The sequence below is a fragment of the Vibrio sp. Isolate30 genome (genome assembly GCF_022397975.1).
Classification (GTDB): Bacteria; Pseudomonadota; Gammaproteobacteria; order Enterobacterales; family Vibrionaceae; genus Vibrio; species Vibrio fortis.
This window is the reverse complement of record NZ_JAKEUS010000008.1, coordinates 115,344-221,267: the sequence shown is the minus strand read 5'-3', so window position 1 is coordinate 221,267 and position 105,924 is coordinate 115,344. Positions and strand designations below refer to the sequence as shown.

The 105,924-nt window shown below is 43.1% G+C and carries 98 protein-coding genes, 5 tRNA genes and 1 riboswitch (1 of these 104 cut by a window edge); of the genes, 37 read left to right on the top strand and 66 right to left on the bottom strand.

The window, feature by feature from the left end:
* Positions 1–64: 64 nt before the first annotated feature.
* From L1D60_RS17965 to orn, 6 genes are all read right to left on the bottom strand, one after another.
* Positions 65–140, bottom strand: a tRNA-Gly gene (locus tag L1D60_RS17965).
* A 54-nt stretch (positions 141–194) separates the two neighbouring features.
* Positions 195–270: transfer RNA gene (locus L1D60_RS17960), tRNA-Gly, on the bottom strand.
* A 54-nt stretch (positions 271–324) separates the two neighbouring features.
* A tRNA-Gly gene (locus L1D60_RS17955) sits at positions 325–400 on the bottom strand.
* A gap of 32 nt (positions 401–432) precedes the next feature.
* A tRNA-OTHER gene (locus L1D60_RS17950) sits at positions 433–500 on the bottom strand.
* Between the two features lie 39 nt (positions 501–539).
* Positions 540–615: transfer RNA gene (locus L1D60_RS17945), tRNA-Gly, on the bottom strand.
* A gap of 180 nt (positions 616–795) precedes the next feature.
* A complete protein-coding gene (orn, locus tag L1D60_RS17940; protein WP_239842307.1) occupies positions 796–1,341 on the bottom strand; it encodes an oligoribonuclease in 546 nt (181 codons plus the stop codon).
* Between the two features lie 152 nt (positions 1,342–1,493).
* Here orn and rsgA point away from each other — a divergent pair, with 152 nt between their 5' ends.
* The 4 genes from rsgA to L1D60_RS17920 all read left to right on the top strand — a co-directional run bounded on the left by rsgA (position 1,494) and on the right by L1D60_RS17920 (position 6,322).
* On the top strand, positions 1,494–2,549 hold the full coding sequence (rsgA, locus tag L1D60_RS17935; protein ID WP_239842306.1) for a small ribosomal subunit biogenesis GTPase RsgA: 1,056 nt from the start codon (positions 1,494–1,496) through the stop codon (positions 2,547–2,549).
* A 148-nt stretch (positions 2,550–2,697) separates the two neighbouring features.
* Positions 2,698–3,618, top strand: coding sequence for an archaetidylserine decarboxylase (gene asd, locus L1D60_RS17930; RefSeq protein ID WP_239842305.1), 921 nt, complete (start codon positions 2,698–2,700; stop codon positions 3,616–3,618).
* A 218-nt stretch (positions 3,619–3,836) separates the two neighbouring features.
* The gene (locus L1D60_RS17925; protein WP_239842304.1) at positions 3,837–5,252 is read left to right on the top strand and encodes an SLC13 family permease; all 1,416 of its coding nucleotides are present in this window, start codon (positions 3,837–3,839) and stop codon (positions 5,250–5,252) included.
* 182 nt (positions 5,253–5,434) lie between these two features.
* Positions 5,435–6,322: a DMT family transporter gene (locus L1D60_RS17920; protein ID WP_239842303.1), complete on the top strand. Its 888-nt coding sequence runs from the start codon at positions 5,435–5,437 to the stop codon at positions 6,320–6,322.
* A 40-nt stretch (positions 6,323–6,362) separates the two neighbouring features.
* Here L1D60_RS17920 and epmA read toward each other — a convergent pair whose 3' ends face one another.
* A complete protein-coding gene (epmA, locus tag L1D60_RS17915; protein ID WP_239842302.1) occupies positions 6,363–7,337 on the bottom strand; it encodes an elongation factor P--(R)-beta-lysine ligase in 975 nt (324 codons plus the stop codon).
* A gap of 429 nt (positions 7,338–7,766) precedes the next feature.
* Here epmA and frdA point away from each other — a divergent pair, with 429 nt between their 5' ends.
* From frdA to frdD, 4 genes are read left to right on the top strand one after another with little or no spacing between them, the layout of a single operon-like run.
* A complete protein-coding gene (gene frdA, locus L1D60_RS17910) occupies positions 7,767–9,584 on the top strand; it encodes a fumarate reductase (quinol) flavoprotein subunit (RefSeq protein ID WP_239842301.1) in 1,818 nt (605 codons plus the stop codon).
* The gene (locus tag L1D60_RS17905; protein WP_239842300.1) at positions 9,584–10,348 is read left to right on the top strand and encodes a succinate dehydrogenase/fumarate reductase iron-sulfur subunit; all 765 of its coding nucleotides are present in this window, start codon (positions 9,584–9,586) and stop codon (positions 10,346–10,348) included. Before frdA ends, L1D60_RS17905 begins: the two co-directional genes overlap by 1 nt.
* A gap of 1 nt (position 10,349) precedes the next feature.
* Entirely contained in the window at positions 10,350–10,733 is a 384-nt protein-coding gene (gene frdC / locus L1D60_RS17900; protein WP_239842299.1) for a fumarate reductase subunit FrdC, read from the top strand.
* An 11-nt stretch (positions 10,734–10,744) separates the two neighbouring features.
* Positions 10,745–11,122, top strand: coding sequence for a fumarate reductase subunit FrdD (gene frdD, locus L1D60_RS17895; protein ID WP_150872923.1), 378 nt, complete (start codon positions 10,745–10,747; stop codon positions 11,120–11,122).
* A 439-nt stretch (positions 11,123–11,561) separates the two neighbouring features.
* On the opposite strand, the gene L1D60_RS17890 is transcribed toward frdD, so the two are convergent.
* Both L1D60_RS17890 and efp read right to left on the bottom strand, forming a co-directional pair.
* The gene (locus tag L1D60_RS17890; RefSeq protein WP_239842298.1) at positions 11,562–12,965 is read right to left on the bottom strand and encodes an SPFH domain-containing protein; all 1,404 of its coding nucleotides are present in this window, start codon (positions 12,963–12,965) and stop codon (positions 11,562–11,564) included.
* Between the two features lie 271 nt (positions 12,966–13,236).
* Positions 13,237–13,803 carry an elongation factor P gene (gene efp / locus L1D60_RS17885; protein ID WP_032551233.1) on the bottom strand — a complete coding sequence of 189 codons (567 nt, stop codon included), beginning with the start codon at positions 13,801–13,803 and terminating at the stop codon, positions 13,237–13,239.
* A 33-nt stretch (positions 13,804–13,836) separates the two neighbouring features.
* On the opposite strand from efp, the gene epmB reads away from it, so the two are divergent.
* The 3 genes from epmB (at position 13,837) to L1D60_RS17870 (ending at position 15,983) form a co-directional block, all read left to right on the top strand.
* A complete protein-coding gene (gene epmB / locus L1D60_RS17880; RefSeq protein WP_239842297.1) occupies positions 13,837–14,859 on the top strand; it encodes an EF-P beta-lysylation protein EpmB in 1,023 nt (340 codons plus the stop codon).
* 12 nt (positions 14,860–14,871) lie between these two features.
* Complete coding sequence (locus tag L1D60_RS17875) at positions 14,872–15,387, top strand: prepilin-type N-terminal cleavage/methylation domain-containing protein (protein ID WP_275665736.1); 516 nt, start codon at positions 14,872–14,874, stop codon at positions 15,385–15,387.
* A 104-nt stretch (positions 15,388–15,491) separates the two neighbouring features.
* Positions 15,492–15,983 (top strand): MgtC/SapB family protein, encoded by a 492-nt coding sequence (locus L1D60_RS17870; protein ID WP_239842296.1) that lies wholly within the window; start codon positions 15,492–15,494, stop codon positions 15,981–15,983.
* A 76-nt stretch (positions 15,984–16,059) separates the two neighbouring features.
* Here L1D60_RS17870 and L1D60_RS17865 read toward each other — a convergent pair whose 3' ends face one another.
* The 5 genes from L1D60_RS17865 to L1D60_RS17845 form a co-directional block, all read right to left on the bottom strand.
* Complete coding sequence (locus L1D60_RS17865) at positions 16,060–17,499, bottom strand: diguanylate cyclase (RefSeq protein WP_239842313.1); 1,440 nt, start codon at positions 17,497–17,499, stop codon at positions 16,060–16,062.
* Positions 17,500–17,730: 231 nt separating this feature from the next.
* Positions 17,731–18,288: a hypothetical protein gene (locus L1D60_RS17860; protein ID WP_032551226.1), complete on the bottom strand. Its 558-nt coding sequence runs from the start codon at positions 18,286–18,288 to the stop codon at positions 17,731–17,733.
* Positions 18,289–18,873: 585 nt separating this feature from the next.
* Entirely contained in the window at positions 18,874–19,215 is a 342-nt protein-coding gene (locus L1D60_RS17855; RefSeq protein WP_239842295.1) for a four helix bundle protein, read from the bottom strand.
* Between the two features lie 243 nt (positions 19,216–19,458).
* Positions 19,459–21,105 carry a chaperonin GroEL gene (gene groL, locus L1D60_RS17850; protein WP_032551222.1) on the bottom strand — a complete coding sequence of 549 codons (1,647 nt, stop codon included), beginning with the start codon at positions 21,103–21,105 and terminating at the stop codon, positions 19,459–19,461.
* Positions 21,106–21,156: 51 nt separating this feature from the next.
* Entirely contained in the window at positions 21,157–21,447 is a 291-nt protein-coding gene (locus L1D60_RS17845) for a co-chaperone GroES (protein WP_032551221.1), read from the bottom strand.
* 337 nt (positions 21,448–21,784) lie between these two features.
* Between L1D60_RS17845 and L1D60_RS17840 the strand changes: the two genes are divergently transcribed.
* Together L1D60_RS17840 and L1D60_RS17835 are read left to right on the top strand one after the other, a co-directional pair.
* Positions 21,785–23,122, top strand: coding sequence for an MATE family efflux transporter (locus L1D60_RS17840; protein WP_239842294.1), 1,338 nt, complete (start codon positions 21,785–21,787; stop codon positions 23,120–23,122).
* A gap of 188 nt (positions 23,123–23,310) precedes the next feature.
* Positions 23,311–23,790 carry a methylated-DNA--[protein]-cysteine S-methyltransferase gene (locus tag L1D60_RS17835; RefSeq protein WP_239842293.1) on the top strand — a complete coding sequence of 160 codons (480 nt, stop codon included), beginning with the start codon at positions 23,311–23,313 and terminating at the stop codon, positions 23,788–23,790.
* A gap of 337 nt (positions 23,791–24,127) precedes the next feature.
* On the opposite strand, the gene gpmM is transcribed toward L1D60_RS17835, so the two are convergent.
* The 22 genes from gpmM to L1D60_RS17725 all read right to left on the bottom strand — a co-directional run bounded on the left by gpmM (position 24,128) and on the right by L1D60_RS17725 (position 51,865).
* Positions 24,128–25,660, bottom strand: a complete 1,533-nt coding sequence (gene gpmM, locus L1D60_RS17830; RefSeq protein WP_239842292.1) for a 2,3-bisphosphoglycerate-independent phosphoglycerate mutase — start codon at positions 25,658–25,660, stop codon at positions 24,128–24,130.
* Positions 25,661–25,874: 214 nt separating this feature from the next.
* On the bottom strand, positions 25,875–27,809 hold the full coding sequence (locus L1D60_RS17825; protein WP_239842291.1) for a nucleoside-diphosphate sugar epimerase/dehydratase: 1,935 nt from the start codon (positions 27,807–27,809) through the stop codon (positions 25,875–25,877).
* Between the two features lie 269 nt (positions 27,810–28,078).
* A complete protein-coding gene (locus L1D60_RS17820; protein ID WP_239842290.1) occupies positions 28,079–29,083 on the bottom strand; it encodes an NAD-dependent epimerase in 1,005 nt (334 codons plus the stop codon).
* A gap of 9 nt (positions 29,084–29,092) precedes the next feature.
* Entirely contained in the window at positions 29,093–30,259 is a 1,167-nt protein-coding gene (locus L1D60_RS17815) for a nucleotide sugar dehydrogenase (protein WP_239842289.1), read from the bottom strand.
* 51 nt (positions 30,260–30,310) lie between these two features.
* Entirely contained in the window at positions 30,311–30,859 is a 549-nt protein-coding gene (locus tag L1D60_RS17810; RefSeq protein WP_239842288.1) for a sugar transferase, read from the bottom strand.
* A 9-nt stretch (positions 30,860–30,868) separates the two neighbouring features.
* On the bottom strand, positions 30,869–32,023 hold the full coding sequence (locus tag L1D60_RS17805) for a glycosyltransferase family 4 protein (RefSeq protein WP_239842287.1): 1,155 nt from the start codon (positions 32,021–32,023) through the stop codon (positions 30,869–30,871).
* A complete protein-coding gene (locus L1D60_RS17800) occupies positions 32,016–32,903 on the bottom strand; it encodes a glycosyltransferase (RefSeq protein WP_239842286.1) in 888 nt (295 codons plus the stop codon). Before L1D60_RS17800 ends, L1D60_RS17805 begins: the two co-directional genes overlap by 8 nt.
* A 1,072-nt stretch (positions 32,904–33,975) precedes the next feature.
* Positions 33,976–35,103 carry a CapA family protein gene (locus tag L1D60_RS17795; RefSeq protein WP_239842285.1) on the bottom strand — a complete coding sequence of 376 codons (1,128 nt, stop codon included), beginning with the start codon at positions 35,101–35,103 and terminating at the stop codon, positions 33,976–33,978.
* Positions 35,100–36,260: a glycosyltransferase gene (locus tag L1D60_RS17790; protein WP_239842284.1), complete on the bottom strand. Its 1,161-nt coding sequence runs from the start codon at positions 36,258–36,260 to the stop codon at positions 35,100–35,102. Before L1D60_RS17790 ends, L1D60_RS17795 begins: the two co-directional genes overlap by 4 nt.
* An 809-nt stretch (positions 36,261–37,069) precedes the next feature.
* Positions 37,070–37,990 carry an ATP-grasp fold amidoligase family protein gene (locus tag L1D60_RS17785; RefSeq protein ID WP_239842283.1) on the bottom strand — a complete coding sequence of 307 codons (921 nt, stop codon included), beginning with the start codon at positions 37,988–37,990 and terminating at the stop codon, positions 37,070–37,072.
* The gene (locus tag L1D60_RS17780) at positions 37,990–38,985 is read right to left on the bottom strand and encodes a glycosyltransferase family 2 protein (RefSeq protein ID WP_239842282.1); all 996 of its coding nucleotides are present in this window, start codon (positions 38,983–38,985) and stop codon (positions 37,990–37,992) included. The genes L1D60_RS17785 and L1D60_RS17780 overlap by 1 nt, the downstream gene beginning before the upstream one ends.
* A gap of 4 nt (positions 38,986–38,989) precedes the next feature.
* Positions 38,990–39,463: a DapH/DapD/GlmU-related protein gene (locus L1D60_RS17775; RefSeq protein WP_239842281.1), complete on the bottom strand. Its 474-nt coding sequence runs from the start codon at positions 39,461–39,463 to the stop codon at positions 38,990–38,992.
* Positions 39,456–40,688 carry an oligosaccharide flippase family protein gene (locus L1D60_RS17770; RefSeq protein WP_239842280.1) on the bottom strand — a complete coding sequence of 411 codons (1,233 nt, stop codon included), beginning with the start codon at positions 40,686–40,688 and terminating at the stop codon, positions 39,456–39,458. The genes L1D60_RS17775 and L1D60_RS17770 overlap by 8 nt, the downstream gene beginning before the upstream one ends.
* 12 nt (positions 40,689–40,700) lie before the next feature.
* On the bottom strand, positions 40,701–41,723 hold the full coding sequence (locus L1D60_RS17765) for an NAD-dependent epimerase/dehydratase family protein (RefSeq protein WP_239842279.1): 1,023 nt from the start codon (positions 41,721–41,723) through the stop codon (positions 40,701–40,703).
* A 195-nt stretch (positions 41,724–41,918) separates the two neighbouring features.
* A complete protein-coding gene (gene tviB, locus L1D60_RS17760) occupies positions 41,919–43,199 on the bottom strand; it encodes a Vi polysaccharide biosynthesis UDP-N-acetylglucosamine C-6 dehydrogenase TviB (protein WP_239842278.1) in 1,281 nt (426 codons plus the stop codon).
* 165 nt (positions 43,200–43,364) lie between these two features.
* Positions 43,365–45,536, bottom strand: a complete 2,172-nt coding sequence (locus L1D60_RS17755) for a polysaccharide biosynthesis tyrosine autokinase (RefSeq protein WP_239842277.1) — start codon at positions 45,534–45,536, stop codon at positions 43,365–43,367.
* 134 nt (positions 45,537–45,670) lie between these two features.
* Positions 45,671–46,111 (bottom strand): low molecular weight protein-tyrosine-phosphatase, encoded by a 441-nt coding sequence (locus L1D60_RS17750; RefSeq protein WP_239842276.1) that lies wholly within the window; start codon positions 46,109–46,111, stop codon positions 45,671–45,673.
* Positions 46,112–46,173: 62 nt separating this feature from the next.
* Positions 46,174–47,310, bottom strand: coding sequence for a polysaccharide export protein (locus L1D60_RS17745; protein ID WP_239842275.1), 1,137 nt, complete (start codon positions 47,308–47,310; stop codon positions 46,174–46,176).
* Between the two features lie 416 nt (positions 47,311–47,726).
* Positions 47,727–50,003, bottom strand: coding sequence for a YjbH domain-containing protein (locus tag L1D60_RS17740; RefSeq protein ID WP_239842274.1), 2,277 nt, complete (start codon positions 50,001–50,003; stop codon positions 47,727–47,729).
* Positions 50,003–50,806 carry a capsule biosynthesis GfcC family protein gene (locus L1D60_RS17735; protein ID WP_239842273.1) on the bottom strand — a complete coding sequence of 268 codons (804 nt, stop codon included), beginning with the start codon at positions 50,804–50,806 and terminating at the stop codon, positions 50,003–50,005. Before L1D60_RS17735 ends, L1D60_RS17740 begins: the two co-directional genes overlap by 1 nt.
* A 30-nt stretch (positions 50,807–50,836) precedes the next feature.
* Positions 50,837–51,511: a YjbF family lipoprotein gene (locus L1D60_RS17730; RefSeq protein ID WP_239842272.1), complete on the bottom strand. Its 675-nt coding sequence runs from the start codon at positions 51,509–51,511 to the stop codon at positions 50,837–50,839.
* Between the two features lie 99 nt (positions 51,512–51,610).
* Positions 51,611–51,865: a hypothetical protein gene (locus L1D60_RS17725; protein ID WP_239842271.1), complete on the bottom strand. Its 255-nt coding sequence runs from the start codon at positions 51,863–51,865 to the stop codon at positions 51,611–51,613.
* 281 nt (positions 51,866–52,146) lie between these two features.
* Between L1D60_RS17725 and L1D60_RS17720 the strand changes: the two genes are divergently transcribed.
* From L1D60_RS17720 to L1D60_RS17700, 5 genes are all read left to right on the top strand, one after another.
* A complete protein-coding gene (locus tag L1D60_RS17720) occupies positions 52,147–52,581 on the top strand; it encodes a rhodanese-like domain-containing protein (protein WP_150870387.1) in 435 nt (144 codons plus the stop codon).
* Positions 52,582–52,687: 106 nt separating this feature from the next.
* Positions 52,688–53,155 (top strand): protein-export chaperone SecB, encoded by a 468-nt coding sequence (gene secB, locus L1D60_RS17715; RefSeq protein WP_032551186.1) that lies wholly within the window; start codon positions 52,688–52,690, stop codon positions 53,153–53,155.
* A 150-nt stretch (positions 53,156–53,305) separates the two neighbouring features.
* Positions 53,306–54,352, top strand: a complete 1,047-nt coding sequence (gene gpsA, locus L1D60_RS17710) for an NAD(P)H-dependent glycerol-3-phosphate dehydrogenase (RefSeq protein ID WP_239842270.1) — start codon at positions 53,306–53,308, stop codon at positions 54,350–54,352.
* Between the two features lie 290 nt (positions 54,353–54,642).
* Entirely contained in the window at positions 54,643–55,464 is an 822-nt protein-coding gene (gene cysE, locus L1D60_RS17705) for a serine O-acetyltransferase (protein ID WP_032551183.1), read from the top strand.
* 178 nt (positions 55,465–55,642) lie between these two features.
* Positions 55,643–56,794, top strand: coding sequence for a peptidoglycan DD-metalloendopeptidase family protein (locus tag L1D60_RS17700; protein WP_239842269.1), 1,152 nt, complete (start codon positions 55,643–55,645; stop codon positions 56,792–56,794).
* A 469-nt stretch (positions 56,795–57,263) separates the two neighbouring features.
* Here the strand turns inward: L1D60_RS17700 and L1D60_RS17695 are convergent, their stop codons facing one another.
* On the bottom strand, positions 57,264–57,899 hold the full coding sequence (locus L1D60_RS17695; protein ID WP_032551181.1) for a TetR/AcrR family transcriptional regulator: 636 nt from the start codon (positions 57,897–57,899) through the stop codon (positions 57,264–57,266).
* A gap of 266 nt (positions 57,900–58,165) precedes the next feature.
* Here L1D60_RS17695 and rfaD point away from each other — a divergent pair, with 266 nt between their 5' ends.
* Genes rfaD through L1D60_RS17670 form a run of 5 tightly spaced genes read left to right on the top strand, consistent with a single transcriptional unit; the run spans position 58,166 to position 63,480 of the window.
* Positions 58,166–59,107 (top strand): ADP-glyceromanno-heptose 6-epimerase, encoded by a 942-nt coding sequence (rfaD, locus tag L1D60_RS17690; protein WP_239842268.1) that lies wholly within the window; start codon positions 58,166–58,168, stop codon positions 59,105–59,107.
* Positions 59,108–59,156: 49 nt separating this feature from the next.
* The gene (gene lpxM / locus L1D60_RS17685) at positions 59,157–60,152 is read left to right on the top strand and encodes a lauroyl-Kdo(2)-lipid IV(A) myristoyltransferase (protein WP_239842267.1); all 996 of its coding nucleotides are present in this window, start codon (positions 59,157–59,159) and stop codon (positions 60,150–60,152) included.
* On the top strand, positions 60,149–61,207 hold the full coding sequence (gene waaF / locus L1D60_RS17680; protein WP_239842266.1) for a lipopolysaccharide heptosyltransferase II: 1,059 nt from the start codon (positions 60,149–60,151) through the stop codon (positions 61,205–61,207). Before lpxM ends, waaF begins: the two co-directional genes overlap by 4 nt.
* Positions 61,201–62,469, top strand: coding sequence for a lipid IV(A) 3-deoxy-D-manno-octulosonic acid transferase (gene waaA / locus L1D60_RS17675; RefSeq protein WP_239842265.1), 1,269 nt, complete (start codon positions 61,201–61,203; stop codon positions 62,467–62,469). Before waaF ends, waaA begins: the two co-directional genes overlap by 7 nt.
* Before the next feature lie 15 nt (positions 62,470–62,484).
* On the top strand, positions 62,485–63,480 hold the full coding sequence (locus tag L1D60_RS17670; protein ID WP_239842264.1) for a glycosyltransferase 52 family protein: 996 nt from the start codon (positions 62,485–62,487) through the stop codon (positions 63,478–63,480).
* Here L1D60_RS17670 and L1D60_RS17665 read toward each other — a convergent pair.
* The 9 genes from L1D60_RS17665 to rffA are packed head-to-tail and all read right to left on the bottom strand — an operon-like array spanning position 63,452 to position 72,894.
* Complete coding sequence (locus L1D60_RS17665) at positions 63,452–64,153, bottom strand: acylneuraminate cytidylyltransferase family protein (protein WP_239842263.1); 702 nt, start codon at positions 64,151–64,153, stop codon at positions 63,452–63,454. The genes L1D60_RS17670 and L1D60_RS17665 overlap by 29 nt on opposite strands.
* Positions 64,153–65,214, bottom strand: a complete 1,062-nt coding sequence (locus L1D60_RS17660) for a nucleotidyltransferase family protein (protein ID WP_239842262.1) — start codon at positions 65,212–65,214, stop codon at positions 64,153–64,155. The genes L1D60_RS17665 and L1D60_RS17660 overlap by 1 nt, the downstream gene beginning before the upstream one ends.
* 47 nt (positions 65,215–65,261) lie before the next feature.
* Positions 65,262–65,915 (bottom strand): acetyltransferase, encoded by a 654-nt coding sequence (locus L1D60_RS17655; protein ID WP_239842261.1) that lies wholly within the window; start codon positions 65,913–65,915, stop codon positions 65,262–65,264.
* Complete coding sequence (gene neuB, locus L1D60_RS17650) at positions 65,908–66,981, bottom strand: N-acetylneuraminate synthase (protein WP_239842260.1); 1,074 nt, start codon at positions 66,979–66,981, stop codon at positions 65,908–65,910. Before neuB ends, L1D60_RS17655 begins: the two co-directional genes overlap by 8 nt.
* A gap of 51 nt (positions 66,982–67,032) precedes the next feature.
* On the bottom strand, positions 67,033–68,199 hold the full coding sequence (gene neuC, locus L1D60_RS17645; RefSeq protein WP_239842259.1) for a UDP-N-acetylglucosamine 2-epimerase: 1,167 nt from the start codon (positions 68,197–68,199) through the stop codon (positions 67,033–67,035).
* A complete protein-coding gene (locus L1D60_RS17640; RefSeq protein ID WP_239842258.1) occupies positions 68,199–69,356 on the bottom strand; it encodes a LegC family aminotransferase in 1,158 nt (385 codons plus the stop codon). Before L1D60_RS17640 ends, neuC begins: the two co-directional genes overlap by 1 nt.
* A gap of 8 nt (positions 69,357–69,364) precedes the next feature.
* A complete protein-coding gene (locus tag L1D60_RS17635; protein WP_239842257.1) occupies positions 69,365–70,555 on the bottom strand; it encodes a UDP-N-acetylglucosamine 4,6-dehydratase in 1,191 nt (396 codons plus the stop codon).
* Between the two features lie 60 nt (positions 70,556–70,615).
* Positions 70,616–71,749 (bottom strand): hypothetical protein, encoded by a 1,134-nt coding sequence (locus L1D60_RS17630; protein WP_239842256.1) that lies wholly within the window; start codon positions 71,747–71,749, stop codon positions 70,616–70,618.
* A 2-nt stretch (positions 71,750–71,751) separates the two neighbouring features.
* A complete protein-coding gene (rffA, locus tag L1D60_RS17625) occupies positions 71,752–72,894 on the bottom strand; it encodes a dTDP-4-amino-4,6-dideoxygalactose transaminase (protein WP_239842255.1) in 1,143 nt (380 codons plus the stop codon).
* A 111-nt stretch (positions 72,895–73,005) separates the two neighbouring features.
* On the opposite strand from rffA, the gene rffC reads away from it, so the two are divergent.
* Positions 73,006–73,710 carry a dTDP-4-amino-4,6-dideoxy-D-galactose acyltransferase gene (gene rffC, locus L1D60_RS17620; RefSeq protein WP_239842254.1) on the top strand — a complete coding sequence of 235 codons (705 nt, stop codon included), beginning with the start codon at positions 73,006–73,008 and terminating at the stop codon, positions 73,708–73,710.
* A gap of 1 nt (position 73,711) precedes the next feature.
* On the opposite strand, the gene rfbA is transcribed toward rffC, so the two are convergent.
* From rfbA to L1D60_RS17590, 6 genes are all read right to left on the bottom strand, one after another.
* The gene (rfbA, locus tag L1D60_RS17615) at positions 73,712–74,581 is read right to left on the bottom strand and encodes a glucose-1-phosphate thymidylyltransferase RfbA (protein WP_239842253.1); all 870 of its coding nucleotides are present in this window, start codon (positions 74,579–74,581) and stop codon (positions 73,712–73,714) included.
* Positions 74,581–75,645, bottom strand: a complete 1,065-nt coding sequence (gene rfbB / locus L1D60_RS17610) for a dTDP-glucose 4,6-dehydratase (RefSeq protein WP_239842252.1) — start codon at positions 75,643–75,645, stop codon at positions 74,581–74,583. The genes rfbA and rfbB overlap by 1 nt, the downstream gene beginning before the upstream one ends.
* Position 75,646: 1 nt before the next feature.
* Entirely contained in the window at positions 75,647–76,354 is a 708-nt protein-coding gene (locus tag L1D60_RS17605) for a glycosyltransferase family 25 protein (protein ID WP_239842251.1), read from the bottom strand.
* A 129-nt stretch (positions 76,355–76,483) separates the two neighbouring features.
* Positions 76,484–78,319, bottom strand: coding sequence for a DUF3413 domain-containing protein (locus L1D60_RS17600; protein WP_239842250.1), 1,836 nt, complete (start codon positions 78,317–78,319; stop codon positions 76,484–76,486).
* Between the two features lie 29 nt (positions 78,320–78,348).
* Entirely contained in the window at positions 78,349–79,065 is a 717-nt protein-coding gene (locus tag L1D60_RS17595) for a 3-deoxy-D-manno-octulosonic acid kinase (RefSeq protein WP_239842249.1), read from the bottom strand.
* A gap of 8 nt (positions 79,066–79,073) precedes the next feature.
* The gene (locus L1D60_RS17590) at positions 79,074–79,460 is read right to left on the bottom strand and encodes a diacylglycerol kinase (protein ID WP_239842248.1); all 387 of its coding nucleotides are present in this window, start codon (positions 79,458–79,460) and stop codon (positions 79,074–79,076) included.
* Positions 79,461–79,562: 102 nt separating this feature from the next.
* On the opposite strand from L1D60_RS17590, the gene L1D60_RS17585 reads away from it, so the two are divergent.
* From L1D60_RS17585 to coaD, 4 genes are read left to right on the top strand one after another with little or no spacing between them, the layout of a single operon-like run.
* Positions 79,563–80,606, top strand: coding sequence for a glycosyltransferase family 9 protein (locus L1D60_RS17585; protein ID WP_239842247.1), 1,044 nt, complete (start codon positions 79,563–79,565; stop codon positions 80,604–80,606).
* 4 nt (positions 80,607–80,610) lie between these two features.
* A complete protein-coding gene (locus L1D60_RS17580) occupies positions 80,611–81,414 on the top strand; it encodes a glycosyltransferase family 2 protein (RefSeq protein ID WP_239842246.1) in 804 nt (267 codons plus the stop codon).
* A 25-nt stretch (positions 81,415–81,439) separates the two neighbouring features.
* On the top strand, positions 81,440–82,471 hold the full coding sequence (locus L1D60_RS17575) for a glycosyltransferase family 4 protein (protein WP_239842245.1): 1,032 nt from the start codon (positions 81,440–81,442) through the stop codon (positions 82,469–82,471).
* Positions 82,472–82,473: 2 nt separating this feature from the next.
* Entirely contained in the window at positions 82,474–82,956 is a 483-nt protein-coding gene (gene coaD / locus L1D60_RS17570) for a pantetheine-phosphate adenylyltransferase (RefSeq protein ID WP_032551148.1), read from the top strand.
* A gap of 31 nt (positions 82,957–82,987) precedes the next feature.
* Here coaD and L1D60_RS17565 read toward each other — a convergent pair whose 3' ends face one another.
* From L1D60_RS17565 to L1D60_RS17530, 8 genes are all read right to left on the bottom strand, one after another.
* The gene (locus L1D60_RS17565) at positions 82,988–84,979 is read right to left on the bottom strand and encodes an LTA synthase family protein (protein WP_239842244.1); all 1,992 of its coding nucleotides are present in this window, start codon (positions 84,977–84,979) and stop codon (positions 82,988–82,990) included.
* Positions 84,980–85,080: 101 nt separating this feature from the next.
* Positions 85,081–85,890 carry a bifunctional DNA-formamidopyrimidine glycosylase/DNA-(apurinic or apyrimidinic site) lyase gene (mutM, locus tag L1D60_RS17560; RefSeq protein ID WP_239842243.1) on the bottom strand — a complete coding sequence of 270 codons (810 nt, stop codon included), beginning with the start codon at positions 85,888–85,890 and terminating at the stop codon, positions 85,081–85,083.
* Positions 85,891–85,947: 57 nt separating this feature from the next.
* Positions 85,948–86,541, bottom strand: a complete 594-nt coding sequence (locus L1D60_RS17555; RefSeq protein WP_239842242.1) for a hypothetical protein — start codon at positions 86,539–86,541, stop codon at positions 85,948–85,950.
* A 108-nt stretch (positions 86,542–86,649) separates the two neighbouring features.
* A complete protein-coding gene (locus tag L1D60_RS17550) occupies positions 86,650–87,147 on the bottom strand; it encodes a hypothetical protein (protein WP_239842241.1) in 498 nt (165 codons plus the stop codon).
* 178 nt (positions 87,148–87,325) lie between these two features.
* Positions 87,326–87,493 (bottom strand): 50S ribosomal protein L33, encoded by a 168-nt coding sequence (rpmG, locus tag L1D60_RS17545; RefSeq protein ID WP_002535344.1) that lies wholly within the window; start codon positions 87,491–87,493, stop codon positions 87,326–87,328.
* Between the two features lie 13 nt (positions 87,494–87,506).
* A complete protein-coding gene (rpmB, locus tag L1D60_RS17540) occupies positions 87,507–87,743 on the bottom strand; it encodes a 50S ribosomal protein L28 (protein ID WP_004728407.1) in 237 nt (78 codons plus the stop codon).
* Positions 87,744–88,034: 291 nt separating this feature from the next.
* The gene (gene radC, locus L1D60_RS17535; protein ID WP_239842240.1) at positions 88,035–88,709 is read right to left on the bottom strand and encodes a DNA repair protein RadC; all 675 of its coding nucleotides are present in this window, start codon (positions 88,707–88,709) and stop codon (positions 88,035–88,037) included.
* 113 nt (positions 88,710–88,822) lie between these two features.
* Positions 88,823–90,496, bottom strand: coding sequence for a methyl-accepting chemotaxis protein (locus L1D60_RS17530; RefSeq protein WP_239842239.1), 1,674 nt, complete (start codon positions 90,494–90,496; stop codon positions 88,823–88,825).
* A gap of 205 nt (positions 90,497–90,701) precedes the next feature.
* On the opposite strand from L1D60_RS17530, the gene coaBC reads away from it, so the two are divergent.
* From coaBC to L1D60_RS17515, 3 genes are all read left to right on the top strand, one after another.
* A complete protein-coding gene (gene coaBC, locus L1D60_RS17525) occupies positions 90,702–91,907 on the top strand; it encodes a bifunctional phosphopantothenoylcysteine decarboxylase/phosphopantothenate--cysteine ligase CoaBC (protein WP_239842238.1) in 1,206 nt (401 codons plus the stop codon).
* Positions 91,908–92,041: 134 nt separating this feature from the next.
* Positions 92,042–92,632: a nucleoid occlusion factor SlmA gene (gene slmA, locus L1D60_RS17520; protein ID WP_032551139.1), complete on the top strand. Its 591-nt coding sequence runs from the start codon at positions 92,042–92,044 to the stop codon at positions 92,630–92,632.
* Between the two features lie 23 nt (positions 92,633–92,655).
* Positions 92,656–93,624: a Kdo(2)-lipid IV(A) acyltransferase gene (locus L1D60_RS17515; protein WP_239842237.1), complete on the top strand. Its 969-nt coding sequence runs from the start codon at positions 92,656–92,658 to the stop codon at positions 93,622–93,624.
* A 92-nt stretch (positions 93,625–93,716) separates the two neighbouring features.
* On the opposite strand, the gene pyrE is transcribed toward L1D60_RS17515, so the two are convergent.
* Positions 93,717–94,358, bottom strand: a complete 642-nt coding sequence (pyrE, locus tag L1D60_RS17510; RefSeq protein ID WP_239842236.1) for an orotate phosphoribosyltransferase — start codon at positions 94,356–94,358, stop codon at positions 93,717–93,719.
* 231 nt (positions 94,359–94,589) lie between these two features.
* Positions 94,590–95,306, bottom strand: coding sequence for a ribonuclease PH (gene rph, locus L1D60_RS17505; protein ID WP_032551137.1), 717 nt, complete (start codon positions 95,304–95,306; stop codon positions 94,590–94,592).
* 251 nt (positions 95,307–95,557) lie between these two features.
* Between rph and L1D60_RS17500 the strand changes: the two genes are divergently transcribed.
* The gene (locus L1D60_RS17500) at positions 95,558–96,424 is read left to right on the top strand and encodes a YicC/YloC family endoribonuclease (protein ID WP_239842235.1); all 867 of its coding nucleotides are present in this window, start codon (positions 95,558–95,560) and stop codon (positions 96,422–96,424) included.
* Positions 96,425–96,475: 51 nt separating this feature from the next.
* Here L1D60_RS17500 and L1D60_RS17495 read toward each other — a convergent pair whose 3' ends face one another.
* Positions 96,476–96,970, bottom strand: coding sequence for a hypothetical protein (locus tag L1D60_RS17495; RefSeq protein ID WP_239842234.1), 495 nt, complete (start codon positions 96,968–96,970; stop codon positions 96,476–96,478).
* On the bottom strand, positions 96,961–97,791 hold the full coding sequence (locus tag L1D60_RS17490; RefSeq protein ID WP_239842233.1) for a winged helix-turn-helix domain-containing protein: 831 nt from the start codon (positions 97,789–97,791) through the stop codon (positions 96,961–96,963). Before L1D60_RS17490 ends, L1D60_RS17495 begins: the two co-directional genes overlap by 10 nt.
* Positions 97,792–98,099: 308 nt before the next feature.
* On the opposite strand from L1D60_RS17490, the gene L1D60_RS17485 reads away from it, so the two are divergent.
* A complete protein-coding gene (locus L1D60_RS17485) occupies positions 98,100–98,663 on the top strand; it encodes a porin family protein (RefSeq protein ID WP_239842232.1) in 564 nt (187 codons plus the stop codon).
* Between the two features lie 81 nt (positions 98,664–98,744).
* Here L1D60_RS17485 and L1D60_RS17480 read toward each other — a convergent pair whose 3' ends face one another.
* Positions 98,745–99,170: a phosphate-starvation-inducible PsiE family protein gene (locus L1D60_RS17480; protein WP_239842231.1), complete on the bottom strand. Its 426-nt coding sequence runs from the start codon at positions 99,168–99,170 to the stop codon at positions 98,745–98,747.
* 177 nt (positions 99,171–99,347) lie between these two features.
* A complete protein-coding gene (locus tag L1D60_RS17475; RefSeq protein WP_239842230.1) occupies positions 99,348–100,721 on the bottom strand; it encodes an NCS2 family permease in 1,374 nt (457 codons plus the stop codon).
* A gap of 59 nt (positions 100,722–100,780) precedes the next feature.
* A riboswitch (purine riboswitch) is annotated at positions 100,781–100,880 on the bottom strand.
* Positions 100,881–101,183: 303 nt separating this feature from the next.
* On the opposite strand from L1D60_RS17475, the gene gmk reads away from it, so the two are divergent.
* From gmk to recG, 4 genes are all read left to right on the top strand, one after another.
* A complete protein-coding gene (gmk, locus tag L1D60_RS17470; RefSeq protein WP_239842229.1) occupies positions 101,184–101,807 on the top strand; it encodes a guanylate kinase in 624 nt (207 codons plus the stop codon).
* A gap of 116 nt (positions 101,808–101,923) precedes the next feature.
* The gene (gene rpoZ, locus L1D60_RS17465; RefSeq protein ID WP_004741437.1) at positions 101,924–102,196 is read left to right on the top strand and encodes a DNA-directed RNA polymerase subunit omega; all 273 of its coding nucleotides are present in this window, start codon (positions 101,924–101,926) and stop codon (positions 102,194–102,196) included.
* Positions 102,197–102,254: 58 nt separating this feature from the next.
* Entirely contained in the window at positions 102,255–104,378 is a 2,124-nt protein-coding gene (spoT, locus tag L1D60_RS17460) for a bifunctional GTP diphosphokinase/guanosine-3',5'-bis pyrophosphate 3'-pyrophosphohydrolase (protein ID WP_239842228.1), read from the top strand.
* A gap of 454 nt (positions 104,379–104,832) precedes the next feature.
* Positions 104,833–105,924: the 5' portion of an ATP-dependent DNA helicase RecG gene (recG, locus tag L1D60_RS17455; RefSeq protein WP_239842227.1), read on the top strand. The gene runs 987 nt beyond the window's last position; only the first 1,092 of its 2,079 coding nucleotides appear in the window; it begins with the start codon at positions 104,833–104,835; its stop codon lies off the right edge, out of view.

Here is a 105,924-nt window from a genome sequence, read left to right as displayed (position 1 = left end):
AGCTACCAAGCTGCTCCATCCCGCGTCCGGATGTCATTGTTAAGCACAATGAAAGCTATCAATTTGGAGCGACACACGAGGTTCGAACTCGTGACCTCAACCTTGGCAAGGTTGCGCTCTACCAGCTGAGCTAGTGTCGCATCACGGAAAGGTCTTTCACCTTTCGATTACCGCTTTCRCGTTAATCTWCAAATTGGAGCGACACACGAGGTTCGAACTCGTGACCTCAACCTTGGCAAGGTTGCGCTCTACCAGCTGAGCTAGTGTCGCATCACGGAAAGGTCTTTCACCTTTCGATTATCGCTTTCGCGTTAATCTTCAAATTGGAGCGACACACGAGGTTCGAACTCGTGACCTCAACCTTGGCAAGGTTGCGCTCTACCAGCTGAGCTAGTGTCGCATAGTTAACCGCTATTGCGTTTAACTGTAATGTGGTTGCGGGAGCCGGATTTGAACCGACGACCTTCGCCCGACGAGCTACCAAGCTGCTCCATCCCGCGTCCGGATGTCATTGTTAAGCACAATGAAAGCTATCAATTTGGAGCGACACACGAGGTTCGAACTCGTGACCTCAACCTTGGCAAGGTTGCGCTCTACCAGCTGAGCTAGTGTCGCATTCTGAAAACGTCTTTCGCCGTTCAGGGCTGCGAATTATAAGAGCATTTTTTTGTGATGCAAGTCCTTAATGCAAAATTCTGCAACTTTTTCGTCAAGTGCTGAAAAAGCACACAGAATTTCAAAAAAATGTTGATTTCGCAGCCAGATAATCAATTCAAAACAATCATTTTGAATCAATTAGATATTGATGATCGTCTTGCGGTAGTACTGAAGTTCAGCAATTGACTCACGAATGTCATCTAAGGCCAAGTGACTACCAGACTTAGTAAAGCCATCTAGTACTTCAGGCTTCCAACGACGTGTGAGCTCTTTCAAAGTACTCACATCGATGTAGCGGTAGTGGAAGTATTCTTCAAGTTCAGGCATGTGTTTGTATAAAAAGCGACGATCTTGGCCAATACTGTTGCCACAGATTGGCGATTTACCCTTCGGTACCCACTTTTCAAGAAACTCGATCGTTTGAGCAATCGCGTCTTGTTCCGTTACTGTACTCTCTTTCACACGCTTAACTAAGCCACTGCCCGTATGCGTCGTCGTACACCACTCATCCATTTTATCCAGCTCGCTGTCTGGTTGATGAATAGCTAATACTGGGCCTTCAGCAAGAATGTTAAGCTCACTATCGGTAACGATAGAAGCAATTTCAATGATTTTATGAGTTTCAGGATCAAGTCCCGTCATCTCTAGATCAACCCATATTAGGTTCTGATCGCTAAAGGACATAATGGCGCTGCCTATTTGTTTGCGTGTAAAAGAGGTACTATACCCAAATAAGTATACTCAAACTAGGTTTTGTACCGTGGAAATGTCATGGCAACAAGCTCAGTTACGACGAGTTCCCTATCATCAAGTTAGATGTGTTTAAGTAGAAAATTGTGGCGAAAAAGAAAAAGTTAACCAAAGGTCAAGTACGACGCGTACGCAGTAACCAAAAGAAACGACTCAAGCAGGAAGACTCTGTTCAGTGGGATGAGAGCATGCTCGGCGGCACCAAGAGTGGCCTTGTAATCACTCGATTTGGTCAACATGCAGACATTGAAGACGTAGAAACCAATGAGATTCACCGTTGTAACTTACGTCGCGGTATCGAAAGCTTGGTCTCTGGCGACCGAGTGATCTGGCGTGCAGGGCTTGAATCAATGGCTGGTATCTCAGGTGTGGTTGAGGCCGTTGAGCCACGTACTTCTATTCTAACGCGTCCAGACTACTACGATGGTTTGAAGCCTGTAGCCGCTAACGTTGATCAGATGGTTATTGTGTCTGCGGTATTGCCAGAGCTGTCTTTGAATATTATCGACCGCTACCTGATCGCATCTGACACATTAAGCATCGCGCCGCTGATTGTATTGAACAAAGTTGATCTACTCAGCGAAGAACAGCTCACAGAATATAAACAGACACTGACCATCTATGAAGAGATTGGCTACAAGGTTCTATTTGTGAGTAAAGAGACTGGCTATGGCATTGCTGAGCTTGAAGCAGAGCTAGCAAACCGCATCAACATCTTTGTTGGTCAATCAGGCGTAGGTAAATCAAGCCTAGTTAACGCACTGATGCCAACGCTTGATATCGAAGAAGGCGCAGTTTCAGAAAACTCAGGTCTTGGTCAGCACACCACTACCGCTGCGCGTTTATATCACTTCCCATCGGGCGGTGACCTAATTGACTCGCCGGGAGTTCGTGAATTTGGTTTATGGCACTTAGAGCCAGAAGCCATCACCGAAGCCTTTGTTGAGTTCAAGCCATATCTTGGTGGTTGTAAGTTCCGTGACTGTAAACACAATGATGACCCGGGTTGTATCCTTCGCGAAGCGGTTGAGGATGGCAAGATCAGCCGTATTCGCTTTGAGAACTATCACCGCATCATTGAGAGCATGGTTGAAAATAAGGCCAACCGACAGTACTCAAGAAACAAGAAGGCTGATCTTTAAGGCCGTTTTTGTGAATAACTCTCAGCAGTTGCAACCAAAGTTTGCGCACTTGCTGACAATTGGCGCGATATTGAGTAACATCTCGCGCCCTAAAGCGTCATTAACTGATTTTCATTGAAGAAATACACAACATTGGAATATTAATACAATGGATAAGATCAAAGTTGGATTGCAGTACTGGATTCCACAACATGGACTGACTCGTCTAGTCGGTAAACTAGCGTCAGCTAAAGCGGGCGGTTTAACCACAGCGATCATCAACTGGTTCATCAAGCAGTACAAAGTGAACATGGATGAAGCCCTTCACAGCGATCCAAAACACTTCAAGACCTTCAACGAGTTCTTCGTACGTGAGCTTAAAGAAGGCATGCGTCCAATCGCGGAAGGCGAATCTGTAATTGTGCACCCAGCCGATGCACGCGTAAGCCAATTTGGCCCGATTACAGATGGCAAACTGATCCAAGCGAAAGGTCATGATTTCTCAGCGCGCGAACTACTAGGTGGCGACGCTAACCTAGCTGAAGAGTTTAAAGACGGTGAATTCGCGACTCTGTACCTATCACCAAGTGATTACCACCGCGTTCATATGCCGTGCGACGGTACACTGCGCCAGATGATCTACGTTCCAGGTGATCTGTTCTCTGTAAACCCACTAACAGCCGAAAACGTTCCTAACCTATTTGCTCGTAATGAGCGTGTAGTGTGTATCTTCGATACTGAATTTGGCCCAATGGCACAAGTTCTGGTCGGTGCAACAATCGTAGGTAGTATTGAGCAAGTTTGGGCTGGCACCATTACACCACCGCGCGGTAACACGGTTTACAAATGGGATTACCCAGCAGAAGGTGACAAAGCAGTTATCCTGAAGAAAGGCGAAGAGATGGGCCGTTTCAAGCTAGGCTCAACTGTTATCAACCTATTTGCTAAAGATGCCATCAAGTTCGATGAGAGCATGGCAAACGGTGAGAAAACAGTTCTAGGTACGCCTTACGCGCACATCGCGTCAGCAGAAGCAGAAGCAGAAGCAGAAGCAGAAAACGTACAAGCAGATGACGCTGAGCAAGAATAATCTCTAGTGATTCGTTGATATTGAAAGGTGAGCTCATGGCTCACCTTTTTTGTATCTACGGCCGACTCAACTTGAAAGCCCGTTAACAAATATTGACCAAAAGCAAAACAGTTGCCGAAAAGTTAAACGACTTTGCAATTTTATAACCATCACCCAAGTATCCAAAAATCAGATAACTTACTCTATTTGTAGATATTTCTTCATAGGGTTTCCTTCACATGCCTAAGCTCAATGTTGGCGTTCTCGTTAAATTGCTGCTCTGCTTTGCAATTCCGTTAGGTGTGCTTTTTATGCCTATCGACTCCATTCCCATTGACGATTTGACCTTAATTCAACATCGTCTTTTGGCTATCTTCCTACTCGCTGCTCTACTTTGGGTTTTGGAGCCAGTTCCTGTTTTCGCGACCTCGATCCTGATCATCACCCTTGAAGTGATCATGATATCCGACAAAGGCTTGCACCTATTCAGACAACCACCAGCCGGCCATGATTTAGGGGAGCTGATCAAATACACCGATATCTTCAGCGCCTTCTCTTCGCCAATCATCATTCTGTTCATGGGTGGTTTTGCATTGGCGATCGCGGCTTCAAAGTATGAATTGGATAACAACTTAGCGCGTGTTCTTCTGAAACCTTTTGGGACAGAGCCTCGCTACATCATGCTCGGGCTGATGCTGATCACCGCGGTATTTTCAATGTTCATGTCGAATACCGCGACCACAGTGATGATGCTCGCGCTACTCGGCCCGATTGTCGCATCAGCACCGAAAGGAGATTTAGGTATTAAAGCCTTAGTGTTGTGTATTCCAATCGCGGCGAATACGGGTGGTATCGCAACGCCGATCGGGACACCACCGAACGCAATAGCATTGCAATACCTCACTGGAGAGAACACCATCGACTTCCTTAGCTGGATGATGATGGGTCTGCCTTTTGTAATTATCCAGCTGACGATTGCTTGGGTTCTATTGCAGAAGTTTTTCCCGTCTCAACAGAAGAACATGGTGTTAAGACTCGATGGTCAGTTTAAAAAGAGTTGGCGCGCTATCGTGGTTTACGTCACCTTTGCGGCAACGATTCTGTTGTGGATGACGACCAAATTGCACGGCATGAACACCTATGTAGTGTCTATCATTCCACTGGCGGTGTTCACCTTAACCGGCATCATGGGTAAAGAAGAACTCAAACTGATTAACTGGGATGTATTGTGGTTAGTTGCCGGTGGTATCGCGATTGGCATTGGTTTAGACAAGACTGGATTGGCAGCCGCACTGGCGCACGCGATTGATTATGAATCCCTCTCTCCGGCGGCTGTCGTTCTGACGCTATCCATTGTTTGTTGGTTGATGGCGAACTTCATGTCCAATACTGCTACAGCTAACTTATTGATGCCGATTGCGGCGGCTATTGGGGCATCTATGGAGAGCTTGGCTGCGATCGGTGGCTTGCAAGGACTTCTAGTCGTTGTCGCTTTCTCAGCTTCACTCGGCATGATTCTACCCGTATCGACACCACCAAACTCGCTCGCCTACTCGACCGGCCTTATCGAAAGCAAAGACATGGCGAAAATGGGCGTTATCTTAGGTGTTGTGGGTCTCGCTATTGTCTACCTAGCAATGTTCTTATTCGTCTAACCAAACTCGCCGCAGCCCGATAAAACGTCGGGCTGCGGCTTATGTTTTCTATCGAGAAATCATATCCATCAAATTTCTGCGAGTGGACTGTTTGACGCTAAACCTTTTCTCCCTCGGATCTTTTCTAACTAAAGGCTTTCAGGCATATTAGATCTCTTCGCTTTTTTACATGGATGTGAGCAATGGGATTTGAATGGTTGGCCTTAGCGGCGGCTTTTTTGTGGGCGATTGCCAGCTTGATGTCGGTGAAACCGGCTCAGCACTTGGGGTCATTCGCTTATAGTCGCTGGCGGATGGGTTGTACAGCCATCATGCTCTCAACTATGGCTTGGATCACCGGTGGTTGGACAACGGTAGAAACAGACTTAATCACGCCAATGATGCTGTCAGGTTTGATTGGTATCTTTATTGGTGACACAGCCCTATTTGCTTGTTTGAACCGAATGGGACCACGCCAAGCCGGTTTACTGTTCTCTTGTCACGCTGTTTTCTCTGCCATTCTTGGCTACTTCCTGTTTAGTGAAAGCATGACTAGCCTGGAGCTCATCGGCTCTGCGCTGGTGTTTAGTGGTGTACTCACTGCTATTTTCTTCGGTCGTAAGGGACAAGCAAACAACCAGCTTGAAACCATCAAAGGCACAGTTTGGATTGGTGTGGCTTTGGGGCTAACCGCGGCCATTTGCCAGGCGTTGGGTGGCATCATCGCCAAACCGGTGATGCAAACGAACATCGACCCCGTTGCTGCCTCGGCGATTCGAATGATCACCGCGTTTATCGCCCACTCACTATTTCGATTAACGGGAGCAAGGTTGTCGCGCGTGGTCAATCCAATCAACGGCAACATACTTTTCATTACTGCGATTAACGGTTTTCTCGCGATGGCGGTAGGGATGACGCTGATTCTCTATGCACTGCAAGAAGGGAATGTCGGAATGGTGGCACTGTTATCATCAACAACGCCAATCATGCTACTGCCTATTTTATGGATTTATACTAAGCAAAGGCCTAACGCGTACGCTTGGATTGGCGCGATTGTCGCCGTAGTGGGAACGGGGATATTGGTCAGCTAACCTGACGTAACCAGAATTAGCTGACTCTAAAAAGCAAGCGTTAAGCGCGTGGGAAAGGAAATGCCGTCACTTCGTCGATATGATCATGCCCCATTGCTAGCATGATTAATCGGTCTATACCTAGTGCTACACCTGCACAACTTGGTAAACCCGACTTCAACGCTTCAATAAGGTGGTAATCGATCGGTTGTGGCTCTAGCCCCATCTCGATACGCTTCTGATTATCTTCTTCAAAGCGTTGCAACTGCTCTTGCGGGTTATCCAATTCGTGAAACCCGTTCGCCAACTCAATGCCTTTAAAGTAAACCTCGAAGCGATCAGCTACGCGATTGTCTTGTGGGTTAATCTTAGCCAGTGCAGCTTGAGACGCTGGGAAGTCATAAACAAAAACCGGTACTTGCTGGCCAATTTTAGGCTCCACGCCAATGCTAAACAAAAGCTGCAACAAAGTGTCTCTGTCTTGTTCCGGATCCGCAATATCGCTCAGGCCTAATTTGCCTGCACACACTTTCAGCTCTGCCATTGAACCTTCCAGTGGGCACACTCCTAGCACATCAACAAAAGCGTTTTGATAGGTCATGCGCTCTGCCTTGCCCGATTTCAGAACCAGTTGCAGTAGGTCATCCATCTCATCCATTAATTTATGATGATCGAAACCTACTCGATACCACTCCAACATCATAAATTCAGGATTGTGGTAACGACCGTTCTCTTCATTACGAAAGGCTTTAGCAATTTGATAGATACATCCGCTGCCTGCCGCCAAAAGACGTTTCATGTGAAATTCTGGGCTAGTCATGAAAAACAGCTTTTGACCATCTGCATACCCAGGGCCAACAAACTCCGTTTTGAAAGTGTGTAAATGCACATCGGTGACGGTCGCGTGGCTCATCGCAGGCGTGTCGACCTCCATTACGTCACGCTCAAAAAAGAAGTTTCTGATCTGACGAATCAATAAAGCACGTTGTTTCAACTGCTTAATCGGCGCAGCTGGCTGCCAGTTAGCTTGGTTCATGATTTTAGGATTACCCACTGAAATAACTGGGGCGAAAGATACCGTTTGTTTAGCAAAAGATCATCTTTTCTTAATGCTCAGTTATCAGAAGGTTTATAACACTGACATTGATGGTTAACGCGAATAATAATCAACAAAATCAATAATAAACCACTCAATATCGCCGCATTAATCAACACCTTCTTTTATCTGTAGCACGCAACAAATTCTTGCCGTGATTGCAGTCACAGATCCCATAAAGTTTATGCTCTCACTTGCACTACCGAAGCAAAACACTAAATAAATCAATTTTTGAAATCACGTCATCTCATACACTGAACCTACCACTTAAGGCTTAGGGGTGCTAAATGGTTCCTACTATTTAGAACTTCCTAAATTGGCTTTTTATAATAACAAGCGGAAAACTCCGCATCACACTGGAGGATAACTGTGAAGACAATTACCACAGATATCGCAGTCATCGGCGCAGGCGGCGCTGGTCTTCGTACTGCTATTGCAGCGGCTGAAGCTAATCCTGAATTAGAAGTAGCACTGATTTCTAAAGTTTACCCAATGCGTTCGCACACGGTAGCGGCAGAAGGCGGTTCAGCGGCAGTAATCAAGGACGAAGATAGCCTAGATAACCACTTCAACGATACGGTTGGCGGTGGCGACTGGCTATGTGAACAGGATGTTGTTGAATACTTTGTTGAGAACGCGACTCGCGAAATGATCCAAATGGAGCAATGGGGCTGCCCATGGAGTCGTAAAGAAAACGGTGAAGTAAACGTACGCCGATTCGGCGGTATGAAGGTAGAGAGAACGTGGTTCGCAGCGGATAAAACCGGCTTCCACATGCTTCATACTCTGTTCCAGACTTCGATGAAGTACGACCAAATCAAACGATTTGATGAGTACTTTGTGGTGGATTTGATCGTTGAAGAAGGTGAAGTACAAGGCCTTATCGCGATTCACATGTCTGAAGGTGAGCTTGTTACCATCAAGGCGAAATCTGTTGTGCTAGCAACCGGTGGTGCAGGTCGTGTTTATCACTGCAACACTAACGGCGGCATTGTAACAGGCGACGGTATGGCAATGGCTTATCGCCACGGTGTACCACTGCGCGATATGGAGTTCGTTCAATACCACCCAACCGGCCTACCAGGCACAGGCATCTTGATGACCGAAGGTTGTCGTGGTGAAGGCGGTATCATCGTCAATAAGAACGGCTACCGTTACCTACAAGACTACGGCATGGGCCCAGAAACTCCAGTGGGTCAGCCTAAAAACAAATACATGGAACTGGGTCCTCGCGACAAAGTTTCTCAAGCATTCTGGCACGAGCAGCAGAAAGGCAACACCATCAAGCACCCTCTTGGTGATGTGGTACACCTTGACCTTCGCCACCTTGGTGAAGAGTACCTGCAAGAGCGTCTACCGTTCATCTGTGAGCTAGCGAAAGCTTACGTAAACGTTGACCCTGCAAAAGAGCCAATCCCAATTCGTCCAACGGTTCACTACACCATGGGTGGTATCGAAACCAACGGTCAATGTGAGACTCGTATTAAAGGTCTATTCGCAGTTGGTGAGTGTGCGTCTGTTGGTCTGCATGGTGCAAACCGCCTAGGTTCAAACTCTCTGGCTGAGTTCGTGGTATTTGGTCGCGTAGCGGGTGAACACGCGGTGCAACGCGCGGCTGAATTCAAAGGCTGGAATGAAGAGTCTATCGCTAAACAAGTCAAAGCAGTCGAAGATCGCATCACAGCGCTAATGAACCAAGAAGGCGACGAAAACTGGGCAGATATCCGTACTGAAATGGGTCACACCATGGAAGCAGGTTGTGGTATCTACCGTCAAGAAGACCTGATGCAAGCAACCATCGACAAGATCACTGAACTTAAGCAGCGCTACAAAAAGATCAGCATTAAAGACAAAGGTAAAGTGTTCAACACTGACCTACTTTACGCTATCGAAGTGGGCTACGGCCTAGAAGTGGCGGAAGCGATGGTTCACTCAGCGATCCTTCGTAAAGAGTCTCGCGGTGCACACCAACGTCTAGACGACAACTGCACTGAGCGTGATGACGTGAACTTCCTAAAACACTCTCTATCTTTCTTCAACGAAGATGCAGCACCAACCATCGACTACAGCGACGTTAAGATCACCAAATCTCAACCGAAAGCTCGTCTGTACGGTGAAGCAGCAGAGAAAGCGGCAGCCGCTGAAAAAGCAGCTCAAGATGAGAACCGTGAAGAGGAGAAAGCGTAATGTCAGCAAACCGTATCCAAAAAGTAGACATTCTGCGCTACGACCCAGAGAAAGATGCAGAACCGTACATGCAGACTTTCGAAGTGCCATTTGATGAAACGATGTCTGTGTTAGACGCCATTGGTTACATCAAAGACAACCTAGATAAAGATCTGTCATACCGTTGGTCTTGTCGTATGGCGATCTGTGGTTCTTGCGGCATCATGGTTGATGGCGTGCCAAAACTAGCCTGTAAGAGCTTCTTACGTGACTACCCTAACGGTCTAACGATTGAGCCACTTGCAAACTTCCCAATCGAGAAAGATTTGATTGTCGACATGACTCCGTTCATCGAGCGCCTAGAAGCGATCAAACCATACATCATTGGTAACGACCGTAAACCAGAAGACGGCACTAACCTGCAAACACCAGAGCAAATGGCGAAATACAAACAGTTCGCTGGCTGTATCAACTGTGGTCTTTGCTACGCAGCGTGTCCTCAGTTCGGTCTAAACCCTGAGTTCATTGGCCCTGCGGCACTGACTCTTGCACACCGTTACAACCTAGATAGCCGTGATAATGGTAAAGATGAGCGTATGAAGCTTATCAACGGTGAAAACGGTGCTTGGGGTTGTACGTTCGTGGGTTACTGTTCTGAAGTGTGTCCGAAGAAAGTAGACCCAGCAGCGGCGGTTAACCAAGGCAAAGTTGAGTCTTCAATGGACTTCGTTATCTCAATGTTCAAACCTGACGGTACGCTAGCGAAAACGGCAGAGGAGGCATAAGATGAGCAACCGTAAACCTTATGTTCGCGAAATGACCCGTACGTGGTGGAGCAACCATCCGTTCTACCGCTTCTACATGCTACGTGAAGCAACGGTACTGCCACTGGTACTGTTCACGGTGTTCTTGACCTTTGGTCTAGGCGCGCTTGTGAAAGGACCTGAGTCTTGGCAAACATGGCTAGACTTCATGGCGAACCCTTTAATCGTCGGCATTAACATTGTCGCGCTACTGGGTAGCCTGCTTCATGCTCAAACTTTCTTTAGTATGATGCCTCAGGTAATGCCGATCCGCATCAAAGGCAAACTGCTCGATAAAAAACTTATCGTACTAGGCCAATGGGCAGCGGTAGCCTTTATCTCATTAATCGTTCTTGTTGTGGTTTAAGGAGCTGAATTATGAACCCAAGTTACAAAGTAAATCGTGCTCCTAAACGTTCTGACGAGCCAATCTGGTGGGGTCTATTTGGCGCTGGCGGCACTTGGTTTGCGATGATCACCCCAATCACGATTCTGGTATTAGGCATCTTAGTACCAATGGGCATTATCGATGCAGAAGCGATGAGCTACGAGCGTGTGTCTGGCTTCGCAACCAGCATCATTGGTGGTCTATTTGTGATTGGTACACTAGCCCTACCGATGTGGCACGCAATGCACCGTGTTCATCACGGTATGCACGACCTTAAGTTCCACACAGGTGTTGTAGGTAAGGTTGCATGCTACGCATTCGCAGGCTTAATCAGCGCATTGGCTGTTATCTTTGTGTTTATGATTTAAGAGCCTAAAAGCAGGTGCGGGTTTCGAGTAATCGAGTTTCGAAGAGCTAAAAGCAGATTCGAGTCCCGGGTAATCGAGATGAGAAGAGCTTAAGAGCAGATTCGAGTTTCGAGTAATCGAGATGCGAAGAGCTAAAAGCAGATTCGAGTTTCGGGTAATCGAGATGCGAAGAACTTAAAAGTAGAAGCAGAACAGGGTTACCTTGTTCTGCTTTTTTGTTGTTGGCGATATACGTTTACAAACGTCACTTACACCGCCTTACATCAATCGACTTTGTTATTGATATTATCATCACCATAAGAACAACGATGTCACTTGGCAGGTAAGAGTCGTATATTTTAATAATGTTCGATTCAAGGAAAAGAGGCTGATACCTAGGTATCAGCCTCTTTGTGTTTTTAAATCATCAAGCCATTAGAGCTTTTGACCACCGATGATCTTATTGCTGTGTGACCTTCTTGGTTTGGTCCATTAAGCCTAGTGCACCGAAGCCGGTAATCACATCGAGGTTGGTTTTCAAGCCAGTCTCTTCACCGCCACCGATGTAGTTTTGCGGCATCTGCACTTGGAAGTTTTGCAGATTATTGTACAGCGAGTTCGCCACATCGCGGTTGAGCTCCGCAAGATACACCTCACGGTTGGCACCTAGTGCTGCATACTTAGCCTTAAGTACTTCGGCTTCCGCTCTGCCTTTTTCAAGAATCGCTTTCGCTTCAAATTCGGCCGACAACGCATTGGCTTTTTGAATAGCTAGGTTCGCTTCTGCTGTCGCGAGCTCTTTCTCTTTCTCAACCTCAGCCAGTCGCTTAGTCTTCTCAACCTCTACGATTTCACGCTCAGCAATCTGACGCGCAACCTCTACCTCTTTTTGCTGAGCGATGATTGCGAGCTCTTTGCTACGTTGTGCATCTTGCACTTCACGAGTACGTTGAATCTCTTTACGTAGCTGCTCTGTCTCAGCCTGTGCTTTTGAGGTCTCCTGCTCTTGAATCGCTCGAATACGATCAGCAACTAAGCGCTTCTTATCCGCCAATAGCTGATCAAGCTGCTTCTCTGGCTGTGGATCACCAATCGTCACCTGTGTTACTTGGATACCATATTGTTGCAGCGGATTATCCTGACGAATTGGCTGACCAGTATTGTCTACGACAGGAACCGTCTTCCAAACCAACTGATTCGTTCGTTGTAGCTGGTTCGAGTTCGACTGATTTGCCCCGACAGGCGCTAGCTCTAACTCTTCCACTTCTACTTGGCGACGCTCGGTTAGGTAGATACCTTCACGCAGTTGATCACCGAGTTTAGATTTAAACTGGTTCAAACCACCCTGGAAGAACTCTTCACCCGTGTATTGAGTTGCGGTAATCACTGTCACGTTACGCGCGTTCTTCACCAGCAAGGCATCAATCAAGTTACTGTTGTTACGAAACTCTTTATGCATCTTTTCCACAGCTTGCGGATCGTTGCTCAACTTAAAGCGGAACGTCACCGGGATCTGCCCGATGTAGGTATCAGCAAAACGCACCTGTACCGGATCTAACCTCTGATAGAAATCTTCCCCTTTGCTATTGCCGAATGACACGGTGATGACTTGGTCATACTTGGTGATTTTAGACAGAAATGGCATGCGAAAGTGAATGCCAGGTTCTGTGAAAACATCAAGTTCACCGGTAATGTTATTTTGGTGCACGTAGCTGTAACCGGCATCGGTCATCAGCACTGAGCTATTAATTGTTAAGCCTAACGCGAGCAGTGGAACACCAAATACTGCTGCTTTGAGTCCTTTATGTAGGAGCTGACGTCTCTCTTCTACTTTCAAACCCTGTCCTAAGCCTCTGCTTTCCATTTTATTCTCCTTATTGGATTGTCATTGAGTTAAATCGATAAAAATCAAAGTGATATACAACTCACTGACAACAGGGACTAATGTATCAAATTGTTACATTTAGGAATAATCGAAAGATTCATCAAATTTATAAGATTTTTACGAATAATACAGATTTAGTCTAATTATGCGAAAGAGGTCACTTTTGGTGTAAGCCAGAATCGGCAAGGGGAAAACAGCAGGCAATAAAAAAGGCCGCCTAAGCGACCTTTCATCAAACAGTTGAAGTAAATTACTTCACACGACCAACGTATTCGCCAGTACGAGTATCTACTTTAACAACTTCACCGATAGCGATGAACAGAGGTACGCGAACCACCGCACCTGTTGCTAGAGTTGCTGGTTTACCACCAGTACCTTGAGTATCACCCTTCAGGCCAGGATCGGTATCCGTAACTTCGATTTCAACAAAGTTTGGCGGAGTTACTGTGATAGGGTTATCATTCCACAACGTTAGAGTACATACGTCGTTTTCAACTAGCCATTTAGCTGTTTCGCCAACTGCTTTCGCATCTGCAGCGATTTGCTCGAATGTCTCGTTGTTCATGAAGTGGAAAAACTCGCCATCTGAGTACAGGTAACCTAGATCAACGTCTACAACGTCTGCTAGTTCTACTGTATCGCCTGACTTGAATGTTTTCTCTAACACTTTGCCTGACAGCAGTTTACGAAGTTTAACACGGTTAAACGCTTGGCCTTTACCTGGCTTAACGTATTCATTTTCGATAATTGAGCAAGGCTCGTTATCCATCATGAATTTTAAACCGCCTTTGAATTCATTGGTGCTTACTGACGCCATGATTTCCTCTTACACATCTTTGAGTTGATTTCAATGCCGCATATCATAACCCGAAAAGTCGAATCTGTTGAGCAAAACTGGCTCAAACAGCTATCGAATGCGATCTCAGACCCGACAAAACTCCTTGAAGCATTGGAAATAGACCCAACACCATGGCAAGCAGGCTTTGCCGCACGCAACCTATTTGCGCTGCGCGTACCGTTAAGCTTTGTCGAGCGAATGGAAAAAGGCAACCCACATGACCCGTTATTACGTCAGGTTTTACCGCTAAGTGAAGAGTTTGAAGTGCATGAAGGTTACTCTGCTGATCCGCTAGAAGAGCAAGACAACGCTATTCCGGGGCTACTGCACAAATACAAAAACCGCGCTTTGATGATTGTAAAAGGCGGCTGCGCGGTGAACTGTCGTTACTGCTTCCGTCGCCATTTCCCTTATCAAGATAACAAGGGCTCTAAATCTGTTTGGCAAACAAGTCTCGACTATGTGGCTCAACATCCAGAGATCAATGAAGTACTGCTTTCCGGTGGTGACCCGTTGATGGCCAAAGACAGTGAACTAAAATGGCTAGTTAACGCGATTGAATCTATCCCACATATCAAGACGGTTCGTATCCACAGTCGTCTACCGGTGGTGATTCCCGTACGTATTACTGACGAGCTATGCCAAATACTAAGTTCGACTCGCCTTAATGTAGTGCTAGTGAACCATATTAATCACGCCAATGAGATCAACGATGAGTTAAAACTCGCATTATCGAAACTCAAACAAAGTGGCGTAATCCTGCTTAACCAAGGGGTGATGCTGAAAGGCGTGAACAATTGTGTTAACTCTTTGAAAAATCTAAGCGAAAGTCTATTCGATGCTGGGGTTTTACCCTACTATATGCACGTACTTGATAAGGTACAGGGCGCGGCCCATTTCTATATCTCAGATGAAGAAGCCAAACAGCACATGCAAGGCTTGATGGCGGAAGTGTCAGGGTACCTTGTACCTAAGCTTACCCGAGAGATAGGCGGCCGCAGCAGCAAAACACCACTCGACCTCCACTTAGAATAAGACGTTACCGAAATGAAGATGTATTCGAACAGCACCACACGTAATCAAGGTTTTACCATCATTGAGCTAGTAGTGGTGATTGTCATCTTAGGTATTATTTCGGTGACAGCGGCGAATAAGTTCTTAAATCTACAAGGTGACGCTCGCATTTCTTCTCTTCAAGGCTTGCGAGGCGGAATGCAGGGGGCAGCAGACATGGTTTACCCTATCGCAGTCCAGCAAGGCCTAGAGAAACTCAGCGCTGCAGAGATCACTATTGAAGGTGACAAAGTGCAACTGGTTTATGGCTACCCGGCTGCAGATTCAGCAAATGCTTGGAGCCACCTGATTGAGGCGACATTTGCTGACTCCATTTTCAACTCCGATGATCCTGCCGATTGGTATTTTCACAACACTTCTCGCCAGATACCTTGGATTCGCTTTATGACGAAGACAAAGAAGCAGTCAGGTCAACAATGTTACCTCGAGTACACCGAAGCCACATCAACAGCACAACCAACCTTTGAACTGACCACCAGCGGTTGTTAATCACCATCTGTACATATTAATCGTCTAGACAAAAACTTTTTGTTCGATCGTCCGGTCTATTATCAGCATACTCGGCTCTATTCTAAATTTTTAGGAGGGGTGATATGTCACAAACCATCGAACAATTTCTCAACCTTGCCCCTTTCAGCTGGGCAGCACTGGCCGTATGCATGTTGTGCGGCTCCTTAATCGGTATCGAGCGTCAAACACGCGGTAAGCCGGTTGGGATTCGCACCTCAATTTTAATCATCAGCGGTACTTATTTTTTCCTGACTATGGCGATAAGCCTGTCGCCAAATACGCTCGACCAAGCGCGTGTGTTAGGCCAGATCATTACTGGCGTCGGCTTTTTGGGTGCTGGAGTAATGATGACGTTAGATGGCAAGATTCATGGTGTAACCTCCGCTGCGATTATCTGGGTATTGGCCGCCTTGGGGATGATGATAGCCCTTGGGCATCTTAGCCAATCAGTGATCATCACTGTTTTAGCCATCGTAATCTTGTTAGGTGTGGATAAAGTAGAGAACAGCTTTAAAAGCTTACGACGCGGTGTACACCAGAAGTGGATGCGCAAAGGCCGCATCAATAAATCTTAAGCTCGCTTCATAAACACAAAGCCCAATGAGTGATCATTGGGCTTTGTTGTATCAGTTGCTTTGTTCTTAGCCTTACTTAGAAAACCTGAATACAGACTTGGTTCTTACCAGAAATCTTAGCTTGATAAAGCTGTTCATCAGACGCTCGAATGCTCTGGTTCTGCCATAAATGCGCCAAGCTATCGAACTTATAAAGTGAATAGAGCGTTGCCCCACCCGACACCGACACACTGATACGGTCTCCATCACTGCAGCGGTAACCTTGCAGACTAATATCATTCTGAATGCGCTCGAAGATCGATGTCAGCAGCTCCGAAGATTCACCAGTAATTGCCACGACAAACTCTTCACCACCGAAGCGTGCAACAATATCTCGCTGACGAACACTGCTGGTCATAAGGTGTGCCACATGGCAGATCACCTCGTCACCCACCTTGTGCCCATACTTATCGTTCACCGCTTTAAAGTCATCGATATCAAACACCCCAATACCAATGATCGGCTCTTCATCTTGCGCCATCAGTCGAGCCTCAAAGCCACGGCGGTTGAGTAAACCTGTCATTGGATCTCTCATCGCAAGCTCGCTCAAGCGTTGGTGCTCCTGCTTAGTGTAAATGCGCCACACACCGATAACGGAAACAACAAATAGCCCCAATAATAGAGAGAGTTGCAGTCTATCCATCTCCAAGACATGCAGTATGTGCTCACGCTTCTTCTCTTCGATATTGAGATGTAACTGGCTATGGAGCCCATCGACATACAGTGGGTGCGAGTGTGTGAAATCCATAAAACCGTACTTGTTCACACCAAGCGTGCTTGATATCTCATAGCCATGTTTGGGGTTTGAGACCAAGTTAGAGACGTAGCCATCGACGCCCAGCACTCCTTTAAACTCGCCATCAACATAGATGCCTTTGGTAAGCGTGACCACTTTTTTCCCTGTGAGGTAATCATCGTATTGTCCGGTATACACAACACGGTCTTTTTGTTGCGTCAGCCCAAAACGGATCGTATTAATCCAGTACGGTCGGCTATTCACAACAGAATCAAAGGTATCGCCCTGAATATAGCTGGCAAAATCTGACGGGGAAGAGATGATGAACTTCTCTTTGGAGATAAAGTAAATCGCCGAGATAGTATCAATGGTATTCGCAAAGTAAGCCATGGTTGGTGCAATGAACAAGCGCTTGCTCGCTTCCATGTTCAGCTGTGAGTTCGGGTCGCACATCTCAAGAGGGCCGGAGAACATAAAGTCAAAGCGCGGCTGTGATGGCTCTTCACTAGAGAAGTAACACGTTTCATCATCAATTTTTCTCGTATGGGAGAAAGCGTAGGTGTCACCATGCAGCGGATACAAGGCCGTGATGTTGTACTCCAACGCATTAATGATCTGCGTGAGCTCTTCCAGAGACTGGCTCACCCTTTGATTTTCAATCCAATATAGGGCATCTGATTCTTCCGCTGAATCAACAAGTAATAAGCTCAATACTAATAAGAATAAAGCGGTGAGACCCAGTAGGGCCTTTTTAAAATCGAGAGTTTGGTAGTTAATCAAAGCAAAGGTAGTTTGTATTTAATTTTGCCGCACATTGTACTGAAATGTTTACTATCGTCCAGTCCTGAACAGATAAAAAATACAAAACAAGTTGCTTATTAATCGCAGAGCAGCGAGGAGGATGAGATAGACAATGAACACCTAACCAAACTGATCAGGTGCTCATAATGACTTAACTTTTTATTTCAGTCGTTATTTAGCGAAGTTAACGATTGGGAAGCAAGGGAAGAAGCCGTTGTCTGCACAGTTAATCAGACCAACTTGCACGCCTTCAATCTTGTTTGTTTTGTTAAAGATACCCACTTGTACCGTCGATACCTCAGACAAGTTCGCTGCACCCACATCTACCAGGGTGTCGCCTTTCGAGTAGTTAACGAAACTCACGTTAGCGCCTTTTACATTATTGGTAATGTTCACAGCACCTAAGTTTACACCGGTTGTTTGGCCTTCATTCCAGTTAAAGAAGCCCAAAGATGCGCCTGTCATCTCTTGGTTAACTTTAGAAGCACCAAAGAAGCCAAGGTTTACACCGGTCGTCGTTTGAGTTTCAGACATACCAATCACCGCAAGGTCTAGACCTTTCAGGTCGTTCACTTGACCATGCAATAGCGCCACACGAACACCGCCAACAGCATCAGAATCTGGTGCGTTGAATCCATTGATTGTTGAGAACATCACAGGCGATGAAGCAAAGGCCGCCGGAGCCATTACCGCTGCTGACACTGCAAGTACTGAAAGTAGTTTTTTCATTGGGGAGTCTCCACTGACTGAATCCGCGATTGAGAAGCCAACTACCGATCGATAAGTTAACTAACAATCAAAGAGTTATCTCATTATTTTGCTTTATCTAACAGCCATTCATGTTAAATCAATGTCATAACTGTCTTTTTGAGTATAGAGCAGGTAGAAGGGAAGATGCGAGATTCGAGTGGCGGGATGAGAAAAGAAAAAAGCAGATACGGGATGCGAGTGAACGAGATGAGAAAAGAAAAAAGCGGATGAAGAAAAGAAGAGATGAGAGATACGAGTGAACGAGATGCGAAAAGAATGAAAGCAGATACGAGATTCGAGTGGCGAGATGTGAAAGGAATGAAAGCAGATACGGGATTCGAGTGGCGAGATGAGAAAGGAATGAGAGCGGATGAAGAAAAGAAGAGATGAGAGATACGAGTGAACGAGATGCGAAAAGAATGAAAGCAGATACGAGATTCGAGTGGCGAGATGTGAAAGGAATAAGAGCGGATGAAGAAAAGAAGAGATGAGAGATACTAGTGAACGAGATGCGAAAAGATTAAAGGCGGATGAGAGAAAATGAGATACGAAGAGCATAAAGGTTTACTGTTCTAGCGATTTGATTAAAGCTCCTAGCATGCGAGATATTTGAAGCGCTTCAGATTGCCAGGTAGTTGCAACGTCTTTGGGCACAAACCCAACTTCAGAGCCGATATCGGCTTGGGTAGCGAACTCACCGATTGAGCCTTTGGCAATTGCAAAAAAGCGCTGGCGTTCTTTTAGGGATTTTCTCTCACAGCCTTCGGCGATGTTGCTAGGTACAGATAATGCGCTGCGAGTGATTTGATCTTTAAAGCCATAGTCACGGCAAGTGTCCATTTCCCTATAAACAGATATCGACAAAAGGCGACTGCGCTGCCAAACATCTAGTTTTCTATAAAGCACAATTACTACCCAGTTATCGAAAAACCAATCATCTCAAAAACACCCAATAGAAAAGTTCTAAAAAAGCACCAAAACTCGAGACCTATTTCCCCTCATCTTTTCGTATCCCGACTACTCGAATCCCGCATCTGCCTTTCAAGCTCTTCGAATCTCGCTTACCCTCATCTCGTATCTGCTCCTCAAAAACCAAAAAACGGAGACCAAAGTCTCCGTTTTCAATTTCACTATGAATAGCGAGGGGGATTACATCATACCGCCCATGCCACCCATACCGCCCATGCCACCCATATCAGGCATAGCTGGAGCGTCTTTTTGTGGTAGGTCTGTTACCATCGCTTCTGTTGTGATCATAAGACCAGCAACTGATGCTGCGAATTGTAGAGCAGAACGAGTAACCTTAGTTGGATCTAGGATACCCATTGCGATCATGTCGCCGTACTCACCAGTCGCTGCGTTGTAGCCGTAAGAACCTTCGCCGCCTTTCACGTTGTTCGCAACCACTGACTCTTCGTCACCTGCGTTCTTCGTAATTTGACGGATTGGCGCTTCCATTGCACGTAGTGCAACGCGGATACCAACGTTTTGCTCTTCGTTGTCACCTTCAAGGCCAGCAACTTTAGAAGCAACGCGGATAAGTGCAACACCACCACCAGCAACCACACCTTCTTCAACTGCAGCGCGAGTTGCGTGAAGTGCGTCTTCTACGCGGTCTTTCTTCTCTTTCATTTCAACTTCAGTCGCAGCGCCAACTTTGATTACTGCAACACCGCCTGCTAGCTTAGCAACGCGCTCTTGTAGCTTCTCTTTGTCGTAGTCTGAAGTTGCATCTTCGATTTGTTGACGGATTTGAGCAACACGACCTTGGATCATTGCTTCTTCACCCGCACCATCGATGATGGTTGAGTTCTCTTTAGTGATAGTTACACGCTTAGCTTGACCTAGGTCTTCTAGCGTTACTTTCTCTAGGTCTAGACCGATCTCTTCAGAGATAACCGTACCGCCAGTTAGGATAGCGATGTCTTGTAGCATTGCCTTACGACGGTCACCGAAACCAGGCGCTTTAACAGCAGCAACTTTAACGATACCGCGCATGTTGTTCACAACTAGCGTTGCAAGCGCTTCGCCTTCTACATCTTCAGCGATGATTAGAAGTGGACGAGATGCCTTAGCAACCGCTTCTAGAGTCGGAAGAAGTTCGCGGATGTTTGAAACTTTCTTGTCGATAAGAAGGATGAATGGGCTTTCTAGATCAACAGAACCTGCTTCTTGGTTGTTGATGAAGTAAGGAGATAGGTAACCGCGGTCGAACTGCATACCTTCTACTACGTCTAGCTCGTCTTGCAGTGCTTGACCTTCTTCAACAGTGATAACGCCATCACGACCTACTTTTTCCATCGCTTCAGCAATGATGTTACCTACTGTCGCGTCAGAGTTTGCAGAGATAGTACCTACTTGTGCGATAGCTTTAGTATCTGCACATGGAACTGAAAGTGCTTTTAGCTCTTCAACTGCTGCAACAACAGCTTTGTCGATGCCGCGCTTAAGATCCATTGGGTTCATGCCAGCAGCAACGGCTTTTAGGCCTTCGTTTACGATAGCTTGAGCAAGAACAGTTGCAGTAGTCGTACCGTCACCCGCAGCATCGTTCGCTTGCGAAGCCACTTCTTTAACCATTTGTGCGCCCATGTTTTGGAACTTGTCTTCAAGCTCGATTTCACGTGCAACAGAAACACCATCTTTAGTGATAGTTGGTGCGCCAAATGATTTATCTAGAACAACGTTACGGCCTTTAGGACCTAGCGTTACTTTTACTGCGTCAGCCAGAACGTTTACACCTTCTAGCATTTTAACTCGTGCGTCGTTACCAAATTTAACGTCTTTAGCAGCCATCTTTATTTCCTTTAAATTCTTTATTCAATCAGTTCAGGTTTATGGGTCGGATTACTCAACGATCGCCATGATGTCGTTCTCAGACATGATCAGAACTTCTTTGCCGTCGATCTTTTCTGTTTTAGTGCCGTAGCCTTCAGCAAAGATAACAGTATCGCCAACTTTTACGTCCAATGGTTGTACTGAACCATTCTCTAGGATGCGGCCTTTGCCAACAGCTAGAATTACACCGCGCGTTGATTTTTCAGCGGCAGAACCAGTTAGAACGATGCCACCAGCAGATTTAGATTCAACTTCTTGGCGCTCAACGATAACTCGGTCGTGTAGAGGACGGATATTCATCGGTCTTATCTCCTGATAATTTCCATTTAATTTGATAGTTGCCACGATTGGCATGGGGTTACAGAGTATGTTGGGGCGAAGTGAAAGATCCCAAGGGGTGAGAGGAAAAATTTGTGATCGGAAGAGCAGATGCGGGATGAGAGTGAACGAGTAGCGAAGAGCAAAAGGCGTTTCGTATCCCGACTCACGTATACTCGGATCTGCCCATCAAGCTCTTCGCATCTCGAATCCCGTTTACTCGTATCTGCTCTTTCGAATCCCTCATCTGCTTTTAGCTTTTCTTCCCTTCCCGCCCACATCTGTTTATCCTACGCTTTTAGTTTTTACGGCGTTGTACATGCGAGATAAGCACGGGCTTTTGACTGCTCCCATAGCAGAGACATTGCGAACCATGACCATACCGACCATCTTCGGTATGGTGGCGATCTTGATGTTCAACCTTGTTGATACCTTCTTCATATCACTACTTGGCACACAAGCACTAGCAGCCGTGAGCTTTACCTTCCCTATTACCTTTGCCATTAACTGCATCACCATGGGGATAGGGGTTGGTCTCTCTACCAGTATTGGCCGCCTACTTGGAAAAGGCTGCTCCGAGAATGCAGCACGCTTTACCGCACATGGGCTACTGCTGGCCGTAATTCTTGTCATCAGTGCTTCCACTCTTGGTATCTTTACATTAGAACCTCTGTTTAGCGCGCTTGGAGCCGAGCCAGAGCTGCTACCACTGATATCCGAATACATGTTGGTCTGGTATCTCGCGATCCCACTGCTCGTGATTCCAATGGCAGGCAACAGCGCCATTCGTGCCAGTGGCGATACCAAGACCCCAGCCAAGATTATGATGCTGGCAGGGCTTATCAATGGTGTGCTCGACCCGCTGCTGATATTCGGATATGGACCTTTCCCAGAGCTAGGCATTCAAGGTGCTGCAATAGCCAGTGGTTTTAGTTGGTTTGGTGCGTTGTGCGGATCACTTTATGTGCTTATAAAGCGCGAGAGGCTTCTAGCGTTACCTAAACCAAAAGATATGCTCAACGATTGGAAGCAGATCCTTACCATCGGCACGCCAGCGGCACTATCTAACGCACTTAACCCTTTAGCAGGTGCGATCATTATGATGATGCTCGCCAAACAAGGTACTGAGGCTGTGGCTGCTTATGGCGCTGCGCAGCGTATTGAGTCGATATTGATCATTGTATTGATGTCCCTCACCTCCGCCCTCACCCCTTTTATGGCGCAAAATTTTGGAGCTAACAACCCGCAACGCAGCTTCAAAGCCCTGTTCCTAAGCATGCGATTTGCCGTGTTGTTTCAAGGGCTCATCTTCTTAATGATGGTGCCGCTCAGCATTCCCTTAGCAGCCCTTTTCTCTCAAGAAGAATCAGTACGCGACATCTTGTGGCATTACTTACTAGTCGTGCCCTTCAGCTATGGTTTCCAAGGTATTGTGATGATGTTGATTAGCGGTATGAACGCAATGCACAAGCCACTCAAAGCCTTCCAATGGAGCTTTATGCGCCTGTTCCTATTCACGCTGCCTTTTGCTTGGATAGGTAGCCAGCTTGATGGCATTGAAGGCCTATTCATTGGCTTGGCATTAGGGAATATTGTAGGTGGTGTTGCTGGGTATTGTTATGCGTTGAGGCTAAAGGCAGATACGAGATGCGAGTAAGCGGGATTCGAAGAAAGTTAAGAGCAGATTTGGGATACGAGTGTCGAGATGCGAAGAGATTTAAGAGCGAAAGCGCAAATATGAGCCCCCCAAGTAGCACTCTACTTCAACCTCGTCATTCCCTATAGCGAGGGACGAGCGTAGTAGGGAATCTTATGCGCACAATCATTTAGTTAAGGGAAATGAATATGCCAGAGAATAGTTTTAAATCAGTCTATGAAGCGCCGATTGGCAAGATGATCATTATCAGTGATGGCGAGTCGATTATTGAGATCGACCATGTAAATCATGATGAGCCCATAACGAGTAACCCTGACGAACTTTGTAACTTCGCAACGAAGCAGTTAGATGAGTATTTCGCAGGTACAAGAATCGAATTCGACCTACCTTTGAAAGCTACCAAAGGCACCGACTTTCAAGAAGCCGCTTGGCAAGCACTTACTACTATCCCTTATGGCGCAACCATCAGCTACGGCGAGCAAGCCAAGCGAATGAACAATCCCAAGGCCGTACGAGCTGTCGGTGGTGCAAACGGCAAGAACCCATTTAGCATCGTAGTGCCCTGCCACCGAGTTATTGGCGCAAATGGTACTCTTACAGGTTACACGGGCGGCATGAGCCGAAAAGAGTGGTTGCTAGATTTTGAAAGGAAGATGAAAATAAGATGAGAGTAAACGGGATGCGAGATGCGAGATGCGAAGGGCATATAGAGCAGATGAAATATCGAGGTTTGTGATACGAAAATATGTGACGTGTAGCTGCTCTGATTCAGTTCATGACCTCCTATTCGCATCACGCTCCTGCTCTTACGCTTTTCTCATCTCGCTTACTCACATCCCGTATCTGCCTTTAATCCCTTCGCATCTCGTTTACCCTCATCACGCATCCGCTTTTAAGCTCTTCGCATCTCGTTTACCCTCATCTCGCATCTTATCTCATTTCCCAAATACAAAAAAACGGCCACACTCGCGTGCAGCCGTTTCAGTAATCGATACTAGTTAAAAGCTATTTAACCAGAACTTCACCTGTCATTTCTGATGGGATTTCTAGGCCTGCTAGAGAAAGCATAGTTGGAGCTAGGTCCGACAGTTTACCGCCTTCTTTGAACTCAACTTCTTTATCACCAACGTAGATTAGAGGTACTGGTAGATTAGTGTGAGCAGTGTGGATACCACCTGTCTCTGGGTCTACCATCATTTCTGCGTTACCGTGGTCAGCAGTAATCAGCATTTGACCACCTACTTCTTCGATAGCTGCTGTTACTTTAGCAACACACTCGTCCATTGCTTCGATAGCTTTTTCTGCAGCTTCGTAAACGCCAGTGTGACCAACCATATCTGGGTTCGGGTAGTTACAGATGATAGTGTCGTACTTACCAGACTTGATAGCTGCAACCATCTTCTCAGTTAGCTCAGCAGAGCTCATTTCTGGTTGTAGGTCGTAAGTCGCCACTTTTGGGGAAGCAACTAGCTGACGCTCTTCACCTTCAAATTCGTTCTCAACACCACCGTTGAAGAAGAATGTAACGTGCGCGTATTTCTCAGTTTCAGAGATACGTAGCTGAGTTTGACCTTGCTTAGATAGCCACTCACCGTATGTGTTCTCTAGAGACGCAGGTGGGAATGCGATAGCTAGTGGGATGTCAGCGGCGTATTGCGTTAGCATTACGAAGTTGATTGCTGGGAACACTTCACGCTCGAAGCCGTCGAAATCGGGTACGAAAGTACGAGTGATTTGACGTGCACGGTCAGCACGGTAGTTCATGAAGATAACTGCGTCGCCGTCAGCGATAACTGCATCTTCTTGACCTTCCGCTTTGATAGCCGTTGCTTTAACGAACTCATCGTTCTCTTCACGAGCGTACGCCGCTTCTAGACCAGCAACTGCAGACTCTGCCGTGAACTCAGCTTTACCTAGCGTTAGAAGATCGTAAGCTACTTGAACGCGATCCCAGTTGTTGTCACGGTCCATTGCGTAGTAACGACCTACTAGAGAAGCCACACGACCTTTGCCTAGTTTAGCGAATAGGTCTTGGAAACGTTGTAGAGAGTTTTCTGCACTACGTGGCGGTGTGTCACGACCGTCTAGGAAGCAGTGTAGATAGATCTTCTCAGCGCCACGTGCTGCAGCCATTTCAACAGCTGCGTAGATGTGGTCTTCGTGAGAATGTACGCCACCTGGAGACATAAGACCCATGATGTGTACTGCTTTCTCAGCTTTAACTGCTGAATCGATAGCTTCTACTAGAGCAGGTGTTTCAACGAACTCACCGTCAGCGATAGATTTAGTGATACGAGTTAGGTCTTGGTATACAACGCGACCAGCGCCAATGTTAGTGTGACCAACTTCTGAGTTACCCATTTGACCATCAGGCAGACCTACATCCATACCAGAAGCAGAGATTAGCGTGTTTGGTTTGTTAGCAAACAGGCTATCGATAAATGGAGTTTTTGCATTCGCGATTGCGTTATTTGCTGTGTCTTCACGGTGACCGTAACCGTCAAGAATCACTAGAGCCATAGGCTTCTTAGCTGACATAGGACTGACCTCGTTCAATTCAAAATAAATCGGTATAAAAACAAATTAGCGTAATTTTACTACAGTTTACAGTCAAAACTGTAGTGGAAGATCAAGAAAGGTAGCAGGTAGGAGGATCAGAGCTGAAAAAAAGCTTCTTTTGAAGGCCAAGTATCTTCGCTTCATGTGCTTATTTACAACCCAAAAGACCAGCAACTGAGTTACTGGCCTTCCATTAATTCTCTACCACTTGTTGTGTTGAGCTAGAAGCATTCCAAACTAGATCGCCAATACCATCAGTAGGCTTGAATCCTGTCGGTGCATCTAACAAAAGTTGACGAATTGTCTCATGTTCTAAGTTATGGCAAGCAAAGTCTAAGGACTCAAGTAGATTATCGTACTCATCAATTGGCAAAAATACCTCATGAGCAGTCATGATCCGTTCATGAGCAGTGCGTTGAACATTATCCCCAATCAACAGCTCTTCATACAATTTCTCTCCAGGACGAAGGCCAGAGAATTGTATTTCGATATCACCATGAGGGTTCTGCTCATTTTTAACAGACAAGCCAGAAAGATTAATCAAGTTCTCTGCAAGATCTGTAATTTTAACTGATTCACCCATATCAAGAACGAATACGTCACCACCTTTGCCCATCGCACCTGCTTGAATAACAAGTTGAGCAGCTTCAGGAATTGTCATGAAAAAACGAGTTATATCTGGATGAGTAACAGTTAAAGGCCCTCCAGCTTTAATCTGCTTTTTAAAGAGTGGTATAACAGAACCAGAAGAACCAAGAACATTACCAAATCGAACCATGCAAAAGCGCGTACCCTTTTTTTTCTGGTTCTCTTGCTCTGCTAAGGCTTGCAAGCCCAATTCTGCCATGCGCTTAGTTGTCCCCATGACATTTGTTGGACGTACCGCTTTGTCTGTTGAGATCAACACAAAAGACTCGACACCCGCTTCAATAGCCGCTTTCGCGGTGTAGTAAGTACCGTAAACATTGTTTCGTACACCCTCTACAACATTATACTCGACAAGAGGTACATGCTTGTACGCTGCTGCGTGATAAACCGTCTCAACGTTAAAAGACTTCATTGCCGTAAGAAGACGATGCGAACGTTGAACGGAGCCTAAAAGAGGAACGATTTCCACATTAAGCTCTTTGGATTCTTTTAGTAAAGAGAGTTCACGATCAATTTGATATAAGCCAAATTCTGACAGCTCAAACAAAACGAGTGTCTTTGGCCTTTGCTTTAAGATCTGACGACATAGCTCTGAGCCAATCGAACCGCCAGCGCCAGTTACCATAACCACTTTATCTTTGATATTAGCTTCCATTAGAACTTGCTGAGGAGCCACGGCATCACGTCCTAACAAGTCTTCAATTGGAACATCTGTCAGTTCATCAATTTTCGCTTTTCCAGATACGATATCAGCCATATCTGGTACAGTTTGAATTTCAACAGGAAGTGGAGCCAATAAGTCTAAAATTTGCTTACGACGAGCACGAGATGCACTTGGAATCGCAAGCAAAATTTTAGAAACATCATGCTTCTCAATCAAAGCTTCTGTTTTAGATAAAGCAACAACAGGTAACCCAAGAATCATTGTATTGGTAAGAGTTTTATCTTCATCGATAAACGCCCGAATACGATAATTTCCCGAAGCACGAAGCGCAACTGCAAGCTGACGACCACCAGAGCCTGCACCATATATTAGTACTTCTTTGCGTGAATCTTTTGATGGCGACGTAGTCGCTACTAAGTTTCTCACTACAAGGCGAGAACCACCACACAAGAGTGCTAGATAAGCACCATATATGATAGGTACCGTTCTAGGGATAGGTTCCTGCAGATAATAAGCGAAGACTGCTAAGGCAATAGCGGACAACACAGCACCAGCAGTAACCACGAACAAAGCTTGAAAAGTCAAATATCTAAGGATAGCTCGGTACAGCCCAATTTGGGTGAAAATCAAAACTGTAGATATTACTGTTAAGCCAATCAGTAGTAAGTTATCACCATCACTAAGTATCTTTACATCACCTAGTCTTGTCCACAACGCAATGTGTAAAGCAAACAAAATGAGCAATGTGTCAACGGTGACACTAATAACACGTTTGTGTACGCGAGATAATTGCCAAATAAAATTAAGACGTTGCATAAAATATTCCTATTTACTGGAACTTGCATTTACTAACATTAATACTGAGTATCAAGATGACGTTAGTTCACAGCCAAAGCGAACCTATTATCAGCTCACCTGCCCTCTGAGGCTGACTTATAATAAACAGTTGGCCCAATAGCCTCAAACGAAAATCTATTGGATCACTTCGGCAATACTGTGAAAAGGCCTAAGACGAAAGTTATATCAATGGACGGACCACCTAGTTAATACAAAGGCCTGTCCTAATTATATACCTACTTGATTTTCTATTTATTATAGAATCCGCGATACCATTGAATAAACTCAGCCACACCTTCTTTGACGGTTACCTTAGGTGTATAACTGGTTGCTGCAAACAAATCTTGCGTGTCGGCATAGGTTTGATAAACGTCACCAGGCTGCATTTCTCTAAAGTTCTTCTTCGCTTCAACACCTAACTCATCCTCAATGGCCTTAACAAAATCCATCAAGTTGATTGGAGAGCCGTGACCAATGTTGTATACCGCATAAGGCGCTGAGCTGGTTGCTGGAGAGCCAGCTTCTACAGTCCATTCGTTGTCACGTGTTGGTATTACATCTGCGATACGTACCACACCTTCAACAATATCGTTTACGTGGGTAAAATCACGCCACATGTCACCATTATTATTGATATCGATAGTATCACCATCTAGAATCTTTTTAGTGAAGATAAACGGAGCCATATCAGGACGTCCCCAGGAGCCATACACGGTAAAGAATCGCAGGCCTGTAGTCGGAATGTCATATAAATGAGAATAACTATGTGCCATCAATTCGTTCGACTTTTTAGTCGCTGCATACAATGAAACAGGGTGATCAACCGAATGGGATGTTGCAAATGGTGTTTTAGCATTCAGTCCGTAAACAGAGCTTGAAGAGGCATAAACTAAATGCTTCACTTTATTACGACGGCACCCTTCTAAGATGTTCAAATGACCCACTAAGTTTGAATCGGCATAAGCATGTGGGTTTTCAATTGAGTAGCGAACCCCCGCTTGCGCCGCTAAATGAATCACGTTATCAAACTGCTCAACCTCAAACAAGGTGGCTACGCCATCACGATCAGCAATATCTAACTTAACCAGTTTAAAATTAGTATGCCGAATGCGTTTCAAACGAGCTTCTTTCAAAGCTACGTCGTAGTAATCATTAAGGTTATCCACACCAACAACCGTGTGTCCTTTTGACGTTAACTGCTCTACCACCGCACTGCCGATAAAACCTGCGGCACCAGTAACCAAATACTTCATTACTATTCCTTAGTCTGAACCGAATAAATCGCGCGTGTACACTTTATCTTTTACATCCGCAAGATCTTGTGCCATACGGTTTGAAACAATCAAATCGCAACTGGATTTAAACTGTTCGAAATCCGTTAGCACTAATGAACGGAAGAATTCTTTTTCCTTCAACTCCGGCTCAAACACCACTACTTCAATGCCTTTGGCTTTAAGGCGCTTCATAATGCCTTGAATACTCGAAGCACGAAAGTTATCAGATCCAGATTTCATCACTAAGCGATAAATACCAACGCGTGTTGGATTTCGTTTTATAATTGAGTCCGCAATAAAATCTTTACGTGTTGTGTTAGAATCAACAATAGCACCGATAATGTTGTTAGGGACATCAGAGTAGTTCGCTCGCAGCTGTTTGGTATCTTTTGGCAAACAATATCCACCGTAACCAAATGAAGGATTATTGTAGTGCGATCCTATCCGCGGATCCAAGCAGACGCCTCCAATAATCTGTCGTGTATTTAAGCCATGTGACTCGGCATAAGTGTCTAACTCATTAAAGTAAGCAACACGAAGTGCCAAGTATGTATTTGAAAATAGTTTTACAGCTTCAGCTTCGGTAGAATCCGTAAAAAGAATCTCTACGTCTTTTTTTAGCGCCCCCTCTAATAACAGGTTAGCAAACACTTGTGCGCGCTCAGATTGTTCACCTACAACCACACGCGATGGGTGCAAATTGTCATATAATGCTTTGCCTTCACGCAAGAATTCAGGGGAAAACAACAAGTTTTCACAAGCGAGTTTTTCTTTAATGCGCGCAGTATAGCCTACTGGTACAGTCGACTTTATTACCATTACAGCATTAGGATTAATGGCCATTACATCTTTAATAACGGATTCAACTGATGAGGTATTAAAGTAGTTAGTATCGACATCGTAATCGGTAGGGGTCGCAATAACCACGAATTGCGCATCAGTATATGCTAACTCTTTATCAATTGTTGCGGTGAAGTTCAATGGCCTATTAGCCAAAAAGTCTTCAATTTCTGCATCCACAATTGGAGACTGCTTGTTGTTCAGCATCTCTACTTTTTTTTCAATGATATCGACTGCGACAACTTCGTGATGTTGTGCCAACAACATCGCATTTGATAAACCGACGTAGCCAGTACCTGCAATTGCAATTTTCATAAATAGCCAAATGTATTTGTAAGTTAAATCAAAACAGGGGAGGATTATATTCTATTTAACAGCGTCGCCAGAACCGCTGCCTGTAGCGGTCATAATGATGTACTTAAAATAGTGTCTAAGTGTTAGTGTATCAATCATCTTTTTATCAGTTTCTGCTAGTAAATCTGGCGTAGACATATCAATATTGTGAATCTGAGCCAACCCGGTTATACCAGGTAAAACATCATAAACATCTAGCCTCGAACGAGCATCAATCAGCTCAAGTTGATTTGACAAGTTTGGCCTTGGCCCTACTAAACTCATATTTCCGACAAGGACATTATATAGCTGTGGAAGCTCGTCTAATTTTGTCTTTCTCAAAAATGCACCAAACCTGGTGATTTCTGAAGGGCTAGTAAGATGGCTCGCAACTGACTTTGTTCCTATTTTCATTGTTCTAAATTTGTATAAGACAAAATTCTTTTTGTTTTTTCCCACCCTAGCCTGCACAAAAATCGGACTACCCGTATCAAAAAAACCAAACGTAAATATTAAAACAAAAATAGGAAATAAAATAACAATCCCGATGAAAGAAAACAAAAAATCAAAAAATCTAGTCACAATAAACCTCTAAGATGCATAAAAGTCTTTAAGTTTGGAAAGTATTAAAGATTGCTTATATGTAGTCACAATATAACTTCTAGCGGCCCCTCCATGTTTTTTTCTTAGTTTAGAATCTTGATATTTGAGTGCTTTATTTTTCAATTCAATTAAAGAACCACATTCGACTCGATAGCCTGTAACCCCATCACAAACTGCATCAGATACACCGGGTATATCATAAACGACTGAAGGTACACTCATAGAAGCAGCCTCCGCTATAGCAAGCCCAAACCCTTCTCGAATACTAGGAAATATCAAACAATCAATTAAACTAAAAACATGAGCAGTATTGTCTACTTCACCAATATAACAAACATTGTCAGAATACTCGTTCAAAAACTCTTGAAAAGCAAGCAATTCGTTAGGAGATAACTCCATAGCGCCAGCAATCAACAATCTAAAATGAGAACCTGTATCAGTAATCTCCTTCCACACTGAAATAAGATCGAATATGCCTTTGTCTATACAGATACGTCCAACAAAACCATACACCATCAGGTCATCTAATTCAGTCAAAAAGCTAGATAAGCCTAACTCCTTAATAGTGTCCTTTTTATTATAATTCTCAGGATTAAATTTACCAATGGAGTCGATACCATTTATGGTCCCAGCACCAAAAACTGTTATAGCTTCGCTAGAGCCCACAAACGCCTGCTCCTTAGCGACTCTGGCAAGACTAGGACTAACAGAAATAACTTGTCTTGCAAGGCGTGATGTTAGTTTTTCCATTAAGTAAACTAGTCCAAATTTAAACTGACCGTTCTTTAGTGAAACTAAACCATGTATGGTATAAATCAAACGTGGTATATTACATATTCGACCAGCTATATTACCTAATAGCGATGCTTTGGGGGTGTGGACGTGGACTATATGAGGCTTCTCCCTCCTAAAAACTCTCACCAATAATATTAGAGATTTAATATCATAAAACAATGATATTTCTCTTTTGAAAGGGATAATAAAAAACTTTATATCTGGATATTTATCCCTATAAAAATGAAGGTATTCGTTTGATGAAGTATAAATTGCAACATCAAAACCATGCTCGACCAAGTACTCTATTTGACCATCGAAAAACCGTAAGCATTGTGGAACGGTAACAACAATTGCTAATCTAGTCATTAATAACCTTTCTAGGAATTACAGTTGATTTTATTTCTTTTATAGCGTTTTCAACTTCATATATATCTTCAACATCTAAAACCCCTGAATTACGGCGAGTTAAGAGATAGTCTAATTTACCGAATAAAGAAAGAAGATAAACCAATAATATTTTTAAAATAAATATCGCTTGCTCTTTCAACTTAAATGAAAACAAATCACTATATTTATCCAGAATAAGCAGGCCTGTTTTATAAGCCGAAACTAACTTATCTCTTGTGATATTTTCTTCTTCTAAATAAAAATAATGTATTTTAGGCGAGAATATCACGTTAAGATCTGACTTTGAATAGGCACGCACCCATAGTTCATAATCTTGTGCTCTAGCGATATTTTCATCATACCTATTACGCAACATCCATTCTTTTCTAACTAATATCGAAGCATGGACAATATTATGTTGATTTTTTAATAATCGCTCCGAGTTAATTGGCGGAGGATTGACAGCTCTGCGAACACCTTGAATACTTGAGTGCGCATCGATTGAAGCTACGCCACTACTAACGAGATCACAATTGGGATTACTGCTGAGTAGTGCGAACTGCTCCTCCAGTCTGCGCGGGTGCATGAGGTCATCAGCGTCCATCCTAGCAATTAAATCAAATTTCGCCAAATCAACAATTTGATTGAGTCGAAATGCAAGTTTCTTATTCTCACCGTCGCTGAAAACTCTAACTCGGTGATCGTCAATCGACCTCGCAATTTCCAACGAAGAGTCGGAAGAGCCGTCATCAATTAATATCAACTCCCAATCTTTAAAGGTCTGAGCTAAAACTGACTGAATAGCTTCAAGCAAATAGCTTTCAGCATTATAAAAAGGAATACCTATTGTGATAGACATGAATACCTCAAATTAAAAAACGCTAATGTAGGGGCTAAGGTTTGCGATTCTCTGAGTTGACAAATAATAAAAAAGAAACATGATTACAATTGAAACTAAAAAAAACAAGGTTTTATTAATTGAAGAAGTAAGATTCTCAAACACAATACTAGTTAATAAAATAGATACGGGAAAAAAATATTGATTAAATCTTAAAATTCCTGATGGATCTAAACTCATTATCGTAGAGGTTATTGATATCACGACACCAAAAAAATACACTAGCATAAAGAAAAGATACTCATTGTGTCTTTTAAAGATATAATTTTTGTATAACAAAAAACAAAACCCAAACAACGTATAAAATATTACAAAAAGTTCACCGCCAGTATTTTCGCTTTTTAAGTAATATGAATACCTTTTATCTATTGCCGACATATACTCTATTGAAAAAGGAAGAATAGCAGCACCTAAAGATAACATAATAAAAAATACTTTTTTATTTTTATCAAAGAAAGATATATCAAACAAAAAGTACAAGGGAACAAGAATTATCGCTGTTTTATGAAACAATGATGCTATAAAAATAACCGCCAGAAACTTATATAACTTCTTGTGATACATAAAATAGTAAGATAAGAAAACAAATGATGCCGCGATGCCTTGTCTAAGTCCATTAAAGAAAAATGTATAAAACCCTAGGCATATAAAAACCAAATTTGCATAAAATATACTTTTAACTCGAAACTTACTGAATGCATATTGATAGTTGAATATTACCAAAGCGGAAAAAACAATAAGAAATAAATTAAAATTATCGGATACCAATTTAATAAAATAAGATATTGTATAAAACATGTACTCAAAATTGGCATTACTCATAAACTCTGAAAACGTATCTTTATTTGAAAATATCAGATAATAGTTACCTGTATCTGTCCCAACAGATATGTCTCGTAATCCTGAGAAGAACACTAAAGTTAAAAATATGATAAAACTAAAGATTTTATTTATCGAATATCTATTTCCAATGCTATCTATCAATAAAGAGAAAAATAACACGACAAAAAGAATAATAACATATGGCAACATATTAATCTTCTTCTGACTGGAGAATTGTTCTTATTACCTCGTAGTGAGAATTACATCTTATTATATTATTAGAAACCATTTTCTGTCTTTTAGTGTACAATGTGTCAATGATACCATTTTTCAATACCCTATTAAGCCGGTTAGTATTAACACTAAGACCTAAATACATTGGTAAGTAATGAGCGCTACTTGTTGAACAAAAATCAAGCCACTTTTCAGTTACAAAATCTTTATTCTGTATTTCATGAGATCGCTCCATAAATTTATCTAATATAACTGTTCTGTCAGTTTCTAATCTTATTCCAGAGCTTGTCCAATTGAATGCTATATAGGATAATTCAATCCCCTCATTACTAACTTCAATAGATATAGCAAGTCCTTCGTTCCACATACTATGGTTTTTCCTATAACCATAAATGCTATTACCTTGACCATAAACAATTTTGCCATCTAAATAGTCTTCTTCCGCACCAACACAATGGCTATGCTGGCATGATACTAGATCAGCTCCAGATTCAATGAACTTTCGACACTTTTTCATCAGTTCAGGACTAGGATAACGATAATATTCAACTCCACCATGGTAAAGGACGATTAAATAGTCTGTTTTCTCTTTAACTTCCCGAATAAAGTCGAAGCTTGTATATGGGTCAAAAATATTAGCACCGGCATCATTCCTTGTAGCTGCATTGAATTCGTGCTCAGCAAAAGAAACAAATCCGATCTTTTTCCCTTGGACATTTTGTACATGATAATTCGCTGCGTCCTCAATATTTTTTCCCGCTCCAAAAGATGGAATACCAAGTAGGTTACAAGAATCTAGAGTTTCAACAACTCCCTCACTTCCATAATCTCCAATATGGTTATTAGCCAATGATAATATATCGAACCCACATTTTTTTAGGCAATGTAAGCTCTCGATCGTACCGGAAAGAGTCGGGCCACATTTCTCTATCGCTTTAGACTTAGATACAATAGGATATTCCAAATTACCAACGACAATATCACTGCTTACAATTACACTCTTTAACTCTCCGAGTAAATTATCAGAGTCACCGTTATTGAAGTAACTCACTGTGTCTTCTGTGGGACAAATGTCCCCAAGTAACAAAATTTTTTTTTTTGTCATTTCTTTACCCCCAAATTGTTATAAATATCAACATAATAGCATTCGACTTTCGAAATGTTATCTTTTATATCATACCCCTTACTCTTAAACTTTTCTTTGATAACAAGTTTATCGAGCAGCTTTTTCTTTCTTGCATGGGTTATGATACTCTCAGCCCATTCTTTTTTACTTGATAACTGTAGAAAATGTACTGTTCCTAAGCCTACATCAACACTGTTAGGAAAACCTTGTGATAAGATACAAACGTTGCTTGCTGCTTGCGCTTCGATTGCTACCATTCCAAAACCTTCATTTTCAGAAGGGGCCACAAAAACATCCATATCTAACATAATTTTAGGAACATCGTCCACCTCACCGATGTACAGAACGTTCTCATAAAAATCATTTTCTTTGGCATAATTAATACAGCGATCAAAGAGGCCTCTATCATCAATCCTACCGGCAAATATGAACTTAAAATTAAATCCTTTTTTATACAAGATATTAAGAATTTCAAACAAGTAGTCAAGATTCTTATTTTCAACAATTCTACCCACATTACCTATAACTATTGAACTGTCATCATTGATGTGTTTTTCTTTGTTTAAATACAAGTCTAAATCAATTGCATTATTTATTACCTTACAATTAATAGAACGACTATTATATCTATAGAAAACACTTTCGTTTGCTTCATTAGAACAGCCCCAATACTGATCAGAAAACGTGTTAATAAGAATATTTTGTAATTTAAGCTCTATACTTTGAGCTATTCTATATGGAGAAGACCAGCCAAAATTTAAATTTGCATGTATATGAGATATAACAGCTTTTACACCACAAATTTTACTAACTAATGAAATATACCCACACTTCGCATTTAGATGAATATGTACAATATCTGGCTTACCATTGACTCGTAAGTAATTCTTGAAATTCTTATAGTAAGTGATATACCCACTACTATTTTGAGAAGGGATATAATCAACTTTACCACCTAAAGTTCTAATTTCTTTCTCAAATAAACTTTCTTCTTGACTACAAGTTGAACTCAAGTTGACTAAGAAATCAAATTTTATATCATCACTTTTATGCCTCATCATCTCCATAAGCATAACTTCGGCTCCGCCTTTGTTCATTTTCCCAGTGACATGCAAAACACGAATTTGTTTTTTCATTAGGATTTCTCAACTATTATGTGTAATTTTCGTTAAAGTTAGAGCAGATTTTATATCCAATCAATCTAAGGTTCAATATTGAATATCTGGAGCTATCATGAGTTGTGGCTTGCGATAACAGAAAAAATCATTCGATTGTTGCCTTGAAGTACTTATTATTTTAAACTAGGGTTACCCTCGGTTCATTATTTCCTAAATGGACTATTTGATTGATATTTTGCTGTGATGAAGAGAATAATTTACTTCAATATAAATGAAAAACACAAAATTTTTAATAAGCCTCTGCGTTGCTACCTAGCATTGTTTCAGGTTGTATAGAACTTGTGATTTAATACATCACTAGCTCTTTTCTTCGATGAATAACGAACAATGTGTTAGTAATTATGAACAATACCCACATCTTCCGAAAGTAAACAATCTCGGCCTGCCGACAACACTTAATCAGATACTATTTCTCTTTGTTTCAACAAGTTTAAATCGGCCATTACATAATGGTATTTTGGGTTTATAGTATCGAATTAGCAACATCGATGCAGAGCGCAGATTCATGGCTGTGGAAAATTAGTTAAATTACAGTCTAATGACTAACCTCTAAAAGAAAGTAAAACAGCGTTATCACGGTTGAACACTCCACTATCATTCTAAATATAACGTGTTGGTTCGAGTCATAGATTGTTTAGTTTAATTCTCACGAACAGCAACACGCTCCTTGCTCCACAGAAAATCAATCATCTTTAATGACAACAAGGGTAACTATAAACGTCAAAAACTAAATTCCATTAATACAGTAGGAAGCTATCATTAAATGTCTATTTAGATAAAGTTAATAGTTCACCCCAAATCTCGTCTATGCCTTTCTCCGTAAAATCTGGCATTCCACTAGCGGGATAAAATGTCAACTCACCAAACACTATGCTACCTTTAACTTCATAAAAATCTACTCTTACATAATCAAATTTTTTAGATAGTTCGCGGCTAACAACTAACATTTCTTGGATATTCTCAGGAGGTGGAATGAATATGTCCATATCGGGATCAATCGTCTTTCCATAGCTTTGAACATTCCAACTAGTATCGTAAAAATTCTGTACAGGCTTTGAAGAAAACCGCCCTGCATTTACTTGTATAAATTTTGGCTCCCCATTAAAACAGTGAAACTTATAGTCTCTCAACTCGCCATATTCATCTTCTAAGTATTTTTCAACTAATATTCTCGGCTTACAGTTTTTGTATGGCCACTCTCTTCCATTAAAGTAAATATTTTGTTTAAGCCAAGATTTAAACACTAATTTTAATAAAGACCAGTTAGCTTTGTTTTTATCATGGCAAATAAAGTTCCACCCACTGCCGTGAGCTCCTTTTAATACAAACTTATCAGGTAGTTTAGTGAAATCAATTTTATTTACATCATCAAAATAACAATAAATCTCGTTTAGATAATGACTATAGCCTAATTCTTGTAATACGTTTCTAACTTCAACTTTGTCAACACATCTAGTCAAATAGCGATCTCTATTATTTATCTTGAGATACTGTAACTTTTCACTAAAAAGAGTAGGATTATCCAAGTTCAAGGAATTTCCAGAAAATCTCTTATACTGTTTCTCTATTGATTTCCGCTCTGAGTTTATGAGGTAGTCAAGTTTAAAGCGGAACCGACAATATTCATTCCAGATATATAGTAAAAATAGATTGTTGTTTTTAATATCAACCAGATATTTTTTAATCATTAAGAAAACACCTTACGATAAACATTTCTTGTTTTTAACCAAAAATAATAAAGAATCCTACCTTTAATATCCCCTTCAAGCTGAAGATAAAACAATCGAGCTCTTTTCCTTAACTCTTTGCCGCTATTTAAATAACACCTCTCCTCTGCTCCTATACGATTTTTTATTAATTCTTTGGCCTTGGGTTTTAACGCGTTATCTACAACGTCATAAACACCCTCCATTGACTCTAATCTTTGCTTTAGATATTGATCTTTATATTCATAAAAAACATTGGAATTTATCAAGTATTCCTTGACAATATCCATAACTAAGAAATAATCTGTTCGCTTCCAACCTTTGCCATGTGTAACAGCATTATCCTGTTGCCTATAATAACTGAGAATTTCAGGCAAAATAGATACGTTATCCAGTTTTGTCATAACCAACCAATGAACTGGAACATCTTGATAGGTTAACCCAAGAGGGAAAGAAACATTTAATGAAATTAACTTTTCTCTATTAAACATCTTAATCCAAGTGAATGCAGGAATCTTTAGTCTTTCCTTTTTTAATTCTTGAGAGATTGTGCCTAAAGATGACTTCTTATACTTTATCGTTGACTCGATATCACTTTCTTCAGAAAATGTAGCATAGTCCCATATCACACAATCAGAATTTTCACTTTTAGCCTTAGTTACCGCTTTCTCTAATAGTTGTTCGTGAAATATATCATCAGCATCCAAGAATAATATGAACTTTCCTTTTGACCTTTTCAGAGATTCATTTCTACAGTAAGACAACCCTCTATTTTGGGTATTATTAACAACGATAATTCTCTTATCTACTAGAGCATAGTTTTCAATAATATCCAGCGTTCTATCTGTTGACGCATCATTATATATAATAAACTCAAATTTTTTAAAAGTTTGATTTTGAACTGATTCAATTGCTTTTGATATAAATTCTTCGCAGTTATATGCAGCCATGGTGACAGAAATTTCCACATTAGACATTAATTTACACCTCATTAATTATTCTATACTTTGATCCCACAACAATGGAGCCTTTGGGTATTATACCTTTTGCAATAACAGTACCTGCTCCTATAATACAATCGTCACCAATGACAACATCACCTATTATTGTACAATTAGCACCAATAAACACATTATTTCCTATCTTTGGTGCTTTATCGTTGACTGGTTGGTTGGAGCCTATGGTAGTATTTTGAAGAATTGTACAATAGTCACCTATCTGACAACTTCTAGATATATGAATACCATTAAAAGAATGGCTAAGCTTCAACCCCACGCCTACTTTTGTAGTATATGGAAAGTATGAATTATATAAAAAAGACACTATTAGATTATATCCACCGCCGATACAATACACTAATAATCCTTTCAGCTTTCTAACAAAATATGTATTTTTTTCTCTAGACAGATTCATATTGTAGCAAAAATGTCTAAGATTAATTAGTTTATTATTCATTTATCACTTTTCTCAAAAAAAACAGTGAGAGAAAGAAAACAATAGATTGTCTCAAGACAATATATATGCTTAAGCCAATCACGCCGAAGTTATAAATAGTAAAGGGACTTAATATTAAGCTACAAACCATCACAAAAAATGATATCTTAGAAAGCACTCTTTCTTTCCCTGTTGTTACATATACTTGAGTAATTAATTGACTAAAAGAAGAAAATAGTAACCCTAGAAGCAACACATCTAGAATTTCATTAACATTACTTTCAGGTTCACCTACAAAAATCTCTATAGCATAGCTTCCGATAAAGTACACCATCACCGTTGACAAAATAGAATACGCTATAATAGCAATAGCTATCTTTTTTAAAAAACAAAAGTATCCTACCTTATCACTGGTATATAGCTTGCTCATGTGAGGATATATTGCTTGCCCTACCACTATAACCACCATACCAGGAATTGAGACCAAAGTTTGAGCTATGGAAAATGTTCCAACTATAGTGTTAGTCGTAAAATATCCTAAGAGGAGGACATTGATAGGGCCATATAAACTAGAATATAGTTGCTGAAGAAATATATACCACCCATCAAACAAGCTATCCTTTAACTTAGTAAAAGAGAAAGGGCAAATAAACAAGTTATACTTTCGAAAGGCAAAAACAACGGATAAAAGAGAAAAGATTATTGATATAGATGAGTTTATTAAAGGGACTAATACCGTATCATCTTCACTATTCAAAAATAAGAATATACACAACGTGTAGAATAATTTAGACATTCCATTAAATATGGATATATACTTCATCTCTTGAATACCTTGGAAAAACCATACAGGAAGAAGAAGTTGTGATATAGTCATTCCATAGGCTAATAAAAATATGTTTCTAATTTCACGTTCAATATCGAACATTATCAAAATTGAAAAATAAATTATAAAGCAAATAAAATTAATAAATACTTTAGCGTAAATTACTCTTGAAAATATATCCGATAGTTTACTTATTTCCCCCCTACCACATTGAGATATTTGCTTTGTTGCTGTTAATTTAAACCCATAATCTGTGATAATATTAACGTAAACAATAGCAGACATGGCTAACATTATTTGGCCATAATTATCCACCCCTAAAACTCTTATCAAATAAGGTGTCGTTACTAAAGGTAATACATATGTCAGAATTTGTAACAAAAGCAAGTGAATGCTATTAGAAACAATTTTACTTCTCATAAATCTTACATATCACTTAATATTGTTTTTATACCATTTAGCCGTGTACTCTATGCCTTTTTCAATTTTAACATTTGGTGTATAACCTACTTTCACCTCAGCTTTTTTAATACAGGCTTGTGAGTGTCTCACGTCTCCATGTCTAAAATCATTATAATAAACTCGTTTACTATAATGAATTCCTATTTCTTCCAGCTTTGATGTAATCAATTGATATAATTCATTTAGTGAAGTTCTATCACTTAGAGCGACATTATATACTTCATTTTTTACATCCATTGTAGCTACTGCTGACAATATATTCATTTGTACTACGTTATCAATATAACAGAAATCGCGGCTTGTTTCCCCATCCCCATTTATTTGGATATCTTTATTATTTATTACCGCATCAATCCACTTAGGTATAACTGCAGCATAAGAGCCATTAGGATCTTGACGAGGGCCAAATACATTAAAATAACGTAAACCAATACTTTTAAAGCCATAAGTGCGTGCATATACATTGGCGTAGAGTTCATTTACATACTTAGTGACTGCATAAGGGGATAGAGGGTTGCCAATATTTGCTTCCTCTTTTGGTAGTGCAGGATGATCACCGTACGTTGAACTACTCGCAGCATAAGTAAAACTATTGACCTTTTCTACTTTTGCTGCTTCAAGCATATTTAAAAAGCCAGTTATATTTGATGAATTTGTAGTGAGTGGATCCGCAATAGAACGAGGAACAGACCCTAAAGCAGCTTGATGTAAAACGTAATCAACTCCCTGAACAGCCTGTTGGCATTCTTTAAAATTGCGAATGTCACCTTCAATAAAGCAGAAGCGAGACCACTGTTTTTTTGATACTAGGCATCTTACTTCATCCAAGTTATGCTGATGACCAGTAGCGAAATTATCTAAACCTACAACAGTTTGGTTAAGTTGTAGTAGTTTTTCCAGTAGGTTAGAGCCGATGAAACCTGCTACACCTGTTATCAACCAAACTTTGGGGGACTCTAGTAGCTCTTGTTGGATCTGTTCATATGTAGTCATGATATTTCCGTGCTATGATTAAACATTAGTAATTGAAATGGGAAACTCTGTGCTATTTGATTCTAAACCACGCTTCTAAGTTTCATTTTAGAATGACGGTCTATTGCATAAGTATGGAGCATATATAACCTTCAAACTTTGTTATCGAACCTGTGCGCTGTTATATTAGACTTCCAAACTCAGTGTCGCGTGAGATTAAAGACGCATATCCACGCTTTCTTTATCTAAAACGTATTTTAAGTCATACAGTACGTGTTTAGGCTTACCAAGAGCACGGATTTTCTCTACGCCCATTGCTTTAAATTCATTATGAGAAACGGCCATGATAATTCCATCATAATAATTTAATTTTTCACGATCACAAAGACTCAAACCATACTCATGCTGTGCTTCTGAATTTGAACACCAAGGGTCAATGATATCCACATTGATGTTGTACTCTTTTAGTTCAGCGACGATATCAACGACTTTTGTGTTACGCAGGTCTGGGCAATTCTCTTTGAAGGTAAGCCCCATAACTAGTACATTTGCTCCTTCAACATGAATACGTCGTTTGAGCATTTTCTTTACCAGCTCAGACACGACATACTTTCCCATGCCATCGTTTAAACGACGACCCGCTAGGATCATTTCTGGATGATAACCCACTGTTTGCGCTTTATGTGTTAAATAGTACGGGTCTACTCCAATACAGTGGCCTCCAACTAGACCAGGACGGAATGGTAAGAAGTTCCATTTAGTCCCAGCAGCTTCTAAGACCTCTAGTGTGTCGATATTTAGCTTATTGAATATAATGGAAAGTTCATTAATCAATGCAATATTTACATCGCGTTGAGTGTTCTCTATTACCTTGGCTGCTTCTGCTACTTTAATGCTTGATGCTTTATGTGTACCTGCAGTAATAATAGTTTTGTATAACTGGTCTACAAACTCGGCAATATCATCATTCGAACCACTGGTCACTTTAAGGATATTGGTTACACGATGTTCTTTATCACCTGGATTGATTCGCTCTGGCGAGTAACCAGCAAAGAAGTCTTTGTTATAGGTTAGTCCAGATACTGACTCAACAACAGGTATACAAGTTTCTTCGGTCGCACCGGGGTAAACGGTAGATTCGTATATAATAATGTCGTCTTTGCTTACAATCGTACCTAAAGCTTCAGAAGCTTTAATAAGCGGCGTTAAATCCGGTTGCTTGTGTTCGTCAATTGGCGTTGGAACCGTAACAATGTAAACATTGGCGTCTTTGAGTTCATTTAGGTCTGCCGTATATACAAGAAACTCTGCTTCTTTAAGCTCTTCACCAGAACATTCAAGCGTGGAATCTAAGCCATTTTTAAGCTCTTCAACTCGAGATTGATTAATATCAAAGCCTAACGTAGGCATTTTTTTACCGAACTCCACTGCGAGTGGTAAGCCAACATAACCTAGGCCGATTATGGCAACTTTAGTATTTTCAAAGATGGACGTCATATGTATTCCCGATAAATTTTAATTCTAAATTTTGCGAGTATTTACTCACAAAAATGTCTCAGCGGCATTAACACACTGAGACATTTCTTATTCATTTTGAGACAGTCGATTTTCAGCCATCTCTTATATAGTCTAAATTTTCTTAAACGCCCTCAATAGGCTTTATTACTTCTTATCGCTTGAATAGTCATAGTTATAGTAACCATACCCATACGAGCTTGATGCTTTCTTTTCAATAGCGTTGAAGATTACACCTTTCACTTCAATACCAGATTGCTCAAAGCGGTTGCGTGCTACATCAATCTCTTTCACGGTGTTTTGACCAAAACGAGCAACCATTAAAGTGGTTCCGGCAAAAGCACCGACAATACTTGGATCAGTTACCGCTAGCACTGGTGGCGTATCGACGATCACTAAGTCATACTCCTTTGATGCCCACTCCATAAGTTCCGCAAAACGTGGATGCATTAGAAGCTCAGATGGATTTGGCGGTACTTGGCCACGGGTAATGATTTCAAGGTTTTCAACTGGGGTTGCTTTAACTGATTGAGTAAAATCTTGTTTCCCGATCAACAAATCAGATAAGCCATTATCCCACTTCACACCAAAGCTTTGCTGCAAATAGCCCTTTCGCATATCGGCATCAATTAACAGGACTTTCTGGCCTGTTTTGGCTGCTACTGCTGCGAAGTTAGTTGAGATAAATGACTTACCAATACCGGGTGCTGGACCAGAGATCATCAAAATGTTGTTTTTTGCTTCAAGCATCGCAAAGTGCAAACTTGTGCGAAGACCACGTAGTGCTTCAACAGAAAGGTCGGCAGGGTTTGACTCGGCAAGCAGTGCCTTTGTACCAGAGGCTATTTTTTTCTTAGATTTAAATCGATTGGCTAGCTCTAACTGCAAGTCTGACTTAGGTACTGCTGCGTAAACGGGTAAACCAAGCTCTTCAATTTGGTCAGGGCTTTCAACACCTCGGTGAAAAGCCGCTTTCACTGATATAAAGGCCACGCTCAACATACCGCCTAAAAGTGTAGCTAATACAACAATCAGTGGCTTCTTTGGTTTAACTGCGCGCGCATAAGCTTGAGCATCATCTAGAATACGTACATTGCCCACAGTGCCCGCTTTGATAATACTTAACTCCTGTACTTTGTTTAAAAGTTGAATGTAGATCTGTTGGTTTACTTCAACGTCACGTGTCATACGCAGTACTTCACGTTGTGTTTTAGGTAGCTTTTGCACCTGCTGGTTTAAACGATCTTTCTCTTTCAAGAGGGTTTCACGCTTATCAAGCAGTGATTTATAAGCAGGGTGATCTTTGGTAAAGCGCTGGCTAATCTCACTCTCTCTGAACGTCAGTTCATTAAGTTGCGCTTCCAGTTCTACCATCACTTTTAGTGTTGATTGGGCTTCTAAGCCCAAGTCAATCGATTCGTTTTCTTGACGGTAGTTATTCAGCGCATCTTCAAACGTGGTTAACTGAGATTTGATACCAGGAAGGTGCCCTTCTAGGAAAGCTAAACTCTTCTCTGCTTCAGCAGAGTTACGTTTTACATTTTGTAAGAAGTAGATTTGGCTAATATGATTTAAGATGTCAGAAATTTGCTGCTTATTTTCACCCTCAAAGCTTAGCTTCAAGATACCCGTTTGTTTACCTTGTTCTGACAACGAAAGAGAAGATTTTAACCATTCAATAGCTTCTAAACGGCTGCGATTAGCTATGGAAAACTCAAAACCATTATGAGATTCATAACCAGCGACAAATAGACTGTAGTCATCTGCAGTGGCTAGTTCGCCAATTTTACCCTCTAAAATGACACGTTCGTCTCCTCGAATAAGTTGGTAAGTGCCCTGCTCTACATCTACAATACGAATCGTGTGCACGTTTCCACTAGCATAACCAGGAACCACAAAGCGACTAACGGAAATATTATTAACATCATTAGTTAAACGAGCGACACCTTTGCCAACAACAGGCGCGTAAATAGGAGAGACAACTGTAGTTAAATTAAACTTATCGACCGTTTCACCCAAGATCATTCTCGATTTGATGATCTCGATTTCAGTGGTGGCAGAAGATTCTTGAGCGAATAGCTCCCCCATATCGCCCACCATTGATGAGATTCCACCAGAGCTTTTCTCTTCAATCTGAATTAGCGCATCCGCTTTATAAATAGGCGTGGATAACAGTGCAAATACAACACCGCCGATCGTAAAGATAAACGTAGTAAAGATAATCCACCACTTGGCATCAAGTAAAATACCAAACAGCTTCCCTAAATCTATCTCACCTGCGTTATCAGTCTGTAATTGCCTAGATGGTTGTGTTGTCATCGAATTACTATTTCCTAAAACTCGTACTATTTTGTTAGTTGGCTTATTTAGAATAAACCAACTTGAATCGTTTATATTATCGTTTCTGCTGGCTCAAAGCTCATTCTACTGAGCAATCAGATTTTTTGAACCAATTACAGCTTTTTCGCCCACGCTTGCGCGGCTTCATCGATCAACTGGTAAGCATGCTCAAAGGCTTCTCGGCTTTGGCGATATGGATCTGGAATATCTTGTTGCCCAATCCACTGGCCAAACAACATCGTTTTTCCACGTGCTTCTGGAGAGATCTGAGTCAACGCTTCCATATGACCTTTTTCCATCACCAATATCAAATCATACTGCGCACAAAGCTGCGGAGTGACTTGTTGTGATTGGTGGCCTTCTACATCCACACCATTTTCTGCTGCAATCAGGATTGCAGTTTCGTCTGCAGGTTTGCCAATCAAACGGCTTTTTTCCGCTGCAATACCCGCAGATGCCACCTGTTTGTTCGGCAATAGTTTTTGTAAAACACGTTCGCCCGTTGGCGAACGACAAATATTACCAACACAAACGACAAGAACTCTATTAAACATAAATTACTATCAACCATATAAACCGGGCCACACAAAATGTGACCCGACATTTATTGTATTATTTACGGCCAGTTACGAATTCGAAGCACACCTTCAGTCAACTCATTGAAGCCGGTAATAGTCGGAACAAGTTGTCCAATAACACGGTTCCAACGGCTGATCGGCGCCGCCGTGACATAAACAATGTCATACGGCTTCAAATCAAACTCAGTGCCAATAACCAACGCAGAGGCATCTTCCATATTAAGTTGGTAAATATCGGCCATACGTTCCGATTTGTCATCAGAGGTTCGAATCACAAAAACACCGGTCGCATCTGCAGAAAGCTGATTAATACCACCCACACTGCTTAATGCTTCAGTTAGACTCATACCAACACGATCAATCTTTAGTAACTGAGGTTCGTTTACTTCGCCCATCACAAACACTTTTTGATTATCATTACGCGGTACATGAACAATATCACCGGCTTGCAATAAGCGGTTTTGTGTTAAATCACCGCGTTGCATCAGTCCATACAAAGAGATGTTTTCTTCAACACCATTACGGGTTAAAGAAACGTTACGCCAATCCGCACCTTCAGACAGGCCACCAGAGCGGTTTACTGCATCAAGCAGTGTTAAGGGGATATTAGTAATCGCTTGCTGGCCAGGATTTGATACTTCGCCAGTAATATAGGTTTTCTTCGAACGGAAAGCCGCGACATTGACATCCACCTGGGGACTTTCAATATATTTAGCTAAACGCTCCGCGATATCAGCACGAATTTCACGCACAGTTTTACCCGCGACTTCCACCGTACCAATGTAAGGGTAGAAGATAGTGCCATCGGCATGAACCCAGTTACCCGCTTCAGAGGCACTGCGATAGGAGCCCGCTGGAATTGTTAGTTCCGGGTGGTCCCATATCGTGACATTCAAAATATCGCCTACGCCCACTTTGTACTCATATTTCGCAATATCGATATCTAACTCAGGATTGGCTTGAGATACAGACTGAGTTTGGTTCTTGTAGCTAGAAACCGTTTGCGCAGTTAAAGGATAAAGGTTAACAACATCTGAAATATCTGCAGATTGTTGCTCCTGAGAAGGAAGGATCACATTCTTATCATCGGTAGTAAGGTGCGTGCCTGGGGTGGTACAGCCAACCAATAAGGCAGGCAATAACGCAAGAAAGAGACGATTTTTCTTAATCTTCATGTTAACCAAATCATAGTTGAGAAAATGTAATCACGTCCAAGTGATACAAGATAAATGACCTTACCATTGGCAATGGCTTAAACGGAGGGGGGAAGGAGTGATAGTTTGATATCGGTTCCACTTTAAATTGCTTTCGGGCACGCTACCGCCCGTTGATATACCGCGACATCACACTGCGTAGTTGTCTGTGCACCACAAGCGGCCCTTGAACGGTAAAGAAAAGCCAATGGTGATTTTATAAAGCATGTATCAAAAACATGCTCAAATTTAATCCGTATGTATTATCCACAGTTTGTTTGTATTATCAACCTTGTTGAATGGTTTTAGGGGCAGATGAGAGATGCAAAAAGAACTGCTCTTCGCATCCCGAATCTCGTTTACTCTTATCTGCTCTTAAGTTACTCGTATTTACTAAATCATTTAACCTTACTTGGTCTTTGGAACCACGGCGACCTTGCGTCAGTTTGTTCAAACAAGTTGTACTGCTTGTTCAATACTTGCCCGCCGTCACGAGTTAGCGGCTGCCATGTGAATTGAGTTCGGTTTGAGCTTGGCTTTACGGTTAATAAGTCAAATGGGATTGATACATAGAAACCTTTGGTATAGCTGCCTTCCCCGAAGTCCTCTTCACTTAAGTCAGTTAAGCTCACAAACGCACCGGCAATCACACCACTCTTGAACTGTTTTGAAAAGTCGATGCGGGTACCTACATCACCAGCTAGGAACTTACCAAAACCTACTTTAAACAGCGTATCGTTTAAGAATTCCCACTGCGGCATGTAGTAACCAGTTACAAAGCCTGTGGTGCCTTTATCAATAACTCGATATGAACGGCTAGGGTCTGTCGGGTGTGCTTGCCACTCTTCATCAAAGGTTTCAAACCAGCTATCTGGATCACGTTGGCTAATTGCTGTCACGTCGGCACCAATAGCCCAGTTACTATTATAAGGGCGGTAAAGTACTTCACCACCGACACCAGCAAACATACTTTCTAGGTAACCCACATAGGCTTGGCTGTATATGCCACTACCATAGTCTTCAAACCAAGTGAGTTGTAATCTGTCTAGGCGAACAGGTTCTTCTACGTATTCACGGAACAGAGTTCTCACCCTTGCGGTTTGGTCAGTGCCGTCTTCTGGAACTGTGTAATTGAATTTATCGTAGTTGTCGATTAGATTGATATACAGAGAACCTGATAGCTCAATGTTATTGGTCGCCCAGAATGAAGCATTAGTATACAAACCTAGTGCATAAAGATAGAAATCTTCAGCAGAGCCAAAAGATTGGGCTAGGTTTGGAGAGACCGACACATCAAAACGTTCACGAGCATCGTGATATTCTACTGCCGAACCAGATGCAACTTCTCGGTTCTGAGTCGAATCTTTGATATCAGAATCTAAATAAGAATAGCTAGCAGATTTTTTAAACTGATTAGCATTGATATCCGTTTGTGAAATCTCACCAGCATTACTGGTTTCAACAATTTGATAAGTATCGATGTAATCAGGGACGTGATTAGCAATCACCGTTGCTCCACGTTCAAGTGCTACTTCACGATCGCGGTATTTAACCTGTTCGCCTTTTACCACCAGCGTATTGTCATCTACCAAAACCCGCACTTGCTCATAGCCGGCAATAGTATCTAACTCTTCTGTTAGTTTAGCTAAATCAACCTCACCGATACTGCTCGCATCAGTAGGGCGAAGCTCTGCAGCTTCCGTGTCTCGCCAAATTGAGGCTATTTCATTGAAGTTAGTAGTTAGGTCAAAGCCCATGGTAAGAGTGTCACCACGTTCATAGCTCACTTTTGCAGTCGCCCAATCGTTAAAGCGATAAAGAGCCCCCACGTTCCAAGGCGTATGTTGCGTCATATCTACACCACTATTCACGGGAAAATCCTGAGAATAGTCGTTACTGTCATATTCCAATTTTAACGTTAAAGGTTTGTATGGCGTTTGATACTCGATACCACCATAAATTGCCGCATCACCTTTAAACCAACGTTCAAAATCAATACTACCGCCATTACCTTTAAAATCGGAAGGGCGTTCACAAAACCTATCGCTAGCCTTACAGAATGGATTTGTGAAATTCCCACTGGTGCCCATGTAGCCCCAGCCCATACCTAAGGTTACATCTAGAGGGCCAAATCGCTTGCTGGCTGCAACAAACTCGCCATCAAATAGACCTGTACCACCAAAATCGCGAACACCGACAGATAACTCTGGCAGATAGTAACCTTCCTCAATCAAGCGAACTTTAAAGTCGATGCCCTTGTCTGTGTACTTAGTACAACCACTAAAGGTATTTTCCGAACAATCCGCGCTGCCGTTACCACTGTAAAGTAAGTCTTGAACTTGGGTGTAACGAATCGTAGTTTCTAACCAGGGCATCACCTGCAAGCTGACATTGTAAAAGTAATATTCGTTGTTGAATGATGCGCTTAAGTTAAATTCACCTTCCGGTGCCATACGTGCGGTTGGCATCTGCATTAAACCTACGCCACCAAAATTGGTCTGCGAATGCTTTAGTGTAGGAGCATTAAAACTTGAAACTTCCACTTCTGAAGTCGCCTGCTCTTGCGCGGTGGCAGAAAAGTCTTGCGCCGCAGCAGAAAAGCTACTGACAGCTAGTAAGGCACCAGTGATCGAACTTGCAACAAGCGTTAATGGGAATGATTGATTGGCCGACATTACAAATTAACCTTATGACGTAGAAGTTCGATAATATTTTGATTCAAATTTAAAAACTCAGAAGGTAGCGAATCAAACGCAATAAACAGAGTCGCACCAGGTGCAAAGTAAGCTTGTTTACTATTCCAGTAGGCGTAGCTTATTTCATCAATATGGCCATCTGGTTGAATAACAAAGGCTGTGCTTTTATCCGCAATCTCAAGCAACTCACCTTTTGGCAGCATAGAGAGGTAGTTATCTAATTGGCCATGTTCAATCAATTTAAGTTTGTGTGCTTGTTTTACGGCCCCAACCAAAGTTAGATCTGTTGCCCTTTGGGTGAGATACAAGTCAAAGCGCTGCGCTTGGTTTGATTTATCCCCTTCAAGTACAGTGTCTTTTGAAAGTAAGAGCGGATTTTTCTCTGGTTGGGAGATCACTGCGTTTCTATCTAAATCGACAAAGTAACGCGCTTGGTATTCAAAGGACTCCAATTGCGTAATCACAGATTTTACTTGCGGTTCTTGAAGTGCTAATTGATTCAACTGTTCAATCACTTGTGCTTTTAACGTATCAACTTGCTGTTGTGCATTGCGATCAAACAACTGTGCTGACAGTGGAAAGTAACCTAACGCGCCATTGGCATTTGCGTCATCTAACACCTGCTCAAGGCGAACGGGTTGTGAGTAATTGAAGGTGATGCCCTGAACTGGCAACTCAACACTAAGTTGTAGTTCTTGCGGTAAAGAAAGAGCGTGTGTGACGCCTGATAGGAATAACGAAGAGCAAAGCGAAGCCAATGCAGCACGTTTACCGAATTTCATTAATGATTTCATACTGTCTATCACCGCCGGTTAGTTCGCTTGATAAGGCTTAAGTAGGGTTAATTCTAAGCGAGTCATATCTGGGCCAATGTATTGAACCGTTTTCACTACTTTGCCTTGACTGTTTACCCAATATTCATTTTCTATTTGCTCACCAAGTGCTGGATAGCTCACTTGCTCGATAAACTTACTTGTTTCGATTGCAGCCAATGGTGTTTGTACTGTTTCTTGGTTTACATAGGTGCGTACAATACTAGCACTGTATCCAAATCGGTAATCTGGTTGCCAATCGTACGTGGCTTGCCATCGCTGTGCTTTGGGCTGCGCTGATAAATCAAAGCTTGGCACCAGTGCATTCTCAGGCTTCGTTGTTAGGCCTGATAAATTTTCGTAAGGCAACAATAGAGTTTGAACCACACGGCCATTTTCGGTGACGATCATCGCTTTATCAGAAGACATCCACTTGAGTTGCTCTATGCCAGTCTCTGGGTTTTGCCCAACAAAGGCCAAAACCATAAATATTTTACCTTGGTCGTTAATCTGCGCATAAATGCTGGCATAGGGTAGGTCTTGGATATACTCGGCCGTGGTAGAAACGTCAGCATCGCCGAACATGGCTTCATTAAAAGTGGCGTTTAAATCTTGGAATTGCTGAGAACAACCCACAAGAAACAAACCTAAAGACGCAATAAGAGATTTAATCATGATTGTTTGTGCTTCCTAGCGATATTGAGAACACACTGATATAAAAAAACCACTTTATGTTCGCACATAAAATGGCTTTTCATTCACTCAAATAAGAAATTACTGAGTGTTAGTCGTAGTTGTAGCGCCACCGTCGTTAGAAGCTACTGCTGCTGCGGCACCTACTGCTACTGCTGCAGTTGTTACCGCCACAGTTGTTGCTGTACCTGCTGCTGCCGCTGAAGCTGCTGCGCCACCTGCTGCTGCACCACTAGAACCTGCGCCAGCACCTGCAGCTGCTGCAGTTTCAGTAGCTGCAAGAGCTGCACCTGAGAAGCTAACAGCTAGCGCTGCTACTAAAGCAATCTTTTTCATAATGATTCCCATAAAATATAAACGTTTATATACAGAGGCTAAGATTCCACCTCTATCCGTTGTTCAGCTTAAACAACTAATTGATCATGATAGTGAATAAGTCTGTACAAGTAAATGCATAAATTCTAGACAAAAACTGCTTTATTCCACGCCTTCACTCACAACCCTCTGCTTCTTCTGTATTCTGTAATCCTTTATCGCTATACTCCAGAACCATATACCAAAGTGACCTCGAGATGCTTGGTTATAGTTTCGAGCCCCAAACGACAAGAGTTTAAAATATGCAAGAGTTAGTACCCTTTATTCAAGAGAATATGATTTTAGCCATCGTATGGATTGGCTTAGTGGTTGCCATCATTATGAATGTCATCAAAACATCGAATGCGGCTTACAAAGAGATCACAGCAGCGCAAACCACACAACTGATGAACCGTGAAAATGGTGTTGTGGTTGATATTCGTACGAAGGATGAATACAAAAAAGGTCATATTACTGACGCACTTCACATTTTGCCTTCAGATATCAAAGCAAATAACTTTGGTAGCCTTGAAAGCCACAAAGCAGACCCAATCATTGTGGTATGTAAAACAGGTCAAACCGCTCAAGAAAGTGCAAACCTACTGGCAAAAGCTGGGTTTGAAAACGTGAGCCTACTGAAGAATGGCCTAGTTGCTTGGAGTGAAGCGAACCTACCTTTAGTTAAGGGTAAAAAGTAACTCCTAGTAGCATTATTAGTAACACGGTTATCTATATACTCGTTTTTCAGGTTACGTAACTTCGTTTTGATTACGGAACCCAATGTAAATTTTTAAGGACAAGAAAATGGCTGAAGCAGCACCTCAAGAAGCACAACAAAACTTCGCAATCCAACGTATCTTCCTAAAAGACGTTTCTTTTGAAGCGCCAAACTCGCCAGATATGTTCCAAAAAGAGTGGAACCCAGATGTAAAACTGGATCTAGACACTCAAAGCCGTGAGCTTGGCCAAGGCGTTTACGAAGTTATCCTACGCCTTACTGTGACAGTTAAGAACGCAGAAGAGACAGCATTCCTATGTGAAGTACAACAAGGTGGTATCTTCACTGCAAGCGAAATGGAAGCGGGTCAACTGGCACACTGCCTAGGTGCATTCTGCCCTAACATCCTATTCCCATACGCTCGTGAAACTATCTCTAGCCTAGTGGTTAAAGGTACGTTCCCACAACTGAACCTAGCGCCAGTTAACTTCGACGCTCTGTTCATGAACTACCTACAGAACCAAGCTCAACAAGCTGAAGGCGAGCAAGCTTAAGTTATAAAAGGCTTAATGCCAAATAAGACTTAATCTAACCGTTTAAAAATGCACAGCGCGACTTATGCGGTGTGCATTTTTTATATTTTCGGTATATTCAATAAAGTAAAAAATACTCTTCTCATTTCCTCAAGACTTTCAGGTGGAAGCATGACAGACACAACTCGCACTAATGACACAAATGACGCTTATGGCAAAGAGATCGCCATGACGGTGATTGGCGCTGGTTCCTACGGCACTTCTTTAGCAATTTCTCTTGCACGTAATGGTGCCAACATTGTGCTTTGGGGACATGAACCTGAGCATATGGCTCGCCTAGAAGCGGATCGCGCTAACCACGAGTTCCTGCCAAACATCGACTTCCCAGAAAGCTTGATTATTGAATCAGATCTAGAAAAAGCGGTATCAGCAAGCCGAGACCTACTTGTTGTTGTACCAAGCCATGTATTTGGTATTGTACTGAACAGTCTAAAACCTCACCTAAAAACAGATTCACGTATTTGTTGGGCAACTAAAGGGTTAGAGCCAGAAACTGGCCGCCTGTTGAAAGACGTAGCAAACGACGTGCTTGGTGATGGTTATTCACTCGCTGTTCTATCTGGCCCTACATTCGCCAAAGAGCTTGCTGCAGGCATGCCTACTGCTATTTCTGTTGCTTCACCAGATCAAGAGTTTGTGAAAGAGCTGCAAGAGAAGATTCACTGTACTCGTACTTTCCGTGTATACGCGAATGATGATTTCACCGGTATGCAACTGGGTGGTGCGGTGAAGAACGTTATCGCGATTGGTGCTGGTATGTCTGATGGCATCGGCTTTGGTGCCAATGCTCGTACCGCTTTAATTACACGCGGTCTCGCTGAAATGAGTCGCTTAGGTGCTGCACTGGGCGCGAAGCCAGAAACCTTCATGGGCATGGCTGGATTAGGTGACTTGGTACTTACCTGTACTGATAACCAATCACGCAACCGCCGCTTTGGTTTAGCCCTAGGTACTGGTAAAGATGTCGATACCGCACAAGAAGAGATCGGCCAAGTGGTCGAGGGTTATCGCAACACCAAAGAGGTTTGGCTACTGTCTGAACGCATGGGTGTTGAGATGCCAATTGTTGAACAAATTTATCAAGTGTTGTATCAAGGAAAAGATGCACACTTAGCCGCGCAAGATCTGCTGGCTCGAGATAAGAAATCGGAAGGTTAAGAGCGGATGAGAGATTCGAGTAGCGAGATGAGAAGAGATTAAAAGCAGATACGGGATGCGAGTAAACGAGATGAGAAGAGATTAAAAATAGATTCGGGTGACGAGATACGAGATTCGAAGAGCAAAAGCTTTTCCATCCTTTAGCTCTTCGCCACTCGTATACTCTCATCTCTTATCTGCTTCAAATCCTTTCGTATCTCGTATCCCTCATCTCGTTACTGCTCTTTAGCTTTTCGTATCTCGAATCTCGTTTACTCTCATCTGCCTTTCAAAAAATATGGATAGAAAAAATGAAACACTGTGAACAACAAAAAGTCTGGCAATGCATTGTAAAGGAAGCTCGAGAGCAGTCTGAGCAGGAGCCTATGCTTGCGAGTTTTTATCATGCGACCATTATCAACCATGACAGTCTCGGTGCTTCGTTAAGTTATATCCTAGCAAACAAACTTAAAACGGCTTCTATGCCTGCTATGGCGGTACGAGAAGTAGTTGAACAAGCCTTTGCTGAAGACCAATCTATTATTGATGCTGCGGCTTGCGACATTTGCGCGACCGTGACACGCGACCCAGCGGTAGAGATGTACTCTATGCCGTTGCTCTACCTTAAAGGCTACCATGCCCTGCAGGGTTATCGTGTAGCCAACTGGTTGTGGAAACAAGGCCGTATTGCTCTTGCTACCTATCTACAAAACCAAATTTCTGTTGCTTGCCAAGTGGATATCCACCCTGCTGCACGCATTGGTAAAGCAATCATGCTCGACCACGCAACCGGGATTGTGATTGGTGAGACTGCGGTTGTTGAAAACGATGTATCTATCCTGCAAGACGTAACCTTAGGTGGTACGGGTAAAGAAGGCGGCGATCGTCACCCTAAGATCCGCGAAGGCGTAATGATTGGCGCAGGTGCGAAGATCTTGGGTAACATTGAAGTCGGTGAAGGTGCGAAAATAGGTTCTTGTTCTGTGGTTCTGCAAGCTGTTCCAGCTCATACCACGGTTGCTGGTGTGCCAGCTAAGATTGTTGGTAAGCCAAAAACAGACAAGCCGTCACTGGATATGGATCAAGGGTTTAATGGTCGATCTCAGAACTTTATTCATGGGGATGGGATTTAAGAGCAGATACGGGATGCGAGTAAGCGAGATACGAAAGGCTTAAAAGCAGTCACTGACCTTTAGCTCTTCGTATCACGAATCTCGTTTACTCGTATCTGCTTCTAAAGTATCTGGAATCTATCATTCAATACACACATAATAATCAAGCCCCAAGGACTAATTAGTAGGCTGTAGCTAGATGACAAAAACTATAAAACAGATTCGTACTTTGAGCTGTGCTCTTTTGTTATCCACTACTTTTGGTATCGCAACCTACCCTGCTACTACTCATGCAGCTTCCCAAGGCGAACTAAAGGGCGTTAAAAGCGAGATCTCTCGACAACAGCAAGCCTTATCTTCTCAACAAAAGAAACTTGATAGCCTACAAGCCAACCTTAAGAAGCAAGAGCTCTCTATCGCTTCACTTGAAAAAGGCATCAAGGAAAGCAAGAAGCAACTTACTACTGCTAACGCTAACGTTCAGCAACTCAATAATAAGATTCAAGCGCTTACCACTCAGAAGCAAGTCCATACCCAAAAGCTTGAGCAGCTTATTCAAACTTATTACATGACACGTCGTGCGAAAGCCTCTTCACACATTCTGAATACCGGTGTCGAAGAAGATCGTATTAGTCATTACTACCAACACTTAGCCAAAGCTCGCGCAACAACGATTAAAGCGATTGAGCAGACTCAAGCTGAACTTGAAGAGAGTCAGCGCCTTCGTAAAGCAGAGCAGGAACAAATTGCTAGCCTACTCAAACAACAAACCACCAAACGAGACCAACTCGCTAAGACTCAAGCTCAGCGTAAGAAAACCGTCGGTAGTATCAAGAAAAGCATTTCTGGTGATCAAAACTATCTTGCAGAACTGCAACGTAACGAGACTCGCCTAAAAGCAGAGATTGCCAAAGCAGAAAAAGCGGCTCGCGAAAGACGTAATGCTGTTCCAATGGATGGCCTAGCAAAGCGCAAAGGCAAACTGCCCTGGCCAATCAAAGGCAAGGTATTACATAACTACGGCACCCGCCAAACCGGACAAATTAACTGGAAAGGCATGGTGATTAACGCAAGCTACGGCCAACAGGTAAAATCTGTCTATTCTGGAACCGTAGTATTTGCTGAATACCTTCGAGGCTATGGCTTGGTAGTGCTACTCGACCATGGTAAAGGCGATATGACGCTATACGGCTTTAACCAAGCTCTGCTCAAGAAGGAAGGCGATAAGGTAAAAGCCGGCGAGCCCATTGCGCTTGCTGGTGATACTGGCGGACAATCACGACCATCGCTCTACTTTGAGATCCGCCGAAACAGTCAAGCTCAGAACCCTAAGAGTTGGTTGGTGAGATAAGAGCTGATGCGGGTTAACGAGATGAGAGATAGGAAGAGATTAAAAGCAGATTCGAGATGCTAGTAAGCGAGATACGAAGAGAATAAGAGCAGTAACGGGATTCGAGTAATCGAGATACGAAGGGATTAAAAGCAGCAGATTCGAGTTCCGAGTAAACGAGTGACGGAAAGCCCACGCCATGAGTTCAGCTTTGAGTTAGAAAGTTTTTAAGATTCGTCATTCCAGAATTGAGGAACGAAATGTCTGGAATCTCTGTGTCGACTTGATCTTAGCCTACCCAAAGAGATTCCCTATCAAAAAAACAGATGCGGGATACTAGTAAACGAGTGGCGAAGAGCTATAAGGTTAGAGCAGTTTTTGCTTTTCGTATCTCGAATCTCGTTTACTCGAATCTGCTTCTAAAGTATCCCGCTACTCTAATCTGCTCTTTCAGCTCTTCGAATCCAGAATCTCGCCACTCTCATCTGCCCTATCCATTCAACGCTCGAACGCCATCTTCCAACAGTGTTAACTGCTCAAAACCTTGAGTGGTAGCGATGGGTTTCACGACTGCGATCATCTGTAGCATGCCTTGGTGAACAACTTGCTCTGTAATCTGAGTTCTTGGTGACATGGCAGATTGATAAGCCAGCCAGCTCGACGCAATAAGGTGCAGAGAAGTCACCATGGATTTCATTTCTTCTTCAGAAGCTTTCAACAAGTTCAAATCCACAAATGCACGCATGATCGCGATTAAGTTTGATTGTAAACGCTCTTGCACTGCCATGTAATCATTGTGCAACTGCTCGTCGCGAGACAAAATTTCAGGAAGATTGGCGTAGAAGAATCGGTATTTCCACATCAGAGTGAAGATAGAATCCAAGTAGTGCTTAAGTAGCGTTAAGCTCTCTTGCTGGCCTTGGATTGGGGTAAATCGCTCTAGAAGCTCAGCTGAATATAGAGTGAAAATATCACGCACAATCTCTTGCTTGTTGCGGAAGTGGTAGTAAAGGTTACCTGGGCTGATCTCAATATGTTCAGCGATATGGTTGGTAGTAATACTACGCTCGCCGTGCTCATTAAATAGCTCTAGCGCCGCATAAACGATCTTGTCACGTGTCTTCATTTCTATTTCGAATCCCTATCTGTTTAGATAGTTAGTATATCGCCCCTAAACAGATAGATCGAGCCGTTAACATCTGGTCAGCGAAGCTCAATTCTTATCTAACTTACATACTTCATCTGTTGCGCTATAAACCTACCCGACTAGATGCCAAATTTATGAAGTTAATTCAGGTGCTAACAGAACAGTAACCTTGGTTTGCACTAGCCCGGATTGTTCATTCCTTGCTATACTCGCGATAGTTTTGTATTCAAAAGAGTAGGTAAAATATGATTATCGTAACTGGTGGTGCGGGCATGATTGGCAGCAATATTGTTAAGGCGCTAAACGAAGCAGGCCACAACGATATCTTGGTCGTCGACAACCTAAAAAATGGTAAGAAATTTAAAAACCTTGTCGACCTAGACATCACCGATTACATGGATCGTGACGATTTCCTAACTCAAGTTATGGCTGGCGACGATTTCGGCCATATCGAAGCGATTTTCCACGAAGGCGCATGCTCTGCGACAACCGAGTGGGATGGCAAGTACATGATGCTTAATAACTATGAGTACTCAAAAGAGCTACTGCATTACTGTATTGAGCGTGAAATTCCTTTCCTATATGCCTCTTCTGCTGCAACTTACGGTGAAACAGATACGTTCATTGAAGAGAAAGAGTACGAAGGCGCACTAAACGTATACGGCTACTCTAAGCAGCAGTTTGACAACTACGTTCGTCGTCTACAAGAAGATGCGGCTGCACATAACGAAACCCTTTCACAAATCACTGGTTTCCGTTACTTCAATGTTTATGGCCCACGTGAAGAACACAAAGGTAGCATGGCTTCAGTCGCTTTCCACCTAAACAACCAAATGAACGCGGGTGAGAATCCAAAACTGTTTGCAGGTAGCGAAACATTTAAGCGTGATTTTGTGTATGTGGGTGACGTAGCTGCTGTGAACCTTTGGTTCTTAGAAAATGGCGTGTCAGGTATTTTCAATCTAGGTACAGGTAATGCAGAATCTTTTGAAGAGGTAGCAAAAGCCGTAATCAAGTATCACGGTAAAGGTGAAATTGAGACTATTCCATTCCCGGAACACCTAAAAGGCGCATACCAGGAGTTCACTCAGGCAGACTTAACTAAACTGCGCGCAACTGGTTGTGATATCGAATTTAAATCTGTTGCTGAAGGTGTTGCAGAATACATGGTGCTGCAGAACAAATAATTGTCCTCTTCTTACAAGATGAAGAGCATTTAATAGCTGAGAGTTTTCAATGACTGAGAAGCGTAACGACTTCGATGAAAATGCCTACAACCCCACTTTCGAGTGGGGCTTTCTTGCTCCAAAACACTGGGGAACATGGTTTGGTATTTTACTGGGAATACCCTTAGTCTTTTTCCCACAAAAAACAAAATACTGGTTGAGCTGTAAACTAGCAAAATATGCGCTTAAAAAGCCGAGCAGAACCATTAACAATGCCTGGATTAACTTCGGCCTCTGTTTCCCAGAAAAAAGTGACGAAGAAAAGGAACAGCTGCTTGAGAAAACGCTAACCACTGCTGTTTCCTTTTTGCTTAACTTTGCTTCTCTGTCGCTACGAAACCAAAAATGGTTAACCAAAAATACAACCATTCATGGTATCGACAATATTCATGAAACACTGGAACAAGGGCACAAGGCTATCCTATTAGTGCCTCACAGCTGGGGTATTGATATTCCTGCTATCTATCTAGCATCTCAAGGTTTACCTGTTTCTGCGATGGCAAAGAAACAGAAGAACCCGGTGACTGATTGGTTAATGCATAGACAACGAGTGCAATATGGCGGTCGAGTTTATGAACGAGATAACGGAATCAAACCGTTTATCAAATCAGTACGAGAAGGCTATTTGGGGTATTACTTACCTGACCAAGATCACGGTCGTGAGCACAGTATTTTCGTCAATTTTTTCAATGTACCAAAAGCGACATTGCCAGGACTTGGTAAGTTATCCAAAGTAAGCCGCGCGAAAATCATTCCGGTCTTCTCTAACTATGACGCTCAAACTGGTCAATTCAGTATCGATGTACTTCCTGCTTGGCAGGATTATCCTTCAAAAAGCGATCATCAAGACACACAGAGAATGAATCAATTTATTGAAGATGCGGTAAGAAAACGCCCTGAACAGTACATGTGGGTGCTTCGTTTTTTAACGACTCAACCAGATCCTGAAAGTACTTATAACCCTTACGAAGACAGAGAGCTGTGGCTCAAGACGTATACACGATGAAGAAAATTCTGATCATAGGTCCATCTTGGGTGGGCGACATGGTGATGTCACAGTCACTTTACATTACCTTAAAGCAACAACACCCTGATGCACAGATCGACGTGATCGCGCCAGGGTGGTGTAAGCCGATTCTCGAGCGTATGCCAGAGGTCAACCAAGCGATTGATATGCCGATTGGTCATGGTGAATTCAACTTTCTCGGTCGTCGGGCAATTGGCAAAACACTGCGTGAAGCTCAATATGATCAAGCTTTCATCTGTCCTAACTCGGCTAAATCAGCATTGATTCCGTGGTTTGCGGACATTCCAAAACGCACGGGCTGGAAAGGTGAGATGCGATACGGTCTGTTGAATGACTTGCGCCCAAATAAAAAATCATTCCAATACATGGTTGAACGCTATGTAGCCCTCGCACATCCTAAAGCAGAAATGATCAACTCAGGCTCTCTGGGTGGATTAGAGCAATTACCGAGACCAGCTCTAACTATTTTCAAAGACCAGCAGTTAGCTACCGCGGAAAAGTTTCAGCTTACTCTGGATGATGCAATTACTGGCCTTTGTCCTGGAGCCGAGTTTGGGCCTGCTAAAAAATGGCCTGAAACGCATTACGCAGAAGTCGCAACATCGATGAGTAAAGCGGGTAAGCAAGTTTGGTTGTTTGGCTCTCAAAAAGATTTGGAAACGTGTAACAACATTAAGGCTCTTGTTCCTGATGAGCTTCAATCAAAAATTCATGTCCTAGCTGGCCAAACAAGCCTAATTGAAGCAGTAGATCTGCTTGGTGCTTGTCAAACTGTGGTTGCAAACGATTCTGGCTTGATGCACGTTGCCGCTGCTGTGGGTTGTAACGTTGTTGCTGTTTACGGCTCAACTTCGCCGAAATACACACCACCACTGGCTGAGAGGGTCGAGATTGTGCATACAGACATTGATTGCCGTCCTTGTTTCCAGCGTGAATGTGAATTCAAGCACTTAAAATGTCTGACGGAGCTATCACCGAAACAAGTCATCAATAGTATCCATAAGTTAGAAGCCATTTCGGTAAGCGCATGCTAATTCGGTTTTTCTACACGCTGATCCTTGCACTAGTCGCTCCTCTGCTTCTATTTGGCTTATACAAAAGTAAGCCAAACAAACCCAAGTTTGGCAAACGCTGGAAAGAGCACTTTGGCATAACACCTAAGCTGACATCAAATCAGCGCCCTATTTGGATTCACGCAGTATCTGTTGGTGAAAGTATCGCAGCTACACCTCTTATCAAAGAGATCAAAAAGCAAAACCCAGAACAGCCGATCATTGTCACTACAACCACCAGTACAGGTGCTGAACAGATTGCGAAGCTCGGTAGTTTAGTTGAACACAGGTACATGCCTATTGATTTTGGTTTCGCTGTAAAAGGCTTTCTTAAAGCGATACAACCGAAGAAGATGCTGATCATTGAAACGGAGTTGTGGCCAAACACACTTCATCAAGTTTCTAAGTTTGGTGTACCAATCACAGTCGTAAACGCACGGTTGTCTGAAAAGTCTCGAAATAACTACGCAAAATTTCAGCCAGTTTTCAATATTATAGAACCTTATCTAACCAAGATTCTGTGCCAAAGTCAGTCTGACGCGGACCACTTTGAATCACTTGGTGTTGCAAAGAGTAAACTTGCCATTACTGGCTCCATCAAATTCGATATACAGATTTCGGATGAAGTACGAGCGAAAGGTAAAGCGCTAAGGTCTGAGCTTGGTGTAAAGCGCCCAGTATGGATCGCAGCCAGTACTCATAAAGGTGAAGATGAGCAGATACTCAATGCACATAAAAACGTACTGGAGATCTATCCGGACGCTTTGCTCATTATAGTTCCGCGCCATCCAGAACGATTTGATAGCGTTGTCCAGTTATGTCAATCCTCAGGTTTTACAACCGCTCGTAGAACGAACGCTGACATTCACTCCTGTGAAAAGTCGCAAGTTTATGTAGGTGATACAATGGGAGAGATGCTGATTCTAATTGGTGCTGCAGATATCTGTTTTATGGGAGGCAGCTTAATTGGTGATAAGGTTGGTGGTCACAATGTACTCGAGCCAGCGGCTTTAGGAATCCCTACCATATCTGGACCAAGTTACTTCAACTTCAAAGAGATCACTGAAAGGCTATTATCAACAGATGGCATAATGATTTGTGAAGGTCATAGCTTAGACTCTAAAGTGATCCAGTTACTCGAAGATAAGCATAGCGCCACCAACATGGCTAACCAAGCCCACTCTGTCTTTAAAAGAAACAAAGGCTCTTTGGAGCGTTCAATTCAGTATGCTGAATTAGGTTAATGAACAAGGTCTTTTATGAACGTATTTCTCGTAACATCCCCATTTCAATACATCTGTGCTTTAGAAGCCATTCATTTCTATTCATGTTCTAATAACATACTACTGCTTATAAACCAGAAAAGTAAACACGGGTTAGCGCAACAGCATAAACTCGTTCGTGAGTCAGACTGGGACCATATCATTGCGATTGATCGCGGTAATAGAAGCTTCTCTATTCCCAAAGCTATAAAACAAATAAAAAAAACGTTAAACGGTCAAACGTTAGAAAAGTTTTTTTATGCTGAATACAATGCGTGGTGGACAAAACTACTAATACGCAATCTATCAATCGAAGAGCAGATCTATTTTGATGATGGGACACTTACTCTACTGGAATATTATCAACACATCGTTCCCAAAACCGAATTTTATCGTCCACGCTTCTTGCAAGATTTAGTAGTTCGTTTGAATGGTTGCAAGCCTATTGGCCGGTTAGCACAATCAAAAAAATTATCTCTATTTACTTTATTTTCTCTAGAAAACAGTCATACGACTATTTCTCCAAACACTTTAGAACGCTTGAAAGAACAATATGGGCACCCAGAATTGTTTGATAAAGCGGCTCCTCTCGGTTTTATTGGTCAAGGTGCTATAGGGGATAAGAACCAAAAAACGATTAAAGAATACCTGGATGAGCTGTATAGTCTCAGCAAAAAAACTGGTCAAAAAATTATCTATTTTCCACACAGAACAGAAAAAGAAGAGATTCGCGAAGCGCTACTCAATGCTGAAAATATAATTTACCACCAAAGTAAACTTCCTTTAGAAATTGAGCTTATTGATAAGAAAATGCAACTATCTGCATTGATTGGAACGTTTTCTACAGTAATGTTTACATGTCGCTTATTATATCCAGAGATGCCTATCTATACATTGTCAGATAAGCACCCTAACGAAGAATTTCAAAAAGAGCTAAGAAAGCAAATGAAACTCATCAATATCACTAACTTTGACCCTGCTTTCGATTCATAAAGAATTCCGCTAATTCAAAGTCAAGTTGAGTATCAATATCAAACGAAACATGGTTGTCCATGATATAGGCGAAAGAGTCTTTGGTATAACGAATCTCTCCAAATTGCTGCAGATACTCGACATCGAACACGTACACGGCCCCATTGAATCGGAAATAATCACCACAATCTTGGGAACGTTTCATAGCCTCAGGGTGAATAAAATTACCCATAGAAAGGCTTTCCGGTAAAGTATTTGCCCAAAGAGGGGGGTGTTCACACGGCGTAACAGAGACTATAGAAATTGCATTTTTTAAGATAAAGAGTTCGAGTGCTTCATCTATATGTTCAGAAGTACGAAGTGGAGAAGTAGGCTGTAACAACACAGCTATCTCTGCATCTTCCCCATGCTTTTCAAGAGAGTACAGTAAGACATCTCCTGTCTTGGCAGTATCTGTAGCAAGAAAGTCCGGTCGCAATTCAGGAACAGAATAACCTAGCTCCTGACAAATATCCGCAATTTCACTGTCATCGGTACTGACTATTACTTGATCAATATATTTGCTTTTACTTGCCGCTTCTAAAGACCAAGTAATCAAAGGTTTACCCATTAAGGGCAACACATTTTTTCTAGGGAGTCTCTTGCTCCCTCCACGAGCGGGAACCACAGCAACCACTTTTTTACCGTTGATCACTATAAAACTCCTAAACTTAAAATATCTGCTTGCGCGCGATTAAAGTCATCCATACGACCAATATCCAACCAATACTCATGAATTGGGAACATTAAAACGTTATCACGTTCATTCATATGTTCTTCAAGCAACGTCGGCATATCCACTCGATGATTTTTAGGTACCGAAGCGATGACCTCAGGTGACACAACATAGATACCCGCGTTGACAAAAAAGCGCTGAACCGGCTTCTCTACCATACTGGTGATTTTATTGCCCTCTCCATTAATCACGCCATATGGGATCTGATAGTCGTATTCTCTCACGCACATTGTCGCGTCAGCACCGTTATCAACATGAAAATCAAGAAGGCGTTGGAAGTCGACCTTAGTCAGAACATCGCCATTCATCATTATCAATGGCAGATCTTTTGGTAAATCCTTAGGTAATAATCCTAATGCACCGCCAGTACCTAAAGGCTGCTCTTCATGAACATAGGTAATGTTTACTCCCATTTCACTTCCATCACCAAAATGTGCTTGAATTTGCTCTGGCATATAGTGAGTAGAAATGTAGAAGTTAACAAAACCTGCTTTAATAAAACTGCGAATAACGGTTTCTAGAATTGGCTTATTGCCGATATGCAGCATAGGTTTAGGACATGTATCGGTAAGCGGCTTAAGTCGAGTGCCAAACCCACCTGCCATAATAAATACAGGGTTATGGTGTTTCGGTTGATGTAGTGCGCCATGAAGAGTCTCTAGCCCAACAACTTTGTCACTAGCATCAAGTAATGGAATCGACAATATCCCACGACTCTCCATCAGCTCAATCAACTCTTCGCGAGAGGAGCCTTCAAGTGCTGTCGTAGGATTGGTGTTCATCACCTCCGACACAGGTTCAGTCAAAGGAAGGTTGTTTAGTAAGCCTCGACGAATGTCACCGTCTGTTACGACACCAAGCAATTCTTGTTCTTCATTTACGACCAACACAACTCGCAACGCTTCATTATTTATGATTTCTAATGCGTCTCGAATAGTGTTATCAGGTTTAATTAGCACGTTATTCCAACAATGACTCATGGCACACCTAGTTTTAATTTCTTGAATGTTTGGTAACTTACAGCAAGCTAATATGATTCGATTATGCTTCTAAAAGGATAACATATGCTTTGTGGTGGTAGCGGTTTCGTTAAAATAGCACCCGCTCCGACAATAGAAAGTGTGCCTAATGTAACACCTTGTATCACCGTTGCATTCGCCCCTACGTAACAGCCATATTCAGTTTTGACTTGACCACACAAGGTTGCTTTAGGAGCTATGTGGTTGTGAGCACCAATCTGGCAATCGTGCTCAACAAGTGCGCTAGTATTGACGATGCTGTGCAGCCCTATGGATGCACCAGGCTGTATAACAGCCCCTTCCATAATTTGAGCACCATTTTCTAACGTCGCATACTCAGAGACAAATGCGGTTTCAGCAATCACACTTTCAAAGTGATACCCAAATTCAACGAAGTATTTTGCGATTTTTTCCCGCAAATTAGATTTTGGCATAGCGCCAATACCTAGCACTAAACTCACACTCTGAGGAGAAAACTGCTCTATGTCACTGTCTTTATGAAACTGCTTGATTCCAGAGAAAACTCGACGCTGAGAAATGTCATCAGGACAAATCACCGCGACTATCTCACGCCTTTGGCGAAGTAATATATCGGCAAGTACACTAGCATGACCGCCCCCACCAATTAATACAATTGGCAACTTAGAGACGGCGTTACTCAAGAATCAGCTCTCCAGCTCGATATGCCTTTGAAGCAGTGCGATCAAGCATGTCCCAATAGCGATAAGGTGACATACCGTCGCCCGGCCTTTTGATAGTCATGTTGTCAGGTGAAAATGCTTCACCTTCCTTAATATTACGAGCTGCGACCAGACTTTTTCTCGCCACCGCTTTATTTTTCACCTCTGAGACCGTTGGTGTTTTTACACGACTACCTAGTGCTTTCTCGACTTGACGAATAGCACTCACCATTGCCGTTAGATCTTGAGGCTCAAGGGAAGCTTTGTGATCTGGCCCTTCCATCTTGTTGTCCAACGTAAAATGTTTTTCAATCAACACGGCACCACGAGCAACGGCAGCAATAGGAATAGTGATGCCTTGACTGTGATCTGAGTATCCAGCAGGTAAATCAAAAGCACGCCCTAACGTGTCCATCGCTTTCAGATTAATCTCTTCCATCGGCGCTGGATACTCTGTAGTGCAATGTAAGATAGTCACTTTACTTTTTAGTGCCTGCTGACCTTCATCAGAAGCATAAGCCTCTTGGAAGGCTTGCACTGAAGGTGTCGCACTGTCATCCGAAGTATAACCGAATGCAATAACCCCCAGCGCCGTTTCGATCTCAGACAACGTCGCCATACCGGTAGAAACGATCAAATCGCACCCTGTGCGAGCATGTTCCAGCACAAGAGGCGCGTTGGTTAGTTCACCAGAAGGTAGCTTCAAACGGGTTAAACCAAGGTCGTTGACTAAGAAATCCAAACTCTCAGAATCAAAAGCCGTTGATAAAAATTCTATGCCGAGTTTCTCACAGTGTTTTACCAATTCATGGTGGGCATCATAGGAGAGCTCCAAGCGACTTAGCATCGCTAACTGCGACTCTTGCTTTTGTGTATTTGTGACCTGATAGTCTGCTTGCTTAGCTTCTTCAGTGACGAGGTTTTTCGCTTTAAACGTCTGAAATTTTACAATATCAGCCCCCGCTTGATGCGCTGCGTCAACCAGCTCAAATGCCAGTTTTTCATCACCATTATGGTTCACGCCTGCTTCGGCAATAATCAGAGTCATACCGCTCTCTCTTTAATTTCTAAGTGACTAAAAGCTAAATTTTCAGCTTTGTTAGTTCGGCAAATCGTGGAATGTCTTACATGGATTAAAATCCAATGTTTTGATCATTTCAATGACCTTACCGCTGGTGTTTCCCTGCCCGTAAGGGTTATCTATCGCTTCAGTTGGCTCTTTATAGTCACGAGCCACCGCTGAGAGCATCGCCCGCTCAATATCAGCGTGGTTTGCTTCACAATGCAAAACGCTCTTAGCGGCCAAACGCCCTTTCTGACGAGCACCGATATCGACAGTCGGAACGTCAAACGCTGGCACTTCAATAATACCGCTCGAAGAGTTACCAACCACCGCCGTTGCATGCTTCACTGCGCTCAGGTAACGCACTTGCCCTAACGAAGGGATTGCCAATACGCGTTCTGGCTGGCTTGCTGCGTAAGCTTCCAGCATCGGAATGATACGACGCCCACCATCATCTGCATTAGGGTAAGTCAGAATAACTTGATGTTCAGGAAAAGCCTCTAAGGCATCGAGCAAAGCTTGAAAGGATGCTTCTGGTGCTTCATCTCCTAGTGTCACTGGATGGTAAGTCACCAAGAAAAACGGTTTGGTTAGAGGGAACTCAAGAGACTGAGCTAACTCATCGACCGACATGAAGTCTGCTCGTTTAAGGTGATCAAGGCCGATTGCACCGACGTTCTGAACGCGTTCCGGCGCTTCACCCAATTGAATGACCCGCTGGCGATATTCGTCCGTCGATGTACCATGCAAATAGCTTAGCTTGGTAATCGCATGGCGAATCGCATCATCATAGGCACCTTCTGTGATCTCACCACCATGCAAATGAACAATAGGAATACGCATAATCATCGCCGTTTGAGCAGCTGCTAAAGCTTCAAAGCGGTCGCCCAAAATAACCAATACATCAGGTTGCATGCGCGCTAGTGCATCTGAAAATCCGAGCACACCAAGCCCCATGCTTTTCGCAGTTCCTACTGCTGAGTCCGACGAAAGAAGGATCTCTATTTTCTCATCAATCTTAAATCCATCTTTTTCGATTTGCTGATACGTTTCACCAAATTCAGGTGAAAGGTGCATCCCTGAAACTAACAACTGCAGTTCTAAGTCAGGATCACTTTGAATATCTCTCAAAAGCCAAAAAAGCAGACCGTACTCTGCTCTTGTTCCTGTAAAAACAGCGACTTTCTGCGTCTTATTTTCCATTAAGCGCCCTTGGATAAATCAATAGGAGTACTTGGGATGTTGATCAAGTGAGCTTCAATAAACTCAGACTGAGTCAAGTCACCACGCAGTGCATTCTCGAACATAGGAAGACGATGCATCAATTGCCAAATCGGACGCGTCATAACACCAGCAGAATTGGTCTGCTCTAACATGCGATCTCGCGATGCGGCATCTGGGCAGATAATCGCATTTAACCAATAGTTCGATGTCGCGTACTCTGGCTCTGTCACAAAAGTAAAGTCTGAACCCGCGAAAAAGTGTTGGTATTGTTCAGCCAATTGGCGCTTTTGAACTAAATAAGATTCCAATACTTCCATTTGCGCGCAGCCCAACGCCGCATTTAAATTCGGCATGCGATAGTTAAAGCCAGGCTCATCGTGATAAAACTCGAAAGGGTGTGGAACCTTAGCTGTTGTGGTAACGTGCTTAGTACGTGCGCCCTGCTCTTGGGTTTTACAAAGGATCATACCTCCGCCACCAGTCGTAATCACTTTGTTACCGTTAAAGCTGATCGCAGCATAATCACCAAAGGTGCCAGTGTGTTGGCCTTTGTAGAAAGAACCTAAGCTTTCCGCAGCATCCTCTACCAAGACTAACTGCCACTTCAAACATACCGCAATCAACTCATCAAGCTCGACGGGGTGACCAAAGGTGTGCATTGGTACTACAGCACGAATGCGCTTACCCGTTTGTTTATGAATACAACCTTTTTCTGTTACTTCAGCATGCTGCGCTAGATATTGGTCCATCGCCTTTGGGCACAAACCCAAGCTTACTGGCGATACATCCACGAAAATAGGCTCAGCCCCCATGTGATAGAGCGCATTGCAGGTTGCCACAAACGTCAAAGCCTGCGTAACTACTAAGTCACCACGCTCCACACCAGCCATGTAAAGCGCCGCATGCAAGGCCGCCGTGCCATTTACGGCAGCCACGGCTTTGGCACTGCCAGTGTATGCTTCAATTTTCTGTTCGAACTCATCGACAAATTTGCCAACGCTGGAAACAAAAGTACTTTCAATCGTTTCTGTTACATAAGCCTTCTCATTACCATCAAAGGTTGGCGCATGAAGAGGAATGAACTCGTTGGTCTGATATGTGTCGCGTACAAATTCTACTAACGATGTAGGTTTCATAGTTGCTCCTACATTTTACTGTCTAGGTATTTGCCTGTTTCTTTGTGCCCAAAGTCAGGGATCATGGTAAAGAACAGCTCTACAATTTGCTCTTTTGTCCAAGCACGATCAGATTTCATCTGGCCGATTGTATCTTCAAAAAGTGAAAGCAGTTCTTGTTGATAAAGAGGGTCATTCTTGATGATGCCCAAGTTAGCAAAACGCGCCATATCGAGTGTTTCTTTGTCGGTAAAGAACTCTTCAAAGTCTTTTTCACCCGTAGTATCACTCGAAGTAAACAAGCACGGCCACTTACCTTGAGCAGGCAAGGTCTTAGCCAATTCACGTGCTTCGTCTTCACTGTCACAAAGGTGAGGTTCGAAACCACGTTGCTTAAGGTATTTCACCGCGATATCAGCAAAAGAAATGAGGTGCAGCGCTTCGCTTAACTTAGGGAAGAAAATGTCGCGGTTTTCACCAAAGATACAAGACATTAGGCACAGTTCACCAGACTCTTGGGGTGTAACGAAATAACGTTTGATGTCATTCGGCGCCACAATTGGTTGGTTTTTCAATAGGCGCTGATTAAAACCATGCAGTAATGAGCCATCAGAAAATGCAACGTTTGCGAATCGCGCTGTAGAAATCGCAATCTCTTCGCTCTTACGCATCAGGAACATTTCCATAATACGCTTTGATGCTCCCATCATGTTGACAGGGTTTGCGGCTTTATCTGTCGATACACAGAAGTACTTCTTCACGCCACCATCGATAGATTGTTGAATGGTTTTATCAGTATTAAAAACATTCACATCGATCATTCGCATTAGAGTGTAAGGGTCTTTTTCACTACGAACATGCTTAAGTGCAGATAAATTCAATACGTAGTCATATTGGCCATCCGCCTTAATGAACGCATCATACTCAATCGAACCGATATCGAGAGCAAACGTCTGGAAATCACCATCGATGTACCCAAATGAGCTACGAATGTCACGTACGACTTCCACCATGTTGTTCTCACTGATATCTACAACATGTAGCTTTTTAGGGTTACGTTTAAAAATCTCTTTAGTCACCGCTTGACCAATAGAGCCTGCACCACCAAGTACAAGAAAACGGGAATCAGAAACAATGCGAGATAGCTCAGCTTCATGCTGACCAATGTCCTGAGTAAACAATGCATCGGTGCGACCGATAAGAGGTAGAATTGCGTTCATATTATGTGGCTTTTATAAGTTATGAGTTGATTTTAAACTAACCGACCTTTAGGTAAAAGATTAGATGCTCTTGGCATAAATTCGTTGTAACTCAGTAATCGATCGCGCTTCTTCTTGCGTCATATTCAGCGCATTTTGTTCTACGTCATTTCGGTTTGCGACGATTGAACTCACTAGTTCTTTTGTTGATGAATAACTAATGACATCAAGCCCGAGAGCTTCTTTAAAACCAAAATCATTCGGTGAACCCGCAGCGGTACACAGTGTCCCTTGCCCCCACTTTATAAATTGTCGAGCAGTACTAGCACCACCTCTTCGTTGCAAGATTAGATGAGAGCATGACATTATCAGAGAAGTATAGGCTACAGGAGAAATAGCAGTGACATATGAAATATCGAGAGTTTGTCGTTTAACGTGACGTAGATAAGAAATAAAAAGATCCAACAAAATTCGTTGCTTCCTGTTTTTTTTATGCCAAAAAATCGTGAACTTATAGTTTTCAGCTTCTTTTTGATTACAAAATTCACTCAACAAGGCTTTTATCTCAGAAAAGCTTATACTCTTTTGCTTTGTCCCAACAAGCACTCGCCTCTCTTTAGTAAACCATTGATTACCCGCTACAATTGTCTTCTCCAAAGACTGCGTTATCGTTGTCGGCAGGGTATCAAAAATCACACCTGCATTGACAAACTCGATATCTGTTCTCTGTAGTGCACTGGTAACGCGCTCATAAAAGGTCTTTTCATGGCCAATAAAATTGATGATACGTTGTGATACGTAGATATCATCTTGTGCAATCGCTAATTTCTTCGATGGCACAATTTGACCATGCTTATCAATACTACGATGCCAACGGTCGATTTCATCATCTGTCAGAAAAATATAGGTTTTTCTTAGTACGTTTTCTGAGTAATCAATGACTTTTCTTACCATCGTTGAATTGACTTGGTTCAACGACATAAAGGTAATAGTTCGAGCGTCTTCGAGCTGACTTAGCATACTCTCGTCATAGTTAAGATACTCAACACCCGGAACCTTATCGATACTTCCGGCTTTGATGCCTTCGACGCTGTCAAAGACAACAACTTTAATTGTCTCGGGAGAGCTGCTTGCTTTATGGATCAGAGCGTCGGCATAAAGATAAAAAAAGCGATCGCTTTTAGTAATGAAAAATACGTTCTGGTCTCTAAACATGATTAATTCTTTAACTCCAATAGGGCATTGATGACTTCTTGACAGACAAGCGCTTGTTCCTCATCGGTCAAAGAGTAGAACAAAGGTAAGCGCAGCAGCCTCTCACTTTCCTGAGTTGTAAACTGGTCATGGCCGTCAAATCGACTCCATTGAAGACCTGCAGGTGCTGTATGCAATGGAACATAGTGAAATGCAGAAGATATATTTCTCTCACGAAGTGAACTAATCAAAGCATCTCTTGCAGATAGCCCACTTAGCTTAATGTAAAACATATGTGCATTATGTTCGCACTCAGTTGGGATGGAGGGAAGCTCAATCAAGCCCTGCTCTTCCAGTGATTTAAAGTTCAATAAATAACGATTCCATAACTCTAATCGTCGTTCGTTAATGCCTTTAGCTTCGTTTAATTGAGGCCATAAATATGCTGCTTGGATCTCACTTGGAAGCAAACTGCTGCCAATATCAACCCAAGTGTACTTATCAACCATGCCTCGGAAAAATTGGCTTCTATTGGTACCCTTCTCACGGATAATCTCTGCTCTATTTACCAGTTTTTCGTCGTTAATTAGCAGCAAGCCTCCTTCCCCACCACTGGTGTAGTTTTTGGTTTCATGGAAGCTATACGCCGCTAAATGACCAATCGAGCCTAGTGCCCTTCCTTTGTAACTAGACATTACACCTTGTGCGGCATCTTCTATTACGTAAAGTGAGAACTTATCCGCAATAGCCATTATTGTATCCATTTCGCATGCAACCCCAGCGTAATGAACAGGTACAATTGCTTTGGTTTTCGGTGTAATCGCTTGTTCAATAAGGTTTTCATCAATGTTCATTGTATCCGGACGAATATCGACAAATACAATTTTTGCACCACGCAAAGCAAACGCATTTGCCGTGCTTACGAATGTATAACTCGGCATGATAATCTCATCACCAGGCTGAATATCGATAAGCAATGCAGCAAGCTCCAGGGCATGAGTGCATGAAGGTGTTAGAAGAGATTTCACACAACCAGTTTTTTCAACAAACCATTGCTCACATTTTTTCGCAAAATAACCATCACCGGATAGTTTACTACCAGAAATTGCTTGTTGTATAAATTGAATCTCTTTGCCCGTTACCGGAGGCTTATTGAAAGGAATCATAGTTGTACTCATCATTGATGTCAGAATAGCCCAACACAAACTGTATAAAAAATGGCAAATAGTTTGTTATTATAACAGTATCTATCTTCGTAGGTAATAAACCTAGTCACAATGAAAACGAATACAACTAGCACTCTTAATTTTTCAATACGTGAATGGGACTCTCAATTTTTTCATAAAAAAATCGGCGATGTTCAATGGGATATTGAAACCTCTCCGCAGTCTCCATCAGAAACATTTGATCTCATAACAACTCGTGTTGGAGCTTTAGAGCATACCAAAGTCAAGACTCTTCAAGAGCATGGCTTTATTTATTGTGAAGGTGATGCCCAGCTAACCAAAGAGGTCAGCGTAAGTGGTACTAATGCAAGCTACCAAACAGCTACACGGGCGCAATTACCAAAGCTGTTAACTATGCTTGACGACATGTATCAAATCAGTCGTTTCAAGAAACCTTGGTTTACAGCTCAAGATAGAGATCGGTTTTACAAAGAGTGGTTAACCAAAGCGGTATATGGCACCTATGATGATTGTTGCTTGGTTATTATCGAAGCCAACGAAATATGCGGCTTCGTGACTCTAAAAGAGCACTCAAACTACGCACAAATTGGCTTGATCGGCGTTAGTAGTGAACATCAGGGAAGAGGAATAGGGAAAAAGTTACTCTCTATTGCTGAGCATTATCTAGGGCAACGAAACTGCACAACCTTAAGTGTCGCTACCCAAATAAGTAATATTCATGCTTTAAACTTGTACACAAGGTTTGGCTTCCGATTGACAGAAACCAACCTCTGGTTCTACAAAAGCAATCTATAGTTTAATCACTTACAACAAGATTATTTAGATATACACCATAGTCATTCTTTAACATAGGTGTAGCTAGCTTAGTTAGGTCAGCATCACTTAACCACCCATTTCTCCAAGCTATTTCTTCTAAACACGCGACCTTTAGCCCTTGAACATTTTCAATAGTTTGTACAAAAGAGGATGCTTCATGCAGGCTTGCGTGAGTTCCAGTATCTAGCCACGCAAAGCCACGACCGAGTAGCTGAACGTTTAAATTCCCTTGCTCCAAGTACATCTGATTCAATGTTGATATCTCTAACTCACCACGCTCAGAAGGTTGAACTTGTTTTGCGAGTTCAACAACATTGTTGTCGTAGAAATACAAACCAGTCACCGCATAATTCGATTTGGGCTCTTGGGGTTTTTCTTCTATAGATATTGCTTGCATCGATTCATCGAACTCTACCACACCAAAACGTTCAGGATCTTTTACCTGATATCCAAATACTGTCGCTCCAACATTGCGACTTGCGGCTTTCTGTAAAATAGGAGTAAAGCCTTGGCCATAAAAAATGTTGTCACCAAGAACCAAACAAACCGATTCATTACCTATAAAATCTTCTCCGATGATGAAGGCTTGTGCCAATCCATCGGGAGAAGGTTGAACAGCGAATTCTAAAGAAATACCAAAATCAGAACCATCACCCAACAAACGTTTAAAACCATCTTGATCTTCTGGTGTTGTAATTATCAGAATCTCTCGAATCCCAGCGAGCATAAGAACCGATAATGGATAATAAATCATAGGTTTATCGTAAACTGGTAACAGCTGTTTAGACACCCCCCGCGTTAACGGATACAAACGCGTTCCTGAACCGCCCGCCAAAATAATGCCTTTCATTAATTGCCCTGCCCTAGTCGCTCCAGACTATATGAACCGTCTAGTACTCGGCTCCACCATTGCTTGTTATTCAAGTACCACTCAACAGTTTTGCGAATACCCGTCTCAAAACTCTCTTCTGGCGTCCAGCCCAACTCACGCTCAATCTTAGATGCGTCAATTGCGTAACGAACATCATGTCCTGGGCGATCAGTTACATAAGTAATCAAATCTTGATATTGTTGAATGCCTTCCGGTTTTCTCGGTACCAACTCTTCCAACAATGAACAAATCGTTTTCACTACTTCAATATTAGCTTTCTCGTTATGACCACCAATATTGTAAGTTTCACCAATTTCACCTTCGGTGACCACCTTATAAAGAGCTCGAGCGTGATCTTCTACATACAACCAGTCACGAATCTGCATGCCATCGCCATACACAGGTAGCGGCTTGCCATCGATTGCATTGAGGATCATGAGTGGTATTAACTTCTCAGGAAAATGATACGGGCCATAGTTGTTCGAACAGTTAGTTACGATTGTTGGCAAACCGTAAGTTCTCAGCCATGCGCGCACAAGATGGTCGCTTGAAGCTTTAGAGGCTGAGTAGGGGCTAGAAGGCTCATAAGACGTTGTTTCAGTGAACAGGTCATCGGTCCCTTCCAAATCACCATACACTTCATCTGTTGAAATATGGTGGAATCGAAATGCTTGCTTCTCGGTATCAGGTAGCTGAGACCAATAAGCTCTCGTCACCTCGAGTATCGTATAAGTACCAACAATATTTGTTTCAATAAATGCCGCTGGACCATCAATAGAGCGATCGACATGAGACTCTGCGGCTAAATGCATTACTGCATCTGGTTTGTAAACCGCGAATACACGCTCAAGTTCAGCTCGATTGCAAATATCCACTTGTTCGAATGCATAGCGATCATCATCAGCTACAGAGCTCAGTGACTCAAGGTTGCCAGCGTAGGTCAATTTATCAACGTTCACAACAGAGTCGGATGTGTTCTCTATGATATGTCTAATTACAGCAGAGCCAATAAAACCTGCACCGCCAGTGATCAAGATCTTCATATCAGTGCCTTAATAGGTAAAGTTGTCGTAGGATAGACATTTTGAATGAATAAATTTCTCTCGAAAGTTTGTTTTTCTTATCTCTTCGATTTAACTCACCAATTGATGAATCAAAGTCTGTTTCATTTTTAACCATGCCTGGTTTAATTCCTTTACAAGGTACTTTATTAATCCAAAACAAATCCATGTAGTCATCGACAGGTAAGTACCACTCTTGGGCTGAGTCAATAAACTTTCGAGAAGCTTTCGGTGTAATCAAATATGCTCTTGTTGCACCTGGGCCTTTTAAATATTGGACGATTTCATGCCTTTTATAGGTACCAAGTTTCTTAGTTTTCCTACCTCGACCATCGACAAACAATCGCACATAGTCATGCTGTACTAATTGCTTAATATCTTTAAATGACTCCAGGAAGCACTTTTCCAGTTGAGCATCATCTTCAATAACAATAATTGGTTCTTCAATTTGTATGCACTTTTCCCAGAGCAAATAATGGCTTGCAAAACAACCTAGTTCACCTCGTGTCATTTCACAACCTTTGGTTTTCATTCGCTTTGACAAGCTGTACTTATCAAACAATGGGTGATCCTCTTTACGGCCATCGACCGCATCTAGGAACTCAAATGGGACTCCAATCCCTTCAAACTGAGATTGAATATGCTGTCGGCGTTCAACCGCATCTTTTAAACTAATTACAAATATTTTCATGTGATGATCTTATTTTTTAGCCATTAATTGGTCATACGAAAGCAGTGATATTCTAGAGCTAGCTTAGCCTTGAGTATTAGCACGAGTGCAGCGGCACCTGCTTCTGGTGCCACTTAATCCCATCACCTGCTATTGGTTGAAGCGACTGATTTGTTCTAATGCTTCATTAATATGAGCAAAGTTTGGTTGAGAGCCTTTCAGTTCACGGTTAGTCTTGTCCATAAATTTGTATTGCCCACCACCACTAACTTCAAGAATAGTATCATTGGTGATCAACGCATAACCACTGTAATTCGATGATAATATCCATTCGCGCTTGATTTCTTCACCTAGTAAATCTTCACCAGCCGCATAGTCATGAATATCACTACTCACCCCTAAATAATGCTTCATTACAGTAGGAGCCACGTCTTGATGGCTAGTTAACGTATCTCTACTCCAATTTCCACCATTCGAGCTTACCCCAGGGCCGAGAATTGCGAACGGTACTTTCACTTGAGCGTTGGTGAAATTACTATTGTGCCCCCAATAGTTAAGTTTGTTATCGTTAATTTCTTGGCCATGATCACCTGTAATAATGACAAGCGTATTCTCTAAATCACCTTTTTCTTTCAGTCTATCTAAAACCTGAACAGCCATACTATCGACATATTTAACACTGGTTTTGTATCGATTCATGAATGGTTGAGGATCGGTCTCATTATTCAACTTCAAGTAGTTAACAACTTGTAGCATTGGCTCATACCGAGGTTCGAAGTCTTTAGGGAAGTCATAACCATGCGGTGCATCATAGAACAAGAATGAAAATGCCGGTTTCGACGGATCACGCTTCTCATACCAATCTAACCAGTCTTTCGTTAATTCTGCATCTAAAGCTGACGGACGACCCGCTGAGGAGCCATTACGCAAATCTTTGACTTTACTGAAAACTGTCTGGTTGAACTCAGGCTTCTTCAACTGTGTCGCTGTAAAAATCCCCAAATCGTACCCAAGCTCTTGTAGTCGGTCCACCATCAATGGGCTCTGTTGGTTCGCTAAAAAGCCATGCCAATATGTACCAGGGATCCCATAAAATAGACCAAAAATACCAGTTCTTGTCGCATTACCAGTTGCAATATGATTATGAAAAATCTTACCGGACTGTGCATACTTCCATAAATGAGGCGTATTCTCTGCATTAAATGTGTCTGCACGCCAAGAATCTATAACCAAAAACATAATGTTGACCGGTTTCTCCACAACCTCTTTAGTTAATGGAGAAACTGGATAGTTAAGATCACTTTTGCGATTTAACGTTAACGCTTTTTGACGTGCGATGGCTTCCTCATTAATCCAGCCGTATTTCTTCATCATGCTGTTTGACGTAGCTGGGTAGAACAGAGGCAAGTAACGTTTCACCATAGTCACAGGCTGATACGCATGCGCTGCGGCCCAGATATGGATACCATGAGTTGCCAATAGCGTTAGGAAGGTAATAAAAGCAAACTTACGACCTAGTTTGTACGAACGGACTGGTGCATCGTTTTCCAACCAGCGGATTAAAGCCCACTGTAATCCAAGCAATAAGGCAATACCACCTATCACCATCACCCACGTAATCAGTGGGAAGCTAACAATTTGCCCGGAGAGTACCAGCTCAAGAACAACAGCATTGATATGGAAACGGTACTGTGCAAAAACAATTGTATCGATGAACAATGTTGCTACACCAATTGATGCGATGATTGCTTGTAATAAGTTTCTTGGGTTTTTGGGTAGGAATAAGCTAGGTAGCGCCACTAGACCGATTAACGCCGCAATCAGTGTCATCTGCCCAAAAACAGAGACAATAATAAAAACAACAGCTAATGGTTCTGAAGGGAACTCAGGCAAAAATGAGAAATAACGACATGCAATCAACATGGCAACGAGAGCATTCACCAGAATAAACCACCCGTGTGCATGTAGTCTCTGTTTCAAAGACATATTTACTATCCTAACTATTTTATAGATGACTATTTCGAAAAATAATCATTGTATCCAGCAAGAAGCGTTTTAAATTCCTCTTCTTGCCAATGTATTTGACGTTTATTCAGCTCTTTAAAGAAAGAGCGCTTTAGGCGATCGATGTTAGATTGCTTCCAAGAGCTTCCTTTGCCATAACCACACTTATCGAAATCGATAATCCAAATTCGATCTCGCTTATCGATGAGAATATTGTGAATATTTAAATCGGTATGATTAACACCCACGCTGTGCATCTTCGCGATTTGGTGCCCAATCTCACGATACAGGTCTGCCGATACTGAAGTTTTTGTCAGGATATCGACAAGGTCTGTGGCACCAAGAATCTTCTCACTCAATAAATCCGCTCGATATGAGAATCCAGCTTTGATCGCTCTCGCGGCGATAGGTTTCGGAACATTCACACCAGCTTCGATCAAATCATTAAGCAGCTGCATTTCCATAAAGCTGCGTGTCTTGTCCCAACCGCTAAACCAATAACTATCTTGCACCAACTTGCCAAATAGACCACCACGGCGATAGTGTCGAAGTGCTGCTGGTAATTTCCCGGTATCGACAAACCACGTTATGCCTCGGCCTGTTGCACTGCCTATTACACTGTCTTTGCCTTGCCAGTATTCGATATCAAACACTGACTCAGGGGGATGATCCAACAGCTGATCGTCAAACCATATGACAGAGTTGCTTGCGTGGATTTTTTTGATCATGATTTAGCTTACCAATAGTGACTGATCAGAATAAAAGCCCAAGTAAAAGCCGCAAATAATAGAGCAACAAGCACTGCTGCGGAGCCTATATCTTTGGCTCTGCCACTGAGTTCATGTCGCTCAACACCAACTCGATCAACAACCGCCTCAATAGCAGAATTCACCAATTCGACAATTAACACCAGAACCACAACGCCCAACATAAGAACTGTTTCTATAGGACTGACATCTAACCAAATTAACACAATGATCGCGGCGCACAGTAAAACCAACTCTTGCCGAATAGCAGCTTCATATTTGAATGCGGCTTTCAAGCCCTGAATTGAGTACCCTGTTGCTTTGATGATCCGTTTCAGACCGGTATTTCCTGGTTTTCCTTGGTTTTCTATTGTCATGTGTGAGTCATCTGCTATTTGATTGGTGTAAAACGAGCACCATTTTACATTTATCGGCACTCTCTGCATAATCTTAGGCAATTAAATTTGCGAGCGATTTTTATGCCCCTTTTTACTCAAGCACCTGAATCTGTTTGTTTTTTGCGTTTGTCTGCCATCGGTGACGTTTGTCACGCGGTCGCAGCAGTACAAGCCCTGCAAAAACAATGGCCTACAACCAAGGTCACTTGGATCATTGGCAAGGTTGAAGCCCAATTACTGGAAGGGCTAGAAGGTGTAGAGCTTATCGTCTTTGATAAGAAAGCTGGCTTTGCTGGCATGAAAGACATATGGAAAAAGTTATCTGACCGCAAGTTCGATGCTTTAGTTCATATGCAGTTAGCTTTAAGAGCAAGCTTGCTCACTTTAGGCATCAAGGCCAATTATAAAGTCGGCTTTAACTTCAAGCGCGCTAAAGAGGCTCAGTGGCTTTTTACCAATAAAAAAATTGAGGATGTTCAATCGCAGCACGTACTCGACAGTTTCTACTCTTTCGTCGAATATTTGGGTGTACCTCGCTCTATCCCCGAATGGAACTTACCTATTGGTGCCGAGGATACTTTGTTTGCCAAAGAAACATTAAGCCAAAAGCCCACGGTTGTGATTAGCCCGGCAGCAAGTAAAGATGAGCGTAACTGGTTGCCCGAGCGCTACGCCGAATTTGCCGATTATGCAGCATCCCAAGGTTATCAGGTGGCAATCTGCGGCTCACCAGCTAAACGAGAATTGACTCTAGCGGAAGTGATCACAGAAAAGATGGCTCACCCGGTTTTAAATTTAGTTGGAAAAACCTCCCTAAAACAGCTCACAGCTGTCCTCAAAGAAGCCACGGTTGTTGTAGCGCCTGACTCAGGTCCAGCTCACATAGCCACAACTCAGGGAACACCGGTTATTGGCTTGTACGGTCACAGTAACCCTCTGAGAACAGGTCCTTATAACGACCTATCTTCTGTTATCAGTGTTTATGAAAAACACGCTGAACTGCAACATAAAAAACCTATATCAGAGTTATCGTGGAGTACTCGGGTCAAAGGCGACCATGTTATGGCTGATATTTCCGTAGCGTCTGTGGTGCAATCTTTCGAACAAATTACACAAGGTAAATAAGATCATGCCAAGCTCAGCAAAACCAACATTAGCCGTTGCTTTGATCGTTAAAAATGAAGCAAAAAATCTTGAGGCTTGTTTAAATACAGTTGCCGATTGGGTTGATGAAATTGTCGTGCTCGACTCTGGTAGCACGGATGAAACTGAGCAAGTTGCTCGTAAGTACACAGAAAAATTTCATGTCAATAAGGATTGGCCTGGTTTCGGCCCACAACGACGCATTGCTCAAGAGTATGTTGAGTCAGATTTTGTACTTTGGCTAGATGCAGATGAGCGTGTTACCGATGAGCTAAAGATAAGCATTCAACAAGCCGTTGAAAAGAATGAGCCGAACACTCTCTACAGCATTTGTCGCCTAAGCTGGGTGTTTGGTCGCTATATACGTCATTGTGGTTGGTACCCTGATCGAGTTGTGCGCTTATACCCTACGAAACTAACTCAGTACGATACTGCACAAGTTCATGAAAAAGTGTTAGTTGATAAATCGATGGTAGTTAAAGATCTTACAGGTGACGCGATTCATTTCACTTACAACGACCTTGAGCATTACCTCAAAAAATCCAATTCTTATGCCCTAGCTTGGAGTGCAGACAGAGCAAAACAAGGTAAAAAAGGCAGTTTTTCGAGTATTCTTACTCACTCTTTGGCTTGTTTTATTAAAATGTACATTCTTAAAGCGGGCTTCCTGGATGGGAAACAAGGCCTATTACTATCGATGCTCTCAACACATTACACTATCGTGAAATATTCAGATCTATGGATCAGAACATCGACAAAGAAGCATGACATGCGTGATGCCCAAAAATAAGATGCCAAATAAACGAGAACCTACAATGAATATTTGCCACGTTAATCTTGCCACTGGGTTTAGTGGGGGAGAACGACAGACATTAGTGTTGATTAAAGAGCAAATTAAGCTCGGCTACACCCTGACAGTGATTGCAAACCCTAAAAGCCCTTTTTTTAATGAAGTTGAGAAGCTCAATTGTCGCGTGTTTGCTGCGAAGCATTTCCTACTAGGCCACAGCTCAAAAATCACCAAAGACTGTGCAGTGATGCATGTGCATGAAGGCAGAGCTATCTACTGGGCTTACATCCAAAAATTGCTTTTCAATACTCCGTACATTATTACTCGCCGTATTGATAACCCTTTGAAAAATAAAGCGCTATCTCTGAAAGCCTATAATTCAGCCTCTGCCATTACAGGCGTCAGCAACAAAGTGGTAGAGGTGGTCAAGCAAAGACATCCCAAAGCTCACGCAGTCTTCATACCGGACTCTCCAGCCCGATACACATCAGATCCGATTAAGGTCAAAAAAATACGTGAGCAATTTGAAGGCAAGTTTCTCGTTATAAAAGCGGCCAAAATGTATAAGCATAAAGGCTTCGATATTGCGATTGAAGCTGCAATCATGCTGAATAATATCAACAAAGATATAGAGTTCGCTTTACTTGGCGATGGCCCAGAGTTCGATGCACTTAAAGACCTTGCCGCGGATACACCGAATGTTCATTTCATGGGGAATCAAGCAGAAATAGGTAACTGGTTTGAAGCTGCAGACTTACTAATCCACACATCTCATACCGAAGGGATGGGCTCTGTTATTTTGGAAGCAATGGCAGCAGGATTGCCAGTCGTGGGTTCAAAGGCAGGAGGGATCCCTGACGTTATTACGCACAATAAATCTGGGTTACTGTTTGAAATCGCAGATGCCAAGGAATTAAGCGCACACATTCAATCTCTCTACAACTCGAAAGAGCTACGAGATAGACTCATCGACGGTGCGGCTCAGCATTTAAATAAATTTGAGATCGAAACCACGGCTCAAGCTTATCAATCACTCTACCAACAGTTTGAGAAATAATTATGAACAAGAAAGTTCTTTACCCTGGTACTTTTGATCCACTCACCAATGGACACCTTGATCTAATAGAACGAGCAGCTGAAATGTTCGATGAGGTTATCATCGCTGTTGCTGCCAGCCCGAGTAAAAACACCATGTTCACATTAGAAGAACGTGTAGAGTTTTGTATCGAAGTCACTAAGCACCTTGATAACGTCACAGCACAAGGGTTCAGTGGGCTCATGGTTGATTTCGCGAAAGAAGTCGAAGCCAACGTCTTAATCAGAGGCCTGCGTACAACGGTCGACTTTGAGTATGAGTTTGGACTAACCAACATGTATCGTAGACTCATGCCTGGCCTAGAGAGCGTATTCCTAACGCCTGCAGAGGAGTACGCCTTTATCTCTTCAACTATCGTCAGAGAGGTCGCCATTCATGGTGGGGACGTGACTCAGTTTGTACCGAAAGTGATCGCCGAAGCGCTTCATAATAAAAAGCATATTTAAAAAATGGCCCTCAATTCTGAGGGCCGTTTCGCTATTTAGATTCAGGTTCAGCCATCACTTGATAGCGTAAATAGTAGTCTTGTAACTTGTGGTACTCTTCTCCTTTAGACTCCCCCTGATACATTTTTGGTTCAGGCCGAGAGTGTAGCCCATCATCAGACCACAAGTAACGAATGGAGTTACCTTGAGGTGGGAATGCTCCTTTGCGATCAATCCACCTAGCTGTATTGTAACCAAACTCTTCGATTGGAGTAGGTGACAACATATTGTTTCCCCCGAGAGAGACATAATTACTATTTGATAAACTCAAATTATATAGCGTAGGGAAAATGTCTTTATGTGACCCCAAACGTTGTGCATCATAAAATATCTCAACATTTTGTTGAATCTCACCTGGAACATACAAGTAAAAAGGAACAGCAACGGAAATGCTATATTCATCGAGACGCTTCATACTTAAATTGCGCATTCGATGGTCACCAGATGCTGCAACAATAGTTTCCCGAGGAAGATTTCCACGCTTGATGCCTTCGACAAACTCACCTAAAGAATGATTGGCATACTGATAGACTTTAAGTAGTTCTTCAGCTTGCTCAGCCATAGGTCCCAACAAATCGTTTAGACGCTCACTTACTTTAACCGGCTTGGCATCGTAACTCGCTGGAGCTCTAAACGGAGAATGATTTGTGACAGTCATGATATATATCATCATCGGTTTATCACTTTCTTCCAATAACTTGTGAGCAAATTTGAAAGTAAACTCGTCAGGCACTCCCCAAGTATCCGACTCTTTTTGAGCATCAGGAAAGGCTTTGATAATGCTATTTTCATCATAAACAGCGTCAAAGCCTTGCCTCGGCAAATAATTAGCCAAATTTCGCCACATGCCATTTCCACCATAAATAAACGCTACCTCGTAGCCCGCTTTTTTATATGGCAAAACCGCTGAACTAGGTAAAATCGCTCTCTGTGCGTTAGAGTGGCTAATCGTTGGAATATTACTATGAAACAGCATCATGACAATACTATCGATAGTTGCTGAGGTGCCAGCTAAAAACCTTTTGAAGACAAAGTCTTCATTAAAACCTTTTCGTAGTGAACCAAGAAGATCATTCTCTTTTTCATCATCTTCTATCATAACGTTGGTGCCCATTCCTTCCATTAAAGCCATGACAACGTTAGGCTTATTGGACTCAAGATACGCATTGTAAGGAGTCTGGTAATAAGGATTACTCTGCCCCAATACCTTGATCATTTGCTGCTCTAAAGCTTGCTTAGAAATAGGCTCAAATTTGGATTGTTTTTTGTAGTCACTCTTAGCCCAATCAAGCGCCATAAATGCGTTGGGCGTAATGTTATTAAGCGGGGCATATTGAGATACGTTAGCATGATAACGCTTTAAAGGCAGTGTACCGACAGAACCTCGAGCAATAACCACTGTCAGAGCAATCATAGCGACAATAGACACAGTAACTTGCCACCAACGACGAGTACTCCAGCTTTTATTCTCGAAATAGGCAATGAGCTTACTTGAACCAACATAGCCTAATAGTCCAATGAAGATAGCCGTCAAAAAAGAGCGTAAGATTGGATAATCTGCCCAAGCATTTTCTAGTACCGCTTCAGTATCATCATCTATTAACCCAAAAACAAAGACATCAATATATGTCCCGTAAGTGACGTAATAGTAATAATTGGCAATCGACATTCCCGACAATAAGAAAAATATCAAGGCGCTATAACTAGGTACAACTCGAGTAAACTTTTTATAAATAGAAGAGAAGCTAGAAAGAATCAGTCCCACCAGTAGCAAAGGGGCAAATCCAATTGCGACCACTTTGGCGTCAAAACGAATCCCTACCCAGAAAGCACGCCAAACATCGGTTTCGATACCAATTAATTCTGAAGGGTTCACAACCTGAAAATAGAACAATGCACGAGATAGAGACAGGAGTGCAATACCCGCAATAAAGAGCACGATAAGTGTGCGAGTTAACTTACGATAGTTTTGGTCAAAATCCATGTTTCACGCTTCTGGATGGGGTGGGCTAATCAAACGCAGCATAATATCACAGCTCGATACCATGCTCGGTTTATATTCAGAAAATGGGTTTTCTAGAGCTCTTAGCTTTGGCAAGAGTCACAGAAAAACGTGTTCCTCTGGCCTATTTTCTGCTCCTGCAATATTTCACCACAGCTTGGGCAAGGTTCTCCCGCTTTTCCATAGACTTGTAGCTCTTGCGCAAAGTAGCCAGGCTTGCCATCCGCCTGAGCAAAATCTTTCAGTGTTGTTCCGCCCTGTTCAATGGCAGTTGTCAGTACTTGCTTAATCTCTTTGGTGACTAGCTCCCACTCTGCGGATGTCACTTTATTAGCAGGGCGAAGAGGGTGGATTTTCGAAGAGAATAGAGCTTCATTGGCATAGATATTACCGACACCAACCACGACTTTGTTGTCCATCACAAACTGTTTAATCGCAACTCTGCGTCCTTTCGCCTTTTCAGCAAGGTAAGCGGCATTAAACTCTTCGGTTAAAGGCTCCGGGCCTGAACCTAGTAACACCGGATGTACTTCATCAGGCTTGGACCATAACCAAGCGCCAAATCGACGAGGATCGTTATATCGCAGGATTTTTCCGTTGGCTAATTTGAGATCGACATGGTCATGTTTACCAGGAGCCAATTCAGCATCAAGCACCCTCAATGAGCCCGACATACCTAAGTGGACAATCGCGTTGCCTGCCTTCGTTTGAATAACCAAATACTTCGCACGACGAGTTATCTGTTCAATCACTTCACCCTCTAATTGCTTAAGTTCATGGGGGATATCCCATCTCAACTTGGGCGTTCGAAAAGTAATTGATTTAATCGTTTGGCCAACCAAATGCGGACTTATGCCCATGCGGCTTACTTCAACTTCAGGTAACTCTGGCATATCACGCTCTTTTTAATTACAAAGGTTTAACACGATGTTCTCGCGTACGCCGATAGATTACAACTCAAAAGTTAACCCTAAAGAGAGCCACATTAATTCTTCCCCAACTTTTGCTTCCGCAAAATACTTGTCATTGTTGTAACCAGCCAAAACCGATGCATCATCTTCGACTAACGCTGTGGTGGTCGTATCCGTTGCGAGTTCAAACCCAAAGTAAAATGGATAATCCTCGCTAGCTAAGTTGTATTGATAGCGAGCAATAGCAAATGTCCCCCATTCACCATTGGTAATAGCATTCTGATGAGTCGGATCTAAAATTCTATCGTCGACTTCGTATTGCTCTTTCGCATATAACCCTTTGTATTCGGCCGAGATCCAATGTTGATCATTTACTCGGTATCGAACCCCGCCCACGTAGGTTTTTGAATCACGAAAATCTGAATTCCCCATCGCGTACTTAGCAAAGATATCCCAAGTTTCAAGCTCATAGATAAAGCGAATACCTAAGCCTCCCTCAACACTATTTTCAGTGTGATAGAAACCCGGCTCGCCAACATAGGTACCATCTAAAAGATTGGTACTAACTTCAAAAGTGTGCGAATACACATAGAGTGGTAATAAGCTTAATAAAACAACGTATCGTCTTTTCATACTGCTATCCCCAAAAACAAACTCTGAAAATTGAGTTGTCCTTCAAGTGTAGGAAGCAAATTGGATTAACGACAAAACAAAAAGAAAGCAGTAATAAACTACGTTTTTCTATGGCACCAAATACTCAGCTTCAACCGACACCGCTAGCCACTTACCTTGCCAGTTCTTTAGGAGCCAAAAATCCGGTAGTTGGTAGTACGTGATGCGCTGTGGTTCTTCTTGGTTTTGGTACCACACCTCAATGGTTTGTGGCGACGTCAGAGAAGCGCTTAGCGATTGATATGTCTCATTGTCCACTTCGGTGCCGACAAGTTGTTGCCAGCGTTGTGAGAGGGTTTGAGCGCTTGGTTCGGTAAGTTCTAGAGGCTGACCTTGCGATTGATACAGCCATTCACCATCTTCCAATACGATAGACCATTGAGAGAAGTGCATTGCAGTAATTTGATCGGACGGGTTGAGTAGGTATGGAAAACCACTTTCAGACGTGACTTCAGCTTCTGGCTCTAGCAAGTAGGTTTTGATGATCGTCGGCAGATTGAGTACCCCAATAAAGGCGATCACACTCAACATCAAAATGTTATTCCATCGGCGACCACGGTATCTCATGACTTTACTCACAACTAATCTGAACGAAGAAAGCTCAGTATAGCGTGAAAATGTCGAGAGATTCTATGTGATGGGTACAAGGGTGCGCTTGAAGCAAATTTTAGGTATAAAAAAACCCAGCAATAAGCTGGGTTTTTCAATTCTTTCTTCTACTTAAGAAGAGCCAAAAAAGCATCAATTACTTGATTTTCGCTTCTTTGTACATAACGTGTTGGCGAACTACTGGATCAAACTTTTTGATCTCAAATTTGCCTGGCATGTTACGCTTGTTCTTGTCAGTTGTGTAGAAGTGACCAGTACCTGCAGAAGATACTAGACGAATTTTCTCACGAATGCCTTTAGCCATTGCTTAATTCCTCTTAAACGTTTTCGCCGCGTGCACGGATATCAACAAGAACAGCATCGATGCCTTTCTTATCAATGATACGCATACCTTTAGCAGTTAGACGTAGTTTAACAAAACGTTTTTCGCTCTCTACCCAGAAACGATGAGTTTGTAGGTTCGGCAGAAAACGGCGCTTAGTAGCATTGCGTGCGTGTGAACGGTTGTTACCCGTTACTGGACGCTTACCAGTTACTTGGCATACTCGGGACATGAATGTCTTCTCCAATCGTTTCAGCTCGATATCAACCTTGGTGGCCGAACCTCTCTATCTGTAAAAAATAGAAGGTAAAAACCGTTATGGAAAACCCATACAAGGCTATCAAAGGTCGCGCATTATACTAACTTGACGCGCATTGCTCAAGACCCGAACAGATCCTTTTTAAGGATTTCGTGATCTTTTTTTGTGCAACACAGCTTGCTTGAGTAATCAGAGCTGATTTAAGGTCTAAAAATGTGGGCGAATCATAGCAGATTTCTAGCAACTAACAAGCCAAAATGTGATTCAAATCCACCCACGTTCAGCAAAAGAGACCACTTCGCCGTCGCCAACCACGAAATGGTCGAGCACCCTAATGTCCACCAGCGCCAATGCATCGCTCAATCTGCGCGTGATTCTTCTGTCCGCTTGGCTTGGCTCTGCAACGCCAGATGGATGATTGTGAGCCAATATCAGCGCGGCAGCATTGTGGAATAGAGCTCGCTTGACGACTTCTCTCGGGTAAACCGATGCAGCATCAATGGTGCCTTCGAACATTACCTCATCTTTAATCACTCGGTTCTGATTGTCTAAAAACAGGATATAAAAGGCTTCGCGTTGGCGATCCCTTAAAACACTCGAAAGATAGAGTTTAGTATGAGTCGGGCTTGTCAGTGCATCGCCTCGGTTTAACGTCTCTGCCAGATAACGCTGCGTCATCTCAAGCACGGCCTGCAGTTGAACGTACTTGGCCTGCCCTAGCCCTTTATGTTGGCAAAATTCTTTCTCTGAAGCTGAAAACAACTGGCGAAGCGACCCAAAATCTTGGATAAGAAAATCAGCCAACTCGATAACGTTCATGCCTTGGGTACCGGTCCGCAGAAAAATCGCGAGTAACTCGGCATCTGACAGCGCTTGTGGTCCGCGTTGCAATAGTTTTTCTCTGGGCATGGAATCGTTGGGCAAAGCTTTCAGTATCATTAGGCGGCTCTGTTGATGAGTAAGCCCTTATTGAACAAAATAAAAAACGAAAGTCGTATCTGACTTTCGTTTTTTTCGTTAACCACTACTTTTCTATGTAATTGAGCGATCCATCAAAGCTTGAAGTTTCCGACCAGATCATTAATTTCAGATCCTGACTGCGATAACTGGGTGCTGATGCCTTCCGCATGTTGAAGCGTGTCATTGATACGATTGACGATTTGCTGAATCGCCACTAAGTTCTGGTTAATATCCTCAGCGACCGCACTTTGCTCTTCTGCTGCAGTGGCGGTTTGAATACCCCTGTCTCGAATCATACCAATAGAATGATGTACACCAGACAGTGACTGCTGGATCATTGATGACTCTTCAACCGTCTTCACGCCACGCTCTTGACTGGTTGCCATAGTGGTGACCGCTCTTGAGACGCCCATTTGCAGCTGCTTGAGCATATCGCCAATTTCGTGGGTACTGTTCTGCGTTCGACTTGCTAATGAGCGAACTTCATCAGCAACCACAGCAAAGCCACGACCTTGCTCGCCTGCACGCGCAGCTTCTATCGCCGCATTCAGTGCCAATAGGTTGGTCTGCTCAGCGATTTCACCAATCACATCGAGCACCTTGGTAATCTGCTCGGTTTGTTGACTCAATTCTGCAATTGCATCAGAGGTACTGTTCACTTCATCAACCAACTTACTAATACCATCAATCGCTTGATCGACTTCGCGCTGTGCCTCAGTAACTTGCCCGTTTGCATCATCAATCGCCTGCGCCGTTGCATTGGTGTTACTTGCGACCTCTTTTGCCGTCATGCTCATTTCCGTTACAGCCGTCACCACCTTATCGGTTTCAAGACAGTGATTTTGCATTTGAGCACTGGCTTGCGAGGTTTGCTGATCCAATTGCTCAGAAACGGTTTGTACTGTGTCCGCAGAGTTTCGAATATCCTGCATTAGCGGATGCAACTTATCCATGAACTCATTAAATGCCGAGGCCACCTCACCGACTTCATCTTTACTTTCAATTTTCAGACGAGCCGTTAAGTCACCGCCACCCGCAGCCACATCTTGTAAAGACGCCGCAATATGCTGCAGTGGTTGAATACCTTTAGAAACGATAATGCTCGTGAGCACGCTAGTGATGATAAGACCAATGACCGAGATGGTTACCGCAGAGAGCGTATGTTCATTCAACTCTTGAGTACGTAGTTCACGTTGCATCGCCACTTGCTGATCAATATCATCGATATAGATCCCCGTTCCCAACACCCAGTCCCACTTAGATAAGTACTCGGCGTAACCAAGTTTTGGCGCTTGTGCATCAATACTTGGTTTATGCCAAGAGAAATAAAGAAAACCATCACCGTTTTTTGATGCATCAATCAGCCCGCCAATCACTGCTACGCCATTTTCATCCTTCAAACCGATAAGATTTTTACCTTCTAAAGATGGCTTAATCGCATGCAGCGTATTGACCCCTTGCGAGTCATACGCAAAGAAATACCCATCACTTTCAAAGCGCATCGCTTTTAAGATTTCTTTTGCCGCTGCTTTGTTATTGCCGTTTACGTCCGTATCGTAAAGCGGCTTTATCGCGGTAACACCCATCATCATATAGGCTTGCAGCTCTTTCTTACGTGTGTCGATCAGCTCTTGTCTATCTCGAGCCAGTTCTGCTTCTAAGCTATTACTGCCGTTGATGTAATAGACCACCGAGATCAATGTGGTGATCAACAACAAAGGGATCAGAGTCACCAACAGTAATTTACCTCGACTTTTCAGTACCATTTTATTCCACTACCTCATTATTGTTATTTTTCCCTTCTATCTTCCAGAGCGGGCAAAGATTGTCTGTGAAGTAAGCAAAGGTTTTATATAACGCTCAGCAATTAATATTCTGTAGTTTGATATCGATTAGCTTCTCACAGATTTGCGGGGGCGATGAAAGATTCAGTTGTGCTAAACTCATCGCCAGAAAAATTGGAGATCTCACATGCAAACACTAGCAGGAAAGAAAATTCTACTCGGCATCAGTGGCGGTATTGCCGCGTATAAATGTGCGGAGCTAACTCGTCGTTTAATCGAAAGAGGCGCACAAGTCCAAGTGGTGATGACGCACGCAGCAAAGGAATTTATCACCCCACTCACCATGCAAGCTGTCTCGGGTAGACCAGTGTCTGATAGCCTGCTTGACCCAGCGGCGGAAGCCTCTATGGGTCATATTGAGTTGGCAAAATGGGCTGATTTGGTGCTATTGGCTCCTGCAACGGCGGACTTGATTGCTCGTATGGCTGCAGGCATGGGTAACGACCTGTTGACCACACTTGTTCTTGCAACTGACGCACCAGTCGCGGTATCTCCGGCAATGAATCAACAGATGTATGCGCACCCCGCTACGCAAGAGAACATCGCAACTCTAAAGCGCCGTGGTTGTCATATCTGGGGTCCAGCTGCGGGTGAACAAGCGTGTGGCGATGTCGGTATGGGTCGAATGCTAGAACCGATGCAGCTCGTTCACCGCTGTGAGAGCTTCTTTCAACCAAAACCTCTTGAAGGCCGCTCGGTACTGATTACTGCTGGCCCAACCCGTGAAGCCATTGACCCTGTTCGCTACATCTCTAACCACAGCTCAGGCAAGATGGGTTATGCGCTGGCGGACGCTGCGGCTAAGCTTGGTGCGACGGTTACCTTAGTAAGCGGCCCAGTTGCATTAGCAACACCAGCGAGTGTCACTCGAGTTGACGTCGAAAGCGCACAACAGATGTTCGACGCAGTAATGAACTCTGCACCTCACCACGATGTGTTTATTAGTTGCGCAGCAGTCGCCGATTACCGCCCTCACACTGTAGCTGATCAAAAACTGAAGAAGGTCGACGGTACCGATGATATGTCTATCGAGATGGTGAAAAACCCTGACATCGTCGCTTCTGTGGCTAGCATGACCCAAGATCGCCCGTTCACCGTTGGCTTTGCTGCAGAAACTCAAGATGTCGAGAAGTACGCGCGTGGCAAACTGGTGAAGAAGAACCTGGATATGATCTGCGCCAATGATGTTTCAGTTGAAGGGCAAGGCTTTAATAGCAACAACAACGCACTGAACCTTTACTGGGACGACGGTGATAAGTCACTTCCGCTCGAGAGCAAAGAGGCACTAAGCTTCAAGATACTAGAACAGATTCAAGCTCTTCTTGGAGCGTAACCGCATTTTTGCGCTGACAATACCCTGACACCTCTCGATTCTGTTGACCTAATGCTTACAGAACTAGGAACAGAATTGATTGGTGTTTATAATCCCCTTCACTCATCATCCTCTCTATCAAAGGAAGTAAACAGATGGCTGGTACCCGTAAATCAAACCGTCGTGAAGAAATTCTACAAGCGCTTGCTCAAATGCTGGAATCAGCAGAAGGCGCATCTCGCATCACAACGGTGAAACTGGCCAAGCAGGTCGGCGTATCAGAAGCTGCACTTTATCGTCATTTCCCAAGTAAAGCGCGCATGTTTGAAGGATTAATCGAGTTCATCGAAGAAGCATTAATGTCACGCATTAATCGCATCCTTGATGAAGAGAAAGATACCTTAGAGCGAATTCGATTGGTGTTACAACTGATCCTTGTTTTCTCAGAACGTAACCCTGGCCTGACTCGTATTTTGTCGGGACATGCTTTAATGTTTGAAAACGAGCGCCTACGCGATCGCATCAACCAACTGTTCGAGCGTATCGAAACGCAACTGCGTCAGATCCTACGCGAGCGTAAGATTCGTGAAGGCAAGTCTTTCCCTGTGGATGAAAGAATTCTCGCAGCTCAATTACTTGGTCAAGTTGAAGGCAGTCTCAATCGCTTTGTGCGTTCAGACTTCAAATACCAACCGACTGAAAACTTTGATGCCTACTGGGCGCTACTGAGTGCTCAAATTAAATAAATTCATTAATCTAAGCGGTGCTTATGACGACACAAACCAGTTCGACACAACACGTAATCACCAAACCACCTTTTCAGCTTTCGCTACTGCACCCTAAGTATTTGGGCGTTTGGTTCGGTTTTGGCTTGCTTGCCTTCATTGTTAATGTGCTGCCTTATCGCGCGCTACTGATGATTGGCCGCTCTCTTGGCGCACTTGGTGCTCGTTATGGCAAAAAGCGCGTTGCGATCACCGCACGCAACCTAGAGCTCGCATTTCCAGACAAGCCAGCCGATGAAGTCGATGCCATGGTGCAAGAAAACTTCAAAAATACCGGTATGGCACTGATCGAAACCGGCATTACTTGGTTCTGGCCTACGTGGCGCTTTAAGCGTCTGCTGGTAGATAAAGACACCCAAGCACTGCGTACCCATCAACAGAATGGTAAAGGTGTACTGCTGTGCTGTGTTCATGCCCTCAATCTAGAGATCACCGCTCGCGGTATGGCCGTACTGGGTATTCCAGGGCTTGGCGTATATCGCCCACACAACAACCCTGCTTACGAATTTATTCAATACCGTGGTCGAACTCAAAATGGCAACCGCTTAATTCATCGCAAAGACGTTAAGCGCATGATCAAAGTTCTACGCAAGGGAGAGATCCTTTTCTACCTGCCAGATCATGACTACGGCCGTAATAAATCCGTATTTGTGCCATTCTTTGCCGTTGAGGATGCTTGTACCACCACTGGCACCAGTATTTTAGCTTACACCAGTAAGTGTGCTTTGGTTCCGGGCTCTGGCTTTAGAAATGCGGATGGTCAGTATGAGATTATCGCCAACGAATCCGTGGAAGCCGATTATCCTCAGAAAGATGAAAAAGCCGCTGCAGCCTACATGAACCGCTACCTAGAGAAAACCATCTTAAGAGCTCCAGAGCAATGGATGTGGCTGCACAAGCGCTATAAGACTATGGAAGATCCAGAAGTACCAAAAGGCATTCGCTACAAATAAACTAATTCGTTACAAATAAACGATAACCAAAAAGAAAGGGGCTGATGATTCATCAGCCCCTTTTGCATTCTATATTCTAAACAGAAATCGTATTAAATGCCGTACTCAGCGTGGTACGCTTTAACCGCTTCTAGTTGCGCTGCGTCTGTGCCTTTCTCTTCAAGGAAAGTTACTAGGTCAGTCAGGCTAACGATTGAGATGATTGCACAGCCGAAATCGCGCTCAACTTCTTGAATCGCAGATAGTTCGCCTTTGCCCTTCTCTTGACGGTCAATGGCAACAAGCACGCCCGCTAGGTCCGCACCGTTTGCTTGAATGATTTCCATTGATTCACGAATCGCAGTACCTGCAGTGATCACATCGTCCACCAGCATGATACGACCTTCCAGTGCGCTACCTACAAGGTTGCCACCTTCACCGTGGTCTTTCGCTTCTTTACGGTTAAAGCAGTAAGGCGTATCGACATCGTGGTGATCTGCCAGTGCGACAGCGGTTGTCGTCGCGATTGGGATGCCTTTGTATGCAGGACCAAACAATACATCAAATTCAATACCAGAATCCGCCAATGCCGCCGCGTAGAAGCGACCCAAGCGCGCTAGGTCACGCCCTGTGTTAAACAATCCAGCATTGAAGAAGTAAGGGCTCTTACGGCCAGACTTTAAAGTAAACTCACCAAACTTAAGTACTTCTTTCTCTAGTGCAAATTCAATAAATTCACGTTGATATGCTTTCATGCTCATCCTCTAAATTAATTTACTTTCCAGTTCCTAACTTCCAATCACTTAGGAAGCTAACAATGATGTGTTTTCTAAATAGATAGCTCTACAACAAGGCAGCAAGGTTTTTCAGCCCTATGAGCATAGGGGACCTATGTGATTAGGGTGAAAAATTGCAGCTAACGCAGGTGTAGAGTTATATATGACGAAAATAAAAAAATAGCCCCTTAAAAAGGAGCTATCTAAAAACTATTCTGCCAACGCCGACTTCTGCGCTTCAACAATATCGGCAATGCCCTTATTCGCCAGGGCTAGAAGCTGCATCAGCTCTTCGTGGCTAAACGGTTCGCCTTCTGCGGTGCCTTGAATCTCAATCATCTTACCGTCTTCCGTCATTACAACGTTCATATCGGTATCGGCTGCTGAGTCTTCAACGTATTCAAGGTCACACAGAGCTTGTTCACCAACGATACCCACTGAAACTGCCGCTACATGGCCTTTCATTGGGTTCGTTTTAAGCTTACCGCTCTCTAACAGGTGGTTAATTGCGTCAGCCATTGCTACGCTCGCACCTGAGATAGACGCAGTACGTGTACCGCCGTCTGCTTGAATCACATCACAATCAACCGTGATCATGATTTCACCCATCGCTTTTAGATCAACCACAGCACGTAGGCTACGAGCGATCAGACGTTGGATTTCCATCGTGCGGCCGCCTTGTTTACCGCTCGCCGCTTCACGACGGTTACGCGTGTGCGTTGCACGTGGCAGCATGCCGTATTCAGCCGTTACCCAACCCTTTCCTTGACCTTTCAACCAACGCGGCACGTTCTCTTCTACCGTCGCGTTACATAGAACCTTGGTGTTACCAAATTCAACCAGCACAGAGCCTTCAGCATACGCTGTGTAGTTACGAGTAATTTTAATTGGACGAACTTGATCTACGGCGCGGTCATTTGGACGCATAAGTATCTACCTTATTAGTCTTATCTTTAGGTGTTTAACTATTGAAAGTGTCTGTCACCTAAGAAAGGGGTGAGACAAATTGGATTGGGGCGAGATTATATAGCAGTTTGCAGTGCAAAGCTATTTATCGTGAAGCTCCATCTTTCCCGAAAAGCTGGTCAACCTAAAAAGCAATGGGCACACACAGCACCTCGTATCGTGATACTATGCGTGCGCGTTATTTTCAGAATGATAAAAGACAGGAAAATTCGATGATTTATAGTATGACGGCATACGCACGTAAAGAAGTGAAAGGCGATTGGGGTACAGCAGTGTGGGAAATCCGCAGTGTAAACCAGCGCTACCTTGAAACTTACTTCCGCATGCCAGAGCAGTTCCGTGGCCTAGAGCCAATCCTTCGCGAGCGTTTTCGTAAGCGCCTAGCACGCGGTAAGGTTGAGTGTAACCTGCGTTTTGAAGCGAACCCAGCAGCAAAAGGCGAGCTAAGCATCAACGAAGGCCTAGCACAACAAGTGATCAATGCAGCGAACCAAGTAATGGGCATGACAGGTGAAGAGAGCCGCCTAAACCCATTCCAAGTGATGAACTGGCCGGGTGTGATGGAAACACCAGAACAGGACATGGATGCGATCAACAAAGATCTGCTCGTTGGTTTTGACGAAGCAGTGAAAGACTTCATTGATGCACGTGGCCGTGAAGGCGACAACATGAAGGCTCTTATCGAACAGCGTCTAACCGCAATCACAGAAGAAGTCGTTAAAGTTCGTGCACGCATGCCAGAGATCCTAGAGTGGCAACGTGAGCGTCTGCTTAACAAGTTTGAAGAAGCGAAGATTGAACTTGAAGGTGCACGAGTTGAGCAAGAGCTTATCTTACTGGCTCAAAAGTCTGACGTCGCTGAAGAGCTAGACCGTCTAGATTCTCATGTGAAAGAAGCGACAAACATCCTGAAGAAAGGTGGCGCATGTGGCCGTCGTCTAGACTTCATGATGCAAGAGTTCAACCGTGAGTCGAACACGCTAGCGTCGAAATCTATCAGCACAGACATCACAGCATCAGGTGTAGAGCTGAAGGTTCTTATCGAGCAGATGCGTGAGCAGATCCAAAACATTGAATAATCCATTAGGTACCACCTAACGTGATTTGAAAATAGCTCCTATTATCAGGGGCTATTTTTTATAGCAGGTATAATTTCTTTCTTCTGCATGCCCATGGCTAAACAGGAATAAGTGCTCACCTTTCACTTTGTACATCAATTCAATTTTAGCTCTGACCAGAGAGTCCATGTCGCGTACAAATACATCACCATTTGTTGGCTTTAAATTCCAGTCAATGTGGTGATAAGCGACCGATAAAAGGCCATTCTCAGCGGTATAGTCCGCCTCATAATAGACTTCGTAGGGCTCAATTTTCCCATTGAGGTTTTTTAAGTGCCCTTTCTGAAAAATCAGCAGCGTCTTATCTGAAGTGAACTCTAAGATAGAGCGATCGGCAATCTCTTGATAACCGCTATAGCCTTGCGTGACAAAACCCTCATCAAGCTGCACACACGCCCAGCGAGTCCCCGCCAAGTGTTGCTGCTCAAATTTCCATTGATACAGTGCTATGGCGATAACACTAACAAAGAATGCGATGTTGAAAGCGATGATTGTTTTTAACCGCATATTGCTCTCGCCCTCTTAATCGCTTTAACGACTGTCTCTGGTATCTGCTCGATCGTCACTGAGTGATTCACATAGCTGGCGTTCTTACTGCCATGTTTTGCAAACGCGAAAGCTTTAATCAGATAAACGCCATCGTCATAAGCCGACTCTGCAACTCGCAGGTACACATCTGCATGGCAAGTAGGAAGAGACTGCGTCGCTAACTCATACGCGAGAAGCTGTCCGTCACTGATCAAATATGCGCTGTCATGAAGGTAAAAGTCGGTCGCACCAACTTGAAAATGTTGATAGTCGCTCGGTTGGATAAAGTCTGGTTTTCTTATAAAAGGTTTAGCCAGCAAAACAAACACCAGACAAGCAAATAGAAGCACTGTTACTACGCCATGCCACAGATACAGGTTCTCTTTTCCCTTGATCGGTTCGCTGACTTTGCTTGACGCTGCCGGGGTAACATCGCTCTCGTGGCTTACTCGAATTGTCCGCTCTTCGACCTTCTTTTTTACAGGCTCTTCAGCGCAATGGATTTCAAGTACGTAGCCAATCTTACTCACGGTTCTGAGAGTGACGTCAGTTGCGCCTAACTGTGTGAAGTTTTTTCTTAAACCAGAAATGACATTAGTGATCGCTTGGTCGGTGACTAACGCTCCCTCCCAGCATGTTTCAAACAGACACTCGCGAGTAACGTGGGTACTTTGGTTTTCTAGCAGCAAACTCAATACGGCATAGGGTAGCGGGCGCAATTGGATACTCTCGCCTTCCACACTCGACAGTGTCCGAGTGGTAGGATCAAGGATCAAATTGGAAAAATAGACTCTATGCATAAGCTCACTGTTACTAGAATTTGAGCAAATTTCACTCAAAAATATACCGCGGTGATTATGATCCTATCATTACTGACTCTGTGGTGTAAGTGGTAGTCTGAAATCTACTACCAATTCAAAGAACAGTGCCAATGAAAAATACACCATTAAATATATCAATAACTTATGTAATAAATATAAAAATAAATAAAAGAAAAACCGTCAATAAATCGACAATTCATGAAGTTTAAATGAAATCCATCTTTAGTTTTATATCGATATTGAACACACAATGCACACTGTTTTTTATCCCCAATGAGATGTATATAATGAAAAAAGCAGTGATCCTTCTGGCAGCATTTTCTGCCTTTGCTGGTGCCCAAGAACAAGCCGTTGAAAAAGACGTATCTGGTTTTTACCTAGGCGGTGGTTTCGGTACTACAACTTATGATGATGACGTATCTGGTTCAATCCTAGAAACCAATGATTCTTCATTTAAGCTTATTGGTGGCTACCAATTTAACCGTATCGTCGGTGTTGAAGCACAGTACACAAAGTACAGTGATATTACTGCGCCGGGTTCACCTTACGCTATCGAACCATCTGCAATCTCTATTGCTGCAAACCTTGGCTATACCTTTGACAGCGGCTGGCGTCCTTTTGGTACAGTTGGCTTGGCTCAGATGTCGCTTGACATCCCATTCGCAAAAGATGAAGACGAAACAGCACTGCGCTTAGGTGCTGGTGTTGAATACACTCCTGCAAGCCTAGAACATTTAAACTTCCGCGTAGCATACGAAGTTGACACATTCAGCATCGATACAGGTTTCCCTGATTATGACGTTACCTTCCAACTAGGTAGCTTCTACGCTGGTGCAACTTACAAATTCTAATAATGAACACTTAGTTGGCTAGAAAATACAAAGGGCGACTCAATGTCGCCCTTGTTGTATCTGTCTGGATTTAAATCTCAATCACTCGTCTGGCTCTTTGGTTTGTCCATCGACATAAGGCCAGTAATGATGACCTACACGAATCAATAGTGTCGCAGCCGCAAGAATGAACGCCGCCACCGCTAGCCAAACCACCAAGACCGCATCCAACTCCTTCATGCCTAGCGTGATATAACGCGCAATCGCCATCATTGCGATATAGATAGGATATCGAACGGGGATCTTACCGTTCATCACAAACTGCTGCACCATCGCCAGCACTTCAAGATAGATAAACATCAGCAGGATGTCAGTCAAGAGAACGCGCTTTTCAGCAAACACATGCATGAACTCTTCAACCATCGCAAACAGGGTCGCCAACGTAATGGCCACCAGCAGTACGGCTTCAAGAATATGGAATATCTTCAAGAAAGGTCGACTAAAACCTTTTGGTAAATGAGAAGGCATAAACACTCTAATTACTAATTAAACCAAACATTACAATAGCATGCCTCTATCAAAGTGGCGCTATCTGTTATCACCAACTTTAGGCGTATAGGGGGGCAATAAGATTAAAGGCTCTGAAATCTTCAGAGAAAAAAATGGCCCTGCGCAATGCAGAGCCATTCTTAAAATCCGATTCGATTACAGAAGCAGTAGATAAACAAGGAACACCACGGATAGTCCGTAAATCAGTGGATGCACGTCTTTCCCCTTACCCGCGACAACCATAGTGAATGCGTAGCTGATAAAGCCCATCGCCATACCGTTCGCAGGAGAGAAGCTCAGTACAGTGAACATAATGGTGAAGAAGGCTGCGATACGAGACTCTTTCTTCTCCCAATTGATCTGGCCAAGGCGGCCTACCATGTAGATGCCCACCACGACCATCGCCGGTGCAACCATAGCGGCTGAGAAGATAGAGAAGATTGGGTATAGGAACAGCGAGATAAGGAACAAGCCTGCAACCATCACTGCCGCCAAACCTGTCTTCGCACCTTGAGAAGAAGCAATACCCGACTCAGAGAAAGCCGTAATTGAAGTAGTACCCAGAACAGAGCCAATCACAGTGCCGCCTGCGTCAGCAACCAATGCCGATTTCGCGTTTGGCACTTTGCCATCTTTATCAATGATACCCGCATCACGACCAACACCCACAATGGTACTCAAGCCATCAAAGAAGTCGACAATCAGGAAGATAAGAACGATGAACAGCAAGTCAAACATCTTCTCTGGCGTGAAGGCTGAGAAATCAAAGATCGCACCGAAGCTGCCTGCCATGCTTGGTGGCATAGAAATTAGTTCATCCGGAATGGGCGCATTCGACGTACCCATAAACAAATCAGCTATGATCGTCAGTACAATCGCCGATACAAACGAGATAAACGTCGCCAGCTTAATATCACGAACCATACAGCCAAGCGCAATGAAGATACTCACGTAAGCGATGATCACTTGTGGGTCTGAGATGTCTCCTAGACCAACCAGTACAAATGGGTTAGAAACGATAATACCCGCATTTTTAAGACCTAAGAACGCAATAAACAAGCCAAGCGATACCGTGATCGCCAGTTTCAGGTCTTCTGGAATCGACTCAATCATCGACTTACGAATATTGGTCAGAGAGAACGCAAGGTACAGAATACCCGATAGGAAAATACCAAATAGCGCTTCATTCCAAAGCACGGCAACAGAGCCACTTAACAATAGGCCTTTAAAGAAACCGTTCATGCTCATGCCCGGTGCCAGCATTACTGGGTAGTTACCCCAAATACCCATGATTAGGGTTGAGATAGCCGCCGCCAAAGCCGTTGCTGTAAATACCGCGCCTTTATCCATGCCAGGAATGCCACCTAAGATAGCTGGGTTCACCGCTAGGATGTAGCTCATCGCCAAGAAAGTAATAAAGCCTGCATATAGCTCGGTACTAATGGTGGTCTTTCTTTCAGAAATCTTAAACAGGGAATCTAGCGAACCAGATGAGGTGTTTTGGGCCTTAAGGGTGGAATCGGTACTCACAACAAAACCTATGCAAAAAAATAAGAAATTGAAGATTCAAATGCTGCGAGAAAAAGAGAGGTTTCTGCACTAAAAACTGTAGTCACCAAGATAGGCTCGGTAGTAGAAACATCTAGTCCATATCACTAGATATATACAGCATTTAATCGTTTGCGCGGATTGTAAGGGTTGAGATTAAAACTTCAACAAATTTTGTCTAGATCACATAAAAAAGTGCTGATGGCCACTGATTGCATTTCTACGAAGATCCTTGAGAAGATCATTTGCCAATAAATAACGATCAAGCCAGTTGTTCTGAATCATTGAAATATGCTACTCTTCGCCTCCATTTTTCTGACCTAATTTTCACCACATTGCGTGTACACTGTGCACAGCAGAGGTGAGCAAGAGTTCGGTCAGTGCTATCTTTTATAGTGGAGGGCAACACCTTCACTCAATCCAACCAACAGTGGAAACATACAGATGGGCAAAGGTACTCTTTACATCGTATCTGCACCTAGTGGCGCAGGTAAATCGAGCTTGATCTCAGCAATGCTAGAAACCAATCCAACCTACGCAATGAAGGTATCTGTTTCACACACCACTCGCGGTATGCGCCCTGGTGAAGAAAATGGTGTTCACTACCACTTCGTGGAAAAGCATCACTTCGAAGATCTTATCGCTAAAGGTGAGTTCTTAGAGTATGCAGAAGTGTTTGGTAACTACTACGGTACTTCTCGCGTATGGATTGAAGAAAACCTAGATCGCGGTATTGATGTATTCCTAGATATCGACTGGCAAGGTGCTCGTCAGATCCGTGAACAGATGCCTCAAGCAAAGAGTGTATTCATTCTTCCACCATCAAACGGTGAGCTAGAGCGTCGTCTAAATGTTCGTGGTCAAGATAGCGCAGAAGTTATTGCGAAACGCATGAGCGAAGCGAAGTCAGAAATCTCTCATTATAATGAGTATGACTACGTGATCGTGAATGATGACTTTGATGCAGCCCTTATGGACTTCAGAGCTATCATTCGTGCGGAGCGCTTAAAAGAAGATAAGCAAGCAGCAAAATACAGCGGCATGCTTACTGCTCTACTGGCGGAATAAGCTAGCAAGGCTAGATTTTCCATTGAGATAAGTATACGGTGATCTAGAAAGTCTCTAGTTAAACTTGTATACTTTCTCGTCATTCAAAATTTATTAGTTAACTATTTGGAGTCCTCATGGCACGCGTAACTGTTCAAGACGCTGTTGAAAAAGTTGGCAACCGTTTCGACCTAGTTCTTATTGCGGCTCGCCGCGCTCGTCAAATGCAAACTGGCGGTAAAGATTCACTAGTGCCTGAAGAAAACGATAAGCCAACGGTTATCGCACTTCGTGAAATCGAAGAAGGTCTTATCACTAAAGACGTACTAGATGCTCGTGAGCGTCAAGAGCAACAAGAGCAAGAAGCAGCTGAGCTTGCAGCAGTAAGCAGCATCGCTCACTCTCGTTAACTCTTATTCGCAAAAGCGTCATTGTTATTCGAACTAATTAACCTTCCGGGCCTTTAATTTGTATCTATTCGATAGCCTCAAAGACGTTGCCCAAGAATACCTAACAGAGCCTCAAATTGAGGCTCTGCGTCAATCTTATGTGGTAGCGAGAGATGCCCATGAAGGGCAAACCCGCTCAAGCGGTGAACCATACATTATCCACCCTGTTGCTGTTTCACGTATCCTGGCTGAAATGCGCCTTGATATCGAAACACTCCAAGCAGCCCTACTCCACGATGTAATTGAAGATACTGAAGTTACAAAAGAAGAGTTAGAAGCGCAGTTTGGTAACACCGTGGCGGAGCTTGTTGATGGTGTTTCTAAGCTGGATAAGCTTAAGTTTCGTGATCGCAAAGAAGCGCAAGCAGAGAACTTCCGTAAAATGGTTCTCGCCATGGTGCAAGACATCCGCGTTATCTTGATCAAATTAGCAGACCGAACACACAACATGCGCACGCTCGGGGCACTTCGCCCAGATAAAAAGCGTCGTATTGCACGTGAAACTCTAGAGATCTACTCTCCTCTTGCTCACCGTCTTGGTATCCATAACATCAAGACTGAACTAGAAGAACTTGGCTTTGAAGCCCTTTATCCAAACCGTTACCGAGTTCTTAAAGAAGTGGTGAAAGCCGCTCGTGGTAACCGCAAAGAGATGATCCAACGTATCCATAGCGAGATTGAAGGTCGCCTTGAAGAGGTCGGCTTACCTGCTCGCGTATTTGGTCGTGAAAAGAACCTGTTCTCCATCTACAACAAGATGAAAACCAAAGAGCAGCGTTTCCACACCATTATGGATATCTACGCATTCCGCGTAGTGGTAGACACTCCTGACACCTGTTATCGCGCACTGGGTCAGGCTCATAGCTTGTATAAGCCTCGTCCGGGTAGGATGAAAGACTACATTGCGGTACCGAAAGCCAACGGCTATCAGTCTCTGCATACATCAATGATCGGCCCTCATGGTGTTCCTGTTGAAGTACAAATTCGTACCGAAGACATGGATCAAATGGCTGACAAAGGTGTTGCGGCGCACTGGTCTTACAAAGGCAATGGCACTCGTAGCAATGGCACTACCGCGCAAGTGAAAGCTCAGCGTTGGATGCAGAGCCTACTTGAGCTTCAACAAAGTGCAGGTAACTCGTTCGAATTCATCGAGAACGTTAAATCGGATCTATTCCCAGACGAAATCTTTGTCTTCACACCGAAAGGTCGTATCGTTGAGCTGCCAGCAGGCGCAACAGCGGTAGACTTTGCTTACGCAGTTCATACTGACGTGGGCAACATGTGTGTCGGCGCTCGTGTAGACATGAACCCGTACCCGCTAAGCAAAGCACTGAAGAATGGTCAGACGATCGAAATCATCAGCGCGCCGGGTGCTCGTCCGAATGCAGCATGGCTCAACTATGTTGTGACTTCTCGTGCTCGTACTAAGATCCGTCAGGTTCTTAAAACCATGCGTCGTGAAGAGTCGGTCACCCTAGGTCGCCGCCTACTTAACCACGCATTGGGTGAACACTCGATTGGCGATATTGCTCAAGAGAATGTCGATCATGTTCTATCTGATCTGCGCCTTGAGTCGATTGAAGACCTACTGGCTTCGATTGGTCTGGGTGAGCTGATGAGCATCGTGATTGCACGTCGCCTACTTGGTGATGCTGACGAACTAACAGAAGTAAGCAGCGACAGCGATTCACCGAAGAAGAAGCTGCCTATCCGCGGCGCTGAAGGTTTACTGCTGACATTTGCCAACTGTTGTCACCCGATCCCTGATGATCACATCATCGCCCATGTGTCTCCAGGTCGTGGTCTTGTGGTTCACCGTGAGACGTGTCCAAACGTCCGTGGTTACCAAAAAGAACCAGACAAGTACATGGCGGTAGAATGGTCTGACGATTACGACCAAGAGTTCACAGCTGAGCTTCAGGTCGATCTACAGAATCACCAAGGTGCACTGGCCGAGTTAACTAACGTTATCTCGAAAACAGGCTCTAACATTCACGGTATCTCAACCGAGGAACGTGATGGACGCCTGTACACAGTGACAATCTTGCTGACCACCAAAGATCGTGTGCATCTTGCGAGTATTATGAAGAAGCTGCGTGTTATGCCACACGCGCTGAAGGTAAGACGTCGTAAAAACTGATTCAAAATAAGATGAGAGATTCGAGATGGCGAGATGCGAAGAGCAAATGACTTCGTAACTCGCCACCTAAATTCCACATCTGTTTTTAATTTTTTGAGTCTAGATAGATAAAGCAGATGAGAGATACGAGTCTCGAGATGCGAAGAGCAAAAGCTTTTCACCGCTCCACTTTTCGAATTTCGAGTCTGCTTTAATTTTATGTATTGCTTTAATCTTTTCATATCCCGTTCACTCACATCCAATATCTACTTTTAATCTCTTCGCATCTCGCTTACTCGCATCCCGTATCCACCCTTAATCTCTTCGCATCTCGTATACTCGCATCCCGTATCCGCTCTCAATCTCTTCGCATCCCGTTTACCCGAATCTCTCATCTGCTCTTTCGCTTTATCCTGTACAAAAATCCAGTAAAATGCTTGAATAGACGATATCCATTACCGTCGTGAGCCTTGTTATGTCACAGCTTTTATCTGCTATTCCTCTTAACTCTTTGTCCGGAGTTGGCGCAAAGGTCGCCGAGAAACTGGCAAAGGTTGGGTTGAACAACGTACAAGATCTACTGTTTCATCTGCCACTGCGTTACGAAGACCGCACACGCATTTACCCAATTGCTAAATTGCATGCCGGGATCTGGGCGGCAGTGCAGGGCAAAGTGATGAGCGTCGATACCATCTTTGGTAAACGCAAAATGCTGGCGGTAAAAATCAGCGATGGCAACGGCACCATCACCCTGCGTTTTTTCAACTTCACCGCAGGGATGAAGAACAACTTTGCGGAAGGCAAACAAGTTCATGCCTACGGCGAGATTAAACGTGGCGGCATGGGTCTGGAGATCGTCCATCCAGACTACAAGTTCTTTGCCCCAAGGCAACAGCCCGATGTAGAAGCAACCCTGACTCCGGTTTACCCAACGACCGACGGACTGCGACAAGTCACTCTGCGTAACCTCACCGATCAAGCACTAGAGCTTATCGATAAGGCGGCAGTCAATGAGCTACTTCCTTCTGGTTTATACGATCACCAGATCACGCTGGCACAAGCACTGCATACTATTCACAGGCCGCCTCCAGGGATCGACCTTGAACTGTTTGATGAGGGCAAGCACCCTGCCCAACTTCGTTTGATCATGGAAGAGCTGCTCGCACAAAACCTCTCTATGCTCTCGGTTCGTAGCAAAGGGCAGCAAGACAACGCAATACCACTGCCGCCAGTACATACACTCAAAGACAAGCTACTCGCACAGCTGCCGTTCTCACCAACCAATGCACAAGCACGAGTAGTGAAAGAGATTGAGGGCGACCTAGAGAAGCCGCACCCGATGATGCGCCTAGTACAAGGTGATGTAGGCTCAGGTAAAACCTTGGTTGCTGCACTTGCTGCCGTTCGCGCTCTAGAGCATGGTCAACAAGTGGCGTTGATGGCACCAACCGAACTTCTGGCAGAGCAACACTCGATCAACTTTGCTAACTGGTTTGAAAGTATGGGTATTCAAGTAGGTTGGCTTGCGGGCAAACTGAAAGGCAAAGCTAAAGAGAAAGAACTTGAG

Bases quoted from the DNA above. Each gene is read 5' to 3' on its own strand.
- L1D60_RS17790 (WP_239842284.1), bottom strand. From the start codon at position 36,260: ATGAAAAAACAAATTCGTGTTTTGCATGTCACTGGGAAAATGAACAAA.
- L1D60_RS17695 (WP_032551181.1), bottom strand. From the start codon at position 57,899: ATGAAGACACGTGACAAGATCGTTTATGCGGCGCTAGAGCTATTTAAT.
- mutM (WP_239842243.1), bottom strand. From the start codon at position 85,890: ATGCCAGAGTTACCTGAAGTTGAAGTAAGCCGCATGGGCATAAGTCCG.
- waaA (WP_239842265.1), top strand. From the start codon at position 61,201: ATGCTAATTCGGTTTTTCTACACGCTGATCCTTGCACTAGTCGCTCCT.
- rph (WP_032551137.1), bottom strand. From the start codon at position 95,306: ATGCGTCCAAATGACCGCGCCGTAGATCAAGTTCGTCCAATTAAAATT.
- L1D60_RS17835 (WP_239842293.1), top strand. From the start codon at position 23,311: ATGCCAGAGAATAGTTTTAAATCAGTCTATGAAGCGCCGATTGGCAAG.
- L1D60_RS17495 (WP_239842234.1), bottom strand. From the start codon at position 96,970: ATGCGGTTAAAAACAATCATCGCTTTCAACATCGCATTCTTTGTTAGT.
- L1D60_RS17575 (WP_239842245.1), top strand. From the start codon at position 81,440: ATGAATATTTGCCACGTTAATCTTGCCACTGGGTTTAGTGGGGGAGAA.
- L1D60_RS17755 (WP_239842277.1), bottom strand. From the start codon at position 45,536: ATGACAACACAACCATCTAGGCAATTACAGACTGATAACGCAGGTGAG.
- waaF (WP_239842266.1), top strand. From the start codon at position 60,149: ATGAAGAAAATTCTGATCATAGGTCCATCTTGGGTGGGCGACATGGTG.
- L1D60_RS17735 (WP_239842273.1), bottom strand. From the start codon at position 50,806: ATGAAATTCGGTAAACGTGCTGCATTGGCTTCGCTTTGCTCTTCGTTA.
- L1D60_RS17585 (WP_239842247.1), top strand. From the start codon at position 79,563: ATGCCCCTTTTTACTCAAGCACCTGAATCTGTTTGTTTTTTGCGTTTG.
- L1D60_RS17640 (WP_239842258.1), bottom strand. From the start codon at position 69,356: ATGAAACCTACATCGTTAGTAGAATTTGTACGCGACACATATCAGACC.
- L1D60_RS17490 (WP_239842233.1), bottom strand. From the start codon at position 97,791: ATGCATAGAGTCTATTTTTCCAATTTGATCCTTGATCCTACCACTCGG.
- L1D60_RS17590 (WP_239842248.1), bottom strand. From the start codon at position 79,460: ATGACAATAGAAAACCAAGGAAAACCAGGAAATACCGGTCTGAAACGG.
- rfbA (WP_239842253.1), bottom strand. From the start codon at position 74,581: ATGAAAGGCATTATTTTGGCGGGCGGTTCAGGAACGCGTTTGTATCCG.
- efp (WP_032551233.1), bottom strand. From the start codon at position 13,803: ATGGCGTCAGTAAGCACCAATGAATTCAAAGGCGGTTTAAAATTCATG.
- L1D60_RS17795 (WP_239842285.1), bottom strand. From the start codon at position 35,103: ATGACAAAAAAAAAAATTTTGTTACTTGGGGACATTTGTCCCACAGAA.
- rffA (WP_239842255.1), bottom strand. From the start codon at position 72,894: ATGATTCCTTTCAATAAGCCTCCGGTAACGGGCAAAGAGATTCAATTT.
- asd (WP_239842305.1), top strand. From the start codon at position 2,698: ATGGATAAGATCAAAGTTGGATTGCAGTACTGGATTCCACAACATGGA.
- L1D60_RS17845 (WP_032551221.1), bottom strand. From the start codon at position 21,447: ATGAATATCCGTCCTCTACACGACCGAGTTATCGTTGAGCGCCAAGAA.
- L1D60_RS17660 (WP_239842262.1), bottom strand. From the start codon at position 65,214: ATGAGTCATTGTTGGAATAACGTGCTAATTAAACCTGATAACACTATT.
- pyrE (WP_239842236.1), bottom strand. From the start codon at position 94,358: ATGAAAGCATATCAACGTGAATTTATTGAATTTGCACTAGAGAAAGAA.
- L1D60_RS17780 (WP_239842282.1), bottom strand. From the start codon at position 38,985: ATGTCTAATGTGGAAATTTCTGTCACCATGGCTGCATATAACTGCGAA.
- L1D60_RS17515 (WP_239842237.1), top strand. From the start codon at position 92,656: ATGACGACACAAACCAGTTCGACACAACACGTAATCACCAAACCACCT.
- L1D60_RS17770 (WP_239842280.1), bottom strand. From the start codon at position 40,688: ATGAGAAGTAAAATTGTTTCTAATAGCATTCACTTGCTTTTGTTACAA.
- L1D60_RS17725 (WP_239842271.1), bottom strand. From the start codon at position 51,865: ATGAAAAAGATTGCTTTAGTAGCAGCGCTAGCTGTTAGCTTCTCAGGT.
- groL (WP_032551222.1), bottom strand. From the start codon at position 21,105: ATGGCTGCTAAAGACGTTAAATTTGGTAACGACGCACGAGTTAAAATG.
- radC (WP_239842240.1), bottom strand. From the start codon at position 88,709: ATGATACTGAAAGCTTTGCCCAACGATTCCATGCCCAGAGAAAAACTA.
- L1D60_RS17595 (WP_239842249.1), bottom strand. From the start codon at position 79,065: ATGATCAAAAAAATCCACGCAAGCAACTCTGTCATATGGTTTGACGAT.
- frdD (WP_150872923.1), top strand. From the start codon at position 10,745: ATGAACCCAAGTTACAAAGTAAATCGTGCTCCTAAACGTTCTGACGAG.
- L1D60_RS17805 (WP_239842287.1), bottom strand. From the start codon at position 32,023: ATGACTAGATTAGCAATTGTTGTTACCGTTCCACAATGCTTACGGTTT.
- L1D60_RS17670 (WP_239842264.1), top strand. From the start codon at position 62,485: ATGAACGTATTTCTCGTAACATCCCCATTTCAATACATCTGTGCTTTA.
- secB (WP_032551186.1), top strand. From the start codon at position 52,688: ATGGCTGAAGCAGCACCTCAAGAAGCACAACAAAACTTCGCAATCCAA.
- L1D60_RS17890 (WP_239842298.1), bottom strand. From the start codon at position 12,965: ATGGAAAGCAGAGGCTTAGGACAGGGTTTGAAAGTAGAAGAGAGACGT.
- L1D60_RS17815 (WP_239842289.1), bottom strand. From the start codon at position 30,259: ATGAAAATTGCAATTGCAGGTACTGGCTACGTCGGTTTATCAAATGCG.
- rfaD (WP_239842268.1), top strand. From the start codon at position 58,166: ATGATTATCGTAACTGGTGGTGCGGGCATGATTGGCAGCAATATTGTT.
- rpmB (WP_004728407.1), bottom strand. From the start codon at position 87,743: ATGTCCCGAGTATGCCAAGTAACTGGTAAGCGTCCAGTAACGGGTAAC.
- coaBC (WP_239842238.1), top strand. From the start codon at position 90,702: ATGCAAACACTAGCAGGAAAGAAAATTCTACTCGGCATCAGTGGCGGT.
- L1D60_RS17720 (WP_150870387.1), top strand. From the start codon at position 52,147: ATGCAAGAGTTAGTACCCTTTATTCAAGAGAATATGATTTTAGCCATC.
- L1D60_RS17925 (WP_239842304.1), top strand. From the start codon at position 3,837: ATGCCTAAGCTCAATGTTGGCGTTCTCGTTAAATTGCTGCTCTGCTTT.
- L1D60_RS17905 (WP_239842300.1), top strand. From the start codon at position 9,584: ATGTCAGCAAACCGTATCCAAAAAGTAGACATTCTGCGCTACGACCCA.
- L1D60_RS17775 (WP_239842281.1), bottom strand. From the start codon at position 39,463: ATGAATAATAAACTAATTAATCTTAGACATTTTTGCTACAATATGAAT.
- L1D60_RS17480 (WP_239842231.1), bottom strand. From the start codon at position 99,170: ATGCCTTCTCATTTACCAAAAGGTTTTAGTCGACCTTTCTTGAAGATA.
- L1D60_RS17820 (WP_239842290.1), bottom strand. From the start codon at position 29,083: ATGAAGTATTTGGTTACTGGTGCCGCAGGTTTTATCGGCAGTGCGGTG.
- L1D60_RS17875 (WP_275665736.1), top strand. From the start codon at position 14,872: ATGAAGATGTATTCGAACAGCACCACACGTAATCAAGGTTTTACCATC.
- neuC (WP_239842259.1), bottom strand. From the start codon at position 68,199: ATGGAAAATAAGACGCAGAAAGTCGCTGTTTTTACAGGAACAAGAGCA.
- coaD (WP_032551148.1), top strand. From the start codon at position 82,474: ATGAACAAGAAAGTTCTTTACCCTGGTACTTTTGATCCACTCACCAAT.
- L1D60_RS17565 (WP_239842244.1), bottom strand. From the start codon at position 84,979: ATGGATTTTGACCAAAACTATCGTAAGTTAACTCGCACACTTATCGTG.
- L1D60_RS17630 (WP_239842256.1), bottom strand. From the start codon at position 71,749: ATGTTTAGAGACCAGAACGTATTTTTCATTACTAAAAGCGATCGCTTT.
- L1D60_RS17530 (WP_239842239.1), bottom strand. From the start codon at position 90,496: ATGGTACTGAAAAGTCGAGGTAAATTACTGTTGGTGACTCTGATCCCT.
- orn (WP_239842307.1), bottom strand. From the start codon at position 1,341: ATGTCCTTTAGCGATCAGAACCTAATATGGGTTGATCTAGAGATGACG.
- rpoZ (WP_004741437.1), top strand. From the start codon at position 101,924: ATGGCACGCGTAACTGTTCAAGACGCTGTTGAAAAAGTTGGCAACCGT.
- L1D60_RS17870 (WP_239842296.1), top strand. From the start codon at position 15,492: ATGTCACAAACCATCGAACAATTTCTCAACCTTGCCCCTTTCAGCTGG.
- epmB (WP_239842297.1), top strand. From the start codon at position 13,837: ATGCCGCATATCATAACCCGAAAAGTCGAATCTGTTGAGCAAAACTGG.
- gmk (WP_239842229.1), top strand. From the start codon at position 101,184: ATGGGCAAAGGTACTCTTTACATCGTATCTGCACCTAGTGGCGCAGGT.
- L1D60_RS17605 (WP_239842251.1), bottom strand. From the start codon at position 76,354: ATGAAAATATTTGTAATTAGTTTAAAAGATGCGGTTGAACGCCGACAG.
- rfbB (WP_239842252.1), bottom strand. From the start codon at position 75,645: ATGAAGATCTTGATCACTGGCGGTGCAGGTTTTATTGGCTCTGCTGTA.
- L1D60_RS17580 (WP_239842246.1), top strand. From the start codon at position 80,611: ATGCCAAGCTCAGCAAAACCAACATTAGCCGTTGCTTTGATCGTTAAA.
- L1D60_RS17740 (WP_239842274.1), bottom strand. From the start codon at position 50,003: ATGTCGGCCAATCAATCATTCCCATTAACGCTTGTTGCAAGTTCGATC.
- neuB (WP_239842260.1), bottom strand. From the start codon at position 66,981: ATGACTCTGATTATTGCCGAAGCAGGCGTGAACCATAATGGTGATGAA.
- L1D60_RS17800 (WP_239842286.1), bottom strand. From the start codon at position 32,903: ATGTCTATCACAATAGGTATTCCTTTTTATAATGCTGAAAGCTATTTG.
- gpmM (WP_239842292.1), bottom strand. From the start codon at position 25,660: ATGTCAGCTAAGAAGCCTATGGCTCTAGTGATTCTTGACGGTTACGGT.
- epmA (WP_239842302.1), bottom strand. From the start codon at position 7,337: ATGAACCAAGCTAACTGGCAGCCAGCTGCGCCGATTAAGCAGTTGAAA.
- gpsA (WP_239842270.1), top strand. From the start codon at position 53,306: ATGACAGACACAACTCGCACTAATGACACAAATGACGCTTATGGCAAA.
- L1D60_RS17730 (WP_239842272.1), bottom strand. From the start codon at position 51,511: ATGATTAAATCTCTTATTGCGTCTTTAGGTTTGTTTCTTGTGGGTTGT.
- L1D60_RS17920 (WP_239842303.1), top strand. From the start codon at position 5,435: ATGGGATTTGAATGGTTGGCCTTAGCGGCGGCTTTTTTGTGGGCGATT.
- tviB (WP_239842278.1), bottom strand. From the start codon at position 43,199: ATGACGTCCATCTTTGAAAATACTAAAGTTGCCATAATCGGCCTAGGT.
- L1D60_RS17840 (WP_239842294.1), top strand. From the start codon at position 21,785: ATGCGAGATAAGCACGGGCTTTTGACTGCTCCCATAGCAGAGACATTG.
- L1D60_RS17485 (WP_239842232.1), top strand. From the start codon at position 98,100: ATGAAAAAAGCAGTGATCCTTCTGGCAGCATTTTCTGCCTTTGCTGGT.
- L1D60_RS17700 (WP_239842269.1), top strand. From the start codon at position 55,643: ATGACAAAAACTATAAAACAGATTCGTACTTTGAGCTGTGCTCTTTTG.
- L1D60_RS17550 (WP_239842241.1), bottom strand. From the start codon at position 87,147: ATGAGATACCGTGGTCGCCGATGGAATAACATTTTGATGTTGAGTGTG.
- L1D60_RS17500 (WP_239842235.1), top strand. From the start codon at position 95,558: ATGATTTATAGTATGACGGCATACGCACGTAAAGAAGTGAAAGGCGAT.
- L1D60_RS17825 (WP_239842291.1), bottom strand. From the start codon at position 27,809: ATGCAACGTCTTAATTTTATTTGGCAATTATCTCGCGTACACAAACGT.
- frdC (WP_239842299.1), top strand. From the start codon at position 10,350: ATGAGCAACCGTAAACCTTATGTTCGCGAAATGACCCGTACGTGGTGG.
- L1D60_RS17555 (WP_239842242.1), bottom strand. From the start codon at position 86,541: ATGAAAAGACGATACGTTGTTTTATTAAGCTTATTACCACTCTATGTG.
- slmA (WP_032551139.1), top strand. From the start codon at position 92,042: ATGGCTGGTACCCGTAAATCAAACCGTCGTGAAGAAATTCTACAAGCG.
- L1D60_RS17860 (WP_032551226.1), bottom strand. From the start codon at position 18,288: ATGAAAAAACTACTTTCAGTACTTGCAGTGTCAGCAGCGGTAATGGCT.
- L1D60_RS17745 (WP_239842275.1), bottom strand. From the start codon at position 47,310: ATGAAGATTAAGAAAAATCGTCTCTTTCTTGCGTTATTGCCTGCCTTA.
- cysE (WP_032551183.1), top strand. From the start codon at position 54,643: ATGAAACACTGTGAACAACAAAAAGTCTGGCAATGCATTGTAAAGGAA.
- L1D60_RS17600 (WP_239842250.1), bottom strand. From the start codon at position 78,319: ATGTCTTTGAAACAGAGACTACATGCACACGGGTGGTTTATTCTGGTG.
- L1D60_RS17635 (WP_239842257.1), bottom strand. From the start codon at position 70,555: ATGAACGCAATTCTACCTCTTATCGGTCGCACCGATGCATTGTTTACT.
- rffC (WP_239842254.1), top strand. From the start codon at position 73,006: ATGAAAACGAATACAACTAGCACTCTTAATTTTTCAATACGTGAATGG.
- lpxM (WP_239842267.1), top strand. From the start codon at position 59,157: ATGACTGAGAAGCGTAACGACTTCGATGAAAATGCCTACAACCCCACT.
- L1D60_RS17785 (WP_239842283.1), bottom strand. From the start codon at position 37,990: ATGATTAAAAAATATCTGGTTGATATTAAAAACAACAATCTATTTTTA.
- L1D60_RS17765 (WP_239842279.1), bottom strand. From the start codon at position 41,723: ATGACTACATATGAACAGATCCAACAAGAGCTACTAGAGTCCCCCAAA.
- rpmG (WP_002535344.1), bottom strand. From the start codon at position 87,493: ATGGCTAAAGGCATTCGTGAGAAAATTCGTCTAGTATCTTCTGCAGGT.
- L1D60_RS17750 (WP_239842276.1), bottom strand. From the start codon at position 46,111: ATGTTTAATAGAGTTCTTGTCGTTTGTGTTGGTAATATTTGTCGTTCG.